The following is a 111,415-nucleotide window of genomic DNA, read 5'->3' as shown; positions in this document are numbered from 1 at the left end:
TCCACGAGTACAACCACCACCGTCCCCACACCGCCTGCGGGAACAAGCCACCCATCACACGCTTGACCAACCTGTCCGGTCAGTACAGCTAGCGCTCGGTCCCGCCGAGATAGAACCCCGGTGTGCCGAGATAGAACCGTGGTTGCGCGAGGTAGAACCGTGGTTGCGCGACGTAGAACCGTGGTCGGGTCTCGGGCCCGTGTGGTCGGGTCCGCGGCGCGGGTGGTCTCGATGCTCGGGCTGCCGCGCCGTCACCGTGGTCTTTCGGCCGTGGGTTCTTGGAGCGCGGCTCTGACGCCCGTTCGCGTTCGAGCCCACCCCACCGCTCAGCCGTCGGCGACCCTGGTAGTGCCGCGACCTGCCCCCCGGTTCTGCCGAGTCGACCCGGGCCCGCGAGATGCAACCGTGGTCGCGCCAGGTACGACCCTGGTCTGCCAAGGGAGAGCCCTGGTCATGCGAGGAGGGCTGCGGTCGCCCGGGTGAGGACCGACCAGGGCGAGACGACGCCGGTCGGGGTGGGTGGTGGTGCCGCGTCGTGGTCGGGCCTGGCGGGAGCCGCGAGGAACGAGCGGCGGATGGTAGACGCGGCACCACCACCCAGCCCGACCACCCAACCACACGCCGTCGCACCCAAGAACCACGGCTCTACCTCGCGCAACCACGGCTCTACCTCGGCCGACCACGGTTCTACCTCGCGGGATGGCGACCCTGCGTCGGCGGACGACGGACCCGGGGCCGCCTCGCGTGCCGGGTGGCGCGCGGGACGGCCCCGGGTCCGGACCGGAGGGTCAGCCGCAGGACGGCTGGCCGTGCCCCGGGGTCGCGACGGTCTCCCGCTCGTCGGAGGTGTCGGACGGACGGGCGGTGACGGTCACGGATCCGGCCGTCGGGTCCTCGACCCCCCGGACGGCGAACGACTGGTACGCGTTCTTGCCGGGGGCGACGTCGGTGAACGTCCTGGACCCGAACGGCGTGTCGAGGACGACGTCCAGCGGCACGGTGTCGTCGTTGAGCGCGCGCACCGCGACGTACGGCGTCCCCGCGAGGCACCGGACCTCGGCGGTCGCGGTGATCGCGACCTCCTCCTGGCCGGGCCCATCGACGCTCGGGAGTCGCTCGATCCAGATGTTGCGGAACCGCGGGTTGAGGCCGGGGTCGCCGTGGTCCTGGAGCTTGATGTACCCCGACGTCGGTCCCTCCGCCCGGCCGTTGCCGGTCTTGCCGGTGACGGCGACGTCGTCGTGCACGACCTGCCCGTTCCACACGAGCGTGAGGCGGGCGTCCTCGGTCTTCTTGCCGTCGGGGCCGAAGCGGGCTCCACGGAACGTGATGTCGTACGTCTGCCACGTGCCCATCGGCGTCGCCGCGTTCACATCGGGAGCCCTCTGGAGGTAGATCGCCCCGGCGTGGTCGTTCCGCGGCGGGTCGATGCCGAAGGACTCGAGCACCTGCACCTCGTAGCGCTCCTGGATGTAGACGCCGCTGTTGCCGCGCGCCTGGCCGGTGACCTCGGGCGCGTGCTCCGGCTGGTACCACTCGACGTGCATCCGGAAGTCGTCGAACTTCTCCTTGGTGCGGATGTCGCCGCCGAGCGACTCGACGGACCCGTCGGCGATCGGCCACGTCGCGGGACCCCCGCCGTTGACGGCGGCCCACCGGTCGAGGTCGTCGCCGTCGAACAGCGTGATGCGCTCGGTGGGCGTGACGGTGAGGCTGTCGAGGTTGACGTGACCGATGTCGTCGTCGTCGTGCCGGATCGTGATGGTGTTGGCGCCCTCGCGCAGGGGCACGGTCTCGACCTGGGTGGCCCACGTGGACCAGCTCACCGTGCTGTCGAACCAGACCTGCTTGAGCTTCTCACCGTTCACGTAGAGGCTCAGGTTCCGCGGCAGCGGCGAGGGGTCGCTGTTCTGGCCGTTGGCGTAGCGGATCGCGAGATCGTGCGGACCGGCTTCCTCGGTACGGACGGCGAAGGTCGTCTGGGCGCCCGGCTCCCAGTTGCGGTCGACGAACCCGGAGCCCGAGTAGCCGGCGTGGTTGCTGTTCCAGCCGGCCCCGCCGCTGATGTCGGCGCCCTCGGCCTCGTAGACCGGGGGTGCGACGGATCCGTCGGGCAGGCGCGTGAGGGTGTACCAGGCCTCGGTGCTCCACAGCTCCTGGCCGCTCTCGGACGCGAACGGGCGCGGGGAGTGGACGTTCACGACGCGGCCGGGCTTGAGGCCGTCGATCTCGAGCGTGACGGTCTTGCGGTCCTCGGACACGGTCGCTGCCGTGACGTCGAGGTCCTCCTCGTCGACCTTCGGACCGCCGTACTGCGGGGTCGCGACGTAGCGCCACTGCGCGGCGGTGTACTTCGACGTGAGGTCCTGCGCCGTCTCCTCGGAGAGCGGCTGCGTGTACTCGATCTCGAAGCCGCCCTCGACGGCACGCATCGCGAGCATGTCGAACGCGTGGTTGCCGTCGTACGTGAGCTTCTGGAGCCCGTAGGAGAGCTTGCCCGCCTGGCCCCAGTTGCCGGACCAGCCGATGCCACCGACGTAGATCGCGCCGTCCGGCCCGACGCTCGTGCGGCTGACGCCGGACTCCAGGCCCTGCGTCATGCGGAAGACCGCACCCTGCTCCTGGCCCGCGACGTCCTCGAGGTAGGCGCGCTGGAGACCGCCGTACGTCACGTCGCCGATCGCGAGCTGACCGGCGAACACGCCCTCGGTGAGCACGACCGGGTTGCTCGGCGAGTTCGAGATCTCACTGTGCGGCATCCACAGGACGGGCTCGGTGACGGGCTGGTCGTCGTAGGGGCCGTCGGGGTTGGTGAAGTGGTTGTAGAACGCGCCCTCCTCGACGCGCACCAGCTTCGACGTCGGGATGCGGACGCCCTGGTTGTCCGTGACGTACATCCCGCCGTCGGCGCCCCAGCCGAGCCCGTTCGGCGTGCGTAGACCGCCCGCGACGTACTCGACCTCGCCGGTGTCCTTGCTGATCTTCATGACCGAGCCGCGGTTCTCCGCGAGCTGCGGGTCGAGCGAGTTGCCGCCCGGCACCATGGCGATACCCGTGGTGACGTAGAAGAACCCCTCCTCGTAGAGCAGGCCGAACGCGAACTCGTGGTAGTTGCCGCCGAACGGCCAGGTCGCGATCGTGTCGTACTCGTCGGCGACCTCGTCGCCGTCGGTGTCGACGAGCGCGGTGAGGCCGTCCTTCTCGGACACGTAGATCGTGCCGTCGACGTACTTGAGGCCCATCGGCTCCGTGAGGCCCTCCGCGACCTTCGTGTAGGTCACGTCGTCCGCGCCGGTGTCTCCCTGGACGTGGTCGATCAGGTAGACCTCGCCGCGCTGCGTGAGCCGGTCGCCGCCCCACGTGGAGATCGCCAGACGGCCGTCGGGCAGCCAGTCCATGCCCGTCACCTGGGGCTGGAAGCCCTCGGGACGCAGGTCGGTGAGCGTGTAGTCGGGGTGCACCTCGGTGAGCGGGAGCCCGTCGCCCGGGGCCTCGGTGACGCCCTCGCACTCCTTGCGGCCGGGCGAGGTGACACGCGTGACGTCGGCGTCGGTGCTCAGCACGGAGTTCGGGACGACGACGTAGCCCGACGCGCCCGGCGGGCGCCACTCGAGCTTGAGCCGCTGGTCGAACTCGCCGTCGAAGTGGTCGATGCGCAGCGCGCGGTAGCCCGCGTCGAGCTCGATCGACCCCTCCTTCGACGTCGCGCCGTGGCGTCCCGGGTGGTCGACCACGAGCTCGTCGTCGAGCAGCAGGCGCGCGCCGTCGTCGTTCGTGATCCGGAAGTCGTACGTGCCGGCCTCGGGGACGTTCAGGTACCCCGTCACCTCGGTGACGAACTTGTCCGTGAGGCCGAAGTCGGCCGCCGTGGTCCAGTCGATGGTCGGCATGATCTTGTCGACGTTGGGCGTCTGCCCGGGCTTGAGCGTGCAGTAGTCGTCGAGGATGACCTGGACGTCGAAGACGCGCAGGGTCACGCCGGGCTCCTGCGGGCGGATGTCCGCCTGCGTCGCGGCGGGTGCGACGGCCGGTGCCGCGGTCGGGACGGCGGCCTGGGCCGTGAGGACTCCTGACGGCACGGCCAGGGCGGCGAGCGCGGCGACGACGGCACGCCGTCTTCTGCGTCGGTGCCGCGGCGTGACGTGCGCGGGTGGTGCGTCGGTCGAGGGGTGTTCCATCAGCCTGCCTCTCCGTCGAGGACCGTGCGTCGGACTGCGCACAGGGCGCGCATCGGTGCGCTGTGCCGTCACTATCCGGGGGCGCGCGCGGTCCGGGCAACGAGTTGCCACTTGTTGCCCCTGGCCCGACGGCGGCCGCCCGGGGGTGCGGTCAGGCCGGGCGGCCGGTCGAGCCGCGCTCGACGAGCTTCGCCGGGAGCAGCGTCGGACCGGCGGCCGGCGCGGGCGACGTGCGGAGCTGGGCCAGGAGCCGCTGGACCGCGAACGACCCGAAGTGGCGCAGCGGCGCCGCGACGGTCGTGAGGGGCGGGGTGCAGAAGTCCGAGCCGAAGATGTTGTCGAACCCGACGATGCTCAGGTCGCGCGGCACCTCGACGCCGAGCCGCCGCAGGCCGCGCATCGCGCCGATCGCGATGAGGTCGTTGTACGCGACGGCCGCCGTGGCGGGGTGCTTGACGAGGGACTTGGCCGCGGAGAGCCCGCCGGCGAGCGTCGGCGCGAACGGTCCGATCCGCCGCGCCTGGACGTCGGTCTCGCGTGTGGCCTCGCGAAACGCGCGCCAGCGCATCCCGTCGGCCCACGACGCCTCGGGCCCTGCGACGTAGGCGAGGCTCGTGTGCCCGAGCCCGGCCAGGTGCTCGACCGCGCTGCGCATGCCCTGGGCGTTGTCCGTCAGGACGCTCGGCACGTCGGTCATGTGCCGGTTCATGACGACCGTGGGCCGCTGCTTGGCGGCGACCCTGATCGAGGAGTCAGAGAGCCGGGACGTCGCGAGGATCAGTCCTTCGACGAGGGGCAGCGTCCGGTCGAGCGCGCGGCGTTCCGCCTCGTCGGACTCGTGGGCGTCGACCATGAGCAGCGTGTACCCGGCGTCACGGGCCGTCTTCTCCGCACCGCGGATGATCTCGAAGAAGAACGGGTTGGTCACGTCGGCCACGACGATCGCGAGCAGCGAGGTCCGGCCCGTCGGCAGGCCGCGCGCCAGCGGGTTCGTGCGGTAGCCGAGCTCGTTGGCGACCTGGCGGATGCGCTCCGCGGTCTGCGCGTTCACGCGGCCGGGCCGCGAGAACGTCCGTGACACGGTCGAGGGGGCGACGCCGGCCGCCTGGGCGACGTCGTAGATCGTCGGGCTGGCACCATTGCCGGCTGAGGTCATGCGGTCGGACTGTAACGGCCCTGACAGCGGCGGACAACAACCGGTTGTCGCCCTCGTGTCGCGGTCGTGCCGCGTGACCAGCCGGTACGCGCGCTGGGCCCGCCTCGTGCCCGACCCGCCCCGCGGTGCGTCCCGTGACAACCCCACGGCAACCGACGGCAACTCCTTGACGGGCCCCGACAGGCATCCTCCAATGGCTCCGTGATCTCGCGTGCGAACGCGTCCCGGCGCCCGACGGCGGCACGTCGGCGGCCTGGACCCCGACCCTCCGGCGCCGTCGCGGTCGTGCCCGGCGGACAGCGTCGATGAGCCGCACCGACCAGGCGCCGCCGGTCGACCTCGCCGTCGACCGGGCCCGCGACGGCGAGGCCGCCGTCCAGGTCGAGGCGGCCGAGAGCGAGCTGCGCCGACTCGGCCTGGAGGACCTGCGGGTCCACCACCACGGCGACCTCGCCCGGGTCGAGGCCCCCCAGGCCGAGCTGCCCGTCGTGGCGAGCGAGCCGCTGCGCGGCGAGGTCCTGCGGGCCGTCCGGTCGGCGGGCTTCCGGCTCGTCGCGCTCGACCTCGGCACCGCGCCCGACCCGGTCGTCTGACGCACGGGCGACCCCAGGGCGCGTCCACCGTGCGGGAGCCGTCGGCCGGCGGTCGCCCCGTCGGTGTCGACCGGTGGCAACCGACGGCAACCACTCCTTCCTGCGTGCGTCGCGACCACGTCGAGGACGGGCGCCCGCAGATCCGTGCGGGCCCCATCCGGCGGTATCGTCCTGCGCTGTCAGGTGCAACAAACGGCAACTCGTTGTCCACGCCTTGGCCCGCACCTACTGTCCATGCCAGGCGCACGGAGAACGAGCTCCGTGCGCAGGACCTCGACCACCGTCCCGTACGACCCCGCGTCCTCGCCTCACCGGCCCCGTGCCGGCCCCCTCCGCACTCGCCCCTCCCCGGGCCGGAGGCTGCGGTCGGCGGGCTCACGGTGCCGGCCGCGTCGTCGACCGGGAGCGATCAGCAGAAGGGAGGGCGCACGATGTGGACGCTCTCGGGCTTTGCGGACGAGATCTCGCCCGACGTCGAGACGCAGTGCGTCGTCGCCTCCGAGCTCGGGCTGGGGTTCGTCGAGCTCCGCAGCGCGTGGGGCACCAACGTGCTGGACCTCGACGACGACCAGCTGGAGCGGGTCGCGAGCCTGCTGCGCAAGCACGACCTCCGCGTCTCCAGCATCGGGTCTCCCGTCGGCAAGATCTCCGTCGACGACGACTTCGAGTCTCACCTCGACCGGATGCGGCACGCCGCGCGCGTCGCACGGCAGCTCGAGGCCCGTACGTCCGCGTCTTCTCGTTCTTCGTGCGCCCGGGGACCGACCCGGCGTCGTGGCGCGACGTCGTCCTGCGCCGGATGGCGGCGCTCGCCGAGGTGGCGCGCGCGGCCGGTGTCGTGCTGGTCCACGAGAACGAGAAGGACATCTACGGCGACGTCCCGGAAAGGTGCCTGGACGTGGTCGAGTCCGTCGGGTCGCCGCACCTGGCGCTCGCGTGGGACTCGGCGAACTTCGTCCAGGTGGGCGTACGCCCCTACACCGACGGCTACGCCCTGCTGCGCCCGTACCTGGAGTACGTCCAGGTGAAGGACGCACTTGCGGCGACGGGCGCCGTCGTGCCCGCGGGACGCGGCGACGGCGAGGTGCCCGAGACCGTGCGTGCGCTGCGCGACGACGGCTTCGACGGGTTCTTCTCGCTCGAGCCCCACCTGAGCGAGGCCCACAGCCTCGGCGGGTTCTCCGGGCCGGAGCTGTTCACGGAGGCCTGGGAGGCCTTCACCACGATCCTCGACGCCGAGGCGGTGCCGTTCCGATGACCGACGCGCCCGGCCCGGACGCCCCGCCGACCACCAGGACCACGACCATGGAGGACCGCACGATGACGACAGCCCAAAAAGCGCGGCCCGCCCCTCCGGCGGCCCGGCCGCCCGCCGAGGCGGCCCGGCGCTCCGGTCCGCGGAGCCGCGGCACGACGTCGTTCGACAGCCGGGTCCTCGCGGTCGCGTCGGCCGCCTGGCGGCCCGCCCTCGTGCTCGTCGCGCTCTTCGCCGTGTGGTGGTTCGTGGCGTGGCGCGAGCTCGTGCCGGCGTACCTGGTCCCGTCGCCGGGGGCCGTGTGGGACACGATGGTCGAGGACTGGGCCATGCTCGCCGAGCACACCTGGGTGACCACGATGGAGACGGTCGTCGGGTTCGTGCTCGCGTCAGTGATCGGCGTCGCGACGGCCGTCCTCCTCGTCTACTCGCCGACGGCCGAGAAGTCGCTCTACCCGCTGATCCTCTTCGCCCAGGTCATCCCCAAGATCGCGATCGCCCCGATCCTCGTGGTCTGGTTCGGGTTCGGCGCGACGCCCAAGATCGTCCTGGCGGTGCTCATCGCGTTCTTCCCGGTCGTCGTCTCGGCCGTCGCGGGGCTGCGGTCGATCGACCCCGAGCTGCTGGAGATGTCGGCGACCATGGGCGCGTCGCGCTGGAAGACGTTCCGCAAGATCCGCTTCCCCGGGTCGCTGCCGCAGCTCATGTCCGGGCTCAAGGTCGCGGTCACGCTCGCGGTGGTGGGCGCCGTCGTCGGCGAGTTCGTCGGCGCCGACCGCGGTCTCGGGTACGTCCTGCTCCTCGCGAGCGGCAACCTCGACGCGCCGCTCCTGTTCGCGGACCTGATCCTCATGTCGCTCATCGGCGTCGTGCTGTTCCTCGTCGTCGAGCTGCTCGAGCGGCTCCTCATCCCGTGGCACGCGTCGCGGCGGGGAAACCTCGTCCTCGCGTCCTCCTGACACGCCCTCGACCCACCCCAGATTTCACCGCCTCGACGACGAGGCGGCACGAGCAGAAGGAGTTTTCCCATGCGTGGTGCACGTCTGACAGTCTCGCTGGCGGTGGCCGGCGTCGTGGTCGCGGGGACGGCGGCCTGCGGGCAGTCGGCCGACCCGTCGGGACCCGCGGAGGGCGAGGGCGGCCTGACCGAGGTCACCGTCACGCTCAACTGGGTCCCCTACGGCGAGCACGCGCCGTTCTACTACGGCGTCGAGCAGGGGATCTTCGAGGAGGAGGGCATCGACCTCACGATCCAGCCGGGCAACGGCTCGGGGAACACCGTCCAGCAGGTCGCGCAGCGCAACACCGACTTCGGATGGGCCGACACGCCGCCGCTCGCCAACGCGATCAGCTCGGGCATGCCGGTGCGCAGCGTGGGCGTGTTCCTCCAGACCGGGCCCAGCTCGGTGGAGTTCTTCGCCGAGCAGGGCATCACCGAGCCCGCCGACCTCGTGGGCAAGACGGTCGGGGGCACGCCGGGCGACGCGATGTACGGGACGTTCCCGGCGTGGCTGGAGCTCAACGGCGTCGACCCGGCGGACGTGACGGTGGTCAACGTCGACGCGGCGGGAAAGATCGCCGCGCTCATCGAGGGCAAGGTCGACGCGATCCAGGGTTTCCACCACGACCAGGCGCCGACGATCGAGAACCAGACCGGCGAGGAGGTCGACGCGCTGCCCTTCGCGGACTTCGGGATGAACCTGCTCGGCACCGGCCTCGTGGCGAACGAGGCGCTCATCGCGGACGACCCGGAGCTCGTCGAGGCGATGGTGCGTGCGACGTCGCGCGCGTTCCTCGCAGCGTCGGAGGACCCGGACGCGGCGGTCGCGGCGATGGCCGCAGGCGCCGAGCAGGCGCCCGACGAGGCCGTGCTGGGGGCGCAGCTCGCCGCGACGATCGAGCTGCTGAACCTCGAGGACGCCCCTGCCCCCGGCGTGAACACCGAGGAGCAGTGGACGGACACCCTGACCTTCCTGTCCGAGAACACGGAGTTCGACGGCGGTACGACCCCGGCCGACTTCTGGGACGGCGCGTTCGGGGCGGACCTGTGACGGCGCCGACGGCGCTCGCGGCACCCGCCGACGCGCTCGGCACCGACCCCATCATCGAGGTCCGGGACCTCACGATGCGCTTCACGTCGAAGCGGTCGGAGACCGTGGCGCTCGACCAGGTGTCGTTGAGCGTCCAGCCGGGCGAGTTCGTCACGATCGTCGGGCCGTCCGGCTGCGGCAAGTCGACGCTGCTGAAGATCGTCGCGGGCCTCACCGCCTACGGCGAGGGCGACGTGCGCCTGTACGGGCAGCCCGTCACGCGCCCGCAACGCGAGATCGGCTTTGCGTTCCAGCGGTCGGCGCTGCTCGAGTGGCGCGGGGTGCGCAAGAACATCCTGCTCCAGGCGGAGATGCGGGGGATGGACCGGCGCCGGGCGCACGAGCGCGCGGACGCGCTCATCGCGCTGACCGGGCTCACGGGCTTCGAGAAGGCCCTGCCGCACGAGCTGTCCGGCGGCATGCAGCAGCGCGTCGCGCTGTGCCGGGCCTTGCTGCACGAGCCGCGCGTCCTGCTCATGGACGAGCCGTTCGGCGCCCTCGACGCCCTCACGCGCGAGCAGATGAACATCGAGATGAATCGCATCTGGCGTGAGACCGGCACGACGATCGTGCTCGTCACGCACTCGGTGCCCGAGGCGGTGTTCCTGGGGAGCCGGATCGTCGTCATGAGCCCGCGTCCGGGACGGATCGTCGAGATCCTCGAGCCGGGCCTGCCCGACGAGCGCGACTACGGCACGACGCTCGTCGACCCCCGGTTCACGAGTGCCGCCGAGCGGCTGCGCGACCTGCTCGGCGCCAGCCACGTCGCCGAGTGAGCGGGCCCGTGCGGGGGGCTGGTGTCGGCGTCGGGATCGTCGGCATGGGCAGCATCGGCATGCTGCACGCGCGGGCGCTGCGCGACCTGGCTCCGCGGGCGCGGCTCGTCGCGTACAGCGGGAGGACGGCCCTCGACGACGGCCTGACCCCGGGGGGACGCGCCGCACACGTGGCGCCGGGCGACGTGCTCCGCCACGAGGGCGTCGACGTCGTGGCGGTCTGCACGCCGAGCGGGAGCCACGCGCGGCTCGCCCTCGCGGCGCTCGAGGCGGGCAGGCACGTCGTCGTCGAGAAGCCGCTCGCGGTGACCGTCGAGGACGCGCTCCTCGTCGAGCGCACGGCGCGCGACCGCGGGCTGGTGGTCTCGATGGTCTCCCAGCGCCGCTTCGAGCCGCAGCACCAGGCGCTCCGGCGTGCTCTCGACGACGGCGCGCTCGGCGAGCTGCGCCTCGTCGCCACGCACGTGCCCTGGTACAGGGACGACGACTACTACGCCGCAGCACCCTGGCGGTCGTCGACCGCGGAGGGCGGCGGGTCGCTCATGAACCAGGGCGTCCACAACGTCGACCTCCTGCGCTGGCTGTGCGGGCCGGTCGAGTCGGTCACGGCGCAGTCCGGGACGCTCGCGCGCACGAGAAGCCTCGCAGAGACCCCGGGGGACCTCGCCGAGGACACGACCGTCGCGACGCTGCGCCTCGCGTCGGGAGCGCTCGGCGTCGTCACGACGACGACGGCCACGCCCCCGGGGTTCCCCGCGACCCTCGCTCTCCACGGGTCGCGCGGGTCGGTGGAGCTCGCGCAGGACGAGGTCGTCCGCTGGGACGTGCCGGGCGTCACGCCGCCGACGTCGGGGATCTCGGCGGGCGGCGCGGCCGACCCGCTCGCGATCGGTCACGCCGGTCACCGTGTGCAGTGGGAACGGGTGCTCGCGGCCCTGGACGGCGCGGCGCCGCCCCCGGTCGACGTCGTCGACGCCGTGTCGACCGTCCGGCTCCTGTGCGCGATCCGTGAGGCTGCCGCGACCGGGCGGGTCGTTCGCCCGGCCGACTTCACGGGGCGCAGAACGACGACGCCGGTGCGGTGACGCCCGTCGGCCCGAGTGCCCGTCACGCTGGTGCCTGCGAACGTTTTCATCCATCCGTAGCGTGACGCACAGCGCCTGTGTGCGCTAATGACTACAATCGTTCGCACTGCATTGTCCCGGGGCGTCGCCCCGGCCCGACGACCCGGGCGACACCGTCGCCCACCCGAGACCCGCTGGAGGCCGCGTGACCGCCCCGACCGACGTCCCGAGCCGGCCCGGCCCGACGTCATCCACTGCGACGCAGGCCGACACAGGACGGTCGGCACGACCGCGCCTGCACCGCGAGGCACACCCCGCGTTCCCGCCGGCTCCCGTCCGTCCGACGCAGGTGGGGATCGTCCACCTCGGCGTCGGTGCGTTCCATCGCGCGCACCAGGCGGTCGTCACCGAGGACGCCGCGCGGGCGACGGGGGAGACGCGCTGGGGGATCCTCGGCGTGACGCAGCGCTCCGCGTCGGTGCGCGACCAGCTGCGGCCGCAGGGCGGGGTGTACACCGTCCTGACGGTCGGGCCCGACGGCGCGTCCCCGCGCGTCGTGGGGTCGGTCACCGACGTCGCGTGGCCCGCCGAGGAGACGCCGCGGGTGCTCGCGGCGCTCGCCGCGGCGACGACGCACGTGGTGACGCTGACCGTCACCGAGAAGGGGTACGCGCGCCGCGCCGACGGGCGCCTCGACGTCGACGCCGTCGCGACCGACCTCGACGTGCTGCGCCGCGAGGAGGCGTCCGCCGGCCCTCCGGGCGCGGGCTCGGACGTGGCGAGCGGCGAGGCGGCCGGTGTCGCCCCGGCGACGAGCGCCGTCGGGCTCCTCGTGCGCGGGCTCGCCGCGCGTCGTCGGGCAGGTGGTGCGCCCCTGACCGTGCTGAGCTGCGACAACCTCGCCGACAACGGGCACGTGCTCGCGCGGCTCGTGGGGGAGGCGGTCGACGCCGCGCTCCCGGGCGCCGACGGCGACGCGCTGCGTGCCTGGCTCGCGGCGTCGGTGACGTTCCCGTGCAGCATGGTCGACCGCATCGTGCCCGCGACGACGCCCGCGCAGCGCGACGAGGTCGAGACCCTGCTGGGCGCGCGTGACGAGGGTCTGGTCGTCGCCGAGCCGTTCCTCCAGTGGGTGATCGAGGACCGCTTCGCCGGGCCGCGCCCCGCGTGGGAGCGGGGCGGGGCGACCCTCACGAGCGACGTCGCGCCCTACGAGCGCGCGAAGCTGCGCCTGCTCAACGGGGCGCACTCCTACCTCGCGTACGCGGGCTCGCTCGCGGGGCACGCGACGATCGCCGAGGCCGTCGCCGACCCGGCGCTCGCCGCGGGCGCCCGGGCGCTCCAGGCCGACGCGCTCGCGACGCTCGAGGCACCCGACGGCGTCGACCTCGCCGCGTACGCGCAGACGCTGCTCGACCGGTTCGCCAACCCCGCGACGGGGCACACGACGCGGCAGGTCGCGATGGACGGGACGCAGAAGATCCCGTTCCGCTGGGGTGCGACGCTCGCGGACCTCCTCGTCGCCCGCCCGGACGGCCCGGCGCCGCAGGGCGTCGTCGCGGCGCTCGCCGCGTGGGCCGGCTACGTCGTCGCGGAGTCGCGGGCTGGGCGCACGGTGGACGACCCGCGCGGCGACGAGCTGCGCGCGGTGGTCGAGGGCGCGGCGGACGACGCCGCGGCGGTCCGCGCGCTCGTCCTGCTCCCCGGCCTGCTGCCGGGCGTCCCGGAAGAGCGCCTGCCCGACGTCGCCGACGCGGTCGTCGGCGCGAGCACGACCACCACCAGCACGACGAGCACGAGGAACGAGGAGACCGCGCCGTGAAGATGGGGTTCCGCTGGTATGGCGAGGGGAACGACACGGTCACGCTCGACCACGTGCGCCAGGTCCCCGGTGTCGAGACGATCGTGTGGAGCCTGCACGGCAAGCAGGCCGGCGAGGTGTGGGAGCAGGCGGAGATCGACGCCGAGGTCGCGAGGATCACCGGCCTGAGCGACGAGGCCCGCGCACGCGGGATCACCCGGACCTTCGACGCCGAGGTGGTCGAGTCCGTCAACGTGCACGAGTCGATCAAGCTCGGCAGGACCGTCCTCGGGCGCAGCCGCGACGAGGCGATCGAGAACTACGTGACGACGATCCGCCGGCTGGGCCGGGCCGGGGTGAAGGTCGTCTGCTACAACTTCATGCCCGTCTTCGACTGGCTGCGCACCGACCTGTGGCACCCGCTGCCGGACGGCTCGACCGCGCTGTTCTTCGAGCGCGCCGTCGTGGACGCGATGTCGCCGCAGAGCCTCATCGCGGACATGGAGGCGAACACGCACGGCCTCACGCTGCCGGGCTGGGAGCCCGAGCGGCTCGCGAGCTTCACCGAGCTCGACGCCGCCTACGAGGGCGTGACGCGCGAGGACATGTACGCCCACTACCGCTACTTCCTCGACGCGGTGATCCCCGCGTGCGAGGAGGCCGACGTCAAGCTGGGCGTGCACCCCGACGACCCGCCCTACGACGTCTTCGGCTGGCCCCGCGTCGTGTCGACCAAGGACGACCTCGCGCGCGTGCTGTCCCTGCACGACAGCCCGTACCACGGCCTGACGCTGTGCCTGGGCAGCTTCTCCGCGAACCCCGACCAGGACCCGGTCGACGCCGTGCGCACGTTCATGGACCGCATCCACTTCACGCACGTGCGCAACATCAAGCACCTCGGGAACGGCGACTTCACCGAGGTCGCGCACCGCGCGTGCGAGGGCAGCGTCGACACGACCGGCATCATGCGCGCGTACGCCGAGGCGGGCTACCAGGGCTACGTGCGCCCCGACCACGGCCGGCACCTGTGGGACGAGAACACGACCAACAAACCCCGGCCGGGCTACGGCCTGTACGACCGCGCGCTCGGCGTCCAGTACCTGCTCGGCGCCTGGGACGCGTTCCGGTACGACGCCTGACGGCGACCGCCGTCGGGGAACGGGCTACGCGTCCCCGGCGGCGGTCTTCGCCTCGCCCCAGCCGTACCAGCGCTCGACCTCGAACCACGCGCTGACGCGCGGGCTGTGCCGGTTCGCGTACTCGTGCCCCGTGTAGTGGCGCGAGATCCGGTCGATGTCGGCCAGACCCTCGTCGGCGCGCAGCTCCGTGACGCGGCCGATGAGCGTCACGTGCGTGTACCAGTTCTCGTCGAGGACGGTGAGCGAGACGCGCGGGTCGTTCCGCAGGTGCTTGAGGCGTACGCGCGACTCGTCGAGGTTGACGAGGACGCGGCCGTCGTCCTCCCAGAGGTACCAGGTCGCCGCGGTGACGGGCGCGCCGTCGGAGCGCACGGTCGCCATGACGGCGGGGTTCGGGCGGCGTAGCAGCTCGACGAGCGGGGCGGGCAGCGGGGGACGGGACACGACGGTTCCTCCAGCGTCGGGACGGCGGGACGTCCCGACGCTACGTCACGCGGGGACCGTCAGCGCGTCCAGGGCACGCCGAGCTCGGAGAACGTCCGGGCCGTGCGGGCGGCCTCCTCGCACCACCGCGCGACGTCGGCGACGACGGGGCGGCGGTCGTCTCCTTCGCCCGTCCAGGTCACGGCCGCCGGGTCGAGGGGCCGCGGGTCCGCGGCCGTCCGCACGGCCTCCATGACGCGCATGAACGCGCCGGTGTCGCGCACGTCGCACGCGAGCCGGTGCTCCGGGTCGCGACGCGCGGCGAGGAGGTCCTCCAGGAGCCCCGTGCGGCCGTACGTCTTCTCCACGTGGGCCCGGGGCGTGCGGACGAGCACGCGGTCGTGCTCGTACTCGAGCGTGACCTCGCCGTCCGTCCCGAGCACGAGCACGCGGGCCGGGGTGCGCTCGGGCGCGCAGAGCGTGAGCCCGAACCCGTAGGGCAGGCCGTCGCGCCCGACGACGCGCAGCGAGGACGTGTCGTCGGACTCGATCGGGTTGGCGCGCCAGAGGTCGGTCACGACGTGCGCGACGTCCTCGGCCGTGCGGGCGCCGCCGATGCGCAGCGCGGTCGCGACCGCGTGGGCGAGGGGGTTGGTGACGACGCCGTCCACGACGTCGCGCCCGTCGAGCCGGCGTCGGCCCGCCCACGGGGCGCGGCGCCAGTAGCCTGCGGTCCGCACCCACGTGCCCACGGCACCGATACCCACGAGGTCACCGATCTCGCCGTCCGCGACGAGCTCGGCGACCGCGTCCACCGCGTGCGAGCCGAAGGTCTGGAAGCCCACCTGGCACCGGCGGCCCGTGCGCTCCGTCACCTCGACGAGCGCGAGGTGCTCCGCGAGGGACGCGGCGGTCGGCTTCTCGAGCAGGACGTCGACGCCCGCCTCCATCGCGGCGCGCGCGAGCGGGAGGTGGGTCGGGATCGGGGTCGAGATCACGACGACCTCGGGGCGGACGGCCGCGTCGGACGACGAGAGCAGGTCGCCCAGCGTCGGGAACCAGGGCGCGGAGGCGTCGTCGGGGCGGCGCGGGTCGACGACCGCGCTCAGCCGGACGCGGCCCTGCTCCGCGAGCGCGGCGACCGTGCGCAGGTGGGACCCGCCGTGGCCGTGGACCCCGACGACGGCGACCGGGACGGCCGCCTGCGCCCGGTCGAGCACGTGGTTCGTCCCGGAGTCGGCCCGGGGCGAACCGCTCATCGGACGCGCTCCGCGAGCGCCGCGGCCTCGTCGAGGTCGAGCCCGCGGTCGACGAGCACGGCGCGCGCGCCCGTCTCGAGCGTGCCGCCCGCCGGGACGGTGCGGGGCGAGTCCCAGGCCAGGGCCGGGCCGGCCCCGGGGTACTCGGAGGCGCGCAGGAACCACGGCACCGCCTCACCCTGCTGGACCAGGACCAGCGTCGTGGTGTGGGAGGGGTGCTCCTGCACGAACGCGACCCACGGGGACGTGCTGCCGTGAGCGCTCTCCTCGCCACGCCCGTGCGCGCTGAGCACGCTCGTCGACGCGGCCGCGCGCAGGCGCCAGAAGAAGCCGCCGTACCCGGCGCCGGGGCGGCCGTTGGTCGCGGGCGAGCCGATGACGAGCGCGCCGCGCTCGGCGCGCAGGGTCGAGCGCCAGTCGAGGACCCACGACTCGTCGTCGAGGATCCACGCGTCGAGACGGCGGTCCTCCTCGAGCTGGGGGACGCCCTGCTCGTCGTGCCAGCGGACGCCGTCGTGCAGCAGGTGCTGCTCCACGGGGTCGACGGCGAGCGCGTGGCTCACCTGACGGCCGTGGTTGGGCAGGAGCGTCGGGCCGACGTCGGTGACGAACGTGCGTCCGCCCCAGTACGACGTCCCGTTGACGTCGGCGACGGCCATCGAGGCGCCGTAGTGGTGGCGGTGGTCGACGGGTCCTGCGTCGGTGAGCGGGACGCCGGCGAGGGTGTGGACCGGGTGCAGGTAGGAGCGCGGGGCGTGCACGGCGGGGATGCGGTCGCCCTGCTGGTAGCGGGCCAGGCGGAGGTCGCCGGCACGCAGGACGACGGCCTCCCCGTCGGGAGCCCAGCGGACCTCCCGAGGCACGGGCTGGTCGGCCGGCCCGGCCCCGGCGCTCTCGACGACGACCGTGCCGGAGGGCTCGGCGGACGGAGCCACGCGGGCCCGGGCCACCTGGCGCGGGACGGGGCCCGTCGTGGCGCGGACCTCGAGCCGCGGCTCGAATCGGGTCGTGCGCGACGCGGGCGTGGAGTCGTCGATCAGGGCCGAGAGCTCCTTCCAGGCGTGCCGGCCGAGCTCGGCCTGCGGCACGGCAACGGTCGTGAGCGACGGCGTGGCGAAGCGGGCGAGCTCGATGTCGTCGAAGCCGACGACGGACATGTCCTTGGGCACGGCGACGCCGGCCTCGTTGAGCCCGGCGAGCAGGCCGAACGCGACGAGGTCGTTGAACGCGACGACGGCGGTCGGCCGGGCGGTGAGGACCTCGTCGACGGCGGCGTGGCCGGCGGCGATGTCGGGCCCGGCGGGGAGCTCGACCAGCTCGAGGTCGGGCGTGCGGTCGAGCACGCGGCGCAGCCCCGTGCGCCGGAGCGCGTCCGAGGCGCTGCCGGGCGGGCCGGCGAGGTAGGCGACCCGGCGGTGGCCGAGGGACAGCAGGTGCTCGAGCACCTGGGCCGCGGCCTCGGCGTAGTCGACCACGAGCGACGGCACGGCCGGCTCGCCCGGGTGGGCGAGCTCGCGGTTGACGAGCACGACGGGGGTGACGTCGGGGACGAGCAGCGCGAGCTCGGCCGCGGGCATGCGCGGGGAGACGAGCACGAGGGCGTCGCAGCGCAGCCGTGCCTCGAGCGCGATCGCGGCCTCCTCCGTGGGGTCCTCCGCCGTGTCCGCGACGAGGACGCGGTACCCGGCCGGGGCGGCCGCGGAGGTGACGCCGCGCAGGATCTGCTGGAAGACCGGGTTGCCCAGGTCCGGGACGACGAGCGCGACGGTGTTCGTCCGCCCGAGCGACAGGCTCCGCGCGACGTTGCTGGGCCGGTAGCTCAGGTCGGCGGCCGCCTGGCGGACGCGCGCGCTGATCTCCGGGTCGACCGTCGCGCGGCCGTTCATGACGCGCGACACCGTCGCCCGGGAGACGCCCGCGGCGGTCGCCACGTCGGCGATCGTCACCCCGCCTCGCCGTGTGCTCACGCTTGCCATCGTTCTCCCTCGAGTCGTGGTTCGCGCGCCGCGGGCACGCACGACTGCATGGTGCCCGCGCTCGCCGGGGTCGGCCGGTGCCGCGCGATGACCTGACCGTACACCATGGGAAACCGGTTCCACATGTGCTACGGTCCTCAGCCAGCAACCGGTTTCCCCTCGATGGGGGAACGCAGGACTACCGATCGACGACGACCGGAGGGTGACGGATGACCGGCACGAGGTGCGAGGAGGGTCTCGCATGGCGGTGACCGAGCTCGCGCGAGGGACCGCGACGCGGCGGCCCGCACGCAGGAAGGGGGACGGGAAGGCAGCGGCGCTCTTCCTCGCCCCCTGGTTCGTGGGCCTCGCGCTCATCACGGCGGGCCCGATGGTCGCGTCGCTCTACCTGTCCTTCACGGACTACAACCTGCTCCAGGCGCCGAGCTGGATCGGGTGGGACAACTACGAGCGGATGTTCGCGGACCCGCGGCTGCTCAACTCGCTGCAGGTGACGTTCACGTACGTGTTCGTCTCCGTGCCGCTCCAGCTCGCGGCCGCGCTCGGCCTCGCGCTCCTGCTCGACAAGGGGCTGCGCGGGCTCGCCGTCTACCGCTCGATCTACTACCTGCCCTCCCTGCTCGGCGGGAGCGTGGCGATCGCGATCCTGTGGCGACAGGTCTTCGGCGCCGACGGCCTCATCAACCAGGTCCTCGCGCTCGTCGGGATCGAGGGGCAGGGCTGGGTCTCGCACCCCGACTACGCGCTGGGCACGCTCGTCGCCCTCAACGTGTGGACCTTCGGGGCGCCGATGATCATCTTCCTCGCCGGGCTGCGCCAGATCCCGCGCATGTACTACGAGGCGGCCTCGATCGACGGCGCCGGCCGGTGGCGCCAGTTCCGCTCGATCACGGTGCCGATGCTCACGCCGATCATCTTCTTCAACCTCGTGCTCCAGCTCATCAACGCGTTCCAGTCCTTCACGCAGGCGTTCGTCGTGAGCGGCGGGACCGGCGGGCCGGCGGACTCGACGATGTTCTACACGCTCTACCTCTACCTCAAGGGCTTCGGCTCGCTCGAGATGGGCTACGCGTCGGCGATGGCCTGGTTCCTGCTCCTGATCATCGGCGGGATGACGTTCGTCAACTTCCTCGCCTCGAAGTACTGGGTCTTCTACGATGACTGACACCGCGCACCCCGCCACGGGGACCCCCACCGACGCCGCCGTCCTCGAGGACGCGGCCCCCGGCTCCCGCTCCCGGTCGACGCTCTCGCAGCTCGCGGCCGACGCGCCGCCCACCGCCCCGCGCCCCCGGCGTCGTGCGCAGTCCGCGCGGGTCCGGTCCGTCCTCAAGCACGCGCTGCTCATCGCGTTCGGGCTCGTGATGCTCTACCCGCTGCTGTGGATGCTCGCGAGCTCGTTCAAGCCGTCGGCGCTGATCTTCCGTGAGCCGGGCCTCATCCCGTCCGCGGTCGACCTCGGCAACTACACCGACGGGTGGAACGCGCTCACGCACCCGTTCGGCCACTACCTGCTCAACTCCGCGGTCGTGGTGCTCGGGTCGGTGCTGGGCAACCTCGTCTCGTGCTCGCTCGCCGCCTACGCGTTCGCCCGGCTGCAGTTCCGGGGCCGGGGGGTCTGGTTCGCGATCATGCTCATGTCGATCATGCTGCCGATCCACGTGGTGATCGTGCCGCAGTACGTGCTGTTCTCCTCGCTCGAGTGGATCAACACGTTCCTGCCGCTCATCGTGCCGAAGCTGCTCGCGACCGACGCGTTCTTCATCTTCCTCATGGTCCAGTTCTTCCGCGGGATCCCCAAGGAGCTGGACGAGGCGGCGCGGCTCGACGGCTGCGGCCACGGGCGGATCTACCTGCGCATCATGATGCCGCTCGCGCTCCCGGCGCTCGCGACGACGGCGATCTTCACCTTCATCTGGACCTGGAACGACTTCTTCAGCCAGCTCATCTTCCTGACCAAGCCGGACATGTACACGGTCCCGATCGCGCTGCGCACCTTCGTCGACGCCACGGGCCAGAGCTCGTGGGGGCCGATGTTCGCCATGTCGATCGTCTCGCTGATCCCCGTGTTCCTCGTCTTCCTCTTCGGTCAGAAGTACCTCGTCAAGGGCATCGCCACGACGGGGATCAAGTAGCTCCTCCGGCCCGCGGGCACGCGCCCGTGGGCCACCCGGTGCCGTCCGGCACCGCTCCGCACGACAGAACGACGACGTCCCGTCACGCACAAGGAGAGTCATGAACACCTCGATCCACCGTTCGCGCCGGCCCGGCGCACGCCGGGCGGCGCTGGCCGCCGCACTGACCGTCGGGGCCCTCGCCCTGACCGCCTGCAGCGGCGACGGCGGCGTCGCGAACCCGGGCGGCGGCGACGAGTCGTCCTCGTCCGAGGAGTCCGGACCCGTCGAGATCCGCTTCTCGTGGTGGGGGTCGGACACCCGCCACCAGACGACGCAGCAGATCATCGACCTCTTCGAGGAGAAGAACCCCGACATCACGGTCGTCCCCGACTACACCGACTGGGGAGGGTACTGGGACAAGCTCGCGACCTCGGTCGCGGCCGGCGACGCGCCCGACGTCATCACGCAGGAGGAGCGCTACCTCGCCGACTATGCCTCGCGCGGCGTCCTCGCGGACCTCGGGTCGCTCGACATCGACACGGGCTCGATCGACGAGTCGGTGCTCGGTTCGGGCGAGACGGGCGGCGGGCTCTACGGCATCCCCACGGGTGTGAACGCCTATGCGGTGCTCGCCGACCCGCAGGTGTTCGCGGACGCGGGGGTCGAGGTCCCGGACGACACCACCTGGACGTGGGAGGACTACGTCGAGGTCGCGAACGCGGTGACCGCGGGGTCGGCCGACGGCATCTACGGCACGCAGGACTACGGCTTCAACGAGGCCGGTCTGTCGATCCTGGCGCGCCAGCGCGGCGAGGCGCTGTACACGCCGGAGGGCGAGCTCGGCGTCTCGGAGGAGACCGTCGCCGACTTCTTCCAGCTCTCCCTCGACCTCCAGGCGGGCGGCGGCCAGCCCGACGCCGCGCGGTCCGTCGAGCTCGAGGGTGCCGGTCCGGAGGGTTCGCTCCTCGGGACCAACCAGGGCGCGATGGGCATGTGGTGGACCAACCAGCTCGGCGCCATCAGCACCGCGTCGGGCCGGGAGCTGGAGCTCCTGCGCCTCCCGGGCGAGTCCGAGGGGGAGCGGGCCGGGATGTACTTCAAGCCCGCCATGTACTACTCGGTGTCGAAGACGTCCGAGCACCCCGAGGCGGCCGCGAAGTTCGTGGACTTCCTCCTCAACGACCCCGAGGCCGGCGCGCTCATGCTCTCCGACCGCGGCCTGCCCGCCAACACCGAGGTGCGCGCGGCGGTGAAGGAGAGCCTGCCCCCGGCCGACAAGCAGGCCGCCGACTTCCTCGAGGCGCTCGGCGCCGACATCGTCGACGGGCCGCCCGTCCCGCCGCAGGGCGCCGGCGACGTCGTCGAGATCCTCAAGCGCATCAACACCGAGGTGCTGTTCGAGCAGAAGTCGCCGCAGGACGCGGCGAAGCAGTTCCTCGACGAGGTGGGCGCCGCGATCGGGCAGTAGCCCCTGGGCGTCCCGCCCCCGCTGACCGGCCGGGCCGGTCCGTCGCCCCACGGACCGGCCCGGCCAGACCTCGCACCGGCACGACCCACGCGGACCCGCCGAAACCGGCTCCGCGACCCAGGACCCCCGAGAGGACCGCAGACCCGTGCACCACCCCGGCACCATCCCGAACGACGCCCCGACGACCCGCCGCCCCCGGCGCTACGCCGTCGCCGGCACCGGGCACCGCGCCCGCATGTTCGTCGACGCCCTGCTCGGCGAGCACCGCGAGGACGGGCAGCTGGTCGCGTGGTGCGAGCCGAACCCGGTGCGCGCCGCCTGGTACGACCGTCGCCTCGAGGCCGCGGGGCTCGCGCCGCTGCCGCGCTACGAGCCGTCCGACCTCGGCCGGATGCTGGTCGAGCACGCCGTGGACGCGCTCGTCGTGACGACGCCGGACCACGCCCACGCGGACTACGTCGTCGCGGCGCTCGGGGCCGGTGTCGACGTCGTGTGCGAGAAGCCGCTCACGACCGACGCGGCCGGGATGGCGCGCATCCGCGCGGCCGCCGAGCGCTCCTCGGCCACGCTCACCGTGACGTTCAACTACCGGTACTCACCGCGCAACACCGCGCTGCGGCGCGTGATCGCGTCCGGCGAGATCGGCGATGTCGTCTCGGTGCACTTCGAGTGGCTGCTCGACACCGTGCACGGCGCCGACTACTTCCGCCGCTGGCACCGCGACAAGGCCGCGTCGGGCGGCCTCGCCGTGCACAAGGCGAGCCACCACTTCGACCTCGTCAACTGGTGGCTCGACGACGTCCCCGAGACGGTCGTCGCACGCGGCGGCCTCCGCTTCTACGGCGACGACGGCGCCGGGCGCCCCCCGGGGGAACGCCCCGGCCTCGGGCGCGACGCCGCGCCGGACGACCCGTTCGGCATCGACCTCGCCGGGGACGACACGCTGCGCGCGCTCTACCTCGACGCGGAGGCCGAGGACGGCTACGTCCGCGACCGCGACGTGTTCGCGCCCGGCGTCACCATCGAGGACACGGTCGGCGCGCTCGTGGGCTACCGCCGCGGCGCGACCCTCACCTACTCGCTCACCGCGCACAGCCCCTGGGAGGGCTATCGCGTCGCGGTCAACGGCACGCGCGGCCGGGCCGAGCTCGACGTCGTCGAGCGCGCCCACGTCGAGTCCGGGCACGCCGCCGAGGCCCTCGGGCCCGACGGCAAGCGCCGCCCGGTCGTGGACCCGAGCGCCGCGCACGACCCCGGGGCGGGCGACGTGCGACCCTACGGCGCGCGGCTCGTCGTCCAGCGGCACTGGGAGCCTGCGCGCGAGGTCGTCATCGAGGAGGGCGAGGGCTCGCACGGGGGCGGCGACCGCCTGCTCCTCGCCGACGTCTTCCGGGGTGCGGGCGAGGACCCGCTCGCCCGCACGGCGGGCTACGTCGACGGCCTGCGCAGCGTCGCCGTCGGTGTGGCCGCGAACCGCTCGCTCGAGACCGGGCAGGTCGTGCGGACCGCCGACCTCGGCGTGTCGCTCGAGCGCGCCGCGGCGACCCGACACGAGGCGGTGCCGTCGTGACCGCCGCCGCGCGCGCGGCGGACACGCCCCTGCTCCTCCTGCGCCCCGAGGACGACGTCGCCGTCGCGACGCGCGACCTCTCGGCCGGGGACGTCGTCGATCGCCCCGAAGGGGGGCCGGTCGCCGTGCTCGACGCCGTCCCGCGCGGGCACAAGGTCGCCCTGCGGGACGTCGCCACAGGCGGTCCCGTGCGCAAGTACGGGCAGGTGATCGGCGTCGCGACGCGGGACGTCCGCGCGGGCGAGCACGTGCACACGCAGAACCTCGGGTACGTACCGGGGGAGCGTGAGCACGAGCTCGCGACCGTGCACACCCCGCTGGCGGCGCCGCCCGGGCCGCGCCCGACGTTCCGGGGCTACCGCCGCGCGAACGGCCGGGTCGGTACGCGCAGCTACGTCGCGATCCTGACCTCGGTCAACTGCTCCGCGAGCACGGCCCGCATGATCGCCGACCAGTTCCGGGGCCTCGCGCTCGACGCCTACGACGACGTCCACGGCGTCGTCGCCCTCACGCACCAGTCGGGGTGCGGGCTCGTGCCGACGAGCGAGGGCGCCCAGGTTCTCCTGCGCACGCTGCGCGGGTACGCCGCCCATCCGAACGTCACGGGAGTCCTCGTGCTCGGCCTCGGCTGCGAGATGATCGCCGTCGACACCGTGCTCGCCGGGGCCGACCTCTCGCCCGACACGGTCGTGCGCACGCTGACCATCCAGGAGACGGGCGGCGTGCGCGCGACGGTCCGCGCGGGCGTCGAGGCGGTGCGCGAGATGGTGGCGGAGATCGACGCGCGCTGGGAGCGCACCGACTGCGACGTCGCCGACCTCGTCCTCGGGCTCAACTGCGGCGGCTCCGACGGCTACTCCGGCATCACCGCGAACCCCGCGCTCGGGATCGCGTCCGACCGCCTCGTCGCCTACGGCGGCACGTCGGCGCTCGCGGAGACGCCCGAGGTGTTCGGTGCCGAGCACCTGCTGACGCGCCGGGCGGTCACGCCGGAGGTCGGGCAGCGCCTGCTCGACCGGCTCGAGTGGTGGCAGGGCTACGCCGCCGCGGGCGGCGGCACGCTCGACAACAACCCGTCGCCCGGCAACAAGGCCGGCGGGCTGACGACGATCCTCGAGAAGTCGCTCGGCGCCGTCGCCAAGGGCGGGCAGGCAGACCTGGCCGCGGTGCACGAGTATGCCGAGCCGCTCGACACCCCGGGCTTCGTCTTCATGGACACCCCCGGCTACGACCCCGTCTCCGTGACGGGGCTCGTCGCGGGCGGGGCGACCGTGGTGTGCTTCACGACGGGCCGCGGGTCCGTGTTCGGCTGCAAGCCGACACCGAGCATCAAGCTCGGGACCAACAGCGAGCTCTACGCGCGCATGGGTGACGACGTGGACATCGACTGCGGGCGGATCGTCGACGGCGTCGCGACGCTCGAGCAGGTGGGCGACGAGATCTTCGCGCGCATCCTCGCCGTCGCCTCGGGGGAGCAGACGGCGAGCGAGGAGCTCGACCTCGGCGGCGAGGAGTTCGTCCCGTGGCAGCTCGGCACGGTCACCTGACCCTCGGCCCCGAGGGAGAACCCTGGTCGCCGAGGTAGAGCCCTGGTCGGTCGAGGGAGAACCGTGGCCGGCCGACGTAGAACCGTGGTACCGCGAGGTAGAGCCGTGGTATCGCGAGGTGGAGCACTGGTCGTGGCTCAGGAGCCGCTCGAGGACGCCTCCTTCGCGAACGCCGCGACGTCGGGGTCGTAGTGCACGGGGCGCGACTGGTCGAGCTCGACGAGCACGAGGTCGAGGATCCACCGGTTCGGGTCGCGCCGGCCGCCACGGCCCCGGGGCGCGGGGCCCGGTGCCGCGACGTCCGCGTCGTCGCGCACCTCGTGCACGACGACGACCGGCGCACCGGGCAGGGGCACGCGGTCCTGCGGCGCGACGAGCAGGACCTCGACGCTGCGCTCCGCTCCCGGCGGGCCGTAGGTGACGGTCGCGTCGAACCGGGGCCGCCCGTCGTCGGTCCACGAACCCTGGTACCGCCGGTCCACCAGCGAGCCCGGGGTGCGGACGCCGTCACGCCGCAGCACGCGCAGACGCTCCTGGACGGCTCGGGCCTCGATCTGTGCCTCGGTCGTCGAGAGGACGGCGACCACGCCCCACGCCAGTGCCCCGACGGACACGCAGGCGAGCGCGAGGAGCGGCTCGAGCTCGAGGTCCCGTGCGAGGGGGTGCGCGACGTCGGCGAGGTCCAGCCCGACGACGGTACCCACCCCGAGGGCGACGGCGAGGAGCGCGGTGGCCCACGTCAGGCGCGACGCGACGCGGGCGGACCCGCTCGCGCCGAGGGCGACGGTGTGGACGCCGAGCAGGAGGACGCACGCGGGGAGCGCGACGGCGACGAGCGCGACCACGAGCCACCACGGCGCGGTGCGACCGCCCGGCAGCGCGCCCGGGCCGAGCAGGTGGCCCGCGAGCAGGGTCAGGGTGGTCCCGGCGACGACGGCCACGAGCGCGCCCGAACCCAGGACGAGCCGGGCCAGGTAGCGCGTCTGCGCGCGCGGCGAGAGCGGCGTCTCGACGACGGCCCGGCCGTGGCGGTCGCGGACGGCGAGCGCGGGGACGCCGGGGCTGAGGAACCCGGGGTTGCCGGGCAGGCCCGTCGGCTCCGCTGCGGGCCCCGTCGCCGAGCCCCAGTCCGGGACGTCCGCCGGTACCGCCGCCGTCGGGCCGTCGTGGTCGCGGGATGTCGTCATGACCACCCTCCTCTCCGGTCAAGAAAACTTCAAGTGCAGGGTAGGGGATGGTCGTCGAATTGTCACCGGACCGGTGTGCGGCGGGCGCGGACCGGCTCCCGTGACGAGGTCGTTCGGGCGTGGCGGCGCGTGACATGATCGACCTCATGCTCACTCCCGCCACCGGCGCGGCCGGGTCGCGCATCGCCGGCCTCGGTCACTTCCAGCCCGAGAAGACGCTGACGAACGACGACATCGCGCAGCTCGTCGAGACCAACGACGAGTGGATCCGTTCGCGGACGGGGATCGTCACGCGGCACGTCGCCGACGACGACGCGACGGTCGCCGACATGGCCACCACGGCCGCGCGCCACGCGCTCGACGACGCGGGCGTCGACCCGGCCGAGGTCGACCTCGTGATCGTCGCGACCGCGACCGCGACGGACCGCTCGCCCAACACGGCGGGTCGCGTCGCCTACCACCTGCGCACCGGCGTCATGCCCGGGCAGTCGACGCCCGAGGAGGCGTCCGAGCTCGACCTGCGCGGCGTCGTCGGGCCCGCGGTGCTCGACGTCAACGTCGCGTGCTCCGGGTTCGCCCACTCCGTCGGCCTCGCCGACCAGGCGATCCGCGCCGGCTCCGCCCGCACCGCCGTCGTGATCGGCGCGGAGAAGCTCACCGCGTTCACCGACTGGACCGACCGCAGCACGTGCATCCTCACGGCCGACGGCGCGGGCGCCGCGGTGCTGCGCGCGACGGATGAGCCGGGCGTCGGGCCCGTGACGTGGGGCTCCGAGCCCGACCTCACGCCGGCTGTGCTCATCGAGGCGCCGCAGGAGAAGTTCGCCCAGGACGGCCGCGCCGTCTTCAAGTGGGCCATCACGCGTGCGGCCGAGCGCGCGCGCACCGTCGTGGAGCGCTCCGGCGTCTCGCTCGACGACATCGAGGTGCTCGTCGCGCACCAGGCGAACCTGCGCATCATCGAGCCCCTCGCCAAGTCGCTCGGGCTGGAGTCCAAGGTCGTCGTCACCGACATCGTCGAGTCCGGCAACACGTCTGCGGCCTCCATCCCGCTCGGTCTCTCCAAGTGGTGGCACGCCGGCAAGATCCCCGCAGGCGTCCCGGCGCTGCTGTTCGGCTTCGGCGGCGGGTTCGCCTGGGCGGGCCAGGTGGTGGAGACCCCGACCCGCTGACGAGCGGTCGCCGTCGGCCCGGCTCCTGCACCGGGCCGACGGGTACTCGGCCCGGTCCTGCGTGGCGGGGAGGCAGAATGGGCGCATGCCTCTCGCCCCGCGCTACGTCGCCGCCGACGACCGATACGACACCATGACCTACCGCAGGACGGGGCGCAGCGGCCTCGACCTGCCCGCGATCTCGCTCGGTCTGTGGCACAACTTCGGCGACGTCAACCCGTTCGACACGCAGCGCGCCGTGCTGCGCCGCGCGTTCGACCTCGGGATCACGCACTTCGACCTCGCGAACAACTACGGTCCGCCCTACGGCTCCGCGGAGGAGAACTTCGGCCGCCACCTCGCTCAGGACCTCGGTGCGTACCGCGACGAGCTCGTCATCTCCTCCAAGGCCGGGTACGACATGTGGCCCGGCCCCTACGGCGACGGCGGCTCGCGCAAATACCTCCTGTCGTCGCTCGACCAGTCGCTCCAGCGCATGGGCCTCGACTACGTGGACGTCTTCTACCACCACCGCCCCGACCCGAGCACGCCGCTCGAGGAGTCCATGCGTGCGCTGCACGACGCCGTCCAGCAGGGCAAGGCGCTCTACGTCGGCGTCTCCAACTACTCACCGTCCCGCACGCGTGAGGCCGCCGCGATCCTCGCCGACCTCGGCACCCCGCTGCTCCTCCACCAGCCGAGCTACTCGATGCTCAACCGTCACGTCGAGGACCCCGCGCACGAGGACCGGTACGACGGGGTCCAGAGCGAGTCGCTGCTCGACGTGGTGGGCGACCTCGGTGTCGGGACGATCGTGTTCTCGCCGCTCCAGCAGGGCCTGCTCACCGACCGCTACCTCTCCGGCTCCGCGCCCGAGGGGTCGCGCGCCGCACGCCCCGACTCGCCGTTCCTGTCCGAGCAGAACCTCGACCAGACGTACCTCGAGCGGGCCCGGGCGCTGAACGAGATCGCCGCCGGCCGCGACCAGACCCTCGCCCAGCTCGCTCTCTCCTGGGTCCTGCGCGACGACCGCGTCACGTCGGCCCTCATCGGCGCGAGCAGCGTCCGCCAGCTCGAGAACAACGTCGCGGCACTGGCGGCACCCCCGCTCACCGCCGACGAGACCGCGGCGATCGAGTCCGTCCTCGCGCGGTAAGACCCCGGTCGGCCGAGGTAGAACACCAGTCGCGCGAGGTAGAACCCTGGTCGGCCGAGTTAGAACCGTGGTCGGCCGAGGTAGAACCGTGGTTCCTGTGCCCGACGGCGCGTGGTTGGTCGGGGTGGGTGGCGGTGCCGCGTCTACCTCCCCGCCGCTCGTTCCTTGCTCGTCCTGTGACGCCGCCCCGGCGAGGGCACGATCGCTGTCGGACATAACCCGGTTCTACCTCGCGGACCACGGTTCGACCTCGCGGACCACGGTTCTACCTCGCGGACCACGGTTCTACCTCGCGGATTACGGTTCTATCTCGCGGGACCACGGTTCTATCTCGCGGGACCAGGGTTCTATCTCGCGCCTATCTCACGCGACGGCGGTTCTCGCGGGGCGGTCAGGCGGGGCGGGGGTCGGCGGACGACGACGCGGCGGCGGCGCGTTCGAGGAGGAGCTGGCGCTCGTGGCGGGTCGGGGCGAGGCTCGCGGCGCGTTCGAGCACGTCGGCGGCCTCGGCGTGCCGGCCCAGTCGGGTGAGCAGGTCGCCGCGCACCGCGCCGTAGAGGTGGTGGCGGGCGAGGCGTGGGTCGTCCGCGACGGCGTCGAGCACGTCGAGCGCGGCCTCCGGCCCGTCGGCGTAGCCCACCGCGACGGCGCGGTTGAGCTCGACCACGGGGGAGGGCGCGACGGACGCGAGCGCGTCGTAGAGCGCGACGATCGCCCCCCAGTCGGTGTCGGCCCACGTCGCGGCGCGGGCGTGGCACGCGGCGATCGCGGCCTGGAGCGAGTAGGGGCCGAGCGCCTTCCCGGCGCGCGTGCCGAGCGCGAGCGCGCGGTCGAGCGCGGCGAGGCCGTGCCGCACGAGGAGCCGGTCCCAGCGGGACCGGTCCTGGTCCTCGAGGAGCACGGGTCCGCCGTCGGGCCCGGTGCGGGCCGCGAACCGCGACGCCTGGAGCTCCATGAGCGCGACGAGCCCGTGCACCTCCGGCTCTCCCGGCAGCAGCCCGGCGAGCACGCGGCCGAGGCGCATGGCGTCCTCGGCGAGCTCGCGCCGTACCCACCTGTCGCCCGACGTCGCCGCGTAGCCCTCGGAGAACACGAGGTACACGACCTCGAGCACCGCGGGCACGCGCGCCGCGAGCTCGTCGGCCTGCGGGACGTCGAACGGGACGTTCGCCTCGGCGAGCGTCCGCTTGGCGCGCGAGATGCGCTGCCCGACGGTCGCGGACGGGACGAGGAACGCTCGGGCGATCTCGTCGGTCGTCAGGGCCCCGACGAGGCGCAGCGTGAGCGCGACGCGGGCCTCGCGCGGCAGCACCGGGTGGCAAGCGACGAGGACGAGCGCGAGCAGGTCGTCGCCCACGGGGTCCTCGACGATCGCGTCGGGTGCGGGGACCGACCCCACGAGGACCGCACCGCCGTCGCGGGGGTGCGCGACGGCCGTCGTCCCCGCGCCGGTCCCCGGGCCCGGAGCGGCGAGGTCCGCCGCGAGCCGCGCGTACTTCTCGTCGCGCGTGCGCTCGCGGCGGACCAGGTCGACGGCGCGGCGGCGGGCGACGGTGGTCAGCCACGCGCCGGGGTTGTCCGGGACGCCCTGCTCGGGCCACTGCTCGAGCGCGGCGACGAACGCCTCCTGGGCCACCTCCTCGGCGAGGCCGACGTCCCGCAGGGTCCGCGCCAGGCCCGCGACCAGCCGTGGCGACTCGATGCGCCACACGGCCTCGACGGTGCGGGAGACCTCGGTCATCGCCGTGTCCTCGCTCGCCCCGGTGACCCTCAGGAGCCGTGCTGGGCGCGGATCTGCTCCTCGAGCCGCGCGTCCTTCTCGCGCTGCTCGGGCGTGTACTCGGCGCCGAAGTCCTCGACCTCGAAGATCGGCCGGATCTCGAGGACCTCCTCGAGCCCCATGCTCGGGTCGCTCGGGCACTTGCGGGCCCACTCGACGGCCTCCTCGAGCGACGAGACCTGCCAGATCCAGTACCCGGCGACGATCTCCTTGGACTCCGTGAACGGCCCGTCGACGACCGACGTCTCGCCGCCGCTGAACACGACGCGCGCGGCCTTGGCGGTGGGCTGGAGACCCTGGCCGTCGAGCATGATGCCCGCCTTGACGAGCTCCTCGTTGTACGCGCCCATCTGGGCGAGCATCTCCTGCGTGGGGGCGATCTTGTCCTCGTCGGCCCCGCTGCCCTTGATCATGACCATGACTCGCATGACGTTCCTCCTCGGTGAGTGCCTCCTCGACCCTAGTGTCGTGAAGGCGCGTTCACCCTGACGTCGGACGGCGCCCCCCGGTTTTCGACACGCGTCGGCGACGAGTTCTCCGGAGCGTCAGCGGAAGCGCTGGACGGCGAGCGGCGCGGCCTCCGCGAGCCCCCGCACGGCCGGGTGCTCGGCGCCCGGGACGGTACCGGCGAAGACGTCGCGCAGCGCCCCGGAGGCGACGAACGTCCCGTCCGCGAGCACGTGCACGACCGGGCACATCCGCTCGACGAGCTCCAGGTCGTGCGAGACGAGCAGCACCGCGGTGCCGAGCTCGGCGGTCGCGTCGGCGAGGCGCCGCACGACGTCGCCGCGCATCGCCGGGTCGACGGCGGTGAGCGGCTCGTCGAGCAGCAGGGCGCGCGGGCGCGTCGCGAGCGCGACGGCGAGCGCGACGCGCTGCTTCTCCCCGCCCGAGAGAGAGTGGATCGTGCGCGGTGCGTACCGGGGCTCGAGCGCGACGTCGCCGAGCAGGTCCTCGGCGGACCGTCCGCTCGGGCGGCCGGCGCGTCGCGCGTCCTTCAGCGCCGCGGACAGCGTGCGGTCCACGGTCCAGCGCGGGTCGATGCCGATGCCCGCGAGGCCGTCCTGCGAGACGCGTCGGACGTCGGCGGTGAACTGCTTCTTGTCCCGGCGCGACAGCTTGGTGACGGTCCGCCCGGCGTAGGTGACGTGGCCCGCCGTGGGGCGCACGAGCCCGACGAGCGCACGGACGACCGTGGACTTTCCGGCTCCCGACTCGCCGACGATCCCCACCGGTGGTCCGCCAGGCGTCACGTCGAGGTCGATGCCGTGCACGACGTCGGGCCCTCCGTAGCCGGCCGCGAGGCCGGTGGCGCGCAGGATCGGGGTCGTCGTCGTGCTCATGGGTCACCTTCTGGTCGTCGGGGCCGGGCGGGCGGTCCGGGGCCCCGCTCGTCCGACGAACGACGCTACCGCGGAGTTCCGTGGCGTCGCTCACGCCGGCTGCCGGGTGCTCCGCAGGTGCCCCGGGGGGCGACATGCCGGGCGGGGCCTCCGGGCGCGGTAGCCTGGGGCACTCGACCAGGATCCTCGAGCCCAGGTGGTCCGTCGACCCGCGCCGCGGTACCTGCCTGCGTGCCGCGACCCGGACGGAGGATCACGTGACCAGGACGGTCGACGAGCCGGAGCTTCTGGCGCCCGGCGAGGCGGTGGACCTCGACAACTGCGCGCGCGAGCCGATCCACGTCCCCGGCATGATCCAGCCGCGCGGCGTCCTGCTCGTGGTGCGCGAGTCGGACGGCGTGCTGCTCCAGGCGTCGGCCAACGTCGAGCGGCACCTGGGGGCTGCCGCCGAGGAGCTCGTGGGCCGCCCGCTCGCCGACGCGCTGGGAGCGGACCCGGCACGCCGGGTGCTCGACCACGCGACGAACGTGGGCGACCTGGCGACGCGCAACCCCGTGACCCTGGACCTCGACCGCTGGGACGGGGCGGCCCAGGCCGTGGACGCCGTGCTCCACCGGCCGCCGCTGCCTCCGGACGGGCCCGAGACCGAGCCGGTGCTCGTCGTCGAGCTCGAGACTGCCGCGGGCGCGCGCCCCCTGACGTTCCCGAACACGTACCTCGCCGTGCGGCACGCGCTGCGCGACCTCGAGCGCGCCGCGACCCTCGACGAGCTGTACGACGACGCGGCCCGGCACGTGCGCGAGCTCACCGGGTTCGACCGCGTGATGATCTACCGCTTCGACGACGCGTACAACGGCGAGGTCGTCGCCGAGGCACGCCGCGAGGACCTCAACGCGTTCCTCGGCCTGCACTATCCGGCCTCGGACATCCCGCCGCAGGCCCGCGCGCTGTACGAGAAGAACTGGATCCGCCTCATCGCGGACGTCGACTACGCGCCGCAGCCGATCGTGCCGACGCTGCTGCCGACGACGGGCGCGCCCCTCGACCTCACGTACTCCACGCTGCGCAGCGTCTCGCCGATCCACCTCGAGTACCTGCGCAACATGGGCGTGCGCGCCTCGATGTCGATCTCGCTGCTGCGCGAGGGGAGGCTGTGGGGGCTCATCGCGTGCCACCACTACGCCGGCCCGCACGAGCCGCCGTACGAGGTGCGCACGGCCGCGGAGTTCCTCGGGTCCGCCCTCTCGGTCCGGCTCGTCGCGCAGGCCGAGGACGAGCGCGAGGCCGAGGTGCGGCGCGCGGAGGGTGTCCTCGCCCACCTCACCGCCGACAGCCGCGACGAGAGCGTCCCGATCGGCACCGCGCTCACGCGCTCGGGGTGGCTGCGGCGCCTCGTCCGGGCGGACGGCGCGATCGTCGTCGCCGAGGGCGGCCTCATCAAGGTCGGCAGCACGCCCGACGAGGACGGGTGCCGCGCTCTCGTGGCCTGGGTGCTCAGCCACGACGAGGACCTCGTGGCCACCGAGGCGCTCGGCCGCGACGCGCCCGACCTCGCGGCGCTCGCACCCGACGTCGCCGGTCTGATGGGCATCGTCCTGCCCGAGGGCCAGGTCGTCGTGTGGGTGCGTGACGAGGTGCTGCGCCACGTCGACTGGGGTGGCGACCCGCACAACAAGGCGATCGCGCGGCGCGAGGGCGACACGGTCCGGCTCAGCCCGCGCAAGTCGTTCGAGCGCTGGCGCGAGGTCGTGCGTGGCCAGAGCGCGCCGTGGACGTCGGACCAGACGGAGGTCGCGACGTCGCTGCGCGGCCACCTCGTCGAGGCGCTGTACGTGCGCGGGCGCAAGGCCGTGCGCGCGACCGAGGAGCTCCAGCGCAGCCTCCTGCCGGCCCTCCTGCCGGACGTCCCCGGCTGGACGCTGCAGTCGCGCTACGAGTCAGCGGGCTCCGGCCTGGTCGGCGGTGACTGGTACGACGCCCTCGTGCTCCCGTCGGGCAGGCTCGCGCTCGTGGTCGGCGACGTCACCGGGCACGGGCTCCAGGCGGCCGCGACGATGGGCCAGCTCGGCACGACGCTGCGGGCCGCGCTCGTGAGCACCGGCTCGGCGGTCGAGGCCGTCGTGAGGCTGGGCGAGGTCGCCCGCTGGACCCTTCCGGGAGAGGTCGCGACGCTCGCGGTCGCGCTCCTGGACCCGGCGAGCGGCGTCGTCGAGCACGTGTCCGTGGGCCACCCGCCGCTGCTGGTCGTCGGACCCGACGGCAGCACCCGGTGGACCGAGAACGCGAGCGTGCCGCCCCTGGGCCTCGTCGACCGCGTCCCGCTCGTGCAGCGCGTGCAGGTCCCGCGCGGCGGTGCGCTCGTGCTCTACAGCGACGGCCTGATCGAGCGCCGGGGGGAGTCGATCCGGGACGGCCTGGACCGTCTCGCGGCGGTCTTCGCGGCGGGCCCGGACGTGGACGTCGACGGCATCGTCGTCGCGGCCCGTGACCCGCGCTCCGCGGACGACGCGACGCTGCTCCTGGCGCGGCGCGACGCCTGACGCGGCTGTCCCGGGGGAGGGGCGGCGGGCCGGAGCTCAGCCCGCGGGGAGCAGGGCGCTGCGCACCGAGGCGCCGGCGCGGAAGACGGGGACGTCGAAGCGCGCCCACACGTGCTTCTCGCCGGTGCCGGCGCGGAACCAGCCGACCGCCGTCGCGGCGCGCTGCGCGAGCACGAGGCCGAACCCGCCGGCGCCCGGCGAGCGTCGTCCCGCGACCACGGGGACCTCGGGCGAGTGGTCCACGACGTCCACCACGAGCTCGCGCCCGTCGCTGAGCAGGCGGACGAGCGTGGGCGGCAGCCCGTGCCGCAGCGCGTTGGTGGCGAGCTCGCTCGCGACGAGGACGACGCGCTCGGGGGTCGCCTCGAGCGCACGGTCCGCGGGAAGGGGGCCACCCGTGAGCATGCGGTGCAGTCCCTCACGCAGGGTCGCGAGGTCGCCCAGGCCGCGCAGCGGCCAGGAGCCGATCTCGACGAAGCCGACGGGGACCGCGGCGTGCTCGACGCTCACGCGCCGCCCTCGCCGGTCGGGTCGTCCGCGAGCTCGAAGAGCCCGACGACCCCGCTGAGCTCCAGCAGGTCGCGGACCCGGCGCGGGACGCGCTCGAGCACGGGCGCGCCCGACCCGGCGGTGGCGGCGTGGTAGAGCAGCCGCAGGCCGCCCGAGTCCATGAACGTCACCTCGCCCAGGTCGATGTGGATGCGCCCGTCCGCCGACTGGGCGAGCCGCAGCAGCTCGTCCTCGCGCCGTGCCTGGACGGCGGCGTCGATCTCGCCGCGCATGGTCCAGCGGGTGCCGCCGTCCGTCGTCTGGACGTCTCCGCTCGTGGTCGGGGTCACCGTGGTGCGCTCCTCCTCGCCCCGGCTCGGTACCGGGCACCCGGGACACGTTACGCGGACCTGCCGACGCTCGCTCTGCGATCCGGTGCGTGGCGCCCGCCTTTCGGGTGCGGTCTCGGTCCGAGAGCACGGTCGTGGGACGGGCACGGGCCCGGCCGACGTCGCGGACGACGTCGGCCGGGCCCGTGGTGGGGGCGGGTGGGCTCAGCAGGCGCGTGCGTCGAACGCGACGTCGACGGGCTCGGACCCGTCCACCGTCGCGACGGCCGTGCCCGCGGGGACAGCGGTCGCGCGCGACGCGAACGACTGGTACGCGCTCGCGCCCGGTGCGACGCCCGTGAACGTCCGCGTGCCGTACGGCGTCGCGAGGGTCACGTCGATCGGCGCGCCGCCGTCGTTCGTGGCGCGGACCGCGACGTAGACCTTCCCGGCGAGGCACCGCGTCTCGGCGACCGCGGTGACCGGAGCCCCGGCGTCGGCCGACCAGCGCAGGGCGTACGCCCGCTCCGTGCCGTCCTCGGCGGTGACCCGCACGGTCGTCGTGCCGGGCACGGCGTCGGCGGCCTCGACCTCGACGGTCGCGTAGGGGTCGGTCGTCGTGGCGGCGACCCCGGGGACCTGGCCGTCCGCGACGACGTCGTAGGACGTCACGGCCGGGTCGAACCCGGCGAGCGGCTCGCCGTCCACGGTCAGGCCCGACACCGTGGCGTCGGTGCCCGTGCCCGGCACCTTGGCCAGGACCTCGATCTCGGAGACGACCATGTGCGTGTTCGCCCGCGCCGTGAGGACCACGCGCACGGACGACGTCCGCACGTCCGCGGGGATCTCGACCGCCGGCGCCGGGCCGTCGGGCGACGCGTCCACCGTGACGGGCGCGCCGACGTCGGTCCACGTGCCGCCGACGAGCGCCTGGAGCTGGACGGACTGCGCCCAGCTCGCGCTGGACCCGTCCTTCCAGAACCGCGTCACGACGCCCGTGACGTCCCGGTCGGCCGGGAGCGTGACGGTGAGCGTGTCGGAGGTCCGCTTGGTCCCGGACACCCAGTTCGACCAGGCCTTGTCCGTGAGGTTGCCGTTGACGACGCCCCCGACGGAGTAGCCCGGCTCGGTGAACGTCGCGCTCGCCGTGGTACCCGCGGCGAGCGCGCCGTTCGCGGACGCCGCCTCGGTGACCTGGACCCGGACGGTCGCCGGGAGCGTGGTGCCCGCCCCGGCGTCGGCCGTGCCCGTGAGCTCGACGACCCCGACGGCGTCGTACGCGCCTGCGGGAGCGGCGTCCCAGACCACGGGGCGCTGGACCTCCGCGCCGCCCGCGGCGACGGCCGTGACGGTCGCGGGCAGGGACGGGGCGCCGCCCGCGTACGCCTTGGCGCGAGCGGGGAGCGTCGAGGTGAGCTCGTCGACGACGACCGTCGCGGTCGCGGCCACCTCACCGCCGGTCGGGGTCGCCACCGTGCCCGCGACCTCGACCGTGCCCGCCTCGGCCCACGCGTCGTCGCCCGGCACGTCCCACGTCACGGGGAGCGCGCCGCGCGCACCGTCGCGGTAGACCGGCGTGACGGTCGCGGGGAGCTGGGGCGCGGCGCCGGGCGTCGTGAACGCCTCGACCGGCTCGGTGCCCAGGACCGTCTCGTCGACGATCCTCCAGCGCTGGTTGACGCCGGAGTTCGCGAGGTACGTACCCACGGGCGACCCGTCGGCCGTCGCCTGGCCGCCGACCTCGAGGAGGGTCTTCGAGGACGCGTTGACGAGCGTGTAGGTGCCGTCCCCGGTCGTCGAGAGGATCCACTGCGCGGCGAGCGGGGTGTCCGCGACGTCGGCGGGCGCGTCCTGGAGGACGGCGGACGTGTCGGCCGCGACGGCGAGCTGGCGGCCCGTGGCCGCGTTCGTCACCGCGTAGCGGGTGCGGTGCGTGCCGGATCCCTCGGGAGCGCCCAGCGCCGTGAGCTCCCACGCCTGCTCGGCGACCGCCGCGTCGGTACGGATGACGACGCCCGCGCCCGACGCCGACGGCGCGAGCGAGCGGTCCGCCTGCACGCCGTCGAGGCGGTAGACGTGCCCGTCCTGGACGAGCGCGGCGTCGTCCGCGACACCGGAGACGCCGTCGACGACGAACGTCGTCACGGACTCGGCCGGCACGACGAGCGTCGCGCTCGGGCCGGCGCCGTCCTCGGTGGCCGGCGTGACGGCCACGGGCTCGCCCTCGACGAGGTAGCCGGCCGTGCTCGTGACGACGGGGGTGACGGTCGCATCGGACCCGACCGCACCGAACTTCGACAGGTCGAGCGTCACGGCGCGCTCGGCCTTCGTGGCATTCACGTGAACGACCGTCGCGGACGTGCCGTCGGCCGACACCGCGGCCGTGCTGCTCGCGTCGTCCGAGCGGATCAGCGAGTCGCCCGGCTCGATGTAGTGCGTGAAGTTCTGGGTCGCCCAGTACTTCGTGTTCGTGTAGATCGGGCACGTCTCGAGCGTGTCCTCGGCCGTGCAGTCGAACGGGATCTGGATCTCGCCCCAGTTCATGCCGTTGGCGCTCTCGCCGCCCGGCGCCATGTTGTCGTAGTCCTCGACCGGCTGCCAGAACACCCACGCGCTCGGCTCGAGCTCGCGCAGGTCGTCGACGATGTGCTGCGCGCTGCCGAGGCCGGACTCCATGGTCTCGAAGTCCTGGCCCGTCGAGCTCCAGTTGCCGCCGACCTCGCTCATCCACAGCGGCTTGTCCTCGCCCTTGGCGATGTCGCGGACCGTCGTGCGCTGGCCCGTGCCGTAGGTGTGGACGTTGAGCTGCGACACCTGGTCGCGGACCGCCTGCGGGTACGCGTTCCAGTTGGTCGCGAACGTGCCCGGGTTGGTCTCGTCCATCGCCGAGATCACGGCGTCGGTCGACGAGCCCTCGAGCGCTGCGGCGAGCGCCGGGACGACCTTCGCCTGGAGCGCCGGGCTCATGTGGGCGCCCTCCTGGCGTCCCCCGGTCGGGTTGCCGTCGCTGCCGAGCTGGGTGCCCCAGTAGTTGGTGTTGGGCTCGTTGAACGGGTCGATCGTGTCGACCTCGATGCCGTGCGCCTGCTCGAGGCGCTCGGTGACGCCCACGAGGTAGGCCGCGAAGTCGTCGATGCTCTCCGTCTTGAGCTGGTCCGCGGTCGAGCTGAACCCGCCCGAGACGTACCCGCTCACGGTCATGAACCACGGCGGGGAGTTGCTGAACGTCTCCCAGTGGGTGACGTCGTCCTTGATGCGGTCCACCCACCAGCGCTGCGTCGCGTCCGCGTCCTCGTCCCAGTGGTCCGGGTTCTCGGGGTCCCACCAGTCGACGTCGGTGCGCGTCGTGCCCTCGGGCGCCTTCCACCAGCCGTCGACGGCGCCGCCGGCGCGCAGGTAGTCCGGCACGTCGGGCGCGTTGCCGCCGCCCACGTTGTAGCGCGCGATGTTGAGGTTGAGGCCCTCGTCGCCGAACACCATCTCCGCGAGCTTCTCGCGGATCTCGTCCGGGTAGTCGCCCGTCGCGTTGGCGAACCACACGAGGCTCGTGCCCCAGCCCTCGAAGGGCGCACCCGCGTACGACGGGTCGGGCGTCACGGTGACGCCCGCGACGTCGGCCGTGGCCGCCGTCGTGCCGGCCGCGGCCGCGGTGCGGGCGGCGGACGTGCCGAGCGGCGCGGCCTGCGCGGGCAGGGCGGCGAGCGCGCAGCCCGCGACGAGCGCCCCGGCACCGAGGCCCGCGACGACGCGGGCCCCCGTCCGGCGGGCGGCCGGGCCGCCCGGGCCCGTGCGGCGAGGACCGGGTGGTCCGCCCCGCGTGGTCGTGTCGGTCTCGGTCGGGCTCATCCCTGAGCCACCTCCTTCGCGTCGCTGCGAACCGGCGGGGTGCACCGGGTGCGGGTCGTTCCCGCGGGGTCTGTTCTGCCGAGGCAGAGGCGCGGTCTCGCGAGGTAGAGGCCTGGTCATGACCACGCCTCTACCTCGGCCTACCAGGCCTCTACCTCGCGGTACCGGGGCTCTACCTCGGCGAGGCGGGGTCCGCCGGGCGGCGGACGACGGCGACGCCGCGCGGCTCGAGCAGGAGCACGCCGTCCGCCGTGCCCGACGGCGCGAGGCGGCGGCCCGCGAGGACGTCGCCCGCGACGTCGGGCACCTCGACCGGGCGCGCCGTGCGGTTGACGAGGAACCAGAAGTCGTTCGTGCCGTCGGTGCGCACCGCGAGCTCGACGTCGCCGCGTGCGGCCGTGGGCAGCTCGCTGCGGACGCCCGCGTCGTCGAGCAGGCGCGCGAGCACGGGGACGAGGCCGAGGCGGCCGAACCGCGTGGAGACGTACGCGGCGGAGCCGTCCCGGGCCCCGGCGCGCACGGTCCGGCGCGTCACCGCGGCGCGGCCGGCCTGCTCGCCGGTCTTGTACCAGCCCAGGACCTCGACGTCCGGGTCGACGACGTCGACGGGCTCGGTCCACAGCGTTGCCTCGAGCTGCTCGCCCGCGAGCTCGACCGTCGCGCTCTCGCCGTCCAGCAGCGGGGCGAACTCCTCGACCCGGATGCCGAGCAGGTCCCGGAGCGCGCCTGGGTAGCCGCCGAGCCACGTGTGGTCGTCCTGGTCGACGACGCCCGAGAAGTAGGTCGTGACGAGGTGGCCGCCCGCCTCGACGAACGCCGTGAGGCGGTCGCGCAGGTCGGCCGGGACGACGTGCAGCACGGGCGCCACGACGACGTCGTACGTCGCGAGGTCCGTCGCCGCCGGCACGACGTCGGCGCGCACGCCGAGCGTGAGGAACGCCGAGTACCAGTCGAGCGCCTCCTGGCGGTAGCGCAGGCGGTCCGTGGGGTGGGAGTCGAGCTCGCTCGTCCACCACGAGTCCCAGTCGAAGACGATCGCGGCGCGCGCGGGCTTCTGCTCGCTCCCCGCGACGGGCGCGAGGTCGCGCAGCGTCGCGCCGAGCGCGACGACGTCGCGGAACAGGCGCGAGCGCTCGCCCGCGTGCGGGACCATGCCCGAGTGGTACTTCTCCGCACCGGCCGCGGACTGGCGCCACTGGAAGTAGCAGACCGCGTCGGCACCGTGGGCCACGTGGGTGAGCGAGTCGCGCGCGAGCTCGCCCGGCTTCTTCGCGACGTTCACGGGTTGCCAGTTCACCGCGCTCGTCGAGTGCTCCATGAGGAACCACGGCTTGTGCCGGGCGATGCCGCCCGTGAGGTTGGCGGAGAAGGACAGCTCGTCCAGGGCCTGCGGCCCGGGGAGCACGTAGTGGTCGTTGGAGACGAAGTCGAGCTCGTCCGCCCACGCGGCGTAGTCCATGCCCTTCGTCTCGCCCATGACCATGAAGTTGGTCGTCACGGGAACGTCCGGCGTGACGCGGCGCAGGATCGCGGCCTCGGCGCGCAGGTACTGCCGCAGCGCGTCGGACGAGAAGCGCTTGAAGTCGAGCTGCTGCGTCGGGTTCGGGTGCGACGCGGCCAGACGCGGGGGCAGGATCTGGTCCCACGCGCTGTACCGCTGCGACCAGAACGCCGTGCCCCACGCGTCGTTCAGCGCGTCGAGGGTCGTGTAGCGCTCGCGCAGCCACGTGCGGAACGCCGCGGCGGCGTCGTCGGAGAAGTCGTCGACGTTGTGGCAGCCGAGCTCGTTGGAGACGTGCCAGGCGACGAGCGCGGGGTGGTCCCCGTACCGCTCGGCCATGCGCTCCACGAGGCGCAGCGCGTGCTCCCGGAAGATCGGCGACGTCGGGCGCCACTGCTGGCGCGCCCCGGGCCACAGCGTCTCGCCCGTGCGCGTCTGCGGCAGGATCTCCGGGTGCTTCGTCGTGAGCCACGGCGGCGGCGAGGCCGTCGCCGTCGCGAGGTCGACGGTGATGCCGTTCGCGTGGAGCAGGTCCATGATCTCGTCGAGCCACGCGAAGTCCCACGTGTGCTCCGTCGGCTGGATCCGCGCCCACGAGAAGATCGCGAGCGAGACCACCGTGACGCCCGCCTCGCGCATGAGCCGCACGTCCTCGTCCCAGACCTCGCGCGGCCACTGGTCCGGGTTGTAGTCCGCGCCGTAGGACAGACCCGACGGCGCGTACGCGGCAGGCTCGCCCGGCGGCGTGTGCGGCCCGGGACGGCGCAGCCAGCGGAACGGGGTGGGGGAAGACATGCGTGCTCCTCAGCGGGACGGTGCGCGGCGACGGGCGGTACCCGGCCGGTCGGGAGGACGCGCGACGGCGTCCTCGGGGAGGTCGTCGGGCCGGCGAGCGAGCGCCGGCCCGACGACCGGGGGTGACGGTGTCAGCGCGTCACTCGTTGACGGTGAAGCCCTGGTCCTTGCCGTAGGTCACCGTGGCGTCCTGCCACGCGGTGAGCCCGTCGACCAGCGGGGTGCCGGACACGTACGCCTTGCCGACGGTGTCGTTGAAGACGGAGTTCGCGTACACCTGGAACGGCAGGTACGCCCAGCCCTCGGCGACGTGGGCGGCGGAGTCCGCGAGGACCTCGTTGACCTTCTGGCCGCCGAAGTACTCGAACTCCTGCTGCGTGAAGTCGTCGGCCTCGAGCTCGGCGACGGTCGCGGGGAACGCGCCCTCGGCGACGCGCGTCGCGATCCCGTCACCGACCGTCGCGTACTCGAGGAACGCCCACGCGAGGTCCTGGTTCTTGCTCGCCGCGGGGATCGCGAGCGAGCTGCCGCCGTTCTCGGAGGTGACCTCGGCGCCGGCCTCCCACTGCGGCATGGGCGCCACGGCCCAGTCGCCCGAGGCGGACTCGACCGAGGTCTCGAGGTTGCCGCGCATCCAGGCGCCGATCACCAGGCTCGCGATCGACCCGTCGGCGAGGCCCTGGTACCACTCGTCGCTCCACGACGTGACGGGCGCGACGAGGTCCTCGTCGATCATCTGCTGCCACGTCGTGGCGAACTTCTGCGTGCCCTCGTCGGAGAAGTCGACGGTGACGTCGGTGCCGTCGACCTGGTAGGGGCGCCCGCCGGCCTGCCAGATCATCGACGTCGTGAAGCCGGCGTCGCCCGTGTCGTTCGTGAGGTACGCGCCGGGGTCGGCGGCGTGCAGCGCCCGGGCGGCCTCGACGTACTCGTCCCACGTCGTCGGGACCGCGATGCCGTGCTCGTCGAACACGCGCTTGTTGTAGAAGAGCGCCATCGGGCCGGAGTCGGTCGGCAGCGCGTAGACGCCGTCGCCCTGCGTGACGGCGTCCCACGGGCCGGGCGTGAACGTGCCGTCGAGCTCGTCGGCCCCGTAGGACGAGAGGTCCGTGAGCGCCTCGGAGAGCGCGAACTGCGGGAGGGCGTAGAACTCGATCTGCGCGACGTCGGGCACACCGGAGCCGGCGGCGATCGCGTTCTGGAGGGCCGTGTACTGGTCGTTGCCGGTGCCGGCGTTGACGATGTCGACCGTCACCCCGGGGTTCTCCTCCTCGAAGTCGGCGGCGACGCTCTCCAGCGTGGGGTCCCAGGCCCACACGGTGATCGTGCCGCCCTCCTCGACGGCGCTCTCCGCGTCGTCGGCGCTCCCGCCGCCGGACCCGCCGCTGCAGGCGGTGAGCACGAGGGCGAGGACGCCGGTGGCGGCGATGGCGGCGGTCGCTCGGCGCGACCTGCGGGTGGTGGGGGACATGCGGGTTCCTCTCACTTCGTCGTCAGACGGACGGGTGGTGCGTGGGGTGGTGCGGGTGGGGGTGTGCGCCGGGGTGCCGGCGGGGTGGGCGAGCGGTCCGGCGTCGGGCCGTCACTCCTTGACCGAGCCGGCCGCGAGGCCGGACTGCCAGTAGCGCTGCAGGAACAGGAACGCGATCACGAGGGGCAGGATCGTCAGGACCGCGCCGGTGATGACGAGGTTGAAGATCGCCTGCCCGCCCGCGGTGGCCGCCTGGGCGTTCCACGCGTTGAGCCCGAGGGTCAGCGGGTACCAGTCGGGGTCCTTGAGCATGATCAGCGGCAGGAAGTAGTTGTTCCAGGTCGCGACCATGGTGAAGAGCAGGACGGTGACGATGCCCGGGGCGAGCAGCGGCAGCGACACCTGGAAGAACGTCCGGGCCTCGTTGGCGCCGTCGACGCGGGCGGCCTCCAGCAGCTCCTGGGGCACCGACTCGGCGGCGTAGGTCCACATGAGGTAGAGGCCGAACGGGGAGATCAGCGACGGGATGATCACGGCCCAGGGGGTGTTCGTCAGGCCCATCTGGCTGAACATGAGGAACGTCGGGACGGCGAGCGCCGTGCCCGGCACCGCGACGGCGCCGATGACGGTCGCGAACACGCCGCGCTTGCCGGGGAAGTCGAACTTGGCGAGCGCGTACCCGCCCATCACGGCCAGGAACGTGGCGCCCCCGGCGCCCACGACCACGTAGAGCAGGGTGTTGGCGAGCCAGCGGACGAAGATGCCGTCGTCGTAGGTGAGCGTCTGCGCGACGTTGTCGACGAGCGCGAACTCGCTGCCGAACCACAGCCCGAAGCTGTCGAAGAGGTCGGGCTGGGTCTTCGTCGCGTTGACGACGAGCCAGACGAGCGGGACGAGCGAGTACACGAGCACGACGCCGGTCAGGACGGTGAGGAGCACGCTGCGGCGGGGCTTGTCCGCGGAGTACGCGGCGCGCCGGGGCGTGCGGAGGCGGATCGGCCTCGGTCCGGGGCGGGGCGTGGCCGAGGCCGTGGGGGTCGCGGTGGTCATGGTCTCAGGCCTCCTTGCGCATGCCGCGGAGCTGGACCACGTAGGCGACGATCATCGTGACGACGCCCATGATGATCGCGACCGTGGCGGAGTAGTTGTACTGCTGCCCGGAGAAGGACAGCGAGTACGCGTACAGGTTCGGGGTGAAGTACGTCGTGATCGCGTTGGGGGCGAGCGCCTGCAGGATGCTCGGCTCGTTGAAGAGCTGGAAGGAGCCGATGATCGAGAAGATCGTCGCGATGACCAGCGCGCCGCGGATCGCGGGGAGCTTGATCGCCGAGACGATGCGCCACTGGCTCGCGCCGTCGAGCTCCGCGGCCTCGTACAGCGACGTGGGGATCACCCGCAGCGCCGAGTAGAAGATGAGCATGTTGTAGCCCACGAACTCCCAGGTCACGATGTTGCCGATCGAGGCGAGCACGAGGTCGGGGGAGAGCGGGTTGGGCAGCGAGACGCCGAGCGCGTCGTTGATGTTGCCGACGAGCCCGAACCGCGTGCCGTACATGAAGCCCCACATGAGCGTCGCGACGACGGCCGGGACGGCGTACGGCAGGAAGATCGAGATGCGGAAGAACGACTTGCCGTAGAGCCGGCCGCTGTCGATCGCGAGGGCGACGAGCAGCGCGAGGCCGAGCATGATCGGCACCTGGACCACGAGGAAGAGGCTGACGCGCCCGAGCGCCTCCCAGAACTGCGGGTCCGAGAACGCCCGGGCGTAGTTGTCGAGGCCCACGAAGCGCGTGCCGCCGACCATCTGCGTGCGGAACAGGCTCAGGTACAGGGAGTACGCGATGGGCGCGAGGAACACCAGGGCGAACACGGCCATGAACGGACCCACGAAGCCCCAGCCGACCCACGAGCGCCGGTGGCGTCGGGTGCGGGGGGACGAAGGTGCGTCGACCGATGGCAGGGACGCTCCTGCCACGGGTGGGGACGTCGTCGTCATGCTGTGTCCTCGTCGTCGGGGGAGGGGGACGCCGGTCGTCGCCCTTGTTTACGCAAACATCAGCATGCACGACATTCGATGTTTGCGCAAACATCGCTTAGGGTGGTCGACGTCGGCGCGACGGCGCCGAACCAGCGCTGGAGCTGTGCCGCACTGACCGCGAGGACGACGGATGACCAACCGGCTCGACGACGACGCCCCCGTCACGACGACGGCGCCGCAGCGGCGGACCGCAGCGGTCGCCGAGACGGTCCCCGCCGTCGAGCCGGCCCGGGCGCGCCGGCCGCACGACGTCCGCCGCGTGTCGATGGCCGACGTCGCCCGGATGGCCGGGGTGTCCGCGCAGACCGTGTCGCGCGTCGCCAACGGGCACCCCGGGGTCGTGGAGGACACGCGGACCCGCGTGCTCGCCGCGATGGCCGAGCTCGACTACCGGCCGAACAGCGCGGCCCGCGCGCTCAAGAGCGGCACGTTCCGGACCATCGGCGTGATCCTCTTCTCGCTCGCGACCACGGGCAACGTCCGCACGCTCGAGGCCATCGCGACGTCCGCGGCCGCCCAGGGCTACGCGATCACCGTCATCCCCGTCGCCGCGCCGACCCAGGGTGGCGTGCACGGCGCGTTCACGCGCCTCGGCGAGCTGGCCGTGGACGCGATCATCCTCCTCATGGAGGTGCACCTGCTCGACGTGGCGCGCGTCAACCTCCCGTCCGGGGTGAAGGTCGTGGTCGCCGACTCCGACGCGGGCGACACCTACGCCGTCGTGGACACGGACCAGGCCGACGGCACCCGGCAGGCGGTGCAGCACCTGCTCGACCTCGGCCACCGCACCGTCCACCACCTCGCCGGCCCGGAGAGCTCCTTCGCGGCGGAGCGCCGGGCCGTCGCGTGGCGCGAGACGCTGGAGCGCGCCGGCCGGCCGGTCCCCGAGCCGGAGCGGGGCGACTGGTCGCCCGCGTCGGGCTACGAGGCCGGGCGGCGGCTCGCCGAGGACGACGACGTGACCGCGGTGTTCGTCGCGAACGACCAGATGGCGCTCGGGCTCGTGCGCGCCCTGCACGACGCGGGCCGGCGGGTGCCGCAGGACGTGAGCGTCGTCGGGTTCGACGACCTGCCCGAGTCCAGCGAGTTCCTGCCGCCCCTGACGACCGTCCACCAGGACTTCGCGGAGGTGGGGCGCCGGTGCGTCGAGCAGGTCCTGCGCCAGGTGCACGACGGCGTCACCGAGACCGGGACGCGGCTCGTGCCCACCCGCCTCGTCGAGCGGGCGAGCACCGCACCCCCGCCCGGCGCGGCCCCGCGCCGCTGAGCGCCGCCGCACCGGCGACCGCCGCCGGCGATCCGTCGGCACCGACCCACGAGACGAGGACCATGACCCACGCACGCATCCAGATCGACCCGGACGACGCCGTGGGCGCCGTCTCACCCCGGCTGTTCGGCACGTTCGTCGAGCACATGGGGCGCTGCGTCTACGGGGGGATCCACGACCCCGGGCACCCCTCGGCCGACGCCGACGGCTTCCGCGGCGACGTGCTCGAGCTCGTGCGCGAGCTGGGCGCGACGGTCGTGCGGTACCCGGGCGGGAACTTCGTCTCGGGCTTCCGGTGGGAGGACTCCGTCGGCCCGCGCGAGCAGCGCCCGGTCCGGCTGGACGCCGCCTGGCACAGCATCGAGACGAACCAGGTCGGGCTGCACGAGTTCGCCGGGTGGGCCGAGCGCGCGGGGCTCGAGGTCATGATGGCGGTCAACCTCGGCACGCGCGGCGCGGCCGAGGCGGCGCAGCTCCTCGAGTACTGCAACCACCCGGGCGGTACCGCGCTGTCCGACGAGCGTCGGGCGAACGGCGCTCCGGAACCGTTCGGCTTCCGCCTGTGGTGCCTCGGCAACGAGATGGACGGCGACTGGCAGATCGGCCACAAGACGGCCCACGAGTACGGAAGGCTCGCGGCCGAGACCGCGCGGCTGATGCGCTTCGTCGACCCGACGGTCGAGCTGGTCGCGGCGGGTCGTCGTCGGCCGACCAGCCGACGTTCGGGGACTGGGAGCGCGAGGTCGTCCGCCAGACCGCCGGGCTCGTCGACCACGTGTCGCTGCACGCGTACTACGAGGAGACCCCGGGCGACCTGCCTTCCTTCCTCGCGTCCGGCGTCGGGCTCGACCGCTACATCGCGACGGTCGCGGGCATCCTCGACGAGGAGGAGGCGGCGCTCGGCGACCGCATGCAGGGCCGGCGGCTCGGCATCAGCGTCGACGAGTGGAACGTGTGGTACCTCGACCGCTTCAACGAGCGGGACAAGGAGCCGCTGCTGACGGGCGCGTGGAACGTCGCGCCGAGGATCATCGAGGACGAGTACTCGGTGGCGGACGCCGTCGTGGTCGGGAGCCTGCTCAACTCGCTCGTGCGGCACGCGGACCGCGTCTCGATGGCGAACCAGGCGCAGCTCGTCAACGTCATCGCGCCGATCCGCACCGAGCCCGACGCCGACGCGTGGCGGCAGACGATCTTCTGGCCCTTCGCGATCACCGCCGCCCGCGCCCGGGGCGCCGCGCTGCGGGTGGCCGCGGACTGCCCGACCGTGCCGACCGCGGCGTACGGCGACGTGCCCGTGGTCGACGTGTCCGCGACGACGACGGCCGACGGTCGCGTCGAGGTGTTCTGCGTGAACCGCGACCCGGAGCACCCCGTCGAGGTCACGCTCGCCGCGGGCGGGGTGCGCGCGGTGCGCGACGCCGTCGTGCTGACGGTCCCCGACGGGCACGACCGGTTCGTGACCAACACGCGCGACGCGCAGCCCGTCCGGCCAGCCCCGCTCGGCGCGCGCGTGGAGGACGGCGAGGTGCGACTGACGCTCCCGGCGCTCTCGTGGGCGGCGGTCGGCCTCGACCTGGCCTGACCGGGGCCTTCGGCGCGCGCGACCGGTGCGCGCGCCGGGGGCTCAGTCCTCGGCGACCCAGGCGCTCGGTTCCTCGACGACGGCGCGCAGGACCTCGCGCGCGCCGCCGGTGAGAGCCGCGTGGTCGCCGACCGGGGCGGGGAGCAGCACGACGTCGGTCCACGGCGCCGCGAGGACGCGGGAGCGCAGCTCGGCCTCGGCGGTGCCGCGCAGGTACGGCAGGAGCGCGGGATAGATGCCGCCGAGCAGGACGGTGTCGATGTCGACGAGGTTCACGTAGTCGGCGAGCGCGCTGCCCAGCGCGGTCCCGGCCTGCTCGACGACGGCGAGCGCGGCGGGGTCCGCGGCGTCGAGCGCGGCGACGAGCGCCTCGGTGGGGGCGTCGACGGGTAGGCCCGCCCCCCGCAGGAGCGCGTCCTTGCCCGCGTACTGCTCGAGGCAGCCGGTCGCGCCGCAGCGGCACCGGGGGCCGCGCGGGTCGACGACGACGTGCCCGATCTCGCCGGTCCAGCCGTGCCGGCCGTGGAAGAGCCGGCGGTCGACGACGATCGCGGAGCCGATGCCGACGTCGCCCGAGACGTAGAGGTACGTGGACGGCACCGGGCCGGACGCGGGGTCCGTCGCGCCGTCGGGCACGACGCCGCGGCTCGCCTGGGCGAGCGCGGCGAGCTTGGCCTCGTTGCCGATGTCGACCGGGACGTCGGGGTCCATGCCGAGGAGCGGGACGGGGTCGAGGCGGGACCAGCCGAGGTTGGGTGCGACCTCGAGCCGCCCGGCGCGCGTGTCGACGAGTCCCGGGAGGGCGAGGCGGGCGCCGGCGACGGTCATGCCGTCGGCGCGCACCTGCGCGAGGAGCTCGTGCGCGATGCGCCCCAGCCGGGCGAGCACCTCGGCGGGGTCGCTGTCGTGGAGGTCGTCGGGGTCGACGTGCTCGGCGACGACGGCGCCGGTGAGGTCGAGCACGCGGCCGCCGAGGTAGTCGACGTTGACCTCGAGGCCGAGCCCGACGAGCGATCGCGGTGCGGGTGCGAGCGGCACCGCGGGCCGGCCGGCTCGCTGGGGGGTCGCGGGCGGGAGCTCGGCGACGATGCCCGCGGCGACGAGGCGGTCGACGAGGGTGGAGACGGTCGCGCGGGTCAGCCCGCTCGCCGCGGCGATGTCGGCGCGCGAGCACGGCCGGGCGGACTCGAAGACCGCGCGGGCGACGAGGGCGAGGTTGTGCTCGCGCAGCGTGGCCTGCCGGGCTGCTGGGGGACCCGTGCGGGTCGCGACGCTGCGGTTCACGGTCTTGACCTTACCGACCCGGGCGGATAAGTTCATCCGTAAGACAAAAATGCGGCCGTCGGCGCGAGGAGCGCGTCGCGGCCCTCTCGACGAGGAGATCACCGTGGCCGACGAGACCACCCAGGACATCAACTTCTCCTTCGGTCTGTGGACCGTGGGCTGGACCGCGCAGGACCAGTTCGGCAGCGCCAGCCGTCCCGCGCTCGATCCGGCCGAGTCCGTGCGCCGTCTGGCCGACCTCGGCGCGTGGGGCTTCACGTTCCACGACGACGACGTCGTCCCGTTCGGCTCCGACGACGAGGAGCGCACCAAGCGCCTCGCCGCGGTGCGCCAGGCCGCCGAGGACACCGGCCTCGTCATCGAGATGGTGACGACCAACCTCTTCAGCCACCCCGTCTTCAAGGACGGCGGTCTCACGTCGAACGACCGCGGCGTGCGTCGCTACGCGCTGCGCAAGGTGCTGCGCAACGTCGACCTCACGGCCGAGCTCGGCGCCAAGACGTTCGTCATGTGGGGCGGCCGCGAGGGCACCGAGTACGACGGCGTCAAGGACCTGCACTCCGCGCACGAGCGCTACGCCGAGGGCATCGACCTCACCGCGGCGTACATCAAGGAGAAGGGCTACGACCTCAAGATCGCGCTCGAGCCCAAGCCGAACGAGCCCCGCGGCGACATCTTCCTGCCGACCATCGGTCACGCGCTCGGCCTCATCGCGAAGCTCGACAACGGCGACATCGTCGGCCTCAACCCGGAGACGGGCCACGAGCAGATGGCGGGCCTCAACTACACGCACGGCATCGCGCAGGCGCTGTGGGCGGGCAAGCTCTTCCACATCGACCTCAACGGCCAGCGCTCGATCAAGTTCGACCAGGACCTCGTGTTCGGCCACGGCGACCTGCTCTCGGCGTTCTTCACGGTCGACCTGCTCGAGAACGGCTTCCCGAACGGCGGCCCCACCTACACGGGCCCGCGCCACTTCGACTACAAGCCGTCGCGCACCGAGAACGAGGTCGGCGTGTGGGACTCCGCGCGCGCCAACATGGAGACCTACCGCCTGCTCGCGCGCAAGGCCGCGGCGTACCGCGCCGACAGCCGCGTCCAGGAGGCGTTCGCTCACTCCGGCGTGTTCGAGCTGGGCCAGCCGACCCTCGCCGAGGGCGAGTCCGTGGCCGACCTGCTCGCTGACCGCAGCACGTACGAGGAGTTCGACGTCGACGCCGCGGCGAACCGCGACTTCGGCTTCGTGCGCCTCAACCAGCTCGCGCTCGAGCACCTGATCGGCTGAGGTGACGACCGACGTCAGGACGTCCGACGCCGGCGACGAGCGCACGCTCGTCGCCGGCGTCGACACGTCCACGCAGTCCTGCAAGGTCGTCGTGCGCGACGCCGCGACGGGCGCGCTCGTGCGCACGGGATCGGCGAAGCACCCCGACGGCACCGAGGTCCACCCCGACGCGTGGTGGGACGCGTTCCGCGAGGCCGCGTCCGCGGCGGGCGGGCTCGACGACGTCGCGGCGCTCGCCGTCGGCGGCCAGCAGCACGGTCTCGTCGCGCTCGACGCCGAGGGGAACGTCGTGCGCGACGCGCTCCTGTGGAACGACACGCGCTCGGCCCCCGCGGCGCGCGACCTGATCCGTGAGCTCGGCGAGGCCCGCCTCGCCGAGGGCGTCCCGGACGCCCACGACCGGGTCGAGTCCGCGAGCGAGGCGGGCGCGCAGGCGTGGGCCGACGCGATCGGGTCCGTGCCGGTCGCCTCGCTCACCGTGACCAAGCTGCGCTGGCTGCGCGACGCGGAGCCGGAGAACGCGGCGCGCGTCGCCGCCGTCGCGCTGCCGCACGACTGGCTCACGTGGCGTATCGCGGGGTACGGCCCCGCGGGCGACGAGTCCGCGCCGCTCGGGCCGGACCTCGACGCGCTCGTCACCGACGCGTCCGACGCGTCGGGCACGGGCTACTACGACGCGACCAGGGACGACGGGCCCGACGGCCGGGGCGCGTACCGCCTCGACCTGCTGGAGCTCGCGCTCGGCCGGGCCGACGTCGTGCTGCCGCGCGTCGTCGCGCCGTCCGCGACGGCCGGCGTTGCGCACGCCTCGGTCGCAGGGAGCGCGGTCGAGGGCGGCACGCTGCTCGGTCCGGGCGCGGGCGACAACGCCGGCGCGGCGCTCGGCCTCGGCATGGTCGCGGGCGACGTCGCGGTGTCGATCGGGACGTCGGGCGTCGTGTCCGCCGTGACCGACGACCGCACCGCCGACGGGTCTGGCCTCGTCAACGGGTTCTCCGACGCGACGGGCCGGTACCTGCTGCTCGCGGTGACGCTCAACGCGAGCCGCGTGCTCGACGCGGCGCGCGCGGTGCTCGGCGTCGACCACGCGGGGCTGTCGCGGCTCGCGCTCCAGGCGCCCCCCGGCGCCGACGGGCTCGTGCTCGTGCCGTACCTGGAGGGCGAGCGCATGCCCAACCGCCCCGACGCGTCGGGCACGCTGCACGGCATCCGGCTCGGCACCTCGACGCCGGAGCACCTCGCGCGCGCGTACGTCGAGGGCATGCTCTGCGGCCTCGCGGACGGGCTCGACGCGCTGCGGGCGCTCGGCGTCCGGGTCGAGCGCGTGCAGCTCATCGGCGGCGGCGCGCAGTCCGAGGCGGTCCGGCGCATCGCGCCACAGGTCCTCGGACTGCCCGTCACCGTCCCCGAGCCCGGCGAGTACGTGGCCGACGGCGCCGCACGCCAGGCGGCGTGGGTCCTCGCCGCGCACGAGGCGGGCGGCTCCGGGGCGGACGTCGCTCCACCCACCTGGGCCGCGTCGTCGGCCACGGTGGTCGAGGCCGACCCGGTCCCCGCGATCCGCGAGCAGTACGCGGCGGTCCGCGACCTGGTCTGACCCGCCCGAGCGCTGAGTGCGGAAGAGTCGCGCCCGATCCCCTCGGGCGCGACTCTTCCTGCAGTCGGGGGGCCGCCGTGCCCCGGTGGGCGGCCTCCCTCAGGCGCCCCCGGCGAAGCCCGTCTGCCGCCACGCCTCGTAGACGGCGATCGACGCCGCGTTGGTGAGGTTGAGCGAGCGGCGACCGGGCAGCATGGGGATCCTCAGCTGGTCCGTGATCCGCTCGTGCGCGAGCACGTCGTCGGGCAGTCCCGTCGGCTCGGGGCCGAAGAGCAGGACGTCGTCGGGCCGGTAGTTCACGTCGGTGAACGACGTCGTCGCGCGGGTCGTGAACGCGAAGACGCGGCCCGGGAGGGTCGCGAGCGCGGCGTCCAGGTCCGCGTGCACCTCGACGCTCGCGAGGTCGTGGTAGTCCAGGCCCGCGCGGCGCAGCCTGGGCTCGTCCAGGTCGAACCCGAGCGGCTCGACGAGGTGGAGGCGCGCGCCGGTCACCGCCGCGAGGCGGATCGCGTTGCCCGTGTTGCCGGGGATGCGCGGCTCGAAGAACACCACGTGGGGCAGGGTCGACGGCGGTCGGGCGGCCGGGTCGGCGACGTGCGGGCGCCAGTCGGTGCCGGGGTCGGGGGTCTCGCTCACCCCCCGATTCTCGCAGCGTCGCGGGAGGGGTAGCGTCGGACGGGTCGACGACGACCGACCGAGGAGCGACCTGTGCCCGAGACCGTCCAGCGCGAGGCCGTGACGGCCTGGGTCGCGGCGTACGAGGAGGCGTGGCGCGCGAGCGACACGACCGCCGTCGAGCGGCTGTTCACCCCGGACGCGACGTACCTGCGTTCGCCCTACGACGACGAGCCGTTGCGCGGTCACGACGCGATCCGCGGCTTCTGGACCGCGGACGAGGGCGCGACCTTCACCGTGACCGCGGAGCCCGTCGCGGTCGAGGGTCCCGACGCCGTCGTGCGCCTCGAGGTCCGCTACCTCGCGCCTCAGGCGCAGGAGTACCGCGACCTGTGGGTGCTCCGGTTCGCCCCGGACGGGCGCGTCGAGCACTTCGAGGAGTGGCCGTACTGGCCCGGCACGTCGTACACGGCGTCCGACGGGTCGTAGCGCTCACGTGCCGAGCGCGTCCGCCTTGCGACGCAGCAGGTCCCGCTCGCGCGGGTTCGGGCACAGCCGCAGCGCGAGCTCGTACTCCGTGCGGGCCTCGTCGACACGACCGAGGCGTCCGAGGAGCTCGGCCCGCACGCTCGGCAGGAGGTGGAACCCGGGCAGGCGGTCGGTCGCGACGAGCTCGTCGACGATCTGCAGCGCCTCCTGCGGGCCGTGCGCCATCGCGACGGCGACGGCCCGGTTGAGCTCCACGACCGGTGAGGGCGCGAGACGTCCGAGCGCCTCGTAGAGGAGGACGACGCGGTCCCAGTCCGTCTCCTCGACCGACGGGGCGACCGCGTGGCACTCGGCGATCGCCGCCTGCAGCCCGTACGCGCCGCGGCCGTGGCCCGGCGTGCCCACCGCGTCGGCGCGGGCGAGCGCCGCACGGCCGCGCCGGATCGCCGAGCGGTCCCAGCGCCGTCGGTCCTGGTCGGCGAGCAGCACCGGGTCGCCGTCGGGCGTGGTGCGGGCGGGGAACCGCGCGGCCGTGAGCTCGAGGAGCGCGACGAGCGAGTGGGCCTCGTGCTCGTCGGGGACCAGCCCCGCGAGGACGCGCGCGAGCCGGAGCGCCTCGTGCGCGAGGTCGGGGCGCAGCCAGTCGTCGCCGGTCGTGGCCGTGGACCCCTCCGTGAAGATCACGTACAGCACGTGGAGGACCGAGCCCAGACGCTCGCGCCGCTCCTCGGCCGGGGGCACGCCGAACGGTACGCCGGCCGCGGCGAGCGTCTTCTTGGCGCGCGTGATCCGCGCCTGGACCGTCGCCGTGGGCACGAGGAACGCGCGCGCGACCTGGTCGCTCGAGAGACCGCCGACCACGCGCAGGGTGAGCGCGACGCGCGCCTCGGGCGAGAGCACCGGGTGGCACGCGACGAACATGAGGGCGAGCACGTCGTCGTGGACCTGGTCGGGGTCCCACAGCAGGTCGGCGCCCTCGCCGGGCGACGGGCCCGACGGCGGCCCTCCCGTGACGACCGCGCCCTCTCCCAGGCCGTGGGCGAGGGCCGCGTAGCGCTCGTCGAGGGCTGCGCGGCGGCGGAACGCGTCGATCGCGCGGCGCCTGCCGACCGTGAGGAGCCATCCCGAGGGGTGGCGCGGCACGCCGTCGCGGGGCCACGCGACGAGCGCCTCGGCGAGCGCCTCCTGCGCGAGGTCCTCGGCGAGCGCGAAGTCACCGGTGTAGCGCGCGAGCGCGCCGACGATCCGCGCGGACTCGATGCGCCACACGGCCTCGACCGCGCGCCGGCCCGGGTCGGTCTGCTGGCTCTGGCCGACACCCGAGCCGGCGCCCGCGTCGCTCGCGCTCACAGCTGGCCGGTCGCCTCGCGCCACGCCCGCTCCTTGCGGATCCACTCGTTGTCCTGCGGGAACTCGTCGATCGTCGTCACGCGACGGACCTCGACCTTCGTCCCGGGGCCGGAGAACGGGAGCCGCTTGGCCCACTCGACCGCCTCCTCCTTCGACGCGACGTCGAGGACGTAGTAGCCGCCGAACAGCTCCTTGGTCTCCCCGTACGGGCCGTCGGTCACGACGGGCACGTCGGACGAGAGGTCCACGACCACGCCCTGCCCGGGGTCGTCCAGGCCCTCGGCCGCGAGCAGCACGCCCGCCCGGATCAGCTCGTCGTTGAACCGCCCCACGGTCTCGAGCATCTCGTCGAACGAGACGTCCTCGAACGCCGCCTGGCTCTCGTCGCTGCCACGCATGATGAGCATGTACTTCATCGTCGTCTCCTCGTGCCTGCGGGCCGGACCACCCGACCCTCTCATCCTCAGGTCGAACGGGGACCCACGAGATCGACACGCGCGCCCGCGACGTCGTGGAGCGTGTCGAGGACCGCCCGGCCCGGAGGCGTGCCCACCACGGCGTCGCGCAGCACGGCGTGGATCGAGCGCACCGGAGCGGGTCGGACCACGGGGACGGCGACGACGCCGGGCGGCAGGTGCGCGGCGCCGAGCGCGGGCAGGACCGTGAGGCCGACGCCCGCGCCGACGAACGCGATCGCGGTCGGGTAGTCGTGCGCCTCGACGTGGAACGGCGGGCTGAACCCGGCGGCCGTGCACGCCTCGACGAGGGTGCGACGGCACCACCCGCGTGCGAAGTCGTTGTCGACCCAGCGCTCCTCGCGCAGCTCCGCGAGCTCGACCGTGTCGCGGCGCGCCAGGGGATGGTCGTCGCGCAGCACGACGACGTACGGGTCGTCGAGCAGGTGGTGCGACCGGAAGCCGCTGCCCGGGGCGAACCCGCGCGGTGCGACGACGAGCTGCACGTCGGCGCGCGCGTCGGGGTCGTCGGGGATCGTCTCGCGCAGCTCCAGGTCGAGCCGGACGCCCGGGAAGTCGGTCGTGAGCCGGCGCACGACCTGGGGGAGCCACGCGGCGCCCACCGAGGCGAAGTAGGCGACGGACAGCGTCCCCGTCCGGCCCGCGCGCAGGTCCGCGACGACGGCCTCGGCCTCGCCGAGCCGCGCCAGCACGCCGTCGGCCTGGGCGGCGAGGGCGAGCCCCGACGCGGTGGGCCGCACGCCGCGCCCGGCTCGTTCGAGCAGCGTCAGACCGGTCTCGCGCTGGAGCGCGGCGACGTGCTGGCTCACGGCGGACGGCGTGTACCCGAGCGCCGCCGCGGCGGCCTGGACCGACCCGCTCGCGACGACGGACCGGAAGACGCGCAGCCGGTGGACGTCGAGCATCGTCCCACGCTACAGCCGCGCTGAATCGAGCGGTAGAAGATCTCGCTGGTGCTGAACGTTCCTGTGGGGCGACGATCGACGCGTGACCGCACGTGAGACCCGGACGACCACGCCCGTCGACGCCTCCCGGCCCGCCGTCCCGGCAGCGACCTCCGCCCGGTCGGGGCCGCTCCCGGCTCGCGGGTCGGCCCGTCGCGCCGCGTTCTCCGTCGTCCTCGCGGTGGCCGTGACGGTCCTGCTGTGGGCATCGGCGTTCATCGGTGTGCGGGCCGCGGGCCACGACTACGAGCCCGGGTCGCTCGCGCTCGGCCGTCAGCTCGCCGGCAGCGTCGGCCTCACGGCGATCGTCGCCGTCCGATGGCTGCGCAGCGGCGCGCGTCCCGTCCTCCCGCGCGGTCGCGTCCTCGTCGCCGTCCTCGCGTGGGGCGTGGGGTGGTTCAGCCTCTACAACCTCGCGCTCAACGCCGCCGAGCAGCACCTCGACGCGGGGACGACGGCGCTGCTCGTGAACGTCGCGCCCGTCCTCGTCGCGGTGCTCGCGGGGCTGCTGCTCGGCGAGGGCTTCCCGCGCCGCCTCCTCGTGGGCATGGCCGCCGCGTTCGCGGGCGTGGCCGTCATCGCGACGGCGACGTCCTCGGGGGAGCGGGACGTCCTCGGGGTCGCGCTCGGGCTGGCGGCCGCGGTCCTCTACGCGGGCGCGGCGACGTCGCAGAAGCGGCTGCTCGCACGCGTCGACGCCCTGACGATGACGTGGGTCGGGTGCCTCGCGGGCACGGTCGCGCTCCTGCCGTTCGCCTCGGCGCTCGCCGCGGACGTGGGCCCGGCCCCCGCGTCGTCCACGTGGGCCGTGGTGCTCCTCGGGCTCGGCCCGACCGCCGTCGCCTTCACGACGTGGGGATACGCGCTCTCGCGCCTCAGCGCGGGCAGGGCGGCCGCGACGACGTACCTCGTCCCGCCGATCGTCGTGATGCTGTCGTGGCTCGTCCTCGCCGAGGTCCCGGCCGTCGTCACGCTCGCGGGAGGTGCGCTGTGCCTGGCCGGCGTCGCCGTCGCGACGCTGCCGCGACGGCGACCGGCACCGGCGGCGCCGGCCGCGCCCCCGGGCGGCTCGCCGTGATCGGGCGTCAGCCCATGCGGTCGAGGTCCGCCTCCCGGACCTCGTGGACCAGCGGCTCGCCCGCGCGGAACCGCGCGAGCTCGTCGACGACGATCGCGCCCTGCGCGAGCCGCCCCTGCACGGTCGCGGCGGCGTGGTGCGGCGTGAGGAGCACGTTCCGCAGGCGGCGCAGCGGGTGGTCCTCGGGCAGCGGCTCGGCGTCGTAGACGTCGAGCGCGGCGCTGATCCGCCCCGTCGCGAGCTCGCGGACGAGCGCGTCCTCGTCGGTGAGCCACGACCGCGCGGTGTTGACGAGGCCCGCGTGGTCGGGCAGGAGCGCGAGCTCGCGCGCGCCGAGCAGGTGGTGGGTCTCGGGCAGCACGGGCGCGTGCAGCATCGTCACGCGGCTCGTCGCGAGCAGCTCGTCGAGCGCGACGAGCGTCGCGCCGAGCGCGGCGGCGTCGGCGGGGGAGAGGGTCGGGTCGGCGACCACGACCTCCGCGCCGAGCGCACGCAGCATCGCGATCGCCGCACGGCCGGTGCGCGACGCCCCGACGACGCCGACGCGCGTGCCCGCGATCTCGTACCGCGGGGGTGCGGCCTCGGCGTCGGCCCACGGGACGCCGTCGTGCAGGGCGTTGTGGAACGCGGGGACCTGGTGCAGCAGCGCGAGCGCGAACGTCACCGAGACCTCCGCGACGGGGCGCGCCATCGCCTGGCCCGCCTGTGTCACGCGGACCCCGCGCTCCCACAGCGCGGGCGTGACGAACGGTTTGACGGAGGCGCCCGTGTGCGCGACGAGCCGCAGCCGGGGGAGCCGGTCCAGGAGGTCGTCGTCCAGGGGCGGCGTGCCCCAGGAGATGACGAGCGCGTCGACGCGCTCGCGCACCGCGGGGCTCAGCCGGTCGAGCGCGGCGCCGAGCGCCCGCGGGTCGTCGACGACGTCGAACGGTCCCGCGCCGGCCAGGCGCTCCCAGACGTCCGGGGCGAACAGCTCGGTGCGCAACCACGGCGCGACCGCGACGACCGCGCGGGCAGCCCCGGCTCCCGGACCAGGCCCCGCGACGGTCTCCGTGCCGGGCGCGCCGGTCATCGCAGCCAGTCCTCGAGGTGCTCCGCGACGAGCGCGTCGTCCGCGGCCGCGAGCCACGGGTACGACGCCGTCACGCGCGTCAGCTCGTCGGCCTGGCCGGGGGAGAGGGTCTCGTCCGGGTCGAGGCACCAGATGCCCTCGAGCAGGCCCTGGCGGCGCAGCACCTCGTGCACGCCTGCGATGACGCCCGCGAAGTCGCCCGCCGCGTCGAAGACGGCCGCGTTCGCGTCGGTGAGGCCGGCCGCGCGCGCGGTGAGGGTCGCGAGGGCGGCGGCGTCGGGCACGGTGGCGCCCCCGTCCGGCCCGATGCCCTGGGCCGCGTGCGCGAGGGCCAGCGTCTCGACCGCGCCCCGGGTCCAGACCGCCCACTGCCCGAGCAGGCCGCCCACGAACCGCGCCGTGAAGGTCGAGGCGCGCCCCTCGGCGTCGGTCACCGGGACGTCGAGGCGCTGAGTGAGGTCGGCGACGATCGCGTCGTCGTTGCCCGTGTACAGCGCGATCTCGTCGCCGCGCCCGGACGCGGCGACGCCGCGCAGGACGTCGAGCGTCCGGTAGCGGTGGAACGGCGCGGCCTTGATCGCGACGACCGCCTCGATCGACGCGTACTCGCGCCAGAAGCCGACGGACAGTCGCGGCCCGCCGATCGCCTCCTGGAGGTAGAACCCGATGACGGGCAGCACCTCGCCGACCGCGCGCGCCCGGTCGAGCAGCACGCGCTCGACCTCCTCGCGCGAGCCCGTGAGTCCGGGCACGCGGGGCGCGAGCAGCACCGCGTCGTAGCCGAGTCCTGCCGCGAGCTCCGCCTCGGCGACGGCCTGCCGCACGTCGCCGGCGGCGCCCGCGACCTGGACGAGCGGGCGGGGCCCGGTGTGCAGCGAGCCCGCGGGCGCGTCGCCCGCGATCGTCGCGCGCGACACCTCTGCGGCGAGCTCGAGCACGGGTCGCAGGAGCCCGTGCTCGCGGATCTCGAACTGGGTCGTGTGGACGCCGACCGCCACGCCGCCCGCGCCCGCGGCGTGGTAGTACCGCGTGAGCGCGCGCTGGCGGCGCTCGTCGAGGCGGCGGTCGGCGTCGAGCGCGAGCGGCTGCGCGGGGATGACGGTCCCCGTCCGCAGCAGCCTCGCGACGTCGTCCGCGAGGCGCGGGACCGTGACGGCGCTCGTCATCAGAACGCCCCGTCGCGCACGGCGAACTTCGTCGGCTTGCCGCTCGTCGGCAGCCCGGCCGCGAGCCACCGCGCCTGCCAGTCCACGAGCGTGCGCAGCGGCACCTGCGGGTAGCCGAACAGCTCGTGGCAGCGCGTCGCGTCGTTGAGGAGCGCCGTCGGGGCGGGCTCGCCCGTGAACGACACCTCGCGGTCGAGGCCGCGGCCGAGGAGCTCCGCGAGGCGCCGTACCGACGCCGTCTCCGGTCCGGTGAGGTTGATCGCCGTCGCGGGCGACGACGCGAGCGCGAGCGAGCGCAGCGCGACCTCGTTCGCGTACCCCTGCCACACGACGTTGACGTGCCCCGTCGTGAGGTCCACGGGCTCGCCCGCGAGGATCGGTGACGCGACGTCGAACAGCACGCCGTAGCGCAGGTCGACGGCGTAGTTGAGGCGGATCGTCACGACCTTCGTGCCGCGCGAGAGCGCGGCGTGCTGGAGCACGCGCTCGCGCCCGAGGCAGCTCATCGCGTACTCGCCGACCGGCCCCACGGGGTGCTCCTCGGAGCACCCGCCCGACTCGACGGGCACGAGCGGGTAGACGTTCCCGGTGGAGAACGCCGCGATGGTCGAGTCGGCGTAGCGGCGCGCGACGTCGTGCACGAGCGCCGCGTTCGCGGCCCACGCGAGCGACGGCGCGGACGACGTGCCGAACTTGGCGCCCACCATGTAGACGACGTCGGCGCCGTCGGGCAGGGCGGCGAGGTCCGCGTCGGGCGCGAGCAGGTCGGCCGCGACGACGTTCACGCCGGCGTCGCGCAGGCGGTCGGCCTGCGCGGCGTCGGACCACCGCGAGACGGCGTGCACGGCGTCGCCTGTGCGCCCGGCCGCGTCGAGCGCCCGGCGGGCGAGGACGGTGAGGCTCGGACCCATCTTGCCGCCCGCTCCGAGGATGACGAGGTCGCCCGAGCGGGCGGCCAGGTCCTCCACGAGGGCGGGCGACGGCGTCGTGAGCAGCTCCTCGAGCTCCGCGACGGACGTCGGGGCTTTCAGGGCGGTGGTGCTGGTCTGCGTGGTCATGTGGTGAGTCATCCCTTGATGCCGGACGAGGTGACGCCCTCGACGAAGAAGCGCTGGGCCACGAGGTACGAGGCGAAGATCGGAACGAACGAGATGGTGGCGCCCGCGAGCACCATGTTGAGCGGCACGTCCTGCTGCTGGAGCGAGGCGATGCCGACGGTCAGCGTCCAGTGGTCGGTGCCCTGGCCGATGATGAGCGGCCACAGGAAGTCGTTCCAGTGCCACAGGAAGACGAACGTGCCGAGCGTCGCGAGGATCGGCTTGCACAGGGGCAGCACGATGCGCAGGAAGATGCGCCACTCCGAGGCGCCGTCGAGCTTCGCGGCCTCGAACAGCTCGTCGGGCAGGTCGAGGATGAACTGCCGCATGAGGAACACGGCCTGCGCGTTCGCGAGCGTCGGCAGGATCAGGCCCCAGTACGTGTCGAGTCCGCCCGCCTGCGCGATGAGGATGAACGTCGGGATGAGGGTCACGTGGTACGGGACCATGACCATCGCGAGGAACGACCAGAACATGGCCTCGCGCCCGGGGAACTTCTTCTTGGCGAACGCGTAGCCGGCCATCGACGCGAGCAGCAGCACGGCGACGACGGACACGACCGAGTACACGAGCGTGTTGACGAGCCAGGTGCCGATGTTGCCCGCGCCGAGCACGCGGCCGTAGGCCTCGGTCGTGAGGTTCGTCGGCAGGAGCGACGCGGGGAAGTCGATCGCGGCGGCCGGCTTCAGCGACAGCACGACCATCGCGTAGAACGGGAAGATCGTCACGACGGCGGCGAGCGAGAGCACGACGTAGCGCAGCACCTTGCCGCGCAGCGACAGGTCGCTCGCGCCCTTGCGGCCGCGCCGGCGCCGGGTCGCGGTGGGGCGCACCGGCAGCGCGGCCCCCTCGAGCACGCGCTCGGTGGTGGTGGGGTCGGCGGCGGTCACTTGTCCCTCCCGATGGCGAAGCGCTGGATGAGGGCGACGACGAGCGTGACGACGAACAGCGCGACGCCGAGCGCGCTCGCGTAGCCGAGGTCGAAGTACTTGAAGCCCTGGTCGTAGATGTAGAAGACGAGGTTGTAGCTCGCCCGGGCCGGTCCGCCCGCCGTCATCACGTAGACGAGGTCGAAGATCTGGAACGACGCCGTCGTCTCGATGACGGCGAGGAAGAAGAGCGTGGGCTTGAGCTGCGGCGCGATGATGTGCCAGAACCGCTTCCACGGTCCGGCGCCGTCGATCGCGGCGGCCTCCTCGAGCTCGCGAGGCAGGTCCTGCATGCGGGCGAGGAGGATGAGCATCCCGTACCCGAAGCGCGACCAGATCGCGACCATGGCGAGCGCGGGCAGCACGAGCAGCGTGTCGCCGAGCCAGGACTCCGTCGAGAACCCGAGCGCGCCCATGAGCTTGGACCACGGGCCGTTCGTGGAGAACACCCACGTGAACACGGTCGCGGCGAGCACGAGGCTCGTGACGACGGGCAGGAAGAACACCGACCGGTAGAAGCCGGAGCCGCGGAACGAGCGGCGCACCATGAGCGCCATGAACGTCGAGATCGCGAGCGACACCGGGACGATGAGCAGGCTCAGCACGACCGTGACGCGCAGCGCCGACCAGAAGATCGGGTCGTCGACCATGCGCCGGAAGTTCTCGACGCCCGTCCACTCGGCGCCGACGCCGATGGTGTAGTCGAAGAAGCTCAGCGCGACGCCCGCGATGGCGGGACCGAACCGGAACAGCAGGAACAGCAGGAACGCGGGGAGGGCGAACAGCAGGCCGATCCTCGCCTCGCGGCGCTGCAGGACGCGGCGGGTGCCGCCGCGCGGGGGCTTCGACGCCGGGCGCCGGTCGGCCCCGTCGGCGGTGATCCCGTCCGAGGTGGGGGCGGTCGCGGTCATGGGTTCTCCTCTCGTACCGCGAGGGGTGCCGCGGCGCGGGCGGCCAGGGGGAGGGCCGCCCGCGCCGCGACGTCGGTCAGCCGAGCAGCGGGTTCGCCGCTGCGGCCGCGTCCTTCAGGGCCTGCTCCGGCGTCTTCTCGCCGATGAGCGCGGCCTGGATCTCCGGGGCGAGCACGCCCATGACCTCACGGGACTTCTCGTTGACCTCGCCCGCGGTCGTGTACTGGAGCGTGTCCTCGAGCGCGGAGAGCACCGGGTCGTCGGCGTAGAGGCCCGACTCGGTCTCGTACGGCGAGAACCAGCCCGCCGCCTTCGCGTACTCCGTGCTCACCTCGGGCGAGGTCGCGAACGCGGCCCACTTGCCCGCGGCGTCGAGGTTGTCCGCCGTCTTGAGCACGGACAGCGAGCCGACCGTGCCGAACGCGACCGCCTCCGCCTCCTTGAGGGGCGGGAGGACGACGACGTTCTCCTCGCCCCAGAAGCCGGCGACGTCGGCGGGGCCCTGCTGCCAGGTGCACGCGATCTTGCCCTTGGCGGTGTTGGTCTGCTCGAACGCGGGGATCGTCGTCAGCAGGTCCTTCTCGATGTACCCGCCCTCGGCGAGGTCGACCGCGAACTGGAGGGCCTGGACGCCCTCGGGCGAGTCGAACGCCACCGACGAGCCGTCCTCGGAGAAGACGGACCCGCCCGCCTGCCACAGCAGCGGGTAGAAGGACTCGTTGAGCGTCGCGTCGACCGAGCCCCAGTAGTTGGTGACGTCGTAGCCCGCGGCCTGGAACGTCGGCGCGAGCGCCATGAGGTCGTCCCACGTCTCGGGGTAGTTGCCGGCCTCGCCGACGGCCTCGAACGCCGCGGCGTTGCACACGAGCGGCTTGCTGTTCATGATCAGCGGCGAGCCGAGCATCGCGCCGTCGACCGTGACGGCCTTCGACGCGTTCTCGCGCAGGTCGCCCACCTGGTCGGTGACGTAGTTGTCCACCGCAGCCAGCGACTTGCCGTACTTGGGGATCTGGTCCGGGATGAGGTAGACGACGTCCGGGCCCTTGTTGCCCGCGATGGCCGTCGCGAGGGTCTCGTCACGACCGGCCCACGGGTAGATCTCGACCTTGACCTCGACGTCCGGGTTCTCCTCCTGGAAGGCGGCGATCTGCTCGTCCCAGAAGGCCTTGTGGGCGGCCTCGTCGGCGATGACGGGGTACGTCCACATCGTCACGGAGCCGGACGCGGCGCCGTCCTCGGGGGTGGGGGTGGAGCTGCCGGCGCCGGCACCGCCGGCGCAGGCGCTCAGCGCGCCGAGCGTGCCGACCGCGAGGGCGGCGGTCCAGAGGCGCTTCGTCGTGCGCAGGGTCATCGACGTGTCTCCTTGGTGAGGTCCCGCCGGGGTGGGCGGGTGGGGGGTGGGGTGGTGCTGTGCGGTGTGGTGCTGTGGAGGTGCGGTCGTCGCGCCGGACGCGTCAGCGGGCCGGGACGTCGACGACGGTGCGCCGGTGGCGCGACTCCTCGGCCGCGAACACGGCGAGGTGGCTCTGGAGGGACTCGACGGCGCCCGACCGGACGTGGCTCGGGTCGCCCGTGGCGACGGCGCGCACGAACGCGTCCATGACGCCCGAGTCGCCGCCGCCGTGGTCGTCGGCGGCGTTCGTGGCGCCGTGGTGGCCGCCGTCGTGCACGGTCACGCTGCCGTCGCGGAAGTCGGTCACGCGGACCTTCTCGCCGTCACCGTCGAGGCACCCGTGGGTCCCGAAGATCTGGGTCTTGCGGTGGTCCTGCTCGGAGAACGCCGTCATGGTGAACGTCGCCGCGCCGCCGCCCTCGAGCTCCATCGCGACCACCTGGTGGTCGACGACGTCGTTGTCCGAGTCGTAGACGCAGCGGCCGTAGTCGGTGGTACGCAAGGCCTCGACGACGCCCGCCTCGTCGGTCGCGTCCGTGATGACGGAGACCGGCCAGATCGGGCCCTTCTCGCGGAGCGTCGACAGGTACAGGCGCGGCGCCGAGTACGGGCACGTGGGCTCGAGCGGGCAGTCCAGGCAGCGGTCCGCCGCGCCCGCGGGCCGCTCCTCGGGCCGGAAGTGCTTGAGGGAGCCGAAGCTCGCGACCGTCGCGATCCGCTTGCCCGTGACGTAGCGGATCCAGTCGAGGTCGTGGCTCGACTTCGCGAGGAGCATCGGGCTCGACGTCTTCTCCGAGCGCCACGGGCCGCGCACGTAGGAGTGGGCGTCGTGCCACCAGCCGACGGGCTCGAGGTGCTGGACGTTGACGATCTCGCCCAGGACGCCCGAGTCGACGACCGACTTCACGAGGTCCGTGTACGGCATGTAGCGCATCACGTGGCACACGCCGAAGAGCACGCCCGACTCCTCGACCGCGTCCACGACGTCCCGGCACTCCTCCGGGCTCGGCGCGAGCGGCTTCTCGACGAGGATCGCGTACCCCTGCGGCGCGAGCGCGACGACGGGGTCGCGGTGCTCGCGGTCCTGCGTCGCGACGATCACCATGTCCGCGAGTCGACCGGTGCCCCCCGCGGCCCGGTCGGCGTCGCCCGCGGCGACGAGGTCGCGCCAGCCGGCGAACTCCGCGACCTGCGGGAGCTCGGCACCCGGTTCGACATTGAGCGCGGTGCCCGACGCGACGGCCTGGGCTGCGGAGAGGCCGGCCTGCGCCGCGACGGCCTGGTCGACGACGAGCCCGCGCTGGTGGGGGCGGGGGTCGGCGACGGCGACGAGACGTGCGCGCTCGGGGTGCTCGGCGATCCAGCGCGCGTACGTCTGACCACGGTTGCCGGCGCCGACGAGGGCGACGGTGACAGGCGGGGGGTTCGGGGTCACGTGTGCGGTCCTTGCTCCGTTGCGATGGTCCTGCGGGGCGGGGGTCTCCCGGCCCTGGCAGGCCTCGTTTGCTATTTGCTATAGCAAGCCTGCCATGCCGATGTTACGCCAGATCGGCGCTCGTGTTAACTCGCGCACGACGCGATGCGGAGTTGTGACCTTTCGTGCCGCGCCTCGGGGTGCCGGCGCGGTGGTCGTCGTGGGCCGGGGCCGGGGGTGGTGAGTGCGGGTCTACCATCCGCGCTGCTCGTTCCTCGCGGCGCTCCCGCCAGGCCCGCCACGACCCGCACTCACCACCCCCCGGCCCCTTCGTCGTCTCACCTCGCGCGCTGCTCCCGCGCCGGGGTGCGGCCGGTGGGGAGAGCGGCGCGGGGCGGGCGCGTCAGACGACGAGGTTGCCCGTCGTGACGACGCGGTCGCCGTCGTCGGGGAACGCCGTGCGGGTGACGCCCTGCTCGACGTTCCCGCTGTGGAGGACGAACGAGTCGCCGCCCAGGGCGGACGGTGCGAGCGCCAGGGTCCCGCCCGCAAAGGTCGAGCCCGTGGCGGACCACTTGTTGATGCCGGCGTCGAGGTTCACGTGCCCAGTGTCACCCGACGGCGCGGTGCTCCGGACGCCGTCGAGCGCCCACGTGACCGGCTTGTCCGCCTTCGCCCGGCGCAGGAAGCTCCCGCCCGCGGGCTTCCCCTCGAGCCGAGCGCCGCCGTCGAGCCGGATCGTCTGCTCGGCCGCGCCTGCCGCGACGAGGGCGACGTTGCGCACGACGCCGCCGCGCACCGTGAGGTCGCCGCTCGCCGTCACGGTGCCCTCGCCCTCGGCCGCCTCGAGCGTGCACGCGTCCAGCACGACGGCGCCCTTCCCGGCGAACGACGCGTTCTTCAGCCCGTTCAGGGTCGTGCGGACGAGGTGCACCGGGTTCGTGACGTTCGCCTGGGTGATCGCGGTGTCCGGCAGGACCGCGAAGCGCGATCCCTCGATGACGTTGGGTCGCTTCGACAGCGCCGACGCCTGGGAGATGATCAGGGTGTCGTCGGCCTGGCAGCCGCGAAGCTGCACGCCGTCGGCGTTGACCCACAGCATCCCCGAGCCCGCGAGGCCGTCCTTGCGGATGACCTGCACGTCCTCGAGCGTGAGGTCGGTGACCTTGACGCGCGCGACGAACCACGAGCACACGTGCCGCGTGACCGTGATGCGCTTGGCGGCCCCGCCCCAGGCCGCGCCCGAGTTGGCGAACGTCATGAGGCCCGAGTTCCCCACGTAGGTGAGGTCGTGCTCGTACTGGCCGTGCGTGACGAACGGGCCCTGGTCGTCGCCGTCGCCGTGGCAGTTCTCCACGAGCCCGTACGACGACGCGGTCCAGTCGTTGAGGTGCCGCGCGTTGGTCGTGTGGCAGTCGACCACGTGCCCGTAGTTGCAGTAGATCTGCTGCGTCAGGTAGCCCGCGCCGCCCCACGTGACCGACGCCGGGTTGGTCAGCGAGCAGCCCGCCGTGCGAAAGAACGTGCTCCAGCGGCGCATGACGAGCGGCCAGAACGTCGCGACGCCGTGCACGTTCTCCACGTCGCAGCGCACCGCGTACTCGTAGGCGATCGGGTGCGAGCCGGTGTACTGGTCGCCGTCGGGTCGGCCGCGGAACGCGAGGTTGCGCACGTGCACCTGCTCGACGGGCTCGACGCGCGTCCACGTGAGCGTGCGGCCCTTCGCGAGCGACCAGCCCGCCTTGTAGTTGACGCGCACGTGGGTGGCGTCGACGATCTGCGTGATCTGGACGAGGCGCTGGAGCTCCCGCTCCCACCGGCCGGCGAGCGCGTTGACCTCGACCGCGTACCACTGGCCCACCTCGAACTGCGACGAGTCCGCGACCTCGTAGTCGTCGCGCAGCTCCGGCATCGTCGCGGTGAGGGTGTTCGTCCGGACGTCGTCCGTGACCTTGCCACGGAAGAACAGCACGGCCGCGAACGGGTCGTCCTGGCCGGCGTCCTCGATGCCCTCGGTGGTCATGAGGTGGTTGCCGAAGTCGAGCTCGAGGTTCGAGCGCGTGAAGGTGTGGCGGCGGGTGAAGTTGAGGTCGGTGTGGGCCTCGATGCGCGTGACGCTGAGGTCGTCGACGAGGGCGTCGAGGGCGTCGTCGGCGGGGGTGTCGGGGCCGAAGAGGCCGAACCAGCGGAAGTCGGCGGTGCCGGTGTGCAGGGTGTGCCAGCGGCCCTTGGCTCCCGCGTCCTTCGGGGCGAGGACCGTGCCGCCGTTCGGGGCGGCGGTGGACTTCGCGTCGTAGCGCAGGAGCCGGGCGGCGCCGTCGCCGGGGGTGGCGTGGCCGAGGAGCTGGGCGACGGTGCCGTCGTCGAGCTTCTTGGTCTTCCAGCCCGTGAGCTCGGCGACGGTGGCGGCGACGAGGACCTCGGCGTCGGGCTTGTCGTCCTTCTTCGCCGCGAGCGGCGCGCCGACGAGGGGCGCCGCGTGGGCGCTGCCGCTGCCGAGGGCGACGGCGCCCGCGGCGAGGGAGGCGATGCCGGCGACGCGCAGCAGGTTGCGTCGCGAGGGCGGCTGGGCGGCCTCGCCCGGTGCGGCCGTCGTCGGCTCGGTCGTGGTCTCGAGGGTCATGGGTGTCCTTTCGTCGGCCCGTGCACGACGGCGCGGGTGTCGGTGGGAGGGGGGGATCAGGGTGCCCGGGCGTCGCCCGGACGGGTCACACGGTGAGGTTCGCGTCGACGAGCACGCCGTCGCCTGCGGTCGGCAGCCCCGCGCGGTCGACGCCGGTCTCGACGTTGCGGGCATGGAGGACGCGCACGCCGTCGGGCAGGTCGAGGCGACCGCCCGTGAACCGCGACCCGGTCGCGGAGTAGCGGTCGCCGGGGCGCAGCGCGACGTGCGCGGTGCCGTCGGGGGCCCGCAGGTCGGCGCCGCGGAGCGTGACGTCCACGGCCCCCGCGCCGGTGCCGCGCGAGACGAGGGCCCCGGCCGTCGTCGTGCCCGCGGCCCGGACGCCGTCGAGCACGAGCCGCTGGTCGCGCGCGCCGCTGAGCCGCACGCCCACGCCCTGCCACGACCCGCCCGTGACGGTGACGTCTGCCGAGCCGAGGTCGACCGGCGCAGCCGGGGCGTCGTCCGTGCCGCCCACGAGCTCGCAGTCGGTGAACGTCACGGGGCCGGCGCCGCGCAGGATCGTGCCGTCCACGCCGGTGATGCGGGTGCGCACGAAGTGCACGGGGTTCGTCACCGGCGTCTGGTGCAGCACGGACCCCGCGGGCAGCGCGAACGCGCAGTCCTCCACGACCGTCGGGCGTCGCGACAGCGACGACCGCTGCCCGACGGCGAAGAAGCCGGCCGTGCAGCCGCGCACGTGCGCGCCGTCGGCGTTGATCGTGAGCGTGGCCTGCGGGTCGAACGTCGACCGCGCGACGACGTGCACGTCCTCGAGCGTGAGGTCCGTGATCTTGGTGCCCGCGACGAACCACGAGCACGTGTGGTGCTTGACCGTGATGCGCTTGGCCGCCGTGCCCCACTGACCGCCCGAGTTGGCGATGTCCATGAGCCCGCTGTTGCCGACGAACACGAGGTCGTGCTCGTACTGGCCGTGGGTCGTGAAGGGGTTGCCGCCCTGGTCGTCGCCGTCGCCGTGGCAGTTCTCCACGAGGCAGTACGCCGACGCCGTGAGGTCGTTGAGGTGCCGCGCGTTGTGGCTCGTGCAGTCGGAGACCCGCCCGTACAGGCAGTAGATCTGCTGCGTGAGGTAGCCGGCGCCGCCGTAGAACACCGTCGGCGGGTTGGCGACCGAGCACCGCTCCGTGACGAAGTGGGTGTTCCAGCGCCGCATGATGACGGGCCACCACGTGCGGTGGCCGTGGACGTCGGAGACGTCGCAGCGCACCGCGTACTCGAACGCGACGGGGTGCGAGCCGGTCATCTCCCGGTCGTCGGGCAGCTCGCCGTTCGCCGGGCCGTCGAAGGGCCCGGAGCCGTGGAACGTCATCGCGCGCACGTGCACCTGCTCCACGGGCTCGACGCGCGTCCAGGTGAGCACGCGCCCGGCGGGCAGCTCCCAGCCGTTCTTGTAGTCCACGCGCACGTGCGTCGCGTCGAGCACCTGCGTGACCTGGACGAGGCGCTGGAGCTCGCGCTCGTCCCCGCCGCCGCCCGGGCGCTCGTCCGAGCGCAGCGCCCACCACTGCCCGACGGCGAACGCGCCCGCGTCCGCGACCTCGAAGACGTCCGTGAGGTCGGAGAGAATCGCGGCGAGCGTGCGCTCCTGCGTCTCGTCGGTCACGCGACCCTGGAAGAACAGGACCGCGCCGAACGGGTTGTCGTGGGCGTTGCGCTCGATGCCCTCCGTCGTGACCGTGCGCCCGCCGAAGTCGAGCTCGAGGTTCGAGCGCGTGAACGTGTGGCGCCGCGTGAAGTTGAGGTCCGTGCGGGCCTCGATGCGGGTGATGCTGGGGTCGTTCACCAGGGCGTCGAGCGCGTGGTCGGCGGGGGTGTCGGGGCCGAAGAGGCCGAACCAGCGGAAGTCGGCGGTGCCGGTGTGCAGGGTGTGCCAGCGGCCTGTGGCGCCGGCGTCGGCGGGGGCGAGGACGGTGCCTCCGTTGGGTGTCGCGGTGGACGTCGCGTCGTAGCGCACGAGGCGTGCCGCGCCGTCGCCGGGGGTGGCGTGGCCGAGGAGCTGGACGACGGTGCCGTCGTCGACCTTCTTGGCCTTCCAGCCGGTGAGCTGAGCGACGGTGGTGGCGACGAGGACCTCGGCGTCGGGCTCGTCGTCCTTCTTCGCCGCGAGCGGCGCGCCGGCGACGGGCGCCGCGTGCGCGCTGCCGGTGCCGAGGGCGACGGCTCCGGCGGCCAGGGAGGCCATGCCGGCGACGCGCAGCAGGCTGCGGCGCGACGGCGACGGTGGCGCCTCGGCGGTCATCGGGTCGATCGCGCCGAGGTCGGCGGACGCGGGGCGGGTCTGGGATCTTGGAGTGGACAACGGGGCACCCTTCGTGACGTCGGAGGACGCCGTGCGGGCGGGCGACGCGATGGCTCCGGCGGCCCGGGGCTGCGGGGTCTTCCGGGGGAGCGGTGCTGCGGGGGTCGTGCGGTTCTGATGCTGGGTCGGGGTCAGCGGGTTCGTGCGCGTCGTTGCGACGGTGAACCGGACCCTCGGAGACTAGCCCGATGCTATGGCATCGTCAAGGGCAGCGTGGCAGACATTCATGCAGGTCAGACGGAACGTCTCGCCCGATCAGATGCCATAGCACGCGCGTCCGGACGTCCGTTCCTGATGTCGGGCCATGCCGAGATAGAACCGCGGTCACCCGAGGTAGAACCGCGGTCACCCGAGGTAGAACCGTGGTCGCGCGAGGTAGAACCGTGGTGGCGCGAGGTAGAACCGTGGTCGCGCGAGGTAGAACCGTGGTCGGGTCTCGGCGCGCGGGTTCGGGTCCGCAGCGCGGGTGGTCCCCTGAGGTGAGCAGAGACCCAGGTGGGCGGCCCGCCGAGTGGTAGTGCCGCGTTCGTGGTCTTGGTCAGAGGTAGTCCCCAGGCCAGTGGAAGCCCACCCTGGCCGCGGCGGTGCCGCGGAGGCGCGCGACGACGTCGGCGCTCGCGCGGACGGGCCGGAGCATCCCGGTCGAGTCGGTGCCGGCGAGCGGCGCGTCGAGGACTGCCGCGGCGAAGCGGTCGGTGAGAGCGTGCGCGGGCAGGCGGACCTCGACCACGGGGGAGGCGTGGGGACGCGTGCGCTGGAGGGTCGTGCGCGCGAGGGCGTCGACGACCTCGCTGGCGCGATCCGCCGTCGGGTCGACGCCGAGCTCGCGGACCTTCAGCACGCCCGGCCCGGGCTCGAGGACGAGATAGCCCACGACCTCCCCGTCGGTAGCCCGCGCGGTGAACACCTCGGCGCCGGAGTACCAGAGCGGGATGCGGTGCTCCCAGTGCTCGCCGGTGCGCCGGGTGGTGAGGGGGCGCGGTCCGGCGGTCACGGTGTCGAACGCGTCGTGCAGCACGGCAAGCTGCTCCCAATGGAGCGCGACGGACCACGCGCGCCAGGGGATGCCCGGCAGGCGGTCGGTGCGGACCCGCACGGTGGCGTCGCCCACGCGGTCCGACGGCGCGGCGTCCGTCGGGAGCCCGTCGTCGTCGAGGTCGTCGTGTCCGGGGTCCGGGTCGCCGACCGGGCGGGGCGCGCCGCGCAGCAGCGGGACGTGGAACGTCTCGAAGCCGCTCGACCGGTAGACGTCGGGCGTGCCGGTGAACAGCAGCGCGAGGTCCGCGTCGTCCTGCTCCATCTGCTCGACGGCCCGCGCGAGCAGCGCGCGGACGAGGCCCCGGCCACGGGCCTCGGGGGCGGTCGCGACGTTGGCGACACCGCCCGCCCGGAGGGTGCCGCCGTCGGGCCCGCCGAGCTCGCGCGGGGTCCAGTACACCGAGCCCACGACCCCGCCGTCGAGCGGGTCTACGGCGATGTGCGTGCGGTCGAGCCGACCGTCGTCGGTCTCATAGACCGGCACCATGAGCGGCGCGTCGAACGCGCGGTCCCACAGCGCGTAGAGGGAGGGGACGTCGTCGGGCGTGGCGGTGCGCAGGTGCATGGCCGTCCAGGGTCGCGAGCCGGTGTTGACGGGATGCTATAGCAAAAGTAGGGTCGCTGGACGACCGTCGGCGTGCGACGCGACGGACCGTGCGGGCCGGGCTGGGCGCGCACGACCCCCGGATGGCGGCACTGCCGCCATCCGGGCTCCTGCTCGCCTGAGATCAGCCGGGCCGCTGGGCTGCCTGTCGGACGAGCACGCGCGGGTCGTCCGCCGCGAGCGCCGCGTACGTCTCGAACCGGGGTGACCCCACCTCGCGCAGGACGTGCAGTGCGACGATCCGCTGGTACTCGAGACCGGACTCCCAGGCGGCGACGGCGCACCGTTCCGCGGCCGGTGCCCGGAGCGTGCCGAGCGACAGCAGTGCGCGACGGCGGACGTATTCGTCGTCGTCGGCCACGAGCGTCAGGAGCGACGGGGTCGCGTCCGGCCCGGCAGCGGGGAGGTATGCCGCGATCTGCCACCGTGCGTGGGGCTCGGCGGACTCCGGCGAGGCGCAGACGTGCTCGGCGACGCAAACCAGCGTCGTCGGGTGCTCGGAGAGCAGGTGCGCGAGGTCCTCGACCTCGTTGTCACGCGCGAGCAGAGAGAGGAAGGACTGCTTCTCCGGGTCGTTCCACTCCGGGAAGGGTCGGTCGTCGAGGAGGGCCCGAGCGCTGTCGTACGCCGCGGGCCACTCGGGGTAGTCGGCCTCCCACTCGCCGAAGTCCTGGGGATGCGTCTGCGCCCAGGCGGCGAACGCTTCGGCGGCGCGCACGATGTCCATCCCGCGACCCTAGGCGGCCCGGGTTCGCGCGAGTCGCAGCACGGCGCGGACGCGGCGGCGGTCAGCCGTTCGCGGCGGCGGGCTCTGTCTCGTCGGCCGTGTGGCTCGCGAGGCGCGCGGCGGCCTCGCCGATGTGCTCGGCCATGACGCGCTGCGCCGCGGCGGGGTCGCCGCCTGCGATGGCGTCGACGATGAGCTCGTGGGTGCGGGCGTGCGCGACGCGCGCCTCGGGCTCGAGCGCGGCGTTCGCGGCGCGCAGGAACCCGGTGATGCGACTGCGGAGCTGGGCGTTGAGCGTCATGAGCATGCGGTGGTCGGCCATCTCCCAGAGCTGCTCGTGGAAGCGCCGGTCGAGCTCGAAGACGCGGGCGTTGCTGCCCTTCTCCGCCGCCTGGACCATCTGCTGGACCGTCTTGCGCAGCTTCGCCTCCTTCGCCGGGTCCCAGGCGTCCTGGACCCGCACGACGGCGAACTGCTCCAGCAGGGTGCGCAGGCTCGAGATCTCCTCGAGGTCGCGGCTCGTGAGCGCGGCGACGCGCGCGCCGCGGTGGGGGAGCCGCTCGACGAGGCCTTCCTGCGTCAGGCGCGTCAGTGCTTCGCGCACCGGGATGTGGCTCGTGCCGAGGCGCTCGGCGAGCTTGCGCTCGACGAGCCGCTCGCCCGGCGCGAGGTCGCCGCTGAAGATCGCCTCGCGCAGCTCGACCGTCACGCGGTCGGCGACGTTCTGGTCCGGCACGCTCTTGAGCGCCATGGCTTCTCCGTGGTGTCGTGGGGGCGGCGGGCTCGGATCGTCGTCGGTCGGACGCCCCGAAGGATAGCGGCCACGGCGCCGTCCCTGGTCGGGCGTGTCGACCGAGCAACATGCTATAGCATCGGCACTCCCGAGCCCAGAGGAGGTGCGATGGTCGCCCTGCACACGCGGGCACCCGTCCCCGCGTTCGTCGGCCTGGCGGGCGTCGCCGTCCGCGACGTGACGCCTGCCCCCGGCATCCGGGCGCGCAACTGGGGCCCGGCGGACTGGGACGTCTCCGAGGGCGCGCATCGCGCGATGACGCTGACCGCCGTCGCGCTCGCGGAGGAGCGCTCCGACCCCGGGGTCGCCGAGCCCTTCGTCCTCGTCACGATCGACGGCACCTGGTGGCGCCGGGTCGACGACGAGGCGACCCTGCGCGCGACCGTCCTCGACGCGACCGGGCTGCCCGTCGAGCGCCTGCTCGTGTCGCTCTCCCACACGCACGCCGGGCCCGTCCTGTGCTCGGGCGACGCCGACCTCGCGGGCGGCGACCGCGGCGTCGCCTACCTGGACGACCTCGCGCGCGCAGCGGCCGACGCCGCCGTGGAGGCGATCGGGTCCCTCCGGCCCGCCACCCTCGAGTGGACGACCGGCCGCTGCGGCCTCGCGTCGAACCGCGAGGCGCTGCTCGACGGCTGCGCCGGCGGGGACGCGGGCACGACCGCGGGAGCCGCTGCGGAGAGCACGTCGCCCCGGCCGCTCGTCGGCTTCAACCCCGACGCCGGCACCCCGTGCTCGCCCGGCGCCGACCCCGCGGACGACACCGTCGTCGTCGGGCGCCTCACCGCACGCTCGGCGCCCGCCGGGGAGACGCGGCCCGACGGCGCCGCGCCCGTACGCGAGGACGTCACCCTCGCGACGATCGTCAACTACGCGTGCCACCCGACGACGCTCGCGTGGCAAAACCGGCTCGTCTCGCCCGACTACGTGGGCGCGATGCGCGACCTCGTCGAGCGGGAGACAAGCGCCCCCGTCGCGTTCCTGCAGGGCGCGTCGGGCGAGCTTGCGCCGCGCGAGCAGTACACGGGTGACACCGCCGTCGCGGACCGCCACGGCTCCTCGCTCGGCCACGCCGTGCTCGCGGCGCTCGCCGAGCTCCCGCCGCCGGGCACGGAGCTGGAGCTGACCCACGTCGTCGAGTCCGGTGCGCCGCTCGCCGTGTGGGAGCCCGCGCCGTCGGCCGCGCTCCCCGACGCGGTCACGGCCGCCGGCGCAGGCGCCCGGCCCGACGCACGGACGCTCGCGGCCGTGACGGAGCCTGTCACGCTCGACCTGCGCGACCTCCCGACGTGGGACGAGCTCGAGGCCGAGTGGGCCGACATCGACCCGCGCTCGCGCGAGGAGCGCCTGCGCCGCGCGCGGAACCTCCGCGACGGCTACGTCACCGGCCCGACCGTGGAGCACCCCACCTGGGTGTGGCGCGTCGGCGAGGCGCTGCTCGTCGCGCACCCGGGCGAGGCGTACTCGCGCCTCCAGCGCACGGTGCGCGCTCACGCCGGGACGCGGCCCGTCGTCGTCGCGAACCTCACGAACGGCCCCGGCTTCGTCTACCTGCCCACGCAAGAGGCGTACGACGTCGGCGCCTACCAGGCGTGGCAGTCGCCGCTCGCGCCGGGCTCGCTCGAACGCCTGGAGCGGCACGCGTGCGCCGTCGTCGACGACGTGCTCGCCGACGCCGCCGCCTGGCCCGCCGGCGACGTCGCAGCACGACCCGCCGCACCGACACCCGCCGCACCCACACCCGCCGCGTCCCCGACCCGTCCCGTCCCCGAGGAGGACCAGTGACCACCCCCGCCCCCGACGCCCCGCGCGTCCCGCTCGCCGTCGTCACCGGGGGAGCGGCCGGCATCGGCCGCGCCGTCGCCGAGCGCCTCGCGACCGACGGGTTCCGGGTCGTGTGCGCGGACGTCGTGCAGCACGACCTGCCCGCGCTCGACCTCGGCGCCGTCCCCCACGCGCCCGGGCTCGTCTGGGCCCCGCTCGACGTCACGGACCACGCCGCCGTGCGCGCCGCGTTCGACGACCTCGCCGCGGCGTTCGGCGGGATCGACGCGCTCGTCAACAACGCGGGCATCCAGCGCCACCGCGCGCTCGAGGACCTCACGTGGGACGAGTGGTCGGCCGTCGTGGACGTCAACCTGCACGGCGTCTTCGCGTGCCTCCAGGCCGCGGGTCGCCACATGCTCGCGGCGGGCCGGGGCGCCGTCGTCAACATCTCGTCCGTCTCGGCGCGCGGCTCCGCGGGCCGGGCGCCCTACTCGACGACCAAGGCCGCCGTCATCGGGCTCACCGCGACCGCGGGCGCCGAGTGGGCCGCGCGGGGAGTGCGGGTCAACGCCGTCGCCCCCGGGTACATCGACACGGGCGTCTTCCGCCAGGGCGTCGCCCAGGGCACGCTCTCGGAGGAGACGATCCTCGCGCGCATCCCCGCCCGCCGGCTCGCCCAGCCGGAGGAGATCGGCAACGCGGTGAGCTGGCTCGTGTCCGACCAGGCCGCGTACATGGTCGGGCAGACCGTCTACGTCGACGGCGGTTTCCTCGTCGACTACGGCGTACCGCTCGCCAAGAAGCCGGAGTGAGCGTGGGGACCGCCGCGCGCGTCGTCGCCGTCCGCACCGCGACGACGGTCGTCCCGCTGCCGCAGCCGCTGCGCCTCGGCGCGATGACGGTCGAGCGCCGCGAGTACGTCGGTGTGCGCGTCGTCGCCGAGACGGACGACGGCCGCACCGTCGCCGGGGAGTCGTACGCGCTCACGCGCGAGGCACCCATGGCCGAGCTCGTGGACCGGCTCGTCGCCCCGCACGTGGTGGGCCGGGAGGTCGTCGCGTCCGACGGCGTTGCAGCACGCCAGAGCGTCGGCGCCGTCTGGGACGCGGCCCTGCGCGGGTCCGCGATCGTCGGCCGCGTGGGCCTCGTGCGGCGCGCGATCGGCCTGGTCGACGTCGCGCTGTGGGACCTCGCGGGCCGCCTCGCCGGTCGTCCCGTGTGGTCCCTGCTCGACGACGGCCCGGACCTCGCGGGGTCCGCGGAGCCCGGTGTCGGCGGCGACAGGGGCGCTCCGTCACGTGCCGTCGCAGGGAGTCCCGGCGACGTCTCATCCGGGACGGCCGCCGCTGTGCCACGCCCCGCGATCCTCGTCGCGGCATACCCGACGCCGGGCCGGACCGCGCGCGACGTCGCGGACGAGGTGCTCGCGCACGCGCGCACCGGGTGGCCGCTGCTGAAGATCTCGCGGTCGCCCGACCGCGCCCTCATGCGCGACCTGCTCGCGATCCTGCGCGCCGAGCTGCCCGAGGTCACGGGCCGGCCGACCGTCGCGGGGCGCAGCGGCGTCGTCGTCGACGTGGGCTTCGGCTGGCGCGACGCGGACGAGGCGCTCGCGGACCTCGACGCGTGGGGCGTCACGGGTGCGGCGGGGGAGAGCGCGCCCGCGCTCGCGTGGCTCGAGGACCCGCTGCTCCCCGAGGACGCCGTCGGCGCCGCGCGCGTGCGCGACGCGTCCGGGCTCCCGCTTTCCGTCGGTGACGAGGTCACCGACCCCGAGGTCTTCGCCCGGCTCGAAGCGCGGGGCGCGCTCGACGTGCCGCGCGTCGACGTCGTGGCGATCGGCGGCATCACCGCCGCCGACCCGCTCGTGCGCGCGTGGGCCGCGCGGGGGAAGGTCGTGTCCAGTCATGTGTACCCCGAGGTGAGCGTGCACCTGGGCGGAGCGGCGGGCATCGGCGTCGAGACGTTCGACCGCTCGCCCGCGGGCAACCCCTACGACCCCGCGCCGTTGCTCGTGCGCGGCGGTCCCGTGTTCGACGGCGGCCACGCGACCCCGCCCGACGCCCCCGGCCTGGGCTTCACGCTCGACCCCGACCGCTTCGACCTGGAGGAGCCCTCGTGACAGGACCCGCAGCCGGACCTGTGAACCGGCACCGAAGCGCCGTCGTGACCGGCAGCGGCAAGGGCATCGGCCGCGCCGTGGCCGCGCGCCTCACCGCCGACGGGTGGACTGTCGTCGGGCTGGAACGCACCCCGGGCTCGGGGACGGTCGAGGAGGGGGTGTGCGCCGCCGTCGTGCTGGGGGACTCGCGCGACCGCGAGGCCCACCGCGAGGCCGCGCGGACCGCGCGCGACCTCGCGCCGCTCGCCGGATGGGTGAACAACGCGGGCATCACCGTCCGCACGCCGCTGCACGCGCTCGCCGACCCGGAGCGGGCGGCGCAGGTCGAGCAGGACGCGCGCGACGTCGTCGAGATCAACGGCCTCGGCTACCTGTGGGGCTGCGCTGCCGCCGTCGAGGCGTTCACCGACCAGGTGAGCGGCGGGTCGATCGTCAACATCGGCTCGATCCACGGCCGCGCGGCGTTCGCCGACCACGCCGCCTACGAGCTGACCAAGGGCGGCATCGACGCGCTCGCGCGCTCCGTCGCCGTGACGTACGGGCGGTACGGCATCCGCGCCAACACCGTCGCGCCGGGCGGGGTACGCACCCCGCACCTCGACGCCCAGATCGCCCGCGCCGCCGACCCGGCCGCCGAGGAGCGCGCGCTCGCCGAGGGTCCGCCGCTCGGCCGCATCGCCGAGTCCGCGGAGATTGCCGCACTCGTCGCGTTCCTCCTGTCCGACGAGGCGGGCTACGTCTCCGGCCAGTCGATCGCCGCCGACGGCGCCTGGACCGCGTCGTTCGGCGACCCGCCCCACGACCCCGACCTCGACGCGCGGTACGGCCTCACCTGACCGGCGGGATTACCGACGCGGGGCGGTCCGTCACCCTCTAGAGGTAGTTGTGGACGGTCTTGCGCACGTGCTCGGCGTGCTCGTAGATCTCGTCGAGGGACGTGATCGGGTGCCGCGTCTCGACCTTGTTCTCGTCGAACAGCCCGAGATACCTCTGCCCGGTGTTGAAGTGCAGGCGCGCGATCGGCTTGCGGTTGTTGTCGTCCAGCAGGACACCCATGTAGCTCTTGGTGTCACGATGCACGATCCGGGCCGGTGAGACCTCGCTGCACGCGATCGCGCGGATGATCTGATACCCCTCGATCTCGTCGAGGGTCGTCTCGATACCCCGGTCGTCGGGGCGTGCCGCTTCGGCGACACTCTCCTGTGCTGCCTCGGTGCCGGTCATCGGCACGCTGCCCGCGTCCGGGTACGCCTGGCCACCGAGCGCCGCCTTCAGCCTGTCGTTGACCTGGTCGGCGAGGAACTGCTTCATCGCCTTGGCGACGAGGATCCTGAACTGCTCCTTCACCTTCTGCGTGAACGAGCCGTCGTACACCCGGTTCGTGAGCGCCTTGATCCACTCGTCGTCCGGCTCGCGGAACTGAGCGGCGAGCGCACGCTTCAGAGCGCCGATGTACTTGAGCTCCTCCGCAGCGCTGACGACGGACTCCAGATCGAACGTGTCCTTCGTGAGCTTCTGCACCTCGGGGATGAGCGTCTCGTCCAGGTCGAGCAAATCGAGCTGGAGGAAGGGCTTCTCGTCCATGCGGTTGGGCTTGTCGAGATCGGTGAAGAAGTGGAAGTGCTGCCCGTTCGTGAGGATGGCGATCCGGGCGTTGGTCGTCGCGAAGTAGCGGAACAGCTGGGAGGCGTGGTTCAGGCTCAGCGGGGACCCGATCGTCTTCGCCTCGACGAGCATCTGGAGCTCGCCGTCCTTGACGATCGCGTAGTCGATCTTCTCGCCCTTCTTCGTCCCGACGTCCGCCGTGAACTCGGGGATCACCTCGTTCGGGTTGAAGACGTCGTACCCGAGGACCAATGAGATGAACGGCATGACGAACGCGTTCTTCGTCGCTTCCTCGGTGCCGATCGTCGCCTTCTGCTGCTGGATCTTCGTCGCCAATGACGCCAGTCGTTCGCCGATCTCCACAGTGAGTTCCCCCTGGTCGTGCCGTTGCGAAAGGTTGCGGGGGAGCCTAGTGCGCTGTCTCGGACATGGACAGAGCGAGGCGTTAGCCTCAGCGGGTGAATATCGGGAGCCGTGCAGAAGCCTCTGAGGTGGACGACCTGGCGCGCCCGGTGGAGACGGCCGACGATCTGGCAGATCTCCGCGCCGCGCAGGCGGCTCGCGACGAGCTGAGCGGCTCGGGGACTGCGTTGCCCTGGGAACAGGTCAAGGCTGACCTCGGCCTCGTGTGAGGCGCGGATCGAGGTCGCGCCTGCCGCGTCCCGACACGTGCAGGAGATCGTAGGCCGGCGCGTCAGCCCTTGACCATGCTCGCGCTGGTGATGAGGCCGTCGCGGACCTCGAACGTCGCGATGGTCTCGCCGGTGCCGTTCGACGTCGTGACGAGCTCGCGCGCGACGAGCCAGCGGTCGCCGAACGTCACGGACGCGTCGATGACGCAGTGCAGCGCGGTGTCCTCGAACCGGCTCGCGTAGAACGCGCGCAGGGCGTCGCGGCCGACGATCGGCTCGGGGGTCACGCCGCTCACGACGGCGTCGGGCGCGTAGGTCGCGCAGAACGCGTCGAGGTCGCGGACGTTGAAGGTGTCGACCTGGGCGGTGACGACGGCGGACGGGGACGTGCTCATGGGTGCCTCCTCGGGCAGGGGGTGGGCGGGGGAGCTGGGCGTCAGTCGATCCGGATGCCGCCGTTGACGTCGTACGTCGCGCCGGTGACGAACCCGGCGCGCGGGGAGGCGAGGGCCGCGACGACCCAGGCGACGTCGTCGGGCGTGCCGAAGTCCCCGAGGGGGATGGACGCGGTGAGCCCGGCGCGCGCGTCGGGGGCGAGCTGGTCGGTGATCGCGCTCGTCACGGGGCCGGGCGTCACGGCGTTCACGCGGATGCCCTCGCTCGCGAGGATGCGCGCGAAGGAGCGCGTGATCGCGAGGATCGCGGCCTTGCTCGCGGCGTAGTGCACGCCGGTCTTCAGTGCGCCCTGCTCGCCCGCGATGGACGAGAGGTTGACGATCGCGCGGTCGCGCGCGGTCCGCTCGTCGGGCGTGGCGGTCGCCCCAGCGGGCTCGGGCCGGTCCGCGCGCAGCAGCGGGAGCGCGGCGCGCGACAGCACGAACGTGCCGCGCGCGTTGGTCTCCATGACGAGGTCCCACTCGTCGAGCTCGATGTCGTCGAGCGCGCGGTAGGGGCACACGCCGCCGTTGTTGACGAGCACGTCGAGGCGTCCCCAGGCGTCGGTGACCTCGGCGACGAGCGCCTCGACGGACGCGGTGTCGCGCAGGTCGAGGCGGGAGACGCGCGTCGCGGCGCCCTCCTCCTCGCACCGAGCGGCGGTGGCGCGCGCGCCGGCCTCGCCGCCGGTGTACGTGAGCCAGACGTCGTGCCCGTCGCGCGCGAGCTGGAGGGCGGTGGCGGCGCCGATGCCGGAGCTGGCGCCGGTGACGAGGGCGAGTCGGCGGCGGGCGCCGTCCGGGGCAAGGGTCATGAGGCCACGCTATAGCATCCGGGCGGCCCGAGGGTTGGTCGAGGGTGCTATTTGCTATAGCATCCATCGCATGACAGCCGACACCGTCGTCATCACCGACTGCGACCTGCCCGGGACCGCGTGCGAGGACACCCTGACCGCCGCCGGGCTGCGGGCCGTGCGCGCCGCCGCGCGCACCGAGGACGAGGTGATCGCCGCCGTCGAGGAGGCCGCCGCGAGCGGGTCCGTGCCCTCCGCGCTCGTCGTGCAGTGGGCCCCGATCACGGCCCGCGTGCTCGACGCCGTCGCCGGGCCGGGCGGGGTGCGCATGGTCTCGCGCATGGGCATCGGCTACGACATGGTCGACGTCGCGGCCGCCACCGAGCGCGGCGTCGCCGTCGCGAACACCCCGACCTACTGCATCGAGGAGGTCGCGAGCCACACGGTCGCGATGATCCTCACGCTCGACCGCGGCCTCGTCGCCTACGACCGCGCGCTGCGCGCCGGCACGTGGGCGCCGACGGCGCAGCACGCCGCGCGCCTGTCCAGCACGGTCGTCGCCGTGATCGGGTACGGGCGGATCGGCTCCGAGGTCGCGCGCTCCGCCCGCGCGCTCGGCTACCGCGTGCTCGTGCACGACCCGTTCGTCGATCCGCAGGCCGTGGCGTCCGACGGGCACGAGGCCGTGGGGATCGACGAGGCCGTCGCGCGCGCCGACGTCATCACGCTGCACGCGCCGCTCACCGACTCGACGCGCCACCTGCTCGACGCCCGCACGCTCGCCACCGCGAAGCCGGGGGTGCGGGTCGTCAACACGTGCCGGGGGCCGCTCATCGACGAGGACGCGCTCGCCGACGCGCTCGCGTCCGGCCACGTGGGCTCGGCCGCGCTCGACGTCTACGCGACCGAGCCGCTGCCCGCCGACTCGCGCCTGCGCACCCTGGACAACGTGCTGCTCACCCCGCACGCCGCGTGGTTCTCGCCCGAGGCCATGCAGGACCTCCCCGTGCACACCGCGCGCAACGCCGTCGACTTCCTCGCGGGCCGGCCCGTGCCGTCGATCGTCAACCCGGACCACGCGCGCGCCCTCGCCTGAGAACGCGCACACTGCTCTCGCACCGCGGCGCTCCGCAGCACGCCGCGGTCGGCCCCGCCCGCCCCAGACCTAGGAGACCCACCCGTGCAGCTCGTCCGACTCGGCCCCCTCGGCCAGGAGCGTCCCGCCGTCCGCGAGGACGGGGTCGTGTACTCCCTCGACCCGCTCACCCGCGACATCGACGGCGCGTTCCTCGCGGCCGACGGCGTCGGCCGGGTCCGCGCGGCGCTCGCCGCGGGCGCGCTGCCCGTGCTCGACGGCGCGGACGATCTGCGCGTCGGCGCGCCCGTCGCCCGGCCCACGGCCGTCGTCTGCATCGGGATGAACTACGCGGAGCACGCCGCCGAGTCCGGCTCGGCACCGCCGGAGGTCCCGATCGTCTTCTGGAAGCACTCGAACACGGTCGTCGGCCCGCACGACGACGTCCTCGTGCCGCCCGGCGCGACGACGGTCGACTGGGAGGTCGAGCTCGGCGTCGTGATCGGCCGGCGGGCGCGCTACCTGTCGTCGCCCCAGGAGGCGCTCGACCACGTCGCGGGCTACGTCCTGTCGCACGACGTCTCCGAGCGCGACTACCAGATGAAGGTCTCCGGCGGTCAGTGGTCCAAGGGCAAGAGCTGCGAGACGTTCAACCCGCTCGGCCCGTGGCTCGTCCCCGCCGACGAGGTGGACGTCCAGAACCTCGGGCTCCGGTCCTGGGTCAACGGCGAGCCCCGCCAGGACTCGACGACGGCCGACATGATCTTCGACGTCGCGTACCTCGTGCACCACCTGTCGCAGTACATGGTCCTCGAGCCCGGCGACCTCATCAACACCGGGACACCGCAGGGCGTCGCCCTGTCCGGGCGCTTTCCCTACCTGCGTGCGGGCGACGTCGTCGCGCTCGAGATCGACGGCCTGGGCCGCGCCGAGCAGCGCGTGCGCGACGCCGTCCGCTGAGGCCCCGCGGCGCCGCTCAGCCCGCGAACGGCAGGGCCGGGAGCCCCCGGACCCCCGGCTCCGCCACGAACAGCGACCCCGACGCGGCCTCGTCCGCGTCGGGGTCGTCCAGTCCCTGGCGCGACGTCGTGACGAACAACCGGTCGAGGTCGTCGCCGCCGAACGTGCACGCGCTCACCTGCGACACCGGGAGCGGCACGACGGCGTCGAGCGTGCCGTCGGGGGAGTAGCGCTGGACCGCGCCGCCGCCCCACAGCGCCACCCAGACGCCGCCCTCCGCGTCGACCGTGAGGCCGTCCGGCATGCCGTCGTCGGGGTCGATCTCCACGAACGGGCGACGCCGCACGAGACCGCGCGGGTCCTCCGCGGCCGGGACGACGTCGAGCACGTCGATCCGCCGCGTCGCCGAGTCGACGTAGTAGGCCCGGGACCCGTCCGGCGAGAACCCGAGCCCGTTCGACACCTCGATGCCGTCGAGCACGACGCGCGACGAGCCGTCAACCTCCACCCGGTACAGCGCGCTCGGCCGCTCGCCCTCCGCCTGGCCGCCCGCGTAGAACGCGCCGTCGGGTCCGGCGGCCCCCTCGTTGAGGCGGACCGTCGGGTCGTCGACGAGCGTCGCGAGCGTGCGGACCGGTGCACCGTCGTCGTCCGCGACCGCGACCGACCGCGCGAGCCCGACCACGAACCCGCCCCCGGTGCGCGGCCGCACCACGGCCGCGTGGTCGCCCACGTGGAGGCGGTCGACACCGCCGTCGGGCCGCAGCGTCAGGAGGTCGCCCGCGAGCATGTCCACGTAGCGGAGCCCGCCCCAGCCCGGCCACCACACCGGACCCTCCGCGTGGTAGGCGACGGGACCGGTGACGTTCTCGACGGAGATCTCGGGCATCCGACCATTCTCGCCGAGGGGCTCGGCCACGCGAGGCCGGGGCGTAGGGTGGGCGCATGATCACGCAGAGCTGGTGGTGGCTGCCCCCGCAGCCGTGACCTGTCCTGCCCACGTCCCGAGCTGCGCGCCGCAGCCGGGACGTCGTCATGTCCGGGCCGGTCCGGTCCTCGACCGGGCGTGGTGCGTGGCTCCCACCCCAGGAGAGCACCATGACCACGACCCTCGACCCGACCGGGACGATCCGTCCGACCGCTGCCGTCCCGGCGTCCGGCTCCTCGTCCGCGCCCTCGACCACGCTGCCGTCGTCGACCGCGTCCGTCGCCGCCGCGCGCGAGCGCTCCGCCCAGATCGAGGCGCGCCTCGCGACCGATCCGTCCGGGTTCCGCGTCCTCACGGGCGACCGCCCGACCGGGGCGCTGCACCTGGGCCACTACCTCGGCACCCTCGCGAACCGCGTCCGGCTCCAGGACGACGGCGTCGAGGTCGTGCTCGTCGTCGCCGACTACCAGGTGATCACCGACCGCGACGACCCCGGCGACCTGCGCGGGACCGTCCGCGAGGTCGTCCTCGACTACCTGGCCGCCGGCATCGATCCCGTCCGCACGACGATCTTCGCCCACTCCGCCGTCCCCGCCCTCAACCAGCTCCTGCTCCCGTTCCTCAGCCTCGTCACCACCGCCGAGATCGAGCGCAACCCGACCGTCAAGACCGAGGCCGCCGCGGCCGCGGCGCGGCAGGGCCGGCCCATGAGCGGCCTGCTCTTCACCTACCCGGTGCACCAGGCCGCCGACATCCTGTTCTGCCACGGGAACCTCGTCCCCGGCGGGCAGGACCAGCTCCCGCACGTCGAGATCACGCGCACCGTCGCCCGCCGCTTCAACCAGCGCTACGCCGCCGCGCAGCCGTACTTCCCCGAGCCCGACGTCCTGCTCGCGCCAGCGCCCACCGTGCTCGGCACCGACGGTCGCAAGATGAGCAAGTCCGCGGGCAACGCGCTCGAGCTGCGCGACGACGAGGACGCCACCGCGCGCTTCGTCCGCCGCCACCGCACCGACTCCGAGCGCCACGTGACCTACGAGCCCGAGCGTCGTCCCGAGGTCGCGAACCTCCTCACGCTCGGCGCGTTCGCCGCGGGGACGACGCCGGAGGCGCTCGCGGACGAGGTCGGCGCGGCGGGTGCGGGCCGGCTCAAGCAGGTGGTGACGGAGGCGCTCGTCGAGCACCTCCGTCCCCTGCGCGCCCGGCGGCGGGCGCTCGCCGCGGGCGACGGCCCCGACCCGCTCGACGTGCTGCGCGAGGGCAACGCCCGCGCGAACGCCATCGCTGACCGCACCCTCGCCGACGTCTGCGAGCTCATGGGCACGTCGTACTGACGAGGCACTGGCGCACTGGCGCCCGCGACGCGCCACGGGTCGAGTGCTGCACTCCCGGGCGCAGCGCTCTATCCCGGGCGCACCCGTCGGGGCGGCGGCCCTCCCGTCGTCAGACGTCCAGGCCGGCGCGGTCGACCTTGCGGTGGAAGCGCATGCCGGCGATGCCGCCGAGGACCGCGCCGACGAGGCTCACGACGGCGGCCGCGACGAGGGCGATGACACCGCCCGTCGTGAGGTCGCTCGCGCTCACCGGGATCTGGGGGAACGCGTTGAGCTGCGACAGCACGTTGTACTGGCTGCCTGCCACGAGGCCCAGGAGGGCGAGCACGATCGCGATGACCACGGCCCACAGCCACACCGCGAGGCCCTGCTTCGCGCCGTCGAAGCGCGCCATCCGGCCCGCGACGTACCCGCCGCAGAAGTAGGCGACGAACAGCACGACGACGAGCACGATGCCGCCGACGATGCCGATCGTGTCGGCGTTCTCGGTCGCCTGGTCCACGACCTCCTGGGCGTCGGTGGTGCCCGAGAGGCCGAAGGCCGCTCCCGCGGCGGCGGCCAGGGCGGTGAGGATGACGGCCGTCCCGGTGGCGGTGAGCCATCCGAAGAAGGCGGAGCCGAGCTTGATGCCGCCGTACTCCTCCTTCTCCCGTGCCACGACCGACTCCCGGTCGCGCGCCACAGGTCCGGGCGCTGCTCGGTCGTCCCCGGGGCGGTCCGCTCCGACGCGGTCGGCCGACCGGTCGGGGTCGCGGGGGTCGTCGGGGGGCGGGGTGGACCCGTAGCTGGTGCTCATGACCGGTGCTCCTCTCGGGACTCGTCTCCTGCGGATGTCTCTCTCGTGGCGTTCGTGCCACGAGGCTCGGGCGCCGGAGGGACCGCGTCGGCCGGAACGGTCTCGGTGACGTACTCGGTGACGACGTACCGACGCAGGCGGTACGTGTCGCCCGTGGCGGCCCCCGGGCCGGGGCGCGTGCCGCCGGACGCGGTGGCCGCGTCGTCCGTGGGCGGACCGGCGGCGTGCCTGCCGACCACACCCTCGTCGCGTGCTGCGCCGTCGCTCGCGTCGCCCTCGCCCGCCGCGCCCTCGTCCCGGGCTGTCTCGCCGGCGGAAGGGGCGTCGTCGGTGGAGGTCGTGCTCCGCCCGTAGTAGCGGTAGAGCTCCGCCTCCTCCTCGAGCGAGAGGTGCCCCTCGGAGTCGTCGACGCGGGGCGCGCCCTTGACCGTGTCCTTCGTGTACGGGACGCGGATCTCGTCGCCCTGGACGTCCGCGTCCGCGAGGGGCACGAAGGACTCGGCGGTGCCGAACAGGCCGGTCTTGACCGTCACCCACTCGGGCTCGCCGCTGCGGTCGTCGAGGAAGACCTGGCCGACCTTGCCGACCTTCTCACCGGCCTGCGAGACGACGGTGCCGCCGGAGAGCAGCCTCTCGATCTGGTCCGTGCTGATCATGGTGGGTCCTTCGGACGGTGCTGCGACAAGGCCCGTCTGCTGGAGCCGACCTCTCCATCGTGCGAGCGCGCACGGGCGCACGCACGTGGGCGGCACGCGCCCCGCGCCGCGTCAGCCGAGGGCGCGACGCGGTGCGGGGCGGCCGGCGGCTCAGGCGCCGAGCCGGTCGCGCAGCCGGGCGAGCTGTGCCCAGAGCTCGTCGGGGACGCGGTTGCCGAACGTGTCGAAGAACTCGGCGGTCAGCTCGGCCTCGGCGAGCCACTGCTCGGGCGAGACGTCGAACAGGGCGTCGAGGTCGCCGTCGTCCAGGTGCAGACCGCCGAGCTCGAGCGCACCGGGGGCGGGGAGCAGGCCGACAGGGCTCTTGACGGCGCCGCAGTCGGTGCGCACGCCGCGCGAACGGTCCACCTGCGCCGCGATCCACGCGAGCACGCGCGAGTTCTCGCCGAACCCGGGCCAGAGGAACCGGCCGTCGGCGTCCTTGCGGAACCAGTTGACCTGGAAGATCTTCGGTCGCTTGTCGGGGTCGAGCGACGCCCCCACGCGCAGCCAGTGCGCCCAGTGGTCGGCCATGTTGTAGCCGCAGAACGGCAGCATCGCGAAGGGGTCGCGACGCAGGGCGCCCACCGTGCCCTCGGCGGCGGCGGTCTGCTCGGAGGAGATGGTGGCGCCCATGAAGACGCCGTGCTCCCAGCCGTACGCCTGGGCGACGAGCGGCACGTTGGTCGCGCGGCGCCCGCCGAACACGATCGCGTCGATCGGTACGCCCTCGGGGTCCTCCCAGGAGTCGGCGATCGTCGGGCACTGCGCCGCGGAGACGGTGAACCGCGAGTTGGGGTGCGCGGCGGGACGGCCGGAGTCGGGCGTCCAGTCCTGGCCGGTCCAGTCGACCAGGTGCGCGGGCGGCTCGGGAGTCAGGCCCTCCCACCAGACGTCGCCGTCGTCGGTGAGCGCGACGTTCGTGAAGATCGTGTCGCGCGCGAACGTCTCGACCGCGGCGGGGTTGGTCTCGACGCCGGTGCCGGGCGCGACGCCGAAGAAGCCGGCCTCGGGGTTGATCGCGCGCAGGCGGCCGTCGGGGCCGGGGCGCAACCACGCGATGTCGTCGCCGATCGTCTCGACCGTCCAGCCCGGGATCGTCGGGCGCAGCATCGCGAGGTTCGTCTTGCCGCACGCCGAGGGGAACGCGGCGGCGAGGTGGTAGGCGCGACCCTCGGGCGACGTCGCGCGGATGAGCAGCATGTGCTCGGCGAGCCAGCCCTCGTCGCGCGCCATCGCAGAGGCGATGCGCAGCGCGAAGCACTTCTTGCCGAGCAGGGCGTTGCCGCCGTACCCCGAGCCGTACGACCAGATCTCGCGCGTCTCGGGGAAGTGGACGACGTACTTCGTGTCGTTGCACGGCCACGGCACGTCCTCGGAGACCGCCCCGGTGTCGTCGACGAGCGGCGCGCCGACCGAGTGGACCGCCGGGACGAACGGGGCGCCGGCGTCGATGAGGTCCATGACCTCCTGGCCGACGCGCGTCATGATCCCCATGCTCACCACCACGTACGGCGAGTCGGTCACCTCGATGCCAACCTGCGAGATCGGCCCGCCCACCGGGCCCATCGAGAACGGGACGACGTACATGGTCCGGCCCCGCATGGAGCCCTCGAAGACGCCACGCAGCTCGGCGCGCATGGCCTCGGGCTCGCGCCAGTTGTTCATCGGACCGGCGTCCACCTCGGCGCGCGAGCAGATGAACGTGCGCGACTCGACGCGTGCGACGTCGCTCGGGTCCGACCGCGCGAGGTAGCTGCCCGGGCGCAGCTCGGGGTCGAGGGGAAGCAGGGTCCCGGCGTCGACGAGGAGGTCGATGAGCCGCTGCTTCTCCGCCGCGGAGCCGTCGCACCACACGATCGCGTCCGGCTCGGTGAGGTTCGCGATCTCGCGCACCCAGGCGCGGGCGTCGCGCGGGCGCGGGTCGTCGCTCCCGAGCGTGGGGGCCGAGCCGGACGTGGCGCGCAGCCCGAGAAGGTCGGTCTCGACGTCGTCGAGCAGGGCGGCGGACCGCGTACAGCGCGGGTGGACGGTGCGGGCAGCTGTGCTCATCGGGGACGCTCCCAAGGGTCGGCGGTGGCCTCGTGCTCCCTCCAGCCTCACGCCGCGCATGGCGAGATTTCCAACCGAAACGCTGTGAAGATCCGTGGATCTTGACATATCGTCAAGCCATGGCTACTTCATCCTCCGTGCCGACGCCGGGCGGCGCGCTCGCCGGTCGCGCAGCGGAGCCGACCACGTCCGGGCCGCAGGCAGACCTCATCACGCTCGGCCGCCGTCTGCGCCACTTCCGCACGACCCGCGGCCTCACGCTGGACGCGCTCGGCGAGACGGTCGGCACCGCCCCGAGCCTGCTGTCGATGATCGAGAACGGTCGGCGCGAGCCGCGGCTGTCGCTCCTCCAGCACCTCGCCCAGGCGCTCGACGTGCCGCTCACGGACCTGCTCACCGACGAGCCGCCGTCGCGCCGCGCGGCCCTGGAGATCGCGCTGGACCGTGCGCAGCGCGGACCGCTGTTCGCCGGGCTCGGGCTGCCCGCCGTGAAGGCGAGCCAGAAGCTGCCCCTGCCCGTGCTGGAGAACCTCGTGGGTCTGCACGCCGAGCTCCAGCGGCGCGCGACCGAGGCCGTCGCGACGCCCGAGGAGGCGCGCCGCGCGAACACCGAGCTGCGTCTCGAACGGCAGGCGCGGGACAACTACTACCCGGAGATCGAGGAGCTCGCCGAGGACATGGCGCGCAAGGCCGGGTACACGGTCGGCGCGCTCACCCACCGCACCGTCGCGCGCATGGCCGAGCAGCTCGGCTTCACCATCTGGCACGTCGACGACCTGCCGCACTCGACGCGCACGGTGACGGACCTCGAGAACGGGCGCATCTACCTGCCGCCCGCGTCCATCCCCGGCGGGCACGGGCTCCGCTCGCTCGCGCTCCAGGCCATCGCGCACCGCGTCCTCGGGCACGAGCGCCCCCGGTCGTACGCCGAGTTCCTGCGCCAGCGCGTCGAGATCACGTACTTCGCGGCGTGCTGCCTCATCCCGCAGTCCGCCGCCGTCGAGTTCCTCGAGCGACGCAAGCGCGAGAAGGACCTCGCGGTCGAGGACTTCCGCGACTCGTTCGGCGTGACGCACGAGGCCGCGGCGCAGCGGTTCACCAACCTCGCGACCGTGCACCTCGGCATCCCGCTGCACTTCCTGCGCGTCGGCGACGACGGCGCCCTGTTCCGCGGGTACGAGAACGACGGCCTGCCCCTGCCCGCCGACGTGACCGGCGCGATCGAGGGCCAGATGGTCTGCCGCAAGTGGGCGGTCCGGGAGGCGTTCACGCGCCGCGACCGCGCGCAGGAGTCGTACCAGTACACCGACACGCCCGCCGGGACGTTCTGGTGCTCGACCCAGACCGGCACGACGACGACCGGTCAGTTCTCGATCGCCGTCGGCGTGCCGTTCGCGGCGGCCAAGTGGTTCCGCGGCCGCGACACGACCGTGCGGCGCCAGTCGTCGTGCCCGGACGAGTCGTGCTGCCGGCGCCCCGCCGCCGACGCTGCCGCGCGCTGGGAGGACGCCTCCTGGCCGAGCGCGCGCATGCACCAGCACGTGCTCTCCGCCCTCCCGTCCGGCGCCTTCCCGGGCGTCGACGCCACGGAGGTCTACGCCTTCCTGGCGAAGCACGCCCCGTCGCCCACCCCTCGCTGAGCGCATGGGATCGTCCGCGTCCGCGGGCCGTGGACGCGACGGTCTCCTGCACTCAGCAGGCGGGGAGGGGGCCGCCGCGGGCGGCGAGGCGGTCGCGCAGGCGGGCGAGGACGTCGCCGGTGCGCAGGCCGTCGTGCTCGAACTCGTTCGTCACCCACGTGCGGACGTTGCCCACGCGCGCGGCGGTCTCGAGCGACAGTCCCGCGTCGACGAACATGTCGTCGACGTAGACCGCCGCCTCGACCGGCACGTCGTTGCGCGCGAGCACGTCGAGGTCGTACAGGTCCGGCCACTCCTCGCGCGCGGCGAGCGCCTCCGCCGCCGCGCGGAAGGGGCGCAGCGCCGCGACCTCGTCGAACATCCAGGGGTAGATCATCTCGCCCGTCAGCAGCAGCGGCCGGGCCGCCGGGTCGAACGCGGGGTCCTCGGCGCGCACCGCCTCCGCCGCCCAGTCCGTGGGCCCGGTGCCGGACTGCGCGTAGATCGACTCGTGCAGGACGGCGTACAGCGGGTTGGTCCGGAACGACGTCGCCGCCGCGACCTCCGCGAGGAACGTGTCGGTGAGCTCGTCGGGCGCGTCGGCGTCGAACGCCTCGTCGACGACCCAGTGGATGCGTTCCGGGCCGGGCTTCATGCCGAGGTCCGTGCCGAGCGACTGGAGCCGACGCACCGTGAGCGCGTCGCCGTCGGGCAGCCGCACGCCGCCGGCGGCCAGGCGGTCCGCGACGCGTCCGAGCCGGGCCGCGTCGTCCGGGTAGCGCTCGCGGTAGGCGGCGTTCTTCGCGACGACGCGCGGCTGGGTACGGCGGTAGACCTCGCGCGCGTCCGCCGTCAGGCCCGGGAGACCGCCCGTCACGTAGCACGCGTCGAGGGCCTCGGGTGCCCGGGACAGGTAGGTCATGGTGAGGAACCCGCCGTAGGACTGCCCGAGCGACGACCAGCGCCGGCCGCCGTAGACGGTGCGCCGCACGTGCTCCGCGTCCGCGACGATCGCGTCGGCGCGGAAGTGCGCCAGGTAGTCGGCCTGGGCGGCGCCCGTCCCGCGGGCGGCGAGCGCCGCGCCCCGCACGGCCGACGAGCGGCCGGTGCCGCGCTGGTCGAGCAGCACGACGCGGTGGGTCTCGAGCGCCGTGCCGACCCAGCCGTCGGGCCCGGTGGGCCGCGGCCCCTTCCCGCCCGGGCCGCCCTGGAGGAAGACGAGCAACGGCAGGTCGTCCCGACGGCGCACGGGGTCGACGAGCTCGCGCACGAACAGCGTCAGGCGGCGCGGGTCGCCGTCGTCGCCCCAGACGAGCGGCACCTCGAGCTCGCGGTCGGTCACGTGGATGCCAGGGACGGTGTAGCTGGTCTCGCGCACGACGCTCACCCCGCCACCCTAGCCAGAGCGACCGACGGCGCGGTCGTCAGAGCTCGACGGTCTCGTTCTCCCCGCCGTCGTACGGGCGCCCGGTGACCTTCGCCTTGACGAGGCTGAAGAGCGTCGCGACGCGGCCGCCAGGGGAGTCCCAGTACTCGGCGGTCTCGGCGTGCAGACGGATGAGCACGACCCCGGGGGTGTCCGGGCCGTCGGGGAACCACGCGTCGGCGACGGCGTTCCACAGCTCGCGGATCTTGTCCGGGTCGTGCACCAGCGTGGCGCGGCCCGAGAGCGACACCCAGGAGCTCGTCCCCGAGAACGCGGCGTTGGCGGCGGAGTCCCGGGCGATCTCCGCGACCTTGTGGGAGTCCGTCGCGGCGAAGAACCACAGGTCGCCGTCGAAGTCGACGGCCTGCACCCCCATGGGCCGGCTGACGAGGCTCCCGTCCTCCGCGACCGTCGTGAGCATGGCGATCCGCTCGTCCTTGATGAGCTCGCGGACCTTCCGGACCTCGTCGGACCCGGCGTGCGGCAGCTCGTGGTGCGTGTCGGTCATGACGCCTCCCGTCGTGGTGGTCCGCCGTGTCGCGGCCCGTTCCGACGCTAGGCACGTGCCCGGGGGCTCGCCCGCCGGGGCCCGGGGACGACGGAGGGGCGGGGCGCCCCGGGCACCCCGCCCCTCCGCACGTGCCGCGTCCCGCGAGGGAGGCGACGACGGGCCTACTGCTCGACGTCCTCGTCCACCCACTCGAACGTCTTCGTCACGGCCTTCTTCCAGTTCCGGTAGAGGCGCTCGCGCTCGGCGTCGTCCATCGACGGGCTCCAGCGCTTGTCCTCGGCCCAGTTGTCGATGACGTCCTGCTCGCCCTTCCAGAACCCGACGGCGATCCCCGCGGCGTACGCGGCGCCGAGCGCCGTCGTCTCGGCGACCTTGGGGCGCACGACGTCGACGCCGAGCTGGTCGGCCTGGAACTGCATGAGCAGCTCGTTGGCGACCATGCCGCCGTCGACGCGCAGCTCGGTGAGGTCGACGCCGGAGTCGGCGTTCATCGCGTCGAGCACCTCGCGCGTCTGGTACGCGGTCGCCTCGAGGGCGGCGCGCGCGATGTGGTTGCGGTTGACGTAGCGGGTGAGCCCGACGAGCGCGCCGCGCGCGTCGGAGCGCCAGTACGGGGCGAAGAGACCGGAGAACGCGGGCACGAAGTACGCGCCGCCGTTGTCCTCGACCTTGCCCGCGAGCCACTCGACGTCGGGCGCGTCCTCGAACATGCCGAGGTTGTCGCGGAGCCACTGGATGAGCGAGCCGGTGACGGCGATCGACCCTTCGAGCGCGTAGCGGACGGGCTGGTCGCCGATCTTGTAGCAGACGGTCGTGAGCAGGCCGTTCTGGCTCATGACCTTCTCCGTGCCCGTGTTGAGCAGCATGAAGTTGCCCGTGCCGTACGTGTTCTTGGCCTGCCCGACCTCGAAGCACGCCTGGCCGAACGTGGCGGCCTGCTGGTCGCCGAGGATGCCGGCGATCGGCACGCCGGGGAGCAGCCCCTGCTGGCGGCCGTGCCCGTAGACCTCGGAGGAGGACTTGATCTCGGGGAGCATCGACAGCGGGATGCCCATGTCCGCCGCGATGTCCTCGCGCCAGGAGAGCGTGTCGAGGTCCATGAGCATGGTGCGCGACGCGTTGGTCACGTCGGTGACGTGCACACCGCCGTTGACGCCGCCCGTGAGGTTCCACAGCGTCCACGTGTCGGTGTTGCCGAACAGCAGGTCGCCCGCCTCGGCCTTCTCGCGCGCGCCCTCGACGTTGTCGAGGATCCACTTGACCTTGGGGCCGGAGAAGTAGGTCGCGAGCGGGAGCCCGACGATCGACTTGTACTTGTCCGGGCCGTCGGAGCCGCCCAGCTCGTCGACGATCTTCTGGGTGCGGGTGTCCTGCCAGACGATCGCGTTGTAGACCGGCTTGCCCGTCGTCCTGTCCCACACGACGGCGGTCTCGCGCTGGTTGGTGATGCCGACCGCGGCGATGTCGTTGTGCGTGACGTTGGCGCGGGTGAGCGCGAGGCCCACGGCCTCGCGGACGTTGTTCCAGATCTGCTCCGGGTTGTGCTCCACCCACCCTGCGCGCGGGAAGATCTGGTCGTGCTCGAGCTGCCCGGTGGAGACGATCTCCCCGGAGTGGTTGAAGACGATGGCCCGGGAGCTCGTGGTCCCCTGGTCGATGGCGAGAACGTAGTCGGCCATGGTGCGTTCAGTCCTTCACGTCGGTGTGGGTGTGGGTTACGTGGTGGGTGCCCGGCGCCCGACGGCGGCGGGCCGCGTGACCGGGGAGGCCCCGGCTCCCCGGTCACGCGGGGGAGAGGTCCGGCTCGTCCGGGCCGGTCAGATCCAGGCGGCGCCGAGCAGGCCGGCGAGGACACCGCCGACCAGCGGACCGGCGACGGGGACCCACGAGTAGGCCCAGTCGCTCGAGCCCTTGCCCCGGATCGGCAGCAGCGCGTGGGCGATGCGGGGACCGAGGTCACGGGCAGGGTTGATGGCGTACCCCGTGGGACCACCGATGCTCGCGCCGATCGCGACCACGACGAGCGCGACCGCGAGCGGGCCCAGCCCCGACGGCGTCTTGCCGGAGGCCACGACGAAGAACACGAGCACGAAGGTCGCGATGACCTCGGTCACGAAGTTCCACGCGTAGGAGCGGATCTCGGGGCCGGTGGAGAACACGGCGAGCTTGGTCGCGCTGGGGGCGTCCTCGTCGAAGTGCTTCTTGTACGCGAGGAACGCGACCACGGCACCGATGATCGCGCCGATCATCTGGGCACCCCAGTACATGAACATGTTGCCCACGGTGGGCTCGATGGTCGCCGTGACCATCCCCTCCGGCCCGGTGACCGAGTAGAACGGCTCCTGGGCGGTGAAGAGGCCGATCGTGACGGCCGGGTTGAGGTGGGCGCCCGACTTGTAGGCCACGTAGACGGCGGTGAAGACCGCGAGGCCCCATCCGAAGTTGATGAGGAGCCAGCCGCCGTTGAAGCCCTTGGTCCTCGGCAGGACGACGTTCGCGACGACGCCCGCACCGAGGAGGATCAGGGTCGCCGTGCCGAGGATCTCGGACCAGAAGGCGTTCATGAGGAGTTGATCCATCGTGCTCTCTCTTTCGTGGTGGACTTCTCTGTCTCAACCGTCCCGGCGCGCCTGAGCGTCGGGTCCTCGGGTCGGTCCGCCGTCGGCGTGCGCCCCGTGAGGTCGGTGTGCGAGGCGCCGGTCGGGCGCCGTCCCTGCCGGACGGCGCCCGAGGCGCGCTCGCGAGCGGTGTTCTGCTGTCAGGTGGTGCGCAGCGGCTGGAGGGGCGACACGTCGTCGGCCCGGAGCCGGGTGCGCTCGGCGGACGCGTCGTCGGGCTCCTGCTCGGCGGCGGCCTCCGCGTTCGCGCGGTCGGTGTAGCTGGCGATCTCCGCGGCGCGGGTCGCGTCGTCCCACCCGAGCAGCTCGCCGACGAGGTCGGCGATCTCGGGCAGCGCGGCGAGGCCGCGGTCGGCGACCTCGTAGTTGAGCCGGGTGCGGTGCAGCAGCAGGTCCTCGAGGTGCAGCGCTCCCTCGTGGGAGACGCCGTACGCGATCTCGGCGCGCAGGTACGCGGGCGCGTGCTCGAGCGGCGTGGCGAGGTCCGGCCGCGCCTCGCACAGCTCGACGATCTCCCGCAGGTTGGAGCCGTACCGGTGCAGCAGGTGGTCGACGAGCGCGGGCGTCCAGCCGTAGCGCGAGGCCCACGGCCGCGCCTGGCGCCGGACGGCGTCGAGCCCGATGGCGCCGAGCAGCGGGATCTTGTGCGTGATCGACGGCAGGGCGCTCGCGCGCTGGCCGATCGCGAAGTCGACCGCGTCCTTCGCCATGACGCGGTAGGTGGTGAGCTTGCCGCCCGCGATGACCGTCAGGCCCGGGGTGGGGGAGGCGACGGTGTGCTCGCGCGAGACCTTCGCCGAGCTCGTGCCCTCCTTGGTACCCGGCTGCAGGAGCGGTCGCAGGCCGGCCCACGTGCCGATGATGTCGTCGCGCGTGAGCGGGTGCGCGAGCACCGCGTTGGCGTGCTCGAGCACGTAGTCGATGTCGGCGGCGGTCGCGACGGGGTGCTGGAGCTCCTGCTCCCACGGGGTGTCGGTGGTGCCGATCACCCAGTAGCGGGACCACGGGATGACGAAGAGCACCGACTTCTCGGTCTGGAGGATCAGCCCGACCTTGCCCTTGATGCGCTCGCGCGGGACGACGATGTGGATGCCCTTGGACGCCAGCACGCGGAGCCCGCCCTCGCTGCCCGCGAGCGCCTCGGTGTCCTCGGTCCACACGCCCGTCGCGTTGATGACGGCCCGCGCCCGCACGGTGATCTCCCGCCCGGACTCGAGGTCCACGAGGACGGCACCGTTCACGGCGCCCGTCGAGCCCTTGGTGAGCGAGACGACCTGCGTGCGCGACGCGGCGTGCGCGCCGTAGGACGCGGCGGTCCGGACGAGCGTGGTCACCAGGCGGGCGTCGTCGACGGACGCGTCCCAGTACTGGACCGCGCCGACCGCGGCGTCGTGCGCGAGGTCGGGGAACTTCTTCTCCATGCCGGTGCGGGACAGGTGCCGGTGCAGCGGCATCGCCCGCCTGCCGGGAGCGACGCTCGCGAGCGTGTCGTAGAGCGCGATGCCCGCGCCGACGTAGGCGCGCTCCCACACGCGGTGCTCGAGCGGGTAGAGGAAGGGGACGGGCCGCACGAGGTGCGGCGCGATCTCCTTGAGCAGGAGGTCGCGCTCGGTGAGCGCCTCCTTGACCAGGTGGAAGTCGAGCATCTGCAGGTACCGCAGCCCGCCGTGGACGAGCTTGCTCGACCGGCTCGACGTCCCGGCCGACCAGTCCTGGGCCTCGACGATCGCCGTCGACAGCCCGCGGGTCACCGCGTCGAGCGCGATCCCCGCGCCGGTGACGCCGCCGCCGATCACGAGGACGTCGAGCTCCGCGTCGGCGCTCGTGCTGGCCTCGAGCGCGGCGAGCGCCTGCTGGCGCGACTCCGCGGTGAGTCTCGTGGATGCCATCCGTCTCCCTCTCTCGTCCCTCGGTGCTGCGGGCACGCCGCGGGCCGATGCGCCCACGGTGCGCTCACAGCGACGGTCCCACGCCCGACCAGGGTGCGCGAGCGGTAACCGCCGTGCGCGCGCCGGGGTCCCGACGCGTTGGCACGCCATCCAGACCACCACGCTCCGAACGGACGCGCAACCGTGGTGCACGAACGTGCAGAATGGAGGTCGAGCGAAGGGAGACCGGCATGGTGGACCGGGAGCAGGACGTGCTGCGGGCGGCGTCGATGTACTACCTGCAGGACATGAAGATGGAGGCCATCGCCAAGCACCTGCACACGTCGCGGTCGACCGTGTCGCGGCTCGTGAAGCGTGCCCGGGACACGGGTCTGGTCGAGATATCGCTGCGGCCGGCGCGGAGCCGCGGGCCCGGGCTGGGGCAGCACCTCTCGAGCACGTGGGGCATCGACGCGTACGTCGTCCCGGTGCCGGACCAGGCGCCGCAGGTCGAGCGGTTGGAGCAGGTCGCCCTGACGACGGCGCGCCTGCTGTCGACGTGGTTCGACTCCGACATGATCCTCGGCATCGCGTGGGGGACCACGCTCTCGGCCGTCTCGCGGCACCTGCCGCGCAAGCCGACGCGGGGGAGCGCCGTCGTGCAGCTCAACGGCGCGGCCAACACGCGCACGTCGGGCGTGCACTACGCGGGCGACCTCATCGCCGGCTTCGGCACCGCGTTCGACGCCCACGTGCACCATTTCCCAGTGCCCGCGTTCTTCGACTACGCCGAGACCAAGCGGGCGATGTGGCGTGAGCGGTCGGTGCGGCGCGTGCTCGACGTGCAGCACCGCGCGGACATCGCGCTCTTCTCGGTGGGTGCCGTCGCGGGCGGCGTGCCGTCCCACGTGTACTCAGCGGGCTACCTCGAGCCCGACGACATCGCGGTCCTCGACGCCGAGGGGGTCGTCGGCGACGTCTGCACCGTGTTCCTGCGCGCGGACGGCACCTACCGCGACATCGCGCTCAACGAGCGCGCGACCGGGCCGGGTCCGGACGAGCTGCGCAGCGTCCCCCGGCGCGTGTGCGCCGTGGCGGGGGACAACAAGGTGGCGCCGCTGCGCGCGGCCCTGCGTGCCGGCGTCGTCACGGACCTCGTGGTGGACGAGATCACGGCGTCCCGCCTGGTCGGGGGCGGGTGAGAACTGCGCGGACCTATGCGTCCGGATGCATGACTATGCGAGGAGCCTCGGGTCCGCGTACAGTGACGCGGTGCCCACGACCTCCGCCGTCCGCGTCCGTCCCGCCCTGCCCGCGGACGTGCGTGCGGTTCGCGCGCTCGTGCAGCCCTACGCGGAGGCGCGGATCCTGCTGGCCAAGGAGCTGGTGGGGTACTACGAGGCGGTCCAGGAGTTCGTCGTCGCCGAGGCGGGGCCGGCCGCGACGGACGCCACAGGAGGGCCCGACGGCGGGGGTGCGCCCCTGGTGGTCGGGTGCGGCGCGCTGCACGTCATGTGGGACGACCTCGCCGAGATCCGCACGCTCGCCGTGGACCCGGCCTGGCGCGGCCACCGCGTGGGGCACGCGCTCGTCGTCGAGCTCCTGGCTCGGGCGCGCGCGCTCGGGCTCCGTCGGGTGTTCTGCCTGACGTTCGAGGTCGACTTCTTCCGCGCGCACGGCTTCCGCCCGATCGAGGGGACGCCGGTGTCGCACGAGGTGTACGCCGAGCTCCTGCGCTCGCACGACGACGGCGTGGCGGAGTTCCTCGACCTCGCGCGCGTGAAGCCCAACACCCTGGGAAACACGCGCATGCTGCTCGACCTCGACGACGTGCCGGAGGGCGCTGCCTCGCTCAGCTGATCGGGACCGTCGACGCGCGCGTCACGACCCGGCAGGGGAGCTCCTCGACGCCGGGCCGCACGGTGCCGTCGATCGCCGCGAAGAGGCGCTGCGCCGCCACCCGTCCGAGGCGCTCGAGGTTCATGTCGACGCTCGTGAGCTGGGGGCGCGCGTTCGTCGTGAGCACCTCCCAGTTGTCGAACCCGATGACGGACACCTCGCCGGGGACGTCCCGGCCGAGCTCGCGCAGCGCGTCGAGCACGCCGCGCGCGATCTGGTCCGACCCGCAGAAGAACGCGTCGACGTCGCCGTGCTGCTCGACGATCATGCGTGCGGCTCCGCGCCCCCAGCCCTCGCTCCACGAGCCGAAGAACGTCTGGCCGCCCACGAGCTCCAGGCCGGCCGCGGCGACCGCGGCCTCGGCGCCCGCCGCGCGGTCCTGCGCGGCCTTGTACCCGGGGTCGCCCGAGACGTGCGCGACGCGGCGCCGCCCGCACGAGAGCAGGTGCTCGACGGCGAGCCGGCCGGCGCCGACGTTGTCCGCCGTGATCGAGACGTCGGAGGGGTCCTCCGACGGCGCGTAGGCGTAGACCACCGGGACGGGGACGTCGGCGCTGAGCGGGGGGCGGGGGTCGGTGCGCGACCCCACGACGATGAGTCCGTCCACGCGCCGCGAGAGCAAGGCGCGCACGTGGTGCTGCTCGCGGATGGCGTCGCCGCGCGCGTCGCACAGGAAGACGGACACGCGGCCGGCGCCGAACGCGTCCTCGGCGCCCATGAGCACCGGGATCGAGAAGCGGCCCTCGAGGTCGCTCGTGAGCAGCCCGACGGTGCCCGTGCGCCCCTTGAGCAGGCCGCGCGCGAGCGCGTTGGGCGCGAACGACAGCCGCTCGGCGGCCTCCAGGACGCGCAGGCGCGTCTCGGCCTTCACCTGGTCGCGCCCGTTGATCGCCTTGGACGCGGTCGCGATGGACACGCCCGCGAGGCGCGCGACGTCGGTGAGGGTCGCCGCGCGCGGCGTGGCGCTCCCGCTCTGGGTCGTCATGAGGCCGTTCCCCCTCCTGCCGGTGCGCTGCGCTGCGCCCTCGACGATCGAGCCGTGATCGAACTGTAACCCGCTGTCGTGCTTGACGAGACTACCGCGCTGCCATACATTCAGAAAACCTTTTCGGTTAGTTTCGGTTCCGACGGACGGTGCGAGCGGGGGGCTCGCAGGCGACATCAGGACCTCGAACACTAGCCGCCTGAGGGGAGGGTCGGCCACGTGGAGCGCGCCGCAGCGCGACACGGGGACCGAAAACGTGTTCGCCCACAGCGCGGGCACGGGGCGCAGGTGCAACGGCTCGAAGACGAGTACGAGGAGACACGAGATGAAGAACCACCGCGGGGCCTCCTGGAAGAGGTCCGTGGCCACGACGACGCTCGCCGGCCTCGTCGCGCTGGGGCTCGCCGCGTGCGGCGGGTCCGGATCCGGCGGCGGCGACGCCGCGACGGGCGGGACGGGATCCGGGGGCGTCGAGGGCGTCGACGACGGCAGCACGCTCACGCTGTGGACGCGCGCGCCGCTCGAGAAGCAGGCGAAGCTGCTCGTGGACGCGTACAACGCGAGCCACGAGAACCAGGTCGAGCTGACGATCGTCCCCAACGACGACTACGTCGCGAAGGTCGGCGCGGCCGCCGGGAGCGGGGGCCTGCCCGACCTCTTCGCGGCCGACATCGTGTACGTGCCGAACTGGGTCGAGCAGGGCCTGTTCCAGGACGTCACCGACCGCATCGACCAGCTCGACTTCGCGGACGAGATCAACCAGGGCCACCTCGAGGCCGGCACGTACGAGGACGCCGAGCACGTCCTCCCGTTCGTGCTCGACATCTCGGTCCTCTTCTACAACAAGGACCTCTACGAGCAGGCCGGCCTCGACCCCGAGGCCCCGCCGACGTCGCTCGAGGAGTTCGCCGAGCAGGCCAAGGCGGTCGACGCGCTCGGCGGTGGGGTCGACGGCACGTTCTTCGGCGGCAACTGCGGCGGGTGCCTCGTGTTCACGTGGTTCCCGTCGGTCTGGGCCGCGGACGAGGACGTCCTCGGCGCGGACGGCACGGAGTCGCTCCTCGCGAGCGACACCGCGCAGGACGTCTACGCCGTGTACAAGGACCTCGTCGACTCCGACGCCGTGGGCGCCGGCACGCGGGACGAGACCGGCGCGACGTGGGTCGCGCCGTTCCAGGAGGGCAAGGTCGGCGTCATGCCGTACCCGGCGACGCTCCTGTCGACGGCGGACGAGACCGTGGACGTCGGCGTCGCACCGATCCCCGGCCCGGGCGGGGGCGAGTCGACGTTCGTGGGCGGCGACGGCATCGGCATCTCCAAGGACAGCGAGCAGTCCGACCAGGCCTGGAACTTCCTCTCCTGGATGATGTCCGAGGAGGCGCAGGTCGAGGTGCTCGCCAAGAACGGCGACGTCGTCTCGCGCGCCGACCTGGTCGACAACGAGTACTCCTCGGCCGACCCGCGCGTCGTGACGATCAACGAGATCGCGAGCAAGGGCCGCACGCCCGTCGCGCGCAACTTCCAGCAGGCGTTCAACGCGCCGAACAGCCCGTGGCTCACGCTCGTGCGCGACGCGGTGTTCGGCGACGGCTCGAGCATCGAGCCGGACAACGAGGAGATCACCGCGGTCCTCTCGCAGTGACCCCGGGTGTGACCACCCCCGCGTGACCACAGCGCCCGCCGCCGCGTCCCACCGCGCGGCGGCGGGCCGGGTCCGGCTTCCCTCACCCCTGTCCCAGGAGACCTCTCATGTCCGTGCAGTCCGCGTCCTCGACGCCGCCCCCGCCCGTGCCGCACGGCGCGGCGCCGCGGGGCCCCGCCGCGAGCGACGACCGGCCGCCCCGCGGCACCGCGACCGGGAGCGCCGGGCGGCGCCGTCGGCCGGGGCGCTCGCAGGCGGCCCGCGGGTGGGCCTACGCCGCCCCGACCGCGGTGTTCGTGCTCGTCCTCTTCGTCTTCCCCGTGCTGCTGGTGGGCCAGATGTCGGCGTCCGACTGGCCTCTGCTCGCGGGCAACCGGGGCGTGAACTTCCCCGACAACTTCGGCGACGCCGTCGACAACCGGTTCTTCTGGGACTCCGTCGTCTTCACGGTCAAGTACACGGTGATCGCCACCGTGCTCCTCATCGGCCTGGGGCTCGGGTTCGCGCTCCTGGTCCAGGAGTCGAGCCGGTGGAAGAGCTTCCTGCGCACGTCGATCCTCGTCCCGAGCGCGCTCGGCCTCGCGTCCGCGTCCCTGCTGTTCTACGCGCTGTACTCGCCGCAGGTCGGCCCCGTCTCGCCGCTGCTCGAGCGGCTCGGGATCGTCGACGAGCCGGTCTCGTTCCTCGGGTCGCCCGAGGGCGCGCTGTGGTCGACGGTGTTCCTCATCGTCTGGCGCTTCGCGGGCTTCTACATGCTCCTGCTCATGGTGGGCCTCCAGGGCATCCCGCACGAGGTCTACGAGGCGGCGCGCATGGACGGTGCCAACCGCTGGCAGACGTTCGGCCGGGTGACGCTCCCGCTGCTGCGCCCGTCGCTCGCCCTCTGCACGATCATGTGCGTCACCGGCTCGCTGCTCGCGTTCGACCAGTTCTACATCCTCACCAAGGGCGGTCCGGACAACAGCACGATCACCGTGGTGCAGCTCATCTACAACATCGCCTTCCAGGGGCAGAACGACCTGGGCGTGGCCGCCGCGCTGTCGATCATCGTGCTCGCGGCCCTCGTGCTCATCAACGTCGCGCAGGTCCGTGGCATGCGCGCACCTGAGGAGAAGTGACATGGCCGTCACCGCACCCGCTCCCGCCCCCGCGACGCGCCCCGCGCGACCCGGGCGGCCCGCGCCCCGCGCCCGCATCGCCGGCGTCCTCACCCGCACCCCGTACTGGGTGCTCACGGGCGGGCTCGCGATCGTCTTCCTCTTCCCGCTCGTGTGGGCCGGTGTGGCGTCGTTCTCGCCGCAGCCGGGCAGCGCCCAGGTCGACGGCTGGGGGTTCGGCAACTACGCGACGCTCGCGAGCTACCAGGCCGGGATCTGGCAGTACCTGTGGAACTCCGTCGTCGTCTCCGGCCTCACGGTGCTCTTCACGCTCGGGGTCTCGCTGCTGGGCGGGTTCGCGTTCGCGCGGTTCCGCTTCCCGGGCCGCGACGTGCTGTTCCTCGTGACGCTCGCGATCCTCATGGTCCCGTACGCGACCCTGCTCATCCCGCTCTACGTGCTGCTCAACACGCTGCACCTGCAGAACTCGCTGCTCGGCCTCGCGCTCGTGCTCACCATGTTCCAGCTCCCGTTCGCGACGTTCATGATGCGCATCTCCTTCGAGTCGGTGCCGCGCGAGCTCGACGAGGCCGCGATGGTTGACGGGTGCTCGTCGTTCGGGGCGCTGCGACGCGTGCTCGTCCCCGCCGTGAAGCCGGGTCTCATCACCGTGGGCCTGTTCGCGTTCCTCGCGGCCTGGAACGACTTCGTCGCGCCGCTCATCCTCATCACCGACTCGACCAAGGCGCCGCTGCCGCTCGCGGTGGCCAACATGCGCCAGCAGGTCATGGGCATCGTCGACTACGGCGCGACCCAGGCGGGCGTCGTCGTGCTCGCCGCGCCGTGCGTCGTCCTGTTCCTGCTGCTCCAGCGCCACTACGTGCGCGGCTTCATGTCCGGGGCGTTGAAGGGATGACGACCCACGCCCCTCGTCCCGTCGGGCCCACGCCGTCCGGCGTCCCCGTCGACCGACCCCACGAACGACCCGACGAACCACGAGGCGGCGCCGCCGCCTCCGGAGGTGCTGCCATGACCACGACCCCGACCGTGCCCCGGACGACCGGGACCGGCGCCCGCCCGACCGACGGCGGACGCCCGGTCGTCCCCGCGACGGGGCGCCTGCAGCCGCTCGGGCTGGCGCAGGTGCGCATCACGGGCGGGTTCTGGGCCGATCGCCAGGAGGTCAACCGCGCCGCGACCCTCGGGCACATCGAGCACTGGCTCGAGGCCGAGGGCTGGCTGGGCAACTTCGACGCCGTCGTGCGCGGCGACGTCGCCACGACCCGGCGGGGCCGGGAGTTCAGCGACTCCGAGGTGTACAAGCTGCTCGAGGCGATGGCGTGGGAGCTCGGTCGCCGGCCGGACGACGCGCTCGAGCGCCGGTTCGCCGCGATCGTGCGCCGCGTCGCGGCGGCGCAGGCACCGGACGGCTACCTGTGCACGAAGTTCGGCAACCCCGGCCAGGACGCTCGGTACACCGACCTCGAGTGGGGCCACGAGCTGTACGTGCAGGGCCACCTCATGCAGGCGGCGGTCGCGCGGGCCCGCACCGGGCACCCGGACGACCTCCTCGTCGAGGTCGCGCGCCGCTCCGCCGACCACGTGTGCGAGGCGTTCGGCCCGGACGGCATCCAGGGGGTCTGCGGGCACGCCGAGGTCGAGGTGGCGCTCGCGGAGCTCGGGCGCGCCCTCGACGAGCCGCGCTACGTGCGGCAGGCGGCGCTCTTCGTCGAGCGGCGCGGGCACGGCACGCTCGCGGACATCGAGTGGGGCCGCTCCTACTACCAGGACGACGTCCCGGTGCGGGAGGCCACCGTGTTCCGGGGCCACGCCGTCCGGGCGAACTACCTCGCCGCCGGCGCGGTCGACGTCGCGGTCGAGACCGGCGACGACGAGCTCGTCGCCGCGGTCGCCCGGCAGTGGGAGCGCACGCAGGCCGCGCGCACCTACGTCACCGGGGGCCAGGGCTCGCACCACCAGGACGAGGCGTTCGGCGAGGACTTCGTCCTCCCGCCCGACCGCGCGTACTCGGAGACGTGCGCGGCGATCGGGTCCGTCATGGTGGCGTGGCGTCTCCTGCTCGCGCAGGGCGACCCCCGGTACGCCGACGTCGTGGAGCGCACGCTGTTCAACGTCGTCGCGACGTCGCCCGCGCACGACGGCCGCGCCTTCTACTACGCGAACACGCTCCACCAGCGCGTCCCGGGCGAGCCCGCCGCGCCCGACCAGGTGAGCAAGCGCGCCGAGTCGTCGCTGCGCGCGCCGTGGTTCGAGGTGTCGTGCTGCCCGCCCAACGTCGCGCGCACCTTCGCGAGCCTCGCCAGCTACCTCGCCACGGTCGACGACGGCGGCGTGCAGCTCCACCAGTACGCGACGAGCGAGGTGCGGGCGACGCTGCCGTCCGGCGAGCCCGTCGCGATCGACGTCGAGACCGGCTACCCCGCGGACGGGCGCGTGCGCGTGCGCGTCGTCGAGGCGCCCGAGCGCTGGGCGCTCACGCTGCGCGTGCCGACGTGGTCCGGGTCCGGGCGGCTGGTGGTCGACGACGGCCCGGCGCGCCAGGTGCCCCCGGGCACCGTCGCGGTGCCCGACCTGCGCGCGGGGAGCGTCGTCACGCTCGACCTCGACGTCGCGCCGCGGTTCCTCGTGCCCGACGAGCGCGTGGACGCCGTACGCGGTTGCGTCGCCGTCCAGCGCGGTCCCGAGGTGCTGTGCGTGGAGTCCGTCGACCTGCCGGGCGGTCGCGACGTCGCCGACCTGCGCGTCGACGTGGCCGTGCCGCCGCGCGACGAGGACGGGCGCGTGGTCGTGCGCGGCCTGCTCGTGGACCCGACGACGGCCCCGTGGCCGTACGCGCCGCTCCGTGGCGGGGCGCCCGGGCGGACCGGGGCCGCGCGCGGGTCTGTCCCGGTCGAGGTGCCGTCGGCGGTCCCGGTCGACGTGCGGCTCGTGCCGTACCACGACTGGGCCGCACGCGGCCCGTCGACCATGCGGGTCTGGCTCCCGACCGTCTGACGCCGGTCAGGCGGGGAGCCGGTAGAGGTCGTCCTCCTGCTCGACGAGCCCGTCCTCGACGAGGCTCGCGACGCAGCGGTCGAGCTGCGCGGTGTCGTGCCACACCTCGGCCACGACGCCGCGCGGCACCGGCCCCGGTGCGTCGCGCAGGGCGGCCATGACCCGGCCGCGCACCTGGCGGTCGGTGCCCGCCCACGCCTGCGTGCGGCGGCGTGCCGCGTGCTCGTCGCCCGGCCGCCCGGCGCGGCGCCACGCGCACGCGTCGCGCACGGGGCACGTGCCGCAGCGCGGCGCCCGGGCGGTACACACGAGCGCGCCGAGCTCCATCGACGCGGCGGCCCACAGCACGGCGTCCTCGTCACCAGGCGGGGCGACGGCGGCGGCGGTCGCGCGCTCGGCGGCGGTGTACGACGGCGCGGGCAGCGCGGTCCCGCCGACGGCCCGCGCCAGGACGCGGCGCACGTTCGTGTCGACGACGACCGCGCGCCGCCCGTGCGCGAACGCGGTCACCGCCGCGGCGGTGTACTCGCCGACGCCCGGCAGGGCGCGCAGCGCCTCCTCGCCGCGCGGCACCTCGCCGCCGTGCCGCTCGACGATCGCGCGGGCGCACTCCTGGAGCCGCAGCGCGCGGCGCGGGTAGCCGAGCCGGCCCCACGCGCGCAGCACGTCGGCCGTCGGCGCCGCCGCCAGGTCGGCGGGCTCGGGCCAGCGCGCCATCCACTCGCGCCACGCCGGCTCGACCCGGACGACCGGCGTCTGCTGCAGCATGACCTCGCTCACGAGGACGCCCCAGGCCGTGCGGTCCGCGGCGCGCCAGGGCAGGTCGCGCGCGGTCTGGGCGAACCAGCGCCCGACGGCGTCGCGCAGGTCCGCGTGCGGGTCGTGTCCCGCGGCGGACGGGCGGGCCGGGCGCGCGGCCGGGGCGGTCATGGCGGCGGTCGTCCCTCTCGGTCGTCGGGTGCGTTCCCCGACGACGTGCCGGCGAGCGGTCGCGCAGGACCGTGACGAGGTCCCGGCGCGGATCGTGGGGACGACCCATTCTGCCCCGACCTGGTGGGTCGTCGGCGCGGCAGCGCGAGGCCCGGCCTCGGGCGCGGATACCGTGGTGGCCACCAGCACCTGCACCACCGGAGGACCCCGTGAGCACGCCGCGGACCGACCGCGCCCCGAGGCCGCGCTCCCGCACCGGGGCGCCCAGCAGGCCCTCGCGCGGGGCCCTGCTCCGCCGCCGCCTCGTCGCGCTCGCCCTGCTCGTCGGTCTCGTGGTCGGGCTCGTGCTGCTCGGGCAGGTCGTCGTGCGGGCGGTCCAGCCGCTGCTCGCCGGGGACGAGACGGCCCAGGAGGGCAAGTCCGCGCCGCCGACGCCCGAGGCCGCCGGCCCGCCGCAGGACTGCACGGCCGCGTCGCTCGATCTGGGCATCACGACGAGCGCGCCGGAGTACGAGCCCGGTCGTGCCGTCCAGCTCAGCGTCACGCTGCGGCAGTCCGGCGGACGCCCGTGCCTCGTCGACGGCTCCGACGCCGGACGCCAGGTGCAGATCTACTCCGGGGACGAGCTCGTGTGGTCGTCCGCGCACTGCGGGACGACGGAGCGCCTGCTGCTCATGAGCACCGGCGACGAGGACCCGTCGAAGCTCGTCCGCTGGGACCGGCACCGCTCCGTCGAGGGTTGCGCCCCCGACCAGCCGGAGGTGGGTCCGGGCACCTACACCGCGGTCGTGAGCGTCGCGGGCGTCGAGGGGGCGACGAGCGACCCCGTCACCTTCACGCTCCTCGAGCCGCCCCCGCCCACGCCCGACCCGGCGGAGCCCACCGCTCCGGCGGAGGGCACCGCCCCGGCCGACGGGACGGCACCGGCGGACGGCGCGACGCCGCCTGCCGACGGGACCGCCCCGCCCGCGGAGGAGACGGCTCCGGTGGAGACGACGCCGCCCGCCGACGGCGCGTAGCGGTCGCCCGCTCCGACCGGCCCGACGTCCCGACCGGGCGACCCGCGTCATCGAGCCGGCGACCGCGTGCCCCGCACGCCCACGAGCAGTGAAAGCGATATGAGCAGCCTTTCGGTGGGGCGTCACATCCGGTGTCGCGGTCGCTCCTGAGATCGCGTCTCACTGCCGCGTTTCCCACTCAAGACAACGATTTCCCGAGAGTCCGTCCTGTCCGGCCGCTCGGCCGGTCCGCAAAGTCGATACCGAAAACCATTGCGGTCGGTCGGACGTGCTGGTTGACTGGCTCGCGTCTGGCGACCTCACCGCGGAGGGACCCGGGGCCCCGGTCCCGGTCACCACCGGCCCGCGGGGCGGCGCGAGCCGGCACGACGATCAGGGTCACGCGTCCCGCAGCGGGGCGGGCGGACGAGGCAGTCCACCCGCGCGACGCGAGGCGCCGTCGTCGTCCCGAAACCTGTTCCGGTTCCCGATGGAGAGGACTTGGTGATGTCGGGGAGAGCGTGGAGAAGGGTCGTCGCCTCGGCGATGACAGGTGCGATGGCCGCCACCGGCGTCGCACTGGCACCGGCGGCGCAGGCCGACGTGGTGCCGGGCAACGAGAGCGACGTCGGTGTCTACACCGACGGCACGACGGACTCGATGGACATCGGTGACCCGGTCTACACGAACCTGGACCAGGTCGCCACCGCCCTCGAGCCGGGCGTCCCGTGGACGGCGCGCTCGATGCACGGGTCGATCTTCGAGAAGGACCTGGCCGCGGGCGGCACCGACTACTACCTCGACCGCGTGCTCGGGGTGAGCGGGACGTCGGGGAACAACGTGCTCCAGACGCGCGGCCGGTCGCTGTACCTGCGGGGCAACAGCAACTGGGCCGTCATGGGGTTCGCCGGCTCCGCCTTCGCGGGCGGCCCGAACAACCTCGGCGACCTCTACACCGTGACCGTGCCCGGGCAGACGATCACCGAGGTCGGCGCGGAGCGCTTCAACGCGCCGAGCCACGCGAGGGCGCGCTACACGGTCGGCTCGACGGGTGTCACCGCCGACCTCAAGAAGCTCATCACGTACGACAACGTGGCACTGTCGGCGATCACGTTCACCAACCCGGGCGCGAACGACGTGACGTTCACGGTGCGCGCGGCCTCGCCGCTCGCGACGACGTCGACGGACTCCGCCGACGAGCTCACCGGGACGCGGACCCTGACGAGCGGGTCGAACAACGGCCTCGTGGACACCCCGTGGTCCGACGTCACGATCGGGCTCAAGGCACCCGGGTTCGAGCGCGTCGGCACCAACCTCGACCGCGAGGTCACGGTCCCTGCGGGCGGCTCGGTCGACCTGTCCGTGCTCGGCGTGCTGTCCAGCGACACGCTCCCGGAGTCGGTCGAGAGCTTCCACGAGTACGCGGAGCTGTCGCCGGCGGACGCGTTCCGCACCGGCGTCACGGCGTTCAACCGCCAGTGGGCCCAGGACATCCCGTACATCGACGTGCCCGACGACGCCATCGAGAAGGCGATCGTCTACCGCTGGTGGGGCGAGCGGTACAACAGCCTGGACGCGAACGAGCCGGGCTACGTGTACCAGTACCCGACGACGATCGAGGGCGTGAACCTCTACCAGAACTCGGTGGCGCTCACCCAGCCCATGCACCTCCAGGACACCAAGTGGATCCGCAACCCGTACCTGGGCTACGGGCAGATCCTCAACATCGGTGAGCTGTCCGGGTCCTCCGCCTTCCTCGACAGCCCGGGGCACACGAGCTGGAACAACCACTACTCGCAGTACCTCGGCACCGCGGGCCTCGAGGCGTTCAACGTGCACGGCGGCGGTCCGGCGGTCGCCGAGCGCTTCGCGACGTACTTCGAGGGCGACGGCACGGGCCAGCTCGAGCACTACGACGGCAACGACGACAAGCTCATCGCCTACGACACCAACTACATGCCCGGCAACGACTCCGACGCGATCAGCTTCGGGTACCCCAAGGTCGACGCCGGTGCGCCGGGCGCGCGGACGATCGAGCGGCCCGAGTCCGCGTACGTCTGGGGGGCGTTCGACGCCGCCCGCCAGCTCTACGCGATGGCGGGGGCGGACCCGGCGAAGGTCGAGGAGATGGGCCGGACCGCCGACGAGATCCGCGACGCGATCCTCGGTCGGCTGTGGAGCGAGGAGATGCGCATGTTCCTCGCCGGCACGTCGCACGGCGCGACGTCGGGCGGGAACCAGAACCCCCTGAGCCAGGCCGAGCGCGACCTCATCCCGGCGAAGGAGTCGAACCTCTACGACATCTACGCCGAGAACCTCATCCCGGTCGAGGACGCCGAGAAGTACGTGGACGGCTTCCGCTTCCTGCGGTACGGCGACAACTTCCCGATCTTCCCGTTCTACACGGCCAACCAGTACGACCGGGCGAAGTTCGGCATCGGCGGCTCGAACAACTTCTCGAACATCAACTTCACGGTCCAGTACCGCGGCGTGCGGTCCGCGCTGCGGCACTACGACCCGGACCACACGTACGTCACGCCCGAGTACGCGGCCAAGCTGCTCGACTGGATGGCGTGGAGCATCTACCCGAACGGCAACGCTCTGGTCCCCAACCAGGCCGAGTACTACTCGAACTGGAACGCGAGCACGCAGACGTTCAACCGCAACAACCCGAACCACGTGATGCTCGGCAACATGAACTACATCTACGTCGAGGACATGGGCGGCATCCAGCCGCGGTCCGACGACAAGATCGAGCTGTGGCCGATCGACCTCGGGTACGACCACTTCATGGTCAACAACCTGCGGTACCACGGCAAGGACGTGACGATCGTCTGGGACGAGGACGGCTCGCACTACGGGCTCGGCGAGGGCTACAGCCTGTTCGTCGACGGTGAGCGCAAGGCCGCGGCGGACGGCCTGGGCCGGTTCGTCTACGACCCGGCCGCGAACGAGGTCGTCGAGTCCGACGAGGGCCTCGGCGTCGAGGTCGTCGCGGACGAGGGCGCCGACCTGCCGACCGCGGTCGACACCCCGATCGAGGACCAGCGCGTCGTCTCCTACCTGAAGACCGCGGGCATCGACCTCACGGAGGACGCCGACAACCTCGCGCGCGGCGCGGAGCTGTCGTCCTCCGCCACCCAGCAGGGGGCGCGCCCGACGCCGTGGCGCCAGTTCCACACGCCGGGCTGGAGCACGGGCTCGATGAACTACACGCCGGGCGCGATCGAGGAGACGGAGCGGCCCGTGTCGCTCGCCGCGGTCACGGACGGCAGCACCGTCAACGAGCCCTACTGGGGCAACTACGGCACGGAGGGCGACACGGGCTACGTGGAGCTCGACCTCGGCGAGCCCACGAGGTTCGACAACGTCAAGGTCTGGTTCGTCAGCGACCGGCAGGCGGGCGGGTACCGCGAGCCGCTGCGGTACTCGATCCAGGTGCCCGACGGCTCGGGTGGCTGGACCACGGTGCCGGACGCGTTCAAGGCCCCCAAGATCCCCGGCCCCAAGTTCAACGAGGCGCTCTTCGAGGCCGTGACCACGGACAAGGTCCGCGTCGCGTTCACGAACACGCCGTCGTACTGGACGGCGATCTCGGAGATCCAGGTCTTCGACTCCGGCCGCGAGGTCCCCGAGGTCGTCAACGACGCCCCGACCGTCACGGTCAACGTCGACCGGTCGAAGGACGGCAACCTGTCCACGACGCTCGTCGGCACCGTGACCGACGACGGCATCCCCGAGGACGGGACGCTCACCTCCGGGTGGTCGACGGTCTCCGCGCCCGAGGGCGCGAGCGTCATCTTCGGCGACGCCGACGCCCTGACCACCACGGTCACGGGCACGGCCGCGGGGGAGTACACATTCCGCCTCACCGCGTCCGACGGCGAGCTCACGACCGAGCGCGACGTCGAGGTCGAGCTCACCGAGAAGGCGACGTCGGCCGAGTTCGGCGCGCTCGCGACGATCACGACGAGCGGGTCGGCGTCGTGGGAGAACCCGCTGCGCGTCAACGAACCCTCGACGCCCGGGAGCTCCAACCCCGGTGCGGGCAACGGCTGGGGGACCTGGGGGCAGCCCGCGAACGGGACGAGCCCGCAGACCGCGGCGTGGATCCGGTACGCCTGGGAGTCCCCGGTGCTCGTCGCGTCGACCGACATCTACTGGTACGACGACAACGGCGGGACGCGCATGCCGCGCGCGGACACCTACACGGTCGAGTACTCGCAGGACGGTACCGACTGGACACCCGTCACCCTGACCGAGGGGTCCACGTACGCGGGCGCGCTCCAGCGCAACGCGTACAACCACCTCGAGTTCGAGCCCGTCGAGGCCAGCTACCTGCGCGTCCGCATCACCGGCGTGCAGACCGGCGGCGCGGGCACCGGGATCCTGCGGTGGCGCGTCAACGGGGACACGGTCGACTCGGTCGCGAGCCCGGTGATCGTGCGTACCGTCACGGGCCAGGTGCCCGAGCTGCCGACGTCGCTCGACGTCGTCTACTCCAGCGGCCGCCGCGGCACGGTCGACTTCACCTGGCAGCCCATCACGCCGGCCATGGTGGCGGAGACCAACGTCGAGCCGTTCACGGTCCACGGCACCAACACGACCTACGGCCTCCTCGCCGAGGCCCAGGTGTACGTGCGGCCGGAGAACTCGCAGGGCGGCATCTCGATCCAGGGCGCCGAGCAGTTCGAGCAGAGCGTCGACGTCGGCGAGCAGCCCTGGCTGCCCACCAAGGTCCTCGTGTCGTACAACGACGGCTCGCGCGACAACCAGGCGATCGGCGTCGAGTGGGACTACGAGGAGTCCGTCGTCGAGACGCCGGGCGTGTACGTGATCCAGGGCGACCTCGTCCTCCCGGACTACGTGAGCACCGCCGGCACCACGACGACGACGCTCACCCTGACCGTGGGCGACGGCGTCCCCGCCGGGCCCACGATCACCGTCACGGCGGCGACTCGTTGCCTCGCCGGCAAGGTCTACGTCGCGGTCCGCGCGCAGAACGACGACGAGGTGCCGCTCACGGTGCGCCTCGACACGCCGTTCGGCACCAGGACCGTCAACGGCGTCGAGCCCGCCAAGAACGCCTATCAGTCGTTCGCGTCACGGGCGACGTCGGTCGAGGCCGGAGAGGTCACGGTCGTGGCCACCGACGCCGAGGGGAGGTCGACGACCGTCACCGAGCAGTACGACGCCGCCACCTGCGGCTGAGCCGCGGTCCGGCGCCGCACGGCACCACCGGTCTCGCCCCGGTCCGTCCCCACGGACCGGGGCGAGACCCGTCCGCGCGAGATAGAACCCTGGTCGCGCGAGGTAGAACCCTGGTCGCGCGAGGTAGAACCGTGGTTGCGCGAGGTAGAACCGTGGTTGCGCGAGGTAGAACCGTGGTTGCGCGAGGTAGAACCGTGGTTGTCGTGCTCGACGGCGTGTGGTCGCCTGGGGTGGGCGGGGTGGGTGGTGGTGCCGCGTCTACCATCCG

The 111,415-nt window shown here is 73.5% G+C and carries 84 protein-coding genes and 2 pseudogenes; 39 read left to right on the top strand and 47 right to left on the bottom strand.

Features of this window, described 5'->3' with window-relative positions:
- Positions 1 to 788: 788 nt before the first annotated feature.
- On the bottom strand, positions 789 to 4,178 hold the full coding sequence (locus tag JN535_RS18500) for a family 16 glycoside hydrolase (RefSeq protein ID WP_240201427.1): 3,390 nt from the start codon (positions 4,176 to 4,178) through the stop codon (positions 789 to 791).
- A gap of 151 nt (positions 4,179 to 4,329) precedes the next feature.
- Positions 4,330 to 5,334 carry a LacI family DNA-binding transcriptional regulator gene (locus tag JN535_RS18495; RefSeq protein ID WP_205207271.1) on the bottom strand — a complete coding sequence of 335 codons (1,005 nt, stop codon included), beginning with the start codon at positions 5,332 to 5,334 and terminating at the stop codon, positions 4,330 to 4,332.
- Positions 5,335 to 5,639: 305 nt separating this feature from the next.
- On the opposite strand from JN535_RS18495, the gene JN535_RS18490 reads away from it, so the two are divergent.
- The 8 genes and pseudogenes from JN535_RS18490 (at position 5,640) to JN535_RS18455 (ending at position 14,052) form a co-directional block, all read left to right on the top strand.
- Positions 5,640 to 5,927, top strand: a complete 288-nt coding sequence (locus JN535_RS18490; RefSeq protein ID WP_205207270.1) for a hypothetical protein — start codon at positions 5,640 to 5,642, stop codon at positions 5,925 to 5,927.
- A 431-nt stretch (positions 5,928 to 6,358) separates the two neighbouring features.
- A pseudogene (locus JN535_RS21725) lies at positions 6,359 to 7,185 on the top strand (sugar phosphate isomerase/epimerase family protein).
- Positions 7,182 to 8,141 carry an ABC transporter permease gene (locus JN535_RS18480; RefSeq protein WP_240201425.1) on the top strand — a complete coding sequence of 320 codons (960 nt, stop codon included), beginning with the start codon at positions 7,182 to 7,184 and terminating at the stop codon, positions 8,139 to 8,141. Before JN535_RS21725 ends, JN535_RS18480 begins: the two are co-directional and overlap by 4 nt.
- Before the next feature lie 69 nt (positions 8,142 to 8,210).
- Entirely contained in the window at positions 8,211 to 9,233 is a 1,023-nt protein-coding gene (locus tag JN535_RS18475) for an ABC transporter substrate-binding protein (protein ID WP_205207269.1), read from the top strand.
- Complete coding sequence (locus JN535_RS18470) at positions 9,230 to 10,048, top strand: ABC transporter ATP-binding protein (RefSeq protein ID WP_205207268.1); 819 nt, start codon at positions 9,230 to 9,232, stop codon at positions 10,046 to 10,048. The genes JN535_RS18475 and JN535_RS18470 overlap by 4 nt, the downstream gene beginning before the upstream one ends.
- Positions 10,045 to 11,133 carry a Gfo/Idh/MocA family protein gene (locus JN535_RS18465; protein WP_307868961.1) on the top strand — a complete coding sequence of 363 codons (1,089 nt, stop codon included), beginning with the start codon at positions 10,045 to 10,047 and terminating at the stop codon, positions 11,131 to 11,133. The genes JN535_RS18470 and JN535_RS18465 overlap by 4 nt, the downstream gene beginning before the upstream one ends.
- Before the next feature lie 184 nt (positions 11,134 to 11,317).
- On the top strand, positions 11,318 to 12,934 hold the full coding sequence (locus JN535_RS18460) for a mannitol dehydrogenase family protein (RefSeq protein ID WP_307868959.1): 1,617 nt from the start codon (positions 11,318 to 11,320) through the stop codon (positions 12,932 to 12,934).
- Positions 12,935 to 12,936: 2 nt separating this feature from the next.
- Positions 12,937 to 14,052 carry a mannonate dehydratase gene (locus tag JN535_RS18455; RefSeq protein WP_240201439.1) on the top strand — a complete coding sequence of 372 codons (1,116 nt, stop codon included), beginning with the start codon at positions 12,937 to 12,939 and terminating at the stop codon, positions 14,050 to 14,052.
- A gap of 24 nt (positions 14,053 to 14,076) precedes the next feature.
- Here JN535_RS18455 and JN535_RS18450 read toward each other — a convergent pair whose 3' ends face one another.
- The 3 genes from JN535_RS18450 to JN535_RS18440 are packed head-to-tail and all read right to left on the bottom strand — an operon-like array spanning position 14,077 to position 17,710.
- A complete protein-coding gene (locus JN535_RS18450) occupies positions 14,077 to 14,496 on the bottom strand; it encodes a PPOX class F420-dependent oxidoreductase (RefSeq protein WP_205207265.1) in 420 nt (139 codons plus the stop codon).
- A gap of 59 nt (positions 14,497 to 14,555) precedes the next feature.
- Complete coding sequence (locus tag JN535_RS18445; protein WP_205207264.1) at positions 14,556 to 15,734, bottom strand: Gfo/Idh/MocA family protein; 1,179 nt, start codon at positions 15,732 to 15,734, stop codon at positions 14,556 to 14,558.
- On the bottom strand, positions 15,731 to 17,710 hold the full coding sequence (locus tag JN535_RS18440) for a DUF6807 family protein (RefSeq protein ID WP_205207263.1): 1,980 nt from the start codon (positions 17,708 to 17,710) through the stop codon (positions 15,731 to 15,733). The genes JN535_RS18445 and JN535_RS18440 overlap by 4 nt, the downstream gene beginning before the upstream one ends.
- Positions 17,711 to 17,951: 241 nt before the next feature.
- Between JN535_RS18440 and JN535_RS18435 the strand changes: the two genes are divergently transcribed.
- The 5 genes from JN535_RS18435 to JN535_RS18415 all read left to right on the top strand — a co-directional run bounded on the left by JN535_RS18435 (position 17,952) and on the right by JN535_RS18415 (position 24,412).
- Positions 17,952 to 18,875, top strand: a complete 924-nt coding sequence (locus JN535_RS18435) for a carbohydrate ABC transporter permease (protein ID WP_205207262.1) — start codon at positions 17,952 to 17,954, stop codon at positions 18,873 to 18,875.
- Positions 18,868 to 19,845: a carbohydrate ABC transporter permease gene (locus tag JN535_RS18430; protein ID WP_205207261.1), complete on the top strand. Its 978-nt coding sequence runs from the start codon at positions 18,868 to 18,870 to the stop codon at positions 19,843 to 19,845. The genes JN535_RS18435 and JN535_RS18430 overlap by 8 nt, the downstream gene beginning before the upstream one ends.
- A 100-nt stretch (positions 19,846 to 19,945) precedes the next feature.
- The gene (locus JN535_RS18425) at positions 19,946 to 21,295 is read left to right on the top strand and encodes an ABC transporter substrate-binding protein (protein WP_205207260.1); all 1,350 of its coding nucleotides are present in this window, start codon (positions 19,946 to 19,948) and stop codon (positions 21,293 to 21,295) included.
- Between the two features lie 145 nt (positions 21,296 to 21,440).
- Positions 21,441 to 22,865 (top strand): Gfo/Idh/MocA family oxidoreductase, encoded by a 1,425-nt coding sequence (locus JN535_RS18420; protein ID WP_307868954.1) that lies wholly within the window; start codon positions 21,441 to 21,443, stop codon positions 22,863 to 22,865.
- Entirely contained in the window at positions 22,862 to 24,412 is a 1,551-nt protein-coding gene (locus JN535_RS18415) for a UxaA family hydrolase (protein WP_205207259.1), read from the top strand. Before JN535_RS18420 ends, JN535_RS18415 begins: the two co-directional genes overlap by 4 nt.
- Positions 24,413 to 24,549: 137 nt before the next feature.
- On the opposite strand, the gene JN535_RS18410 is transcribed toward JN535_RS18415, so the two are convergent.
- Positions 24,550 to 25,599, bottom strand: a complete 1,050-nt coding sequence (locus JN535_RS18410) for a hypothetical protein (RefSeq protein WP_205207258.1) — start codon at positions 25,597 to 25,599, stop codon at positions 24,550 to 24,552.
- 146 nt (positions 25,600 to 25,745) lie between these two features.
- Here JN535_RS18410 and JN535_RS18405 point away from each other — a divergent pair, with 146 nt between their 5' ends.
- Together JN535_RS18405 and JN535_RS18400 are read left to right on the top strand one after the other, a co-directional pair.
- Positions 25,746 to 26,771, top strand: coding sequence for a 3-oxoacyl-[acyl-carrier-protein] synthase III C-terminal domain-containing protein (locus JN535_RS18405; protein WP_240201423.1), 1,026 nt, complete (start codon positions 25,746 to 25,748; stop codon positions 26,769 to 26,771).
- 85 nt (positions 26,772 to 26,856) lie between these two features.
- Positions 26,857 to 27,906: an aldo/keto reductase gene (locus JN535_RS18400; RefSeq protein WP_205207257.1), complete on the top strand. Its 1,050-nt coding sequence runs from the start codon at positions 26,857 to 26,859 to the stop codon at positions 27,904 to 27,906.
- A 391-nt stretch (positions 27,907 to 28,297) separates the two neighbouring features.
- On the opposite strand, the gene JN535_RS18395 is transcribed toward JN535_RS18400, so the two are convergent.
- The 3 genes from JN535_RS18395 to JN535_RS18385 all read right to left on the bottom strand — a co-directional run bounded on the left by JN535_RS18395 (position 28,298) and on the right by JN535_RS18385 (position 31,029).
- Positions 28,298 to 29,647 (bottom strand): RNA polymerase sigma factor, encoded by a 1,350-nt coding sequence (locus JN535_RS18395; RefSeq protein WP_205207256.1) that lies wholly within the window; start codon positions 29,645 to 29,647, stop codon positions 28,298 to 28,300.
- A gap of 29 nt (positions 29,648 to 29,676) precedes the next feature.
- Positions 29,677 to 30,114 carry a YciI family protein gene (locus tag JN535_RS18390; RefSeq protein ID WP_205207255.1) on the bottom strand — a complete coding sequence of 146 codons (438 nt, stop codon included), beginning with the start codon at positions 30,112 to 30,114 and terminating at the stop codon, positions 29,677 to 29,679.
- Between the two features lie 117 nt (positions 30,115 to 30,231).
- On the bottom strand, positions 30,232 to 31,029 hold the full coding sequence (locus tag JN535_RS18385) for an ABC transporter ATP-binding protein (RefSeq protein WP_205207254.1): 798 nt from the start codon (positions 31,027 to 31,029) through the stop codon (positions 30,232 to 30,234).
- A gap of 257 nt (positions 31,030 to 31,286) precedes the next feature.
- On the opposite strand from JN535_RS18385, the gene JN535_RS18380 reads away from it, so the two are divergent.
- Positions 31,287 to 33,569, top strand: coding sequence for a SpoIIE family protein phosphatase (locus tag JN535_RS18380; RefSeq protein ID WP_307868952.1), 2,283 nt, complete (start codon positions 31,287 to 31,289; stop codon positions 33,567 to 33,569).
- 36 nt (positions 33,570 to 33,605) lie between these two features.
- Here the strand turns inward: JN535_RS18380 and JN535_RS18375 are convergent, their stop codons facing one another.
- The 7 genes from JN535_RS18375 to JN535_RS18345 form a co-directional block, all read right to left on the bottom strand.
- Positions 33,606 to 34,079 (bottom strand): ATP-binding protein, encoded by a 474-nt coding sequence (locus JN535_RS18375; protein ID WP_205207252.1) that lies wholly within the window; start codon positions 34,077 to 34,079, stop codon positions 33,606 to 33,608.
- Positions 34,076 to 34,408 carry an STAS domain-containing protein gene (locus JN535_RS18370; RefSeq protein ID WP_307868951.1) on the bottom strand — a complete coding sequence of 111 codons (333 nt, stop codon included), beginning with the start codon at positions 34,406 to 34,408 and terminating at the stop codon, positions 34,076 to 34,078. The genes JN535_RS18375 and JN535_RS18370 overlap by 4 nt, the downstream gene beginning before the upstream one ends.
- Positions 34,409 to 34,612: 204 nt before the next feature.
- A complete protein-coding gene (locus tag JN535_RS18365; protein WP_205207251.1) occupies positions 34,613 to 38,233 on the bottom strand; it encodes an Ig-like domain-containing protein in 3,621 nt (1,206 codons plus the stop codon).
- Between the two features lie 172 nt (positions 38,234 to 38,405).
- Positions 38,406 to 40,529, bottom strand: coding sequence for a beta-galactosidase (locus tag JN535_RS18360; protein ID WP_205207250.1), 2,124 nt, complete (start codon positions 40,527 to 40,529; stop codon positions 38,406 to 38,408).
- A gap of 139 nt (positions 40,530 to 40,668) precedes the next feature.
- Positions 40,669 to 42,000, bottom strand: coding sequence for an ABC transporter substrate-binding protein (locus JN535_RS18355; protein WP_205207249.1), 1,332 nt, complete (start codon positions 41,998 to 42,000; stop codon positions 40,669 to 40,671).
- Between the two features lie 111 nt (positions 42,001 to 42,111).
- A complete protein-coding gene (locus tag JN535_RS18350; RefSeq protein WP_205207248.1) occupies positions 42,112 to 43,050 on the bottom strand; it encodes a carbohydrate ABC transporter permease in 939 nt (312 codons plus the stop codon).
- A gap of 4 nt (positions 43,051 to 43,054) precedes the next feature.
- The gene (locus JN535_RS18345) at positions 43,055 to 43,996 is read right to left on the bottom strand and encodes a carbohydrate ABC transporter permease (protein WP_205207247.1); all 942 of its coding nucleotides are present in this window, start codon (positions 43,994 to 43,996) and stop codon (positions 43,055 to 43,057) included.
- A gap of 307 nt (positions 43,997 to 44,303) precedes the next feature.
- On the opposite strand from JN535_RS18345, the gene JN535_RS18340 reads away from it, so the two are divergent.
- Both JN535_RS18340 and arfA read left to right on the top strand, forming a co-directional pair.
- Complete coding sequence (locus tag JN535_RS18340) at positions 44,304 to 45,305, top strand: LacI family DNA-binding transcriptional regulator (protein ID WP_205207280.1); 1,002 nt, start codon at positions 44,304 to 44,306, stop codon at positions 45,303 to 45,305.
- A 62-nt stretch (positions 45,306 to 45,367) separates the two neighbouring features.
- Positions 45,368 to 46,890: pseudogene (arfA, locus tag JN535_RS18335) on the top strand (arabinosylfuranosidase ArfA).
- A 42-nt stretch (positions 46,891 to 46,932) separates the two neighbouring features.
- Here the strand turns inward: arfA and JN535_RS18330 are convergent.
- Positions 46,933 to 48,174, bottom strand: a complete 1,242-nt coding sequence (locus JN535_RS18330; protein WP_307868947.1) for an ROK family transcriptional regulator — start codon at positions 48,172 to 48,174, stop codon at positions 46,933 to 46,935.
- A 103-nt stretch (positions 48,175 to 48,277) separates the two neighbouring features.
- On the opposite strand from JN535_RS18330, the gene xylA reads away from it, so the two are divergent.
- Positions 48,278 to 49,459 (top strand): xylose isomerase, encoded by a 1,182-nt coding sequence (xylA, locus tag JN535_RS18325; RefSeq protein ID WP_307868945.1) that lies wholly within the window; start codon positions 48,278 to 48,280, stop codon positions 49,457 to 49,459.
- Between the two features lies 1 nt (position 49,460).
- Entirely contained in the window at positions 49,461 to 51,056 is a 1,596-nt protein-coding gene (locus tag JN535_RS18320) for a xylulokinase (protein ID WP_205207245.1), read from the top strand.
- Positions 51,057 to 51,155: 99 nt separating this feature from the next.
- On the opposite strand, the gene JN535_RS18315 is transcribed toward JN535_RS18320, so the two are convergent.
- Positions 51,156 to 51,617 carry a tRNA (cytidine(34)-2'-O)-methyltransferase gene (locus JN535_RS18315; RefSeq protein ID WP_205207278.1) on the bottom strand — a complete coding sequence of 154 codons (462 nt, stop codon included), beginning with the start codon at positions 51,615 to 51,617 and terminating at the stop codon, positions 51,156 to 51,158.
- Positions 51,618 to 51,764: 147 nt separating this feature from the next.
- On the opposite strand from JN535_RS18315, the gene JN535_RS18310 reads away from it, so the two are divergent.
- Positions 51,765 to 52,160, top strand: a complete 396-nt coding sequence (locus tag JN535_RS18310; protein ID WP_307868942.1) for a YybH family protein — start codon at positions 51,765 to 51,767, stop codon at positions 52,158 to 52,160.
- A gap of 3 nt (positions 52,161 to 52,163) precedes the next feature.
- Here JN535_RS18310 and JN535_RS18305 read toward each other — a convergent pair whose 3' ends face one another.
- The 3 genes from JN535_RS18305 to JN535_RS18295 are packed head-to-tail and all read right to left on the bottom strand — an operon-like array spanning position 52,164 to position 54,891.
- Entirely contained in the window at positions 52,164 to 53,510 is a 1,347-nt protein-coding gene (locus JN535_RS18305) for an RNA polymerase sigma factor (RefSeq protein WP_205207244.1), read from the bottom strand.
- Complete coding sequence (locus JN535_RS18300; protein WP_205207243.1) at positions 53,507 to 53,926, bottom strand: YciI family protein; 420 nt, start codon at positions 53,924 to 53,926, stop codon at positions 53,507 to 53,509. The genes JN535_RS18305 and JN535_RS18300 overlap by 4 nt, the downstream gene beginning before the upstream one ends.
- Before the next feature lie 47 nt (positions 53,927 to 53,973).
- On the bottom strand, positions 53,974 to 54,891 hold the full coding sequence (locus JN535_RS18295) for a LysR family transcriptional regulator (RefSeq protein ID WP_205207242.1): 918 nt from the start codon (positions 54,889 to 54,891) through the stop codon (positions 53,974 to 53,976).
- Between the two features lie 82 nt (positions 54,892 to 54,973).
- On the opposite strand from JN535_RS18295, the gene JN535_RS18290 reads away from it, so the two are divergent.
- Positions 54,974 to 56,008, top strand: a complete 1,035-nt coding sequence (locus tag JN535_RS18290) for a DMT family transporter (RefSeq protein WP_205207241.1) — start codon at positions 54,974 to 54,976, stop codon at positions 56,006 to 56,008.
- Between the two features lie 7 nt (positions 56,009 to 56,015).
- Here the strand turns inward: JN535_RS18290 and JN535_RS18285 are convergent, their stop codons facing one another.
- The 12 genes from JN535_RS18285 to JN535_RS18230 all read right to left on the bottom strand — a co-directional run bounded on the left by JN535_RS18285 (position 56,016) and on the right by JN535_RS18230 (position 72,092).
- Positions 56,016 to 57,080 carry a hydroxyacid dehydrogenase gene (locus JN535_RS18285; RefSeq protein WP_205207240.1) on the bottom strand — a complete coding sequence of 355 codons (1,065 nt, stop codon included), beginning with the start codon at positions 57,078 to 57,080 and terminating at the stop codon, positions 56,016 to 56,018.
- Complete coding sequence (locus JN535_RS18280) at positions 57,077 to 58,246, bottom strand: dihydrodipicolinate synthase family protein (RefSeq protein WP_205207239.1); 1,170 nt, start codon at positions 58,244 to 58,246, stop codon at positions 57,077 to 57,079. The genes JN535_RS18285 and JN535_RS18280 overlap by 4 nt, the downstream gene beginning before the upstream one ends.
- Positions 58,246 to 59,304, bottom strand: a complete 1,059-nt coding sequence (locus JN535_RS18275; RefSeq protein WP_205207238.1) for an NAD-dependent epimerase/dehydratase family protein — start codon at positions 59,302 to 59,304, stop codon at positions 58,246 to 58,248. The genes JN535_RS18280 and JN535_RS18275 overlap by 1 nt, the downstream gene beginning before the upstream one ends.
- Positions 59,305 to 59,312: 8 nt before the next feature.
- Positions 59,313 to 60,233, bottom strand: a complete 921-nt coding sequence (locus JN535_RS18270; protein WP_307868939.1) for a carbohydrate ABC transporter permease — start codon at positions 60,231 to 60,233, stop codon at positions 59,313 to 59,315.
- Complete coding sequence (locus JN535_RS18265; RefSeq protein ID WP_162290336.1) at positions 60,230 to 61,183, bottom strand: carbohydrate ABC transporter permease; 954 nt, start codon at positions 61,181 to 61,183, stop codon at positions 60,230 to 60,232. The genes JN535_RS18270 and JN535_RS18265 overlap by 4 nt, the downstream gene beginning before the upstream one ends.
- A 76-nt stretch (positions 61,184 to 61,259) precedes the next feature.
- Positions 61,260 to 62,534, bottom strand: coding sequence for an ABC transporter substrate-binding protein (locus JN535_RS18260; RefSeq protein WP_205207237.1), 1,275 nt, complete (start codon positions 62,532 to 62,534; stop codon positions 61,260 to 61,262).
- Between the two features lie 103 nt (positions 62,535 to 62,637).
- Positions 62,638 to 64,011, bottom strand: coding sequence for a Gfo/Idh/MocA family protein (locus tag JN535_RS21640; RefSeq protein ID WP_205207236.1), 1,374 nt, complete (start codon positions 64,009 to 64,011; stop codon positions 62,638 to 62,640).
- Between the two features lie 382 nt (positions 64,012 to 64,393).
- Positions 64,394 to 66,613: a peptidase C14 gene (locus JN535_RS18250; protein WP_205207235.1), complete on the bottom strand. Its 2,220-nt coding sequence runs from the start codon at positions 66,611 to 66,613 to the stop codon at positions 64,394 to 64,396.
- Between the two features lie 85 nt (positions 66,614 to 66,698).
- Positions 66,699 to 68,972: a peptidase C14 gene (locus JN535_RS18245; protein WP_240201422.1), complete on the bottom strand. Its 2,274-nt coding sequence runs from the start codon at positions 68,970 to 68,972 to the stop codon at positions 66,699 to 66,701.
- Between the two features lie 538 nt (positions 68,973 to 69,510).
- Positions 69,511 to 70,575: a GNAT family N-acetyltransferase gene (locus tag JN535_RS18240; RefSeq protein ID WP_205207234.1), complete on the bottom strand. Its 1,065-nt coding sequence runs from the start codon at positions 70,573 to 70,575 to the stop codon at positions 69,511 to 69,513.
- Between the two features lie 163 nt (positions 70,576 to 70,738).
- Entirely contained in the window at positions 70,739 to 71,341 is a 603-nt protein-coding gene (locus JN535_RS18235; protein ID WP_205207233.1) for a HEAT repeat domain-containing protein, read from the bottom strand.
- Positions 71,342 to 71,402: 61 nt separating this feature from the next.
- The gene (locus JN535_RS18230; RefSeq protein WP_205207232.1) at positions 71,403 to 72,092 is read right to left on the bottom strand and encodes a GntR family transcriptional regulator; all 690 of its coding nucleotides are present in this window, start codon (positions 72,090 to 72,092) and stop codon (positions 71,403 to 71,405) included.
- Between the two features lie 150 nt (positions 72,093 to 72,242).
- Between JN535_RS18230 and JN535_RS18225 the strand changes: the two genes are divergently transcribed.
- Genes JN535_RS18225 through JN535_RS18210 form a run of 4 tightly spaced genes read left to right on the top strand, consistent with a single transcriptional unit; the run spans position 72,243 to position 76,859 of the window.
- Positions 72,243 to 73,919: a hypothetical protein gene (locus JN535_RS18225; protein ID WP_205207231.1), complete on the top strand. Its 1,677-nt coding sequence runs from the start codon at positions 72,243 to 72,245 to the stop codon at positions 73,917 to 73,919.
- On the top strand, positions 73,916 to 74,713 hold the full coding sequence (locus JN535_RS18220) for an SDR family NAD(P)-dependent oxidoreductase (RefSeq protein ID WP_205207230.1): 798 nt from the start codon (positions 73,916 to 73,918) through the stop codon (positions 74,711 to 74,713). The genes JN535_RS18225 and JN535_RS18220 overlap by 4 nt, the downstream gene beginning before the upstream one ends.
- Positions 74,710 to 76,023 carry an enolase C-terminal domain-like protein gene (locus JN535_RS18215; RefSeq protein WP_307868936.1) on the top strand — a complete coding sequence of 438 codons (1,314 nt, stop codon included), beginning with the start codon at positions 74,710 to 74,712 and terminating at the stop codon, positions 76,021 to 76,023. Before JN535_RS18220 ends, JN535_RS18215 begins: the two co-directional genes overlap by 4 nt.
- Positions 76,020 to 76,859, top strand: a complete 840-nt coding sequence (locus JN535_RS18210; protein ID WP_307868934.1) for an SDR family NAD(P)-dependent oxidoreductase — start codon at positions 76,020 to 76,022, stop codon at positions 76,857 to 76,859. The genes JN535_RS18215 and JN535_RS18210 overlap by 4 nt, the downstream gene beginning before the upstream one ends.
- 37 nt (positions 76,860 to 76,896) lie before the next feature.
- Here the strand turns inward: JN535_RS18210 and JN535_RS18205 are convergent, their stop codons facing one another.
- The gene (locus tag JN535_RS18205; protein ID WP_144681728.1) at positions 76,897 to 77,991 is read right to left on the bottom strand and encodes a type I restriction enzyme HsdR N-terminal domain-containing protein; all 1,095 of its coding nucleotides are present in this window, start codon (positions 77,989 to 77,991) and stop codon (positions 76,897 to 76,899) included.
- Positions 77,992 to 78,086: 95 nt separating this feature from the next.
- Here JN535_RS18205 and JN535_RS18200 point away from each other — a divergent pair, with 95 nt between their 5' ends.
- On the top strand, positions 78,087 to 78,260 hold the full coding sequence (locus JN535_RS18200; RefSeq protein ID WP_205207229.1) for a hypothetical protein: 174 nt from the start codon (positions 78,087 to 78,089) through the stop codon (positions 78,258 to 78,260).
- A 62-nt stretch (positions 78,261 to 78,322) separates the two neighbouring features.
- On the opposite strand, the gene JN535_RS18195 is transcribed toward JN535_RS18200, so the two are convergent.
- Positions 78,323 to 78,655, bottom strand: coding sequence for a nuclear transport factor 2 family protein (locus JN535_RS18195; protein WP_205207228.1), 333 nt, complete (start codon positions 78,653 to 78,655; stop codon positions 78,323 to 78,325).
- Positions 78,656 to 78,696: 41 nt separating this feature from the next.
- Positions 78,697 to 79,509, bottom strand: a complete 813-nt coding sequence (locus tag JN535_RS18190) for an SDR family NAD(P)-dependent oxidoreductase (protein WP_205207227.1) — start codon at positions 79,507 to 79,509, stop codon at positions 78,697 to 78,699.
- 70 nt (positions 79,510 to 79,579) lie between these two features.
- On the opposite strand from JN535_RS18190, the gene JN535_RS18185 reads away from it, so the two are divergent.
- Both JN535_RS18185 and JN535_RS18180 read left to right on the top strand, forming a co-directional pair.
- Positions 79,580 to 80,584, top strand: coding sequence for a C-terminal binding protein (locus tag JN535_RS18185; protein WP_205207226.1), 1,005 nt, complete (start codon positions 79,580 to 79,582; stop codon positions 80,582 to 80,584).
- 84 nt (positions 80,585 to 80,668) lie between these two features.
- A complete protein-coding gene (locus tag JN535_RS18180) occupies positions 80,669 to 81,523 on the top strand; it encodes a fumarylacetoacetate hydrolase family protein (protein ID WP_205207225.1) in 855 nt (284 codons plus the stop codon).
- Between the two features lie 16 nt (positions 81,524 to 81,539).
- On the opposite strand, the gene JN535_RS18175 is transcribed toward JN535_RS18180, so the two are convergent.
- The gene (locus JN535_RS18175; protein WP_240201421.1) at positions 81,540 to 82,412 is read right to left on the bottom strand and encodes an SMP-30/gluconolactonase/LRE family protein; all 873 of its coding nucleotides are present in this window, start codon (positions 82,410 to 82,412) and stop codon (positions 81,540 to 81,542) included.
- Positions 82,413 to 82,621: 209 nt separating this feature from the next.
- Between JN535_RS18175 and trpS the strand changes: the two genes are divergently transcribed.
- Complete coding sequence (trpS, locus tag JN535_RS18170; RefSeq protein ID WP_205207224.1) at positions 82,622 to 83,785, top strand: tryptophan--tRNA ligase; 1,164 nt, start codon at positions 82,622 to 82,624, stop codon at positions 83,783 to 83,785.
- A 109-nt stretch (positions 83,786 to 83,894) separates the two neighbouring features.
- Here the strand turns inward: trpS and JN535_RS18165 are convergent, their stop codons facing one another.
- The 3 genes from JN535_RS18165 to JN535_RS18155 form a co-directional block, all read right to left on the bottom strand.
- Entirely contained in the window at positions 83,895 to 84,581 is a 687-nt protein-coding gene (locus JN535_RS18165; RefSeq protein WP_205207223.1) for a DUF4153 domain-containing protein, read from the bottom strand.
- Complete coding sequence (locus JN535_RS18160; RefSeq protein ID WP_205207222.1) at positions 84,578 to 85,237, bottom strand: PRC-barrel domain-containing protein; 660 nt, start codon at positions 85,235 to 85,237, stop codon at positions 84,578 to 84,580. The genes JN535_RS18165 and JN535_RS18160 overlap by 4 nt, the downstream gene beginning before the upstream one ends.
- A gap of 150 nt (positions 85,238 to 85,387) precedes the next feature.
- Entirely contained in the window at positions 85,388 to 87,328 is a 1,941-nt protein-coding gene (locus JN535_RS18155) for a phosphoenolpyruvate carboxykinase (GTP) (RefSeq protein ID WP_205207221.1), read from the bottom strand.
- Positions 87,329 to 87,447: 119 nt separating this feature from the next.
- Between JN535_RS18155 and JN535_RS18150 the strand changes: the two genes are divergently transcribed.
- Entirely contained in the window at positions 87,448 to 88,968 is a 1,521-nt protein-coding gene (locus JN535_RS18150; protein ID WP_205207220.1) for an XRE family transcriptional regulator, read from the top strand.
- 52 nt (positions 88,969 to 89,020) lie between these two features.
- Here the strand turns inward: JN535_RS18150 and JN535_RS18145 are convergent, their stop codons facing one another.
- The 5 genes from JN535_RS18145 to JN535_RS18125 all read right to left on the bottom strand — a co-directional run bounded on the left by JN535_RS18145 (position 89,021) and on the right by JN535_RS18125 (position 95,391).
- The gene (locus JN535_RS18145; protein ID WP_205207272.1) at positions 89,021 to 90,325 is read right to left on the bottom strand and encodes an alpha/beta fold hydrolase; all 1,305 of its coding nucleotides are present in this window, start codon (positions 90,323 to 90,325) and stop codon (positions 89,021 to 89,023) included.
- 46 nt (positions 90,326 to 90,371) lie between these two features.
- Positions 90,372 to 90,881: a pyridoxamine 5'-phosphate oxidase family protein gene (locus tag JN535_RS18140; RefSeq protein WP_205207219.1), complete on the bottom strand. Its 510-nt coding sequence runs from the start codon at positions 90,879 to 90,881 to the stop codon at positions 90,372 to 90,374.
- Between the two features lie 164 nt (positions 90,882 to 91,045).
- On the bottom strand, positions 91,046 to 92,563 hold the full coding sequence (gene glpK / locus JN535_RS18135) for a glycerol kinase GlpK (protein WP_205207218.1): 1,518 nt from the start codon (positions 92,561 to 92,563) through the stop codon (positions 91,046 to 91,048).
- A 138-nt stretch (positions 92,564 to 92,701) separates the two neighbouring features.
- On the bottom strand, positions 92,702 to 93,448 hold the full coding sequence (locus JN535_RS18130; protein WP_240201420.1) for an MIP/aquaporin family protein: 747 nt from the start codon (positions 93,446 to 93,448) through the stop codon (positions 92,702 to 92,704).
- Between the two features lie 194 nt (positions 93,449 to 93,642).
- On the bottom strand, positions 93,643 to 95,391 hold the full coding sequence (locus JN535_RS18125) for a glycerol-3-phosphate dehydrogenase/oxidase (RefSeq protein WP_205207216.1): 1,749 nt from the start codon (positions 95,389 to 95,391) through the stop codon (positions 93,643 to 93,645).
- A 230-nt stretch (positions 95,392 to 95,621) separates the two neighbouring features.
- Here JN535_RS18125 and JN535_RS18120 point away from each other — a divergent pair, with 230 nt between their 5' ends.
- The gene (locus JN535_RS18120; RefSeq protein ID WP_205207215.1) at positions 95,622 to 96,572 is read left to right on the top strand and encodes a sugar-binding transcriptional regulator; all 951 of its coding nucleotides are present in this window, start codon (positions 95,622 to 95,624) and stop codon (positions 96,570 to 96,572) included.
- Positions 96,573 to 96,597: 25 nt separating this feature from the next.
- On the top strand, positions 96,598 to 97,230 hold the full coding sequence (locus JN535_RS18115; RefSeq protein ID WP_205207214.1) for an amino-acid N-acetyltransferase: 633 nt from the start codon (positions 96,598 to 96,600) through the stop codon (positions 97,228 to 97,230).
- Here JN535_RS18115 and JN535_RS18110 read toward each other — a convergent pair.
- Positions 97,223 to 98,254, bottom strand: coding sequence for a LacI family DNA-binding transcriptional regulator (locus JN535_RS18110; protein WP_047231526.1), 1,032 nt, complete (start codon positions 98,252 to 98,254; stop codon positions 97,223 to 97,225). The genes JN535_RS18115 and JN535_RS18110 overlap by 8 nt on opposite strands.
- Positions 98,255 to 98,579: 325 nt before the next feature.
- Here JN535_RS18110 and JN535_RS18105 point away from each other — a divergent pair, with 325 nt between their 5' ends.
- From JN535_RS18105 to JN535_RS18090, 4 genes are all read left to right on the top strand, one after another.
- Positions 98,580 to 99,896: an ABC transporter substrate-binding protein gene (locus tag JN535_RS18105; RefSeq protein WP_205207213.1), complete on the top strand. Its 1,317-nt coding sequence runs from the start codon at positions 98,580 to 98,582 to the stop codon at positions 99,894 to 99,896.
- Positions 99,897 to 100,003: 107 nt separating this feature from the next.
- Positions 100,004 to 101,014 carry a carbohydrate ABC transporter permease gene (locus tag JN535_RS18100; RefSeq protein WP_205207212.1) on the top strand — a complete coding sequence of 337 codons (1,011 nt, stop codon included), beginning with the start codon at positions 100,004 to 100,006 and terminating at the stop codon, positions 101,012 to 101,014.
- 1 nt (position 101,015) lies between these two features.
- Positions 101,016 to 101,909 carry a carbohydrate ABC transporter permease gene (locus JN535_RS18095; protein WP_205207211.1) on the top strand — a complete coding sequence of 298 codons (894 nt, stop codon included), beginning with the start codon at positions 101,016 to 101,018 and terminating at the stop codon, positions 101,907 to 101,909.
- Between the two features lie 113 nt (positions 101,910 to 102,022).
- Entirely contained in the window at positions 102,023 to 104,008 is a 1,986-nt protein-coding gene (locus JN535_RS18090; protein WP_205207210.1) for a glycoside hydrolase family 127 protein, read from the top strand.
- A gap of 6 nt (positions 104,009 to 104,014) precedes the next feature.
- Here JN535_RS18090 and JN535_RS18085 read toward each other — a convergent pair whose 3' ends face one another.
- A complete protein-coding gene (locus JN535_RS18085; RefSeq protein ID WP_205207209.1) occupies positions 104,015 to 104,938 on the bottom strand; it encodes an A/G-specific adenine glycosylase in 924 nt (307 codons plus the stop codon).
- Positions 104,939 to 105,147: 209 nt separating this feature from the next.
- Between JN535_RS18085 and JN535_RS18080 the strand changes: the two genes are divergently transcribed.
- Both JN535_RS18080 and JN535_RS18075 read left to right on the top strand, forming a co-directional pair.
- A complete protein-coding gene (locus tag JN535_RS18080) occupies positions 105,148 to 105,957 on the top strand; it encodes a hypothetical protein (protein ID WP_205207208.1) in 810 nt (269 codons plus the stop codon).
- Positions 105,958 to 106,494: 537 nt separating this feature from the next.
- Complete coding sequence (locus tag JN535_RS18075) at positions 106,495 to 111,147, top strand: galactose-binding domain-containing protein (protein ID WP_240201419.1); 4,653 nt, start codon at positions 106,495 to 106,497, stop codon at positions 111,145 to 111,147.
- Positions 111,148 to 111,415 lie beyond the last annotated feature (268 nt).

Origin of the sequence: Cellulosimicrobium cellulans (genome assembly GCF_016921195.1) — a bacterium.
Taxonomy (GTDB): Bacteria; Actinomycetota; Actinomycetes; order Actinomycetales; family Cellulomonadaceae; genus Cellulosimicrobium; species Cellulosimicrobium cellulans_F.
The sequence above is the reverse complement of the archived record's forward strand: the minus strand, read 5'-3'. Positions and strand labels throughout refer to the sequence as shown.

Excerpts from the sequence above, each read along its gene's own strand:
- JN535_RS18130 (WP_240201420.1), bottom strand. The coding sequence starts at position 93,448 with ATGAACGCCTTCTGGTCCGAGATCCTCGGCACGGCGACCCTGATCCTC.
- JN535_RS18115 (WP_205207214.1), top strand. The coding sequence starts at position 96,598 with ATGCATGACTATGCGAGGAGCCTCGGGTCCGCGTACAGTGACGCGGTG.
- JN535_RS18395 (WP_205207256.1), bottom strand. The coding sequence starts at position 29,647 with ATGACCGAGGTCTCCCGCACCGTCGAGGCCGTGTGGCGCATCGAGTCG.
- JN535_RS18360 (WP_205207250.1), bottom strand. The coding sequence starts at position 40,529 with ATGTCTTCCCCCACCCCGTTCCGCTGGCTGCGCCGTCCCGGGCCGCAC.
- JN535_RS18265 (WP_162290336.1), bottom strand. The coding sequence starts at position 61,183 with ATGACCGCGACCGCCCCCACCTCGGACGGGATCACCGCCGACGGGGCC.
- JN535_RS18260 (WP_205207237.1), bottom strand. The coding sequence starts at position 62,534 with ATGACCCTGCGCACGACGAAGCGCCTCTGGACCGCCGCCCTCGCGGTC.
- JN535_RS18155 (WP_205207221.1), bottom strand. The coding sequence starts at position 87,328 with ATGAGCACAGCTGCCCGCACCGTCCACCCGCGCTGTACGCGGTCCGCC.
- JN535_RS18430 (WP_205207261.1), top strand. The coding sequence starts at position 18,868 with ATGACTGACACCGCGCACCCCGCCACGGGGACCCCCACCGACGCCGCC.
- trpS (WP_205207224.1), top strand. The coding sequence starts at position 82,622 with ATGACCACGACCCTCGACCCGACCGGGACGATCCGTCCGACCGCTGCC.
- JN535_RS18195 (WP_205207228.1), bottom strand. The coding sequence starts at position 78,655 with ATGAGCACGTCCCCGTCCGCCGTCGTCACCGCCCAGGTCGACACCTTC.
- JN535_RS18405 (WP_240201423.1), top strand. The coding sequence starts at position 25,746 with ATGCTCACTCCCGCCACCGGCGCGGCCGGGTCGCGCATCGCCGGCCTC.
- JN535_RS18490 (WP_205207270.1), top strand. The coding sequence starts at position 5,640 with ATGAGCCGCACCGACCAGGCGCCGCCGGTCGACCTCGCCGTCGACCGG.
- JN535_RS18240 (WP_205207234.1), bottom strand. The coding sequence starts at position 70,575 with ATGCACCTGCGCACCGCCACGCCCGACGACGTCCCCTCCCTCTACGCG.
- JN535_RS18090 (WP_205207210.1), top strand. The coding sequence starts at position 102,023 with ATGACCACGACCCCGACCGTGCCCCGGACGACCGGGACCGGCGCCCGC.
- JN535_RS18480 (WP_240201425.1), top strand. The coding sequence starts at position 7,182 with ATGACCGACGCGCCCGGCCCGGACGCCCCGCCGACCACCAGGACCACG.
- JN535_RS18500 (WP_240201427.1), bottom strand. The coding sequence starts at position 4,178 with ATGGAACACCCCTCGACCGACGCACCACCCGCGCACGTCACGCCGCGG.
- JN535_RS18185 (WP_205207226.1), top strand. The coding sequence starts at position 79,580 with ATGACAGCCGACACCGTCGTCATCACCGACTGCGACCTGCCCGGGACC.
- JN535_RS18350 (WP_205207248.1), bottom strand. The coding sequence starts at position 43,050 with ATGACCACCGCGACCCCCACGGCCTCGGCCACGCCCCGCCCCGGACCG.
- JN535_RS18150 (WP_205207220.1), top strand. The coding sequence starts at position 87,448 with ATGGCTACTTCATCCTCCGTGCCGACGCCGGGCGGCGCGCTCGCCGGT.
- JN535_RS18105 (WP_205207213.1), top strand. The coding sequence starts at position 98,580 with ATGAAGAACCACCGCGGGGCCTCCTGGAAGAGGTCCGTGGCCACGACG.
- JN535_RS18110 (WP_047231526.1), bottom strand. The coding sequence starts at position 98,254 with ATGACGACCCAGAGCGGGAGCGCCACGCCGCGCGCGGCGACCCTCACC.
- JN535_RS18095 (WP_205207211.1), top strand. The coding sequence starts at position 101,016 with ATGGCCGTCACCGCACCCGCTCCCGCCCCCGCGACGCGCCCCGCGCGA.
- JN535_RS18475 (WP_205207269.1), top strand. The coding sequence starts at position 8,211 with ATGCGTGGTGCACGTCTGACAGTCTCGCTGGCGGTGGCCGGCGTCGTG.
- JN535_RS18230 (WP_205207232.1), bottom strand. The coding sequence starts at position 72,092 with ATGGCGCTCAAGAGCGTGCCGGACCAGAACGTCGCCGACCGCGTGACG.
- JN535_RS18085 (WP_205207209.1), bottom strand. The coding sequence starts at position 104,938 with ATGACCGCCCCGGCCGCGCGCCCGGCCCGCCCGTCCGCCGCGGGACAC.
- JN535_RS18295 (WP_205207242.1), bottom strand. The coding sequence starts at position 54,891 with ATGCTCGACGTCCACCGGCTGCGCGTCTTCCGGTCCGTCGTCGCGAGC.
- JN535_RS18365 (WP_205207251.1), bottom strand. The coding sequence starts at position 38,233 with ATGAGCCCGACCGAGACCGACACGACCACGCGGGGCGGACCACCCGGT.
- JN535_RS18435 (WP_205207262.1), top strand. The coding sequence starts at position 17,952 with ATGGCGGTGACCGAGCTCGCGCGAGGGACCGCGACGCGGCGGCCCGCA.
- glpK (WP_205207218.1), bottom strand. The coding sequence starts at position 92,563 with ATGGCCGACTACGTTCTCGCCATCGACCAGGGGACCACGAGCTCCCGG.
- JN535_RS18455 (WP_240201439.1), top strand. The coding sequence starts at position 12,937 with ATGGGGTTCCGCTGGTATGGCGAGGGGAACGACACGGTCACGCTCGAC.
- JN535_RS18280 (WP_205207239.1), bottom strand. The coding sequence starts at position 58,246 with ATGACGAGCGCCGTCACGGTCCCGCGCCTCGCGGACGACGTCGCGAGG.
- JN535_RS18425 (WP_205207260.1), top strand. The coding sequence starts at position 19,946 with ATGAACACCTCGATCCACCGTTCGCGCCGGCCCGGCGCACGCCGGGCG.
- JN535_RS18165 (WP_205207223.1), bottom strand. The coding sequence starts at position 84,581 with ATGAGCACCAGCTACGGGTCCACCCCGCCCCCCGACGACCCCCGCGAC.
- JN535_RS18440 (WP_205207263.1), bottom strand. The coding sequence starts at position 17,710 with ATGGCAAGCGTGAGCACACGGCGAGGCGGGGTGACGATCGCCGACGTG.
- JN535_RS18285 (WP_205207240.1), bottom strand. The coding sequence starts at position 57,080 with ATGACCGGCGCGCCCGGCACGGAGACCGTCGCGGGGCCTGGTCCGGGA.
- JN535_RS18075 (WP_240201419.1), top strand. The coding sequence starts at position 106,495 with ATGGCCGCCACCGGCGTCGCACTGGCACCGGCGGCGCAGGCCGACGTG.
- JN535_RS18140 (WP_205207219.1), bottom strand. The coding sequence starts at position 90,881 with ATGACCGACACGCACCACGAGCTGCCGCACGCCGGGTCCGACGAGGTC.
- JN535_RS18390 (WP_205207255.1), bottom strand. The coding sequence starts at position 30,114 with ATGCGAGTCATGGTCATGATCAAGGGCAGCGGGGCCGACGAGGACAAG.
- JN535_RS18125 (WP_205207216.1), bottom strand. The coding sequence starts at position 95,391 with ATGGCATCCACGAGACTCACCGCGGAGTCGCGCCAGCAGGCGCTCGCC.
- JN535_RS18385 (WP_205207254.1), bottom strand. The coding sequence starts at position 31,029 with ATGAGCACGACGACGACCCCGATCCTGCGCGCCACCGGCCTCGCGGCC.
- JN535_RS18345 (WP_205207247.1), bottom strand. The coding sequence starts at position 43,996 with ATGACGACGACGTCCCCACCCGTGGCAGGAGCGTCCCTGCCATCGGTC.
- JN535_RS18400 (WP_205207257.1), top strand. The coding sequence starts at position 26,857 with ATGCCTCTCGCCCCGCGCTACGTCGCCGCCGACGACCGATACGACACC.
- JN535_RS18175 (WP_240201421.1), bottom strand. The coding sequence starts at position 82,412 with ATGCCCGAGATCTCCGTCGAGAACGTCACCGGTCCCGTCGCCTACCAC.
- JN535_RS18495 (WP_205207271.1), bottom strand. The coding sequence starts at position 5,334 with ATGACCTCAGCCGGCAATGGTGCCAGCCCGACGATCTACGACGTCGCC.
- JN535_RS18355 (WP_205207249.1), bottom strand. The coding sequence starts at position 42,000 with ATGTCCCCCACCACCCGCAGGTCGCGCCGAGCGACCGCCGCCATCGCC.
- JN535_RS18445 (WP_205207264.1), bottom strand. The coding sequence starts at position 15,734 with ATGAGCGGTTCGCCCCGGGCCGACTCCGGGACGAACCACGTGCTCGAC.
- JN535_RS18300 (WP_205207243.1), bottom strand. The coding sequence starts at position 53,926 with ATGAAGTACATGCTCATCATGCGTGGCAGCGACGAGAGCCAGGCGGCG.
- JN535_RS18100 (WP_205207212.1), top strand. The coding sequence starts at position 100,004 with ATGTCCGTGCAGTCCGCGTCCTCGACGCCGCCCCCGCCCGTGCCGCAC.
- JN535_RS18160 (WP_205207222.1), bottom strand. The coding sequence starts at position 85,237 with ATGATCAGCACGGACCAGATCGAGAGGCTGCTCTCCGGCGGCACCGTC.
- JN535_RS18410 (WP_205207258.1), bottom strand. The coding sequence starts at position 25,599 with ATGACGACATCCCGCGACCACGACGGCCCGACGGCGGCGGTACCGGCG.
- JN535_RS18190 (WP_205207227.1), bottom strand. The coding sequence starts at position 79,509 with ATGACCCTTGCCCCGGACGGCGCCCGCCGCCGACTCGCCCTCGTCACC.
- JN535_RS18235 (WP_205207233.1), bottom strand. The coding sequence starts at position 71,341 with ATGGACATCGTGCGCGCCGCCGAAGCGTTCGCCGCCTGGGCGCAGACG.
- JN535_RS18250 (WP_205207235.1), bottom strand. The coding sequence starts at position 66,613 with ATGACCCTCGAGACCACGACCGAGCCGACGACGGCCGCACCGGGCGAG.
- JN535_RS18225 (WP_205207231.1), top strand. The coding sequence starts at position 72,243 with ATGGTCGCCCTGCACACGCGGGCACCCGTCCCCGCGTTCGTCGGCCTG.
- JN535_RS18340 (WP_205207280.1), top strand. The coding sequence starts at position 44,304 with ATGGCCGACGTCGCCCGGATGGCCGGGGTGTCCGCGCAGACCGTGTCG.
- JN535_RS18120 (WP_205207215.1), top strand. The coding sequence starts at position 95,622 with ATGGTGGACCGGGAGCAGGACGTGCTGCGGGCGGCGTCGATGTACTAC.
- JN535_RS18275 (WP_205207238.1), bottom strand. The coding sequence starts at position 59,304 with ATGACCACGCAGACCAGCACCACCGCCCTGAAAGCCCCGACGTCCGTC.